Source organism: Brevibacterium sp. RIT 803, from assembly GCF_016892625.1.
GTDB lineage: Bacteria > Actinomycetota > Actinomycetes > Actinomycetales > Brevibacteriaceae > Brevibacterium.
Window position 1 is genome coordinate 1 of record NZ_JAFEMW010000001.1, and the last position, 115,343, is coordinate 115,343.

General features: G+C 60.9%; 94 protein-coding genes and 1 pseudogene (1 of these 95 running past the window's edge). 34 read left to right on the forward strand and 61 right to left on the reverse strand.

Annotated features, from left to right (window positions below; translation table 11 throughout):
• Positions 1–258: 258 nt before the first annotated feature.
• The 3 genes from JTF07_RS00005 to JTF07_RS00015 form a co-directional block, all read right to left on the reverse strand.
• The gene (locus JTF07_RS00005) at positions 259–660 is read right to left on the reverse strand and encodes a YccF domain-containing protein (RefSeq protein WP_143922636.1); all 402 of its coding nucleotides are present in this window, start codon (positions 658–660) and stop codon (positions 259–261) included.
• 298 nt (positions 661–958) lie between these two features.
• Positions 959–2,245 (reverse strand): tyrosine--tRNA ligase, encoded by a 1,287-nt coding sequence (gene tyrS, locus JTF07_RS00010; protein ID WP_204232330.1) that lies wholly within the window; start codon positions 2,243–2,245, stop codon positions 959–961.
• A 209-nt stretch (positions 2,246–2,454) separates the two neighbouring features.
• Entirely contained in the window at positions 2,455–2,931 is a 477-nt protein-coding gene (locus JTF07_RS00015; protein WP_204232331.1) for a hypothetical protein, read from the reverse strand.
• Between the two features lie 457 nt (positions 2,932–3,388).
• Here JTF07_RS00015 and JTF07_RS00020 point away from each other — a divergent pair, with 457 nt between their 5' ends.
• On the forward strand, positions 3,389–6,490 hold the full coding sequence (locus JTF07_RS00020; protein WP_252199201.1) for a DEAD/DEAH box helicase: 3,102 nt from the start codon (positions 3,389–3,391) through the stop codon (positions 6,488–6,490).
• Between the two features lie 50 nt (positions 6,491–6,540).
• Here JTF07_RS00020 and argH read toward each other — a convergent pair whose 3' ends face one another.
• The 7 genes from argH to argC form a co-directional block, all read right to left on the reverse strand.
• Positions 6,541–7,962, reverse strand: a complete 1,422-nt coding sequence (gene argH / locus JTF07_RS00025; RefSeq protein ID WP_204232333.1) for an argininosuccinate lyase — start codon at positions 7,960–7,962, stop codon at positions 6,541–6,543.
• A 76-nt stretch (positions 7,963–8,038) separates the two neighbouring features.
• Positions 8,039–8,572 (reverse strand): arginine repressor, encoded by a 534-nt coding sequence (locus JTF07_RS00030; protein ID WP_204232334.1) that lies wholly within the window; start codon positions 8,570–8,572, stop codon positions 8,039–8,041.
• Positions 8,569–9,492, reverse strand: coding sequence for an ornithine carbamoyltransferase (gene argF / locus JTF07_RS00035; protein ID WP_204232335.1), 924 nt, complete (start codon positions 9,490–9,492; stop codon positions 8,569–8,571). Before argF ends, JTF07_RS00030 begins: the two co-directional genes overlap by 4 nt.
• Before the next feature lie 93 nt (positions 9,493–9,585).
• Positions 9,586–10,803 carry an acetylornithine transaminase gene (locus JTF07_RS00040; RefSeq protein WP_204232336.1) on the reverse strand — a complete coding sequence of 406 codons (1,218 nt, stop codon included), beginning with the start codon at positions 10,801–10,803 and terminating at the stop codon, positions 9,586–9,588.
• Positions 10,796–11,797, reverse strand: coding sequence for an acetylglutamate kinase (gene argB / locus JTF07_RS00045; protein ID WP_252199202.1), 1,002 nt, complete (start codon positions 11,795–11,797; stop codon positions 10,796–10,798). The genes JTF07_RS00040 and argB overlap by 8 nt, the downstream gene beginning before the upstream one ends.
• Positions 11,794–12,972 carry a bifunctional glutamate N-acetyltransferase/amino-acid acetyltransferase ArgJ gene (argJ, locus tag JTF07_RS00050; RefSeq protein ID WP_204232337.1) on the reverse strand — a complete coding sequence of 393 codons (1,179 nt, stop codon included), beginning with the start codon at positions 12,970–12,972 and terminating at the stop codon, positions 11,794–11,796. Before argJ ends, argB begins: the two co-directional genes overlap by 4 nt.
• Positions 12,969–14,078 (reverse strand): N-acetyl-gamma-glutamyl-phosphate reductase, encoded by a 1,110-nt coding sequence (argC, locus tag JTF07_RS00055; protein ID WP_204232338.1) that lies wholly within the window; start codon positions 14,076–14,078, stop codon positions 12,969–12,971. Before argC ends, argJ begins: the two co-directional genes overlap by 4 nt.
• 44 nt (positions 14,079–14,122) lie before the next feature.
• Between argC and JTF07_RS00060 the strand changes: the two genes are divergently transcribed.
• The 4 genes from JTF07_RS00060 (at position 14,123) to JTF07_RS00075 (ending at position 18,582) form a co-directional block, all read left to right on the forward strand.
• Positions 14,123–15,097, forward strand: coding sequence for a quinone oxidoreductase family protein (locus JTF07_RS00060; RefSeq protein WP_204232339.1), 975 nt, complete (start codon positions 14,123–14,125; stop codon positions 15,095–15,097).
• 165 nt (positions 15,098–15,262) lie between these two features.
• The gene (locus JTF07_RS00065) at positions 15,263–15,580 is read left to right on the forward strand and encodes a nucleotide pyrophosphohydrolase (RefSeq protein ID WP_204232340.1); all 318 of its coding nucleotides are present in this window, start codon (positions 15,263–15,265) and stop codon (positions 15,578–15,580) included.
• Positions 15,567–17,285 (forward strand): DUF2075 domain-containing protein, encoded by a 1,719-nt coding sequence (locus JTF07_RS00070; protein ID WP_204232341.1) that lies wholly within the window; start codon positions 15,567–15,569, stop codon positions 17,283–17,285. The genes JTF07_RS00065 and JTF07_RS00070 overlap by 14 nt, the downstream gene beginning before the upstream one ends.
• A gap of 142 nt (positions 17,286–17,427) precedes the next feature.
• Positions 17,428–18,582 (forward strand): hypothetical protein, encoded by a 1,155-nt coding sequence (locus JTF07_RS00075; protein ID WP_204232342.1) that lies wholly within the window; start codon positions 17,428–17,430, stop codon positions 18,580–18,582.
• 233 nt (positions 18,583–18,815) lie between these two features.
• On the opposite strand, the gene JTF07_RS00080 is transcribed toward JTF07_RS00075, so the two are convergent.
• From JTF07_RS00080 to JTF07_RS00100, 5 genes and pseudogenes are all read right to left on the reverse strand, one after another.
• Positions 18,816–19,253: a helix-turn-helix domain-containing protein gene (locus JTF07_RS00080; protein ID WP_204232343.1), complete on the reverse strand. Its 438-nt coding sequence runs from the start codon at positions 19,251–19,253 to the stop codon at positions 18,816–18,818.
• A gap of 371 nt (positions 19,254–19,624) precedes the next feature.
• A complete protein-coding gene (locus JTF07_RS00085; protein WP_204232344.1) occupies positions 19,625–20,929 on the reverse strand; it encodes an MFS transporter in 1,305 nt (434 codons plus the stop codon).
• Between the two features lie 10 nt (positions 20,930–20,939).
• Positions 20,940–22,091, reverse strand: a pseudogene (dgoD, locus tag JTF07_RS00090) (galactonate dehydratase); the annotation flags it as partial.
• Positions 22,092–22,136: 45 nt separating this feature from the next.
• Positions 22,137–22,751 carry a 2-dehydro-3-deoxy-6-phosphogalactonate aldolase gene (locus JTF07_RS00095; protein ID WP_204232346.1) on the reverse strand — a complete coding sequence of 205 codons (615 nt, stop codon included), beginning with the start codon at positions 22,749–22,751 and terminating at the stop codon, positions 22,137–22,139.
• Positions 22,744–23,724 carry a 2-dehydro-3-deoxygalactonokinase gene (locus JTF07_RS00100; RefSeq protein ID WP_204232347.1) on the reverse strand — a complete coding sequence of 327 codons (981 nt, stop codon included), beginning with the start codon at positions 23,722–23,724 and terminating at the stop codon, positions 22,744–22,746. Before JTF07_RS00100 ends, JTF07_RS00095 begins: the two co-directional genes overlap by 8 nt.
• 76 nt (positions 23,725–23,800) lie before the next feature.
• Between JTF07_RS00100 and JTF07_RS00105 the strand changes: the two genes are divergently transcribed.
• Positions 23,801–24,589, forward strand: a complete 789-nt coding sequence (locus JTF07_RS00105) for an IclR family transcriptional regulator (protein WP_204232348.1) — start codon at positions 23,801–23,803, stop codon at positions 24,587–24,589.
• 153 nt (positions 24,590–24,742) lie between these two features.
• Positions 24,743–26,248 carry an amidohydrolase family protein gene (locus JTF07_RS00110; protein WP_204232349.1) on the forward strand — a complete coding sequence of 502 codons (1,506 nt, stop codon included), beginning with the start codon at positions 24,743–24,745 and terminating at the stop codon, positions 26,246–26,248.
• 66 nt (positions 26,249–26,314) lie between these two features.
• Here the strand turns inward: JTF07_RS00110 and JTF07_RS00115 are convergent, their stop codons facing one another.
• The 7 genes from JTF07_RS00115 to JTF07_RS20210 all read right to left on the reverse strand — a co-directional run bounded on the left by JTF07_RS00115 (position 26,315) and on the right by JTF07_RS20210 (position 35,076).
• Positions 26,315–28,042 carry a DUF885 domain-containing protein gene (locus JTF07_RS00115; RefSeq protein ID WP_204232350.1) on the reverse strand — a complete coding sequence of 576 codons (1,728 nt, stop codon included), beginning with the start codon at positions 28,040–28,042 and terminating at the stop codon, positions 26,315–26,317.
• A gap of 73 nt (positions 28,043–28,115) precedes the next feature.
• Complete coding sequence (locus JTF07_RS00120) at positions 28,116–29,639, reverse strand: S10 family peptidase (RefSeq protein WP_204232351.1); 1,524 nt, start codon at positions 29,637–29,639, stop codon at positions 28,116–28,118.
• An 87-nt stretch (positions 29,640–29,726) separates the two neighbouring features.
• Positions 29,727–30,542, reverse strand: a complete 816-nt coding sequence (locus JTF07_RS00125) for an ATP-binding cassette domain-containing protein (RefSeq protein ID WP_252199203.1) — start codon at positions 30,540–30,542, stop codon at positions 29,727–29,729.
• Complete coding sequence (locus tag JTF07_RS00130; protein WP_204232352.1) at positions 30,539–31,387, reverse strand: ABC transporter ATP-binding protein; 849 nt, start codon at positions 31,385–31,387, stop codon at positions 30,539–30,541. Before JTF07_RS00130 ends, JTF07_RS00125 begins: the two co-directional genes overlap by 4 nt.
• Complete coding sequence (locus JTF07_RS00135; RefSeq protein ID WP_101598523.1) at positions 31,384–32,379, reverse strand: ABC transporter permease; 996 nt, start codon at positions 32,377–32,379, stop codon at positions 31,384–31,386. The genes JTF07_RS00130 and JTF07_RS00135 overlap by 4 nt, the downstream gene beginning before the upstream one ends.
• The gene (locus JTF07_RS00140) at positions 32,379–33,323 is read right to left on the reverse strand and encodes an ABC transporter permease (protein ID WP_260848101.1); all 945 of its coding nucleotides are present in this window, start codon (positions 33,321–33,323) and stop codon (positions 32,379–32,381) included. Before JTF07_RS00140 ends, JTF07_RS00135 begins: the two co-directional genes overlap by 1 nt.
• A gap of 7 nt (positions 33,324–33,330) precedes the next feature.
• The gene (locus tag JTF07_RS20210; protein WP_143922606.1) at positions 33,331–35,076 is read right to left on the reverse strand and encodes an ABC transporter substrate-binding protein; all 1,746 of its coding nucleotides are present in this window, start codon (positions 35,074–35,076) and stop codon (positions 33,331–33,333) included.
• A 157-nt stretch (positions 35,077–35,233) separates the two neighbouring features.
• Here JTF07_RS20210 and JTF07_RS00145 point away from each other — a divergent pair, with 157 nt between their 5' ends.
• From JTF07_RS00145 to JTF07_RS00170, 6 genes are all read left to right on the forward strand, one after another.
• A complete protein-coding gene (locus JTF07_RS00145) occupies positions 35,234–36,145 on the forward strand; it encodes a MurR/RpiR family transcriptional regulator (RefSeq protein ID WP_204232353.1) in 912 nt (303 codons plus the stop codon).
• A 197-nt stretch (positions 36,146–36,342) separates the two neighbouring features.
• Complete coding sequence (locus tag JTF07_RS00150) at positions 36,343–37,239, forward strand: universal stress protein (protein WP_204232354.1); 897 nt, start codon at positions 36,343–36,345, stop codon at positions 37,237–37,239.
• A 12-nt stretch (positions 37,240–37,251) separates the two neighbouring features.
• The gene (gene pdxR, locus JTF07_RS00155) at positions 37,252–38,760 is read left to right on the forward strand and encodes a MocR-like pyridoxine biosynthesis transcription factor PdxR (protein WP_204232355.1); all 1,509 of its coding nucleotides are present in this window, start codon (positions 37,252–37,254) and stop codon (positions 38,758–38,760) included.
• Between the two features lie 156 nt (positions 38,761–38,916).
• Positions 38,917–40,308 (forward strand): aspartate aminotransferase family protein, encoded by a 1,392-nt coding sequence (locus JTF07_RS00160; RefSeq protein WP_204232356.1) that lies wholly within the window; start codon positions 38,917–38,919, stop codon positions 40,306–40,308.
• A gap of 10 nt (positions 40,309–40,318) precedes the next feature.
• Positions 40,319–41,410, forward strand: coding sequence for a phosphotransacetylase (locus JTF07_RS00165; RefSeq protein WP_213018567.1), 1,092 nt, complete (start codon positions 40,319–40,321; stop codon positions 41,408–41,410).
• 51 nt (positions 41,411–41,461) lie between these two features.
• Positions 41,462–43,042: an APC family permease gene (locus JTF07_RS00170; RefSeq protein ID WP_204232357.1), complete on the forward strand. Its 1,581-nt coding sequence runs from the start codon at positions 41,462–41,464 to the stop codon at positions 43,040–43,042.
• Positions 43,043–43,110: 68 nt separating this feature from the next.
• Here JTF07_RS00170 and JTF07_RS00175 read toward each other — a convergent pair whose 3' ends face one another.
• From JTF07_RS00175 to JTF07_RS00185, 3 genes are read right to left on the reverse strand one after another with little or no spacing between them, the layout of a single operon-like run.
• Positions 43,111–44,829: a cobaltochelatase CobT-related protein gene (locus JTF07_RS00175; protein WP_204232358.1), complete on the reverse strand. Its 1,719-nt coding sequence runs from the start codon at positions 44,827–44,829 to the stop codon at positions 43,111–43,113.
• Entirely contained in the window at positions 44,829–45,779 is a 951-nt protein-coding gene (locus tag JTF07_RS00180) for an AAA family ATPase (protein ID WP_204232359.1), read from the reverse strand. Before JTF07_RS00180 ends, JTF07_RS00175 begins: the two co-directional genes overlap by 1 nt.
• A 40-nt stretch (positions 45,780–45,819) precedes the next feature.
• Positions 45,820–46,644, reverse strand: coding sequence for an IclR family transcriptional regulator (locus JTF07_RS00185; protein ID WP_204232360.1), 825 nt, complete (start codon positions 46,642–46,644; stop codon positions 45,820–45,822).
• A gap of 188 nt (positions 46,645–46,832) precedes the next feature.
• Between JTF07_RS00185 and xsc the strand changes: the two genes are divergently transcribed.
• From xsc to JTF07_RS00200, 3 genes are all read left to right on the forward strand, one after another.
• Entirely contained in the window at positions 46,833–48,653 is a 1,821-nt protein-coding gene (gene xsc / locus JTF07_RS00190) for a sulfoacetaldehyde acetyltransferase (protein WP_204232361.1), read from the forward strand.
• Between the two features lie 441 nt (positions 48,654–49,094).
• Complete coding sequence (locus JTF07_RS00195) at positions 49,095–50,474, forward strand: MFS transporter (RefSeq protein ID WP_204232362.1); 1,380 nt, start codon at positions 49,095–49,097, stop codon at positions 50,472–50,474.
• A 183-nt stretch (positions 50,475–50,657) separates the two neighbouring features.
• Entirely contained in the window at positions 50,658–51,977 is a 1,320-nt protein-coding gene (locus tag JTF07_RS00200) for an iron-containing alcohol dehydrogenase (protein WP_204232363.1), read from the forward strand.
• Positions 51,978–52,098: 121 nt separating this feature from the next.
• Here the strand turns inward: JTF07_RS00200 and JTF07_RS00205 are convergent, their stop codons facing one another.
• The 3 genes from JTF07_RS00205 to JTF07_RS00215 form a co-directional block, all read right to left on the reverse strand.
• On the reverse strand, positions 52,099–53,001 hold the full coding sequence (locus tag JTF07_RS00205; protein WP_204232364.1) for a patatin-like phospholipase family protein: 903 nt from the start codon (positions 52,999–53,001) through the stop codon (positions 52,099–52,101).
• A gap of 98 nt (positions 53,002–53,099) precedes the next feature.
• On the reverse strand, positions 53,100–55,115 hold the full coding sequence (locus tag JTF07_RS00210) for an ABC1 kinase family protein (protein WP_204232365.1): 2,016 nt from the start codon (positions 55,113–55,115) through the stop codon (positions 53,100–53,102).
• A gap of 175 nt (positions 55,116–55,290) precedes the next feature.
• Positions 55,291–56,238: a sugar-binding transcriptional regulator gene (locus JTF07_RS00215; RefSeq protein WP_204232366.1), complete on the reverse strand. Its 948-nt coding sequence runs from the start codon at positions 56,236–56,238 to the stop codon at positions 55,291–55,293.
• A 118-nt stretch (positions 56,239–56,356) separates the two neighbouring features.
• Here JTF07_RS00215 and JTF07_RS00220 point away from each other — a divergent pair, with 118 nt between their 5' ends.
• The 6 genes from JTF07_RS00220 (at position 56,357) to JTF07_RS00245 (ending at position 62,813) form a co-directional block, all read left to right on the forward strand.
• Entirely contained in the window at positions 56,357–57,691 is a 1,335-nt protein-coding gene (locus JTF07_RS00220; protein ID WP_204232367.1) for an MFS transporter, read from the forward strand.
• Complete coding sequence (locus JTF07_RS00225) at positions 57,688–59,211, forward strand: FGGY-family carbohydrate kinase (RefSeq protein WP_204232368.1); 1,524 nt, start codon at positions 57,688–57,690, stop codon at positions 59,209–59,211. The genes JTF07_RS00220 and JTF07_RS00225 overlap by 4 nt, the downstream gene beginning before the upstream one ends.
• Positions 59,212–59,283: 72 nt before the next feature.
• Positions 59,284–60,282, forward strand: a complete 999-nt coding sequence (locus tag JTF07_RS00230) for an NAD(P)-dependent oxidoreductase (protein WP_204232369.1) — start codon at positions 59,284–59,286, stop codon at positions 60,280–60,282.
• 39 nt (positions 60,283–60,321) lie between these two features.
• Entirely contained in the window at positions 60,322–60,957 is a 636-nt protein-coding gene (locus JTF07_RS00235) for a class II aldolase/adducin family protein (RefSeq protein ID WP_204232370.1), read from the forward strand.
• Positions 60,958–60,997: 40 nt separating this feature from the next.
• On the forward strand, positions 60,998–61,954 hold the full coding sequence (locus JTF07_RS00240) for a carbohydrate kinase family protein (protein ID WP_204232371.1): 957 nt from the start codon (positions 60,998–61,000) through the stop codon (positions 61,952–61,954).
• A 91-nt stretch (positions 61,955–62,045) separates the two neighbouring features.
• Positions 62,046–62,813: a glucose 1-dehydrogenase gene (locus tag JTF07_RS00245; RefSeq protein ID WP_204232372.1), complete on the forward strand. Its 768-nt coding sequence runs from the start codon at positions 62,046–62,048 to the stop codon at positions 62,811–62,813.
• Positions 62,814–62,911: 98 nt separating this feature from the next.
• Here the strand turns inward: JTF07_RS00245 and dctP are convergent, their stop codons facing one another.
• The 4 genes from dctP to JTF07_RS00265 form a co-directional block, all read right to left on the reverse strand.
• The gene (dctP, locus tag JTF07_RS00250) at positions 62,912–64,192 is read right to left on the reverse strand and encodes a TRAP transporter substrate-binding protein DctP (RefSeq protein WP_204232373.1); all 1,281 of its coding nucleotides are present in this window, start codon (positions 64,190–64,192) and stop codon (positions 62,912–62,914) included.
• 138 nt (positions 64,193–64,330) lie between these two features.
• Positions 64,331–65,875, reverse strand: coding sequence for a TRAP transporter large permease (locus tag JTF07_RS00255; protein ID WP_204232374.1), 1,545 nt, complete (start codon positions 65,873–65,875; stop codon positions 64,331–64,333).
• Positions 65,876–65,898: 23 nt separating this feature from the next.
• On the reverse strand, positions 65,899–66,435 hold the full coding sequence (locus JTF07_RS00260; protein WP_204232375.1) for a TRAP transporter small permease: 537 nt from the start codon (positions 66,433–66,435) through the stop codon (positions 65,899–65,901).
• Positions 66,435–67,385 carry a LysR family transcriptional regulator gene (locus tag JTF07_RS00265; protein WP_204232376.1) on the reverse strand — a complete coding sequence of 317 codons (951 nt, stop codon included), beginning with the start codon at positions 67,383–67,385 and terminating at the stop codon, positions 66,435–66,437. Before JTF07_RS00265 ends, JTF07_RS00260 begins: the two co-directional genes overlap by 1 nt.
• 105 nt (positions 67,386–67,490) lie before the next feature.
• On the opposite strand from JTF07_RS00265, the gene JTF07_RS00270 reads away from it, so the two are divergent.
• Complete coding sequence (locus JTF07_RS00270) at positions 67,491–68,204, forward strand: aspartate/glutamate racemase family protein (RefSeq protein ID WP_204232377.1); 714 nt, start codon at positions 67,491–67,493, stop codon at positions 68,202–68,204.
• A gap of 709 nt (positions 68,205–68,913) precedes the next feature.
• Here JTF07_RS00270 and JTF07_RS00275 read toward each other — a convergent pair.
• Complete coding sequence (locus tag JTF07_RS00275) at positions 68,914–70,302, reverse strand: hypothetical protein (protein WP_204232378.1); 1,389 nt, start codon at positions 70,300–70,302, stop codon at positions 68,914–68,916.
• 466 nt (positions 70,303–70,768) lie between these two features.
• On the opposite strand from JTF07_RS00275, the gene JTF07_RS00280 reads away from it, so the two are divergent.
• The gene (locus tag JTF07_RS00280; RefSeq protein WP_204232379.1) at positions 70,769–72,094 is read left to right on the forward strand and encodes an MFS transporter; all 1,326 of its coding nucleotides are present in this window, start codon (positions 70,769–70,771) and stop codon (positions 72,092–72,094) included.
• Positions 72,091–73,485 carry an amidase gene (locus JTF07_RS00285; RefSeq protein WP_204232380.1) on the forward strand — a complete coding sequence of 465 codons (1,395 nt, stop codon included), beginning with the start codon at positions 72,091–72,093 and terminating at the stop codon, positions 73,483–73,485. Before JTF07_RS00280 ends, JTF07_RS00285 begins: the two co-directional genes overlap by 4 nt.
• Before the next feature lie 121 nt (positions 73,486–73,606).
• Here JTF07_RS00285 and JTF07_RS00290 read toward each other — a convergent pair whose 3' ends face one another.
• The 5 genes from JTF07_RS00290 to pheS form a co-directional block, all read right to left on the reverse strand.
• A complete protein-coding gene (locus JTF07_RS00290) occupies positions 73,607–74,374 on the reverse strand; it encodes an aminotransferase class IV (RefSeq protein WP_204232381.1) in 768 nt (255 codons plus the stop codon).
• Positions 74,371–76,575: an aminodeoxychorismate synthase component I gene (pabB, locus tag JTF07_RS00295; protein ID WP_353843833.1), complete on the reverse strand. Its 2,205-nt coding sequence runs from the start codon at positions 76,573–76,575 to the stop codon at positions 74,371–74,373. The genes JTF07_RS00290 and pabB overlap by 4 nt, the downstream gene beginning before the upstream one ends.
• 51 nt (positions 76,576–76,626) lie before the next feature.
• Complete coding sequence (locus JTF07_RS00300; RefSeq protein WP_204232382.1) at positions 76,627–77,508, reverse strand: SDR family oxidoreductase; 882 nt, start codon at positions 77,506–77,508, stop codon at positions 76,627–76,629.
• An 88-nt stretch (positions 77,509–77,596) separates the two neighbouring features.
• Positions 77,597–80,185, reverse strand: a complete 2,589-nt coding sequence (gene pheT, locus JTF07_RS00305) for a phenylalanine--tRNA ligase subunit beta (RefSeq protein WP_204232383.1) — start codon at positions 80,183–80,185, stop codon at positions 77,597–77,599.
• A 1-nt stretch (position 80,186) separates the two neighbouring features.
• Positions 80,187–81,230 (reverse strand): phenylalanine--tRNA ligase subunit alpha, encoded by a 1,044-nt coding sequence (pheS, locus tag JTF07_RS00310; RefSeq protein ID WP_127363095.1) that lies wholly within the window; start codon positions 81,228–81,230, stop codon positions 80,187–80,189.
• 229 nt (positions 81,231–81,459) lie between these two features.
• Here pheS and JTF07_RS00315 point away from each other — a divergent pair, with 229 nt between their 5' ends.
• A complete protein-coding gene (locus JTF07_RS00315) occupies positions 81,460–83,115 on the forward strand; it encodes an acetolactate synthase large subunit (RefSeq protein ID WP_204232384.1) in 1,656 nt (551 codons plus the stop codon).
• A gap of 41 nt (positions 83,116–83,156) precedes the next feature.
• Here the strand turns inward: JTF07_RS00315 and JTF07_RS00320 are convergent, their stop codons facing one another.
• Positions 83,157–83,816 (reverse strand): pentapeptide repeat-containing protein, encoded by a 660-nt coding sequence (locus JTF07_RS00320; RefSeq protein WP_204232385.1) that lies wholly within the window; start codon positions 83,814–83,816, stop codon positions 83,157–83,159.
• A gap of 222 nt (positions 83,817–84,038) precedes the next feature.
• On the opposite strand from JTF07_RS00320, the gene hisD reads away from it, so the two are divergent.
• A complete protein-coding gene (gene hisD, locus JTF07_RS00325; RefSeq protein ID WP_204232386.1) occupies positions 84,039–85,358 on the forward strand; it encodes a histidinol dehydrogenase in 1,320 nt (439 codons plus the stop codon).
• A 14-nt stretch (positions 85,359–85,372) separates the two neighbouring features.
• On the opposite strand, the gene JTF07_RS00330 is transcribed toward hisD, so the two are convergent.
• Complete coding sequence (locus JTF07_RS00330; RefSeq protein WP_204232387.1) at positions 85,373–86,302, reverse strand: LysR family transcriptional regulator; 930 nt, start codon at positions 86,300–86,302, stop codon at positions 85,373–85,375.
• 130 nt (positions 86,303–86,432) lie between these two features.
• On the opposite strand from JTF07_RS00330, the gene JTF07_RS00335 reads away from it, so the two are divergent.
• Positions 86,433–87,878, forward strand: coding sequence for an APC family permease (locus JTF07_RS00335; RefSeq protein ID WP_204232388.1), 1,446 nt, complete (start codon positions 86,433–86,435; stop codon positions 87,876–87,878).
• A 141-nt stretch (positions 87,879–88,019) separates the two neighbouring features.
• On the forward strand, positions 88,020–88,436 hold the full coding sequence (locus tag JTF07_RS00340; protein ID WP_204232389.1) for a VOC family protein: 417 nt from the start codon (positions 88,020–88,022) through the stop codon (positions 88,434–88,436).
• 2 nt (positions 88,437–88,438) lie between these two features.
• Here JTF07_RS00340 and JTF07_RS00345 read toward each other — a convergent pair whose 3' ends face one another.
• From JTF07_RS00345 to infC, 4 genes are all read right to left on the reverse strand, one after another.
• Entirely contained in the window at positions 88,439–89,329 is an 891-nt protein-coding gene (locus JTF07_RS00345) for a TrmH family RNA methyltransferase (RefSeq protein ID WP_204232390.1), read from the reverse strand.
• Between the two features lie 123 nt (positions 89,330–89,452).
• On the reverse strand, positions 89,453–89,842 hold the full coding sequence (gene rplT, locus JTF07_RS00350; protein WP_096157223.1) for a 50S ribosomal protein L20: 390 nt from the start codon (positions 89,840–89,842) through the stop codon (positions 89,453–89,455).
• 102 nt (positions 89,843–89,944) lie between these two features.
• Positions 89,945–90,151: a 50S ribosomal protein L35 gene (gene rpmI, locus JTF07_RS00355; RefSeq protein WP_009885053.1), complete on the reverse strand. Its 207-nt coding sequence runs from the start codon at positions 90,149–90,151 to the stop codon at positions 89,945–89,947.
• Between the two features lie 98 nt (positions 90,152–90,249).
• Positions 90,250–90,930 carry a translation initiation factor IF-3 gene (gene infC, locus JTF07_RS00360; RefSeq protein ID WP_204232391.1) on the reverse strand — a complete coding sequence of 227 codons (681 nt, stop codon included), beginning with the start codon at positions 90,928–90,930 and terminating at the stop codon, positions 90,250–90,252.
• A gap of 272 nt (positions 90,931–91,202) precedes the next feature.
• Here infC and JTF07_RS00365 point away from each other — a divergent pair, with 272 nt between their 5' ends.
• Together JTF07_RS00365 and JTF07_RS00370 are read left to right on the forward strand one after the other, a co-directional pair.
• Entirely contained in the window at positions 91,203–91,574 is a 372-nt protein-coding gene (locus JTF07_RS00365; protein WP_204232392.1) for a DUF1844 domain-containing protein, read from the forward strand.
• A gap of 130 nt (positions 91,575–91,704) precedes the next feature.
• Complete coding sequence (locus JTF07_RS00370) at positions 91,705–95,154, forward strand: DEAD/DEAH box helicase (RefSeq protein ID WP_204232393.1); 3,450 nt, start codon at positions 91,705–91,707, stop codon at positions 95,152–95,154.
• Between the two features lie 31 nt (positions 95,155–95,185).
• Here the strand turns inward: JTF07_RS00370 and JTF07_RS00375 are convergent, their stop codons facing one another.
• Positions 95,186–95,842: a TetR/AcrR family transcriptional regulator gene (locus JTF07_RS00375; protein WP_204232394.1), complete on the reverse strand. Its 657-nt coding sequence runs from the start codon at positions 95,840–95,842 to the stop codon at positions 95,186–95,188.
• Between the two features lie 167 nt (positions 95,843–96,009).
• Between JTF07_RS00375 and JTF07_RS00380 the strand changes: the two genes are divergently transcribed.
• On the forward strand, positions 96,010–97,008 hold the full coding sequence (locus JTF07_RS00380; RefSeq protein ID WP_204232395.1) for an NmrA family NAD(P)-binding protein: 999 nt from the start codon (positions 96,010–96,012) through the stop codon (positions 97,006–97,008).
• A 65-nt stretch (positions 97,009–97,073) separates the two neighbouring features.
• Here the strand turns inward: JTF07_RS00380 and JTF07_RS00385 are convergent, their stop codons facing one another.
• The 9 genes from JTF07_RS00385 to JTF07_RS00425 form a co-directional block, all read right to left on the reverse strand.
• Positions 97,074–98,711, reverse strand: a complete 1,638-nt coding sequence (locus JTF07_RS00385) for an AbgT family transporter (protein ID WP_204232396.1) — start codon at positions 98,709–98,711, stop codon at positions 97,074–97,076.
• 128 nt (positions 98,712–98,839) lie between these two features.
• Positions 98,840–100,186 carry a M20 family metallopeptidase gene (locus JTF07_RS00390; RefSeq protein WP_204232397.1) on the reverse strand — a complete coding sequence of 449 codons (1,347 nt, stop codon included), beginning with the start codon at positions 100,184–100,186 and terminating at the stop codon, positions 98,840–98,842.
• A 94-nt stretch (positions 100,187–100,280) separates the two neighbouring features.
• Positions 100,281–101,081 (reverse strand): SseB family protein, encoded by an 801-nt coding sequence (locus tag JTF07_RS00395; protein WP_204232398.1) that lies wholly within the window; start codon positions 101,079–101,081, stop codon positions 100,281–100,283.
• 4 nt (positions 101,082–101,085) lie between these two features.
• A complete protein-coding gene (gene priA / locus JTF07_RS00400) occupies positions 101,086–101,823 on the reverse strand; it encodes a bifunctional 1-(5-phosphoribosyl)-5-((5-phosphoribosylamino)methylideneamino)imidazole-4-carboxamide isomerase/phosphoribosylanthranilate isomerase PriA (protein WP_204232399.1) in 738 nt (245 codons plus the stop codon).
• 76 nt (positions 101,824–101,899) lie between these two features.
• Entirely contained in the window at positions 101,900–102,529 is a 630-nt protein-coding gene (gene hisH, locus JTF07_RS00405; RefSeq protein ID WP_204232400.1) for an imidazole glycerol phosphate synthase subunit HisH, read from the reverse strand.
• Positions 102,526–103,128, reverse strand: coding sequence for a hypothetical protein (locus JTF07_RS00410; protein WP_204232401.1), 603 nt, complete (start codon positions 103,126–103,128; stop codon positions 102,526–102,528). The genes hisH and JTF07_RS00410 overlap by 4 nt, the downstream gene beginning before the upstream one ends.
• Positions 103,125–103,721, reverse strand: coding sequence for an imidazoleglycerol-phosphate dehydratase HisB (hisB, locus tag JTF07_RS00415; protein WP_204232402.1), 597 nt, complete (start codon positions 103,719–103,721; stop codon positions 103,125–103,127). The genes JTF07_RS00410 and hisB overlap by 4 nt, the downstream gene beginning before the upstream one ends.
• 101 nt (positions 103,722–103,822) lie before the next feature.
• Positions 103,823–104,956: a histidinol-phosphate transaminase gene (locus JTF07_RS00420; RefSeq protein ID WP_204232403.1), complete on the reverse strand. Its 1,134-nt coding sequence runs from the start codon at positions 104,954–104,956 to the stop codon at positions 103,823–103,825.
• Positions 104,957–104,965: 9 nt separating this feature from the next.
• Positions 104,966–105,298, reverse strand: coding sequence for a LysM peptidoglycan-binding domain-containing protein (locus tag JTF07_RS00425; RefSeq protein ID WP_204232404.1), 333 nt, complete (start codon positions 105,296–105,298; stop codon positions 104,966–104,968).
• A 234-nt stretch (positions 105,299–105,532) separates the two neighbouring features.
• Here JTF07_RS00425 and lexA point away from each other — a divergent pair, with 234 nt between their 5' ends.
• Entirely contained in the window at positions 105,533–106,288 is a 756-nt protein-coding gene (gene lexA, locus JTF07_RS00430) for a transcriptional repressor LexA (protein ID WP_204232405.1), read from the forward strand.
• A 106-nt stretch (positions 106,289–106,394) separates the two neighbouring features.
• Here lexA and JTF07_RS00435 read toward each other — a convergent pair whose 3' ends face one another.
• Together JTF07_RS00435 and hflX are read right to left on the reverse strand one after the other, a co-directional pair.
• Entirely contained in the window at positions 106,395–108,362 is a 1,968-nt protein-coding gene (locus tag JTF07_RS00435; RefSeq protein WP_204232406.1) for an ATP-dependent DNA helicase, read from the reverse strand.
• Positions 108,359–109,834 carry a GTPase HflX gene (gene hflX / locus JTF07_RS00440; protein WP_204232407.1) on the reverse strand — a complete coding sequence of 492 codons (1,476 nt, stop codon included), beginning with the start codon at positions 109,832–109,834 and terminating at the stop codon, positions 108,359–108,361. The genes JTF07_RS00435 and hflX overlap by 4 nt, the downstream gene beginning before the upstream one ends.
• 108 nt (positions 109,835–109,942) lie before the next feature.
• Between hflX and JTF07_RS00445 the strand changes: the two genes are divergently transcribed.
• Positions 109,943–110,557 (forward strand): class I SAM-dependent methyltransferase, encoded by a 615-nt coding sequence (locus JTF07_RS00445; protein WP_204232408.1) that lies wholly within the window; start codon positions 109,943–109,945, stop codon positions 110,555–110,557.
• Between the two features lie 48 nt (positions 110,558–110,605).
• Here the strand turns inward: JTF07_RS00445 and dapF are convergent, their stop codons facing one another.
• From dapF to JTF07_RS00470, 5 genes are all read right to left on the reverse strand, one after another.
• The gene (dapF, locus tag JTF07_RS00450) at positions 110,606–111,601 is read right to left on the reverse strand and encodes a diaminopimelate epimerase (protein WP_204232409.1); all 996 of its coding nucleotides are present in this window, start codon (positions 111,599–111,601) and stop codon (positions 110,606–110,608) included.
• A gap of 86 nt (positions 111,602–111,687) precedes the next feature.
• Positions 111,688–112,644, reverse strand: coding sequence for a tRNA (adenosine(37)-N6)-dimethylallyltransferase MiaA (miaA, locus tag JTF07_RS00455; RefSeq protein ID WP_204232410.1), 957 nt, complete (start codon positions 112,642–112,644; stop codon positions 111,688–111,690).
• A gap of 12 nt (positions 112,645–112,656) precedes the next feature.
• On the reverse strand, positions 112,657–113,310 hold the full coding sequence (locus JTF07_RS00460; protein WP_204232411.1) for a hypothetical protein: 654 nt from the start codon (positions 113,308–113,310) through the stop codon (positions 112,657–112,659).
• Position 113,311: 1 nt separating this feature from the next.
• Positions 113,312–114,808 (reverse strand): tRNA (N6-isopentenyl adenosine(37)-C2)-methylthiotransferase MiaB, encoded by a 1,497-nt coding sequence (miaB, locus tag JTF07_RS00465; RefSeq protein WP_204232412.1) that lies wholly within the window; start codon positions 114,806–114,808, stop codon positions 113,312–113,314.
• A 39-nt stretch (positions 114,809–114,847) separates the two neighbouring features.
• Positions 114,848–115,343, reverse strand: partial view of a regulatory protein RecX gene (locus JTF07_RS00470; RefSeq protein ID WP_204232413.1) — the 3' portion only. Its footprint extends 248 nt past the window's final position; only the last 496 of its 744 coding nucleotides appear in the window; its start codon lies off the right edge, out of view — the gene reads right to left on this strand; its stop codon occupies positions 114,848–114,850.

Sequence of the window (115,343 nt, forward strand, 5' to 3'; positions counted from 1 at the left end):
TTCGTTGTCATCCCGCATCCTGTGAACGATCAACCCAAACTGTGTTTGTGCTGGTCATACCGGGTGAAAACTGTTCTCGAAGAGTTCGTTTTCTGCGGGGCAACGAGATACAACTCTAGACCAGGCTCACTGGTGCGTGCAACTCGAAACCGGAAAACTGAGCGTGACGCCCGTCACCAGGAACGATGCGAGGGCCTCCTCCCCCGGAAAACCGGGGATCGAGTGCTGCGCGAGGCCCTCAAGACAGTGCGCGGACGTTCAGGCTCCGCGGTATCCGGGCATGAGGGAGTCACTGTCGACGATCTCCTTGCCCAATGGCATGAGAGACACGGGGATGAGTTTGAGGTTCGCCCATCCCAGGGGAATGCCGATGATCGAGACGAAGAGCGGGATCGAGGTCACCACGTGCCCGATGGCCAGCCATATGCCGGCGACGATCACCCAGATGATGTTGCCCAACGTCGTTGCGATACCCGCTGGCCTCGTTTCGATGACCTCGCGACCGAAGGGCCAGAGCGCATAGTTGCCGATCCGGAAGGAGGCGATCCCCCAGGGGATGGTGACAATGAGGATGCAACAGATGATGCCGGCGAGGTAGTAGCCGAGTGCCAGCCATAGTCCGCTGAAGATGAACCAGATGATGTTGAGCAGCGTGCGCATGTTCTCCTCGTTTCGACGATGTCCTCTGTCCAGTCTCGGTCACTGCTCGCGTTGATGCCATGAGGCTGTCCAGATATCTCACGAATGACATCCCCCAGAGCTTCGACCTCCCGAAGTCTCTACGCGCCAACCCGCGTACCGATACAAGCGAATGGCTTGTTATCGACAGTCACAAGCCGTTCGCTTGTCCATTGCAGCTCGCCGTCGATTACGGGGATTTCAAAGTGTCGATGGTGAATACGACGACACCGTGCCCTCGAATCGATCAAGGACACGGTGTCGTCGGCAATCATGGAGCTCAGCTGATGATGTCAACTGCTCCCAGGGTTTTCTTTCCCCGACGCAGGAGGATCACTCCTCCGCCGTCGGTGGGGAGCACCTCGGCGAGGGTCAGGGTCTGGTCGTCACCGGTGACCTTGACGTTGTTGACGTAGGCGCCGCCGTCCTTGATGGCTCGGCGTGCCTCGCCCTTGGACTTCACGATGCCGGCAGCAACGAACGCATCGGCAACGGGCATGCCCTGCGCCAGCTGCGTCGAGCTGACATCACCTCGAGGCAGTTCGGATGTCGCGGCCCCCAAGGTGGAGGCGTCGAGACTGGCAAGCTCTCCCCCACCGAACAGGGCAGAGGCCGCTGCGATCGCCTGCTCGTACTTCTCCTTACCGTGGACCAAGGTCGTCACATCCTCGGCCAGCACCTTCTGCGCCAGGCGCGTGTGTGGTGCCGCGGTGAACTCAGCCTCGATCTGCTCGATCTCCTCGAGGGACCGGAATGAGAACACCTTGAGGTATTTCACGACGTCGCGGTCATCAGCATTGAGCCAGAACTGGCTGAACGCGTATGGGCTGGTCAGGCTCTCGTCCAACCACACGGTGCCGGACTCGGTCTTGCCGAACTTGGTGCCATCGGCCTTGGTAATCAGCGGTGTGGCCAGGGCATGGACACTGTGCTGTTCGACGCGACGGATGAGATCAACGCCGGAGGTCAGGTTCCCCCATTGGTCGGAGCCACCGGTCTGCAGGGAGCAGCCGTAGCGGCGGTGGAGTTCGAGGTAGTCGTTGCCCTGCAGCACCTGGTACGAGAACTCCGTGAAGGAGATTCCCGCTTCGCTGTTGAGGCGAGCCGAGACTGACTCCTTGGCCAGCATCCGGTTCATCGGGAAGTGCTTGCCGATGTCGCGAAGGAAATCGATGGCCGACATCTCGGATGTCCAGTCGTAGTTGTTCACGACCTGGGCGGCGTTCGGGCCAGTGAAGTCGAGGAACTTCTCGACCTGTGCCCGGATCTTTTCCAACCATTCCTCGACGACCTCGCGCGGGTTGAGCGTGCGCTCTCCCGACATGCGGGGGTCACCGATGAGCCCGGTTGCTCCGCCGACGAGGGCCAGGGGGTTGTGCCCTGCCTTCTGCAGACGCGCGGCGGTGATGAGCTGGACCAGGTTGCCCATGTGCAGGCTGGGTGCGGTGGGATCGAAACCGACATAATAGGTCAGCGATTCCTCATTGAGAGCCTTCTGCAGGGCGGCTTCGTCGGTCGAAACCGAGACGAGGCCACGGGCCTTGAGTTCACTGAAGATGTCGGTCACTTCGGTCCTTTCAGATGTGTATGAAGTGTCGGCGAGAAGCCGACGAAGTCGATTCTACGTGCTCACCGAGGTGGGTGTGCCATTGGCCGCAGTAGAGCTGACATGGGCTATGCCGAACGTGGAATGCCGCATAGCGTGATCTCGTTCAAGGACGATGGGTGAGCAGATTGTTTGGGTGACTCCGCCACTTCGTCAAATTCTCAGTGCTGTCAGTTGTTCAATTCCGACTGAAGCTCGGGAGAATACTCAATAATGTACGGCAATACCTTCAGCTTCTCCGCGCTCATTGCTACCCCCATCTCCGTAAGCAACCGTGCGTAGGTGTGCCACGACCGGGAGTGGCGCACTTCTGCGTGCTCACCTTCGTCGGGCAGCAGGCCGCCTTCAACGTGCATGAGCAATTCCGCCTCAGACAGGCTGCTATCTCCATCACTGTTGTCCCAGCTCGCAGTCACTCCCCGATCCCAGCGCATCGAGACTCGCGACCCATCCGACAAGTCCGCGAACTCGTCAATCTTCACCGACAAGTTGCAATGTCCCAGTCGAGGCCGAGGTGACAAACGGATAGTGCACCAGGCACCGACCGCGATAGCTTTCACAGCGGGCTCAAAAGACGTCGCTGGCCATCGAGGAGCGCGAGGCTGAGCCTCGTCGATCGTCGTGTAGCGCAGTTCGTCGTTGCTCACTATCGTGCTCCCACAAAGTAAGTTGTTTCGTCAGCGAATCAGTTAGGCGTGCCTACCCACAACGCGGTTTCCTCGCGTTCCACCGCGACTCGTCAAGGTGTGATGCTTACGTTACGTTCTCATAATCAGAACACAAGGTCGATTTTCACCAGTTCCGAATACAGACAGGTGAGGACACGCGTGTCACGGTATCGACAACTTTCCCCGGAATCCGGAACAGACAAGATCGGATGTCAATATTGTGCAGAATGGAGGCATGAGGAGTCGACGGGCAACGGACGAACAGCTACGAATACTCAAGTTCTGGTGGCTATTGGAGCTTTTCAGTCCACAGAAGGTGCCGGCCGCGAAACGATTGACTCCTGACTCTCCGCATGAACAGGTCATCTCCTGGCTTCCAGGCAATGGCTTGCCCTGGGACAGCCTCCCGCCACCACAGAATAACGGCGGAACGAAGATGGTCTGGACACATACGGTCTACCTCGGGGTATATTCACTGGCTGACATTTACGAGTCCCTGCACAAGGTCTTTCACGATGATGCAGATGTCTACGACGAACGACAGCCTGGGAAGAGCGCGTGCGCCGGCCTCCTCGTCGACCACCGCGGGCAGCTAGTCAATGAGTCTCCAATATTGTCATCGGCGCTCTGGGCTACAGGACGTGCCACCAACCGAGGTCCGTCCGACCCGAACTGGGCAGAAGGATTCGACACCGCACGCTCGTCTTTCGCCGAGGCTGTCGAGAACCGAGAAAGTCAGCGAATAGAAGAGTTCACGAAGACACTAGATCACCGTCACCAGTCTGCGGAGATTGTAGCTCCTCCCCCGCCCCCGATTGACGGAAACTTCATCCAGGAGCTTCTCAAGGTGGCTCACCGATGCTCGGGAATCAATGGACTCACTGAACTGGCGACCGACGATGTCGTCATCGAAAGCCGAGCAGTCTCGGCGAGGAGAGCGGAGGAAACCGCCGAGACGGATTTCCTCAACAGCTTCTTCCTCGATGACCTCAGTCGCGTTCGCAAACAATCGGCCCAAGGCGAATTGGGCGAGGCACTGGCTACCTACCTCACCCGAGATGAAGCCCTTCCTTTGAACCACCGCATCGACGTCATGGACTCCCCGTCAACGGTTGACGCTGCTACCTCAATGGACCATCTGCCGAAGGGCCGTTGGCCATCCAATCCGTCACACCATCTCGCACTCAGCCAGCAGTTCTCTGTCAATCAGGCTCTAGGAAACTTCTCCACCGCGCAGGGAATCATGGGCGTCAACGGGCCACCGGGTACCGGAAAGACGACGATGCTCCGCGATGTCCTGGCTGGAAACGTCGTGGAACGCGCCCGTCGACTCGCGGCCCTGCCGAAAGCTGCAGACGCATTCACCGACACGGTCCATACATGGAACGTCGGCGAGAAGTATGAGTCCAAAGTCCCGCAGTTAAGACCCGAACTCACCGGGTTCGAAATGGTCGTTGCCTCGGCGAACAACTCTGCAGTGGAAAACATTTCGTTCGAGGTACCGGCGACAGAGGCCATCGCGAAACAATGGCACGACACAGCCGACTATTTTTCCGACATTGCTACCTTTCTCCTGCAGCGCGATTCGAAGAAGAAGGCTTCAGAAACCGAGACATCTGCCTGGGGCACAATCGCAGCCCGACTGGGGAACAAGAGCAACCGCAAGGGCTTCCGCAGTGACTTCTGGTTCGGCGAACGCGACCCCAAGACATGGAAGCTCGTTGAAGGAGGTTGCCTCGGCCTCGATGAGACTCTGCGTCAGCGCCACGAAGAAAGGACGCACTGGCCGACTTGGGCCGACGCAAAGAACTCGTTCTTCCAGGCCGAAAGACAGGTCGATAACCTCATTTCGCAAGCACAGTCTGCACAAGAACGTCTGGAATCTTTGGAACCGACCCGCGTCAACGTTCAGCGTCTCGAACAGCAGCTAGAACACATTCAGGCCCGGCTCAACGATGTTCAGCAGTCACTAAGTCAAAGTCTGCGACACGAACGCGAGGCTACGGAACGACGCGACCATGCATTCGCTGCATACAGAAAACACGTCGAAGCGAAGCCAGGAATCTTCGAAATCATCTTTTCCTGGGGACGAGCACTGCGCCCGTGGAGAGGGACTCTGGATGAGTTTTCTCGCGCACTTCTTGCCACCGAAGATCAACTGTCACAGATCAGTCAACAACGTGAACAGCTTCAGATCACGTTTCATGACAAGGCTGAGAATCTGACTCGCACGGAGTCCGACCTCAACAGCGCCAGGACCGAGTTGCAGCAACTCACTGCTCGCTGCAGGGATGACGAGGCCAGATATGGCAATTCGTATCCGGGCAACGGCTGGACTGGCGAGGCGCGAGAACTGCAAGCTCCGTGGCTCAGCGAAAAGCTAGATGAGGCACGGTCCGAACTCTTTTTCGAGGCGCTGAAGCTCCATGAGAACTTCATGGTCGCTGCCGGCAAGAAGATGCGCAACGGACTTCGAGCCGCATTGTCAGTCGTCGGTGCCGACCATCCTGCCAAGCTCGAGTCCGAGAAGATACTTGCGGCGTGGCAACTGTTCTTTCTCGCAGTCCCTCTCGTGTCCACGACCTTTGCCTCTGCCGGTCGCATGTTCGATGCTCTCGGCAAAGACTCCTTTGGTTGGCTGTTCATCGACGAAGCCGGACAGGCAGCGCCGCAGTACGCAGCCGGTTCAATCTGGAGAGCACAACGAGTAATTGCTGTCGGCGATCCGCTTCAACTGCAGCCGGTCGTGACCATCCCCAACAAAGTCCAGGGAGACATCGCGACGACGCTCGGAGTCTCGAGCTCATGGCGCCCGCCCGCAGCGTCCGTACAGACCCTTGCTGATCGCATTTCCATCCATGGGACAACTCTTAGGCAAGACGGCGAAGACGTTTGGGTGAGTGCTCCGCTGCGGGTGCATCGCCGCTGCGATGACCCGATGTTCAGCATCAGCAATCATCTGGCGTATGAAGGCATCATGGTCAAGGGGTTCGGCAGCCGGGTCGACGCCCCAGACAAGACTGGTTGTTTCGATCTGCCCGATGGCTACAACATCTTCCCCAGCTTCTGGGCTGATGAGCCCGCCACAGTGTCAGGTACGCATCTTCAGCTCAATCAGATCGATCGGTTGCGAAACGCCCTCGATCATCTGAAGAAGATGGGGGTCGAACCATCCGACGTCATTGCGATCTCACCGTTCAGAGCCGTCGCCGACAAGTTGCGGTCACTGACGAACCACTACCCCGGCCTTCAAGCAGGGACCATCCACACCGCTCAGGGGCGGGAGGCATCAGTGGTGGTCTTCGTCCTCGGTGGAGACCCTGATAAGCCAGGAGCACAAGCATGGGCCGCGCAGTCGGTCAACCTCGTCAACGTGGCTGTCAGCCGAGCCCAACGGCGACTTTATGTTATCGGTGACGAAGCAGCGTGGGCGAAGAACAACTATTTCAGACAGTTGTCCCACAGCCTCGGCCAGCACAGGGACCAAGCCCGGAAATCACGCGCCGCCCCGATCATTGAGCGACCTGAGCGGCGCTGACTGATTCCCCGGCGAGTATCCGGAGCAACGATTTCGTAAAGTCTTGGGCGTCACACGCTCCGAGCCGAATCGGCGAACTCGCGCAGCTTTGCAACCTCGGCCTTGGCGTTGGCCAGCTGCTGGTCCACGGCGGACCGCGCTGTTCCGCCCTTGGAGCTGCGGGAGTCGATCGATCCGAGCGTGGTGAGCACTTCACGGACGTCTGGCGTCAGGTGTTCGGAGATGCCGGCGAATTCTTCGTCTGTGAGATCCCACAGCTCGGCATCCTTCGACTCGGCCAACTGCACACATTCCCCGGAGAGTTCATGGGCGATGCGGAAGGGCACGCCCTTGCGGACGAGCCATTCGGCGATGTCCGTGGCAAGGGCGAATCCGCGTGGTGCCAGGTAGGCCATGCGTTCGGTGTTGAACTTCAACGTGGCGACCATGCCGGTGAAGGCCGGGAGCAGAAGTTCGAGGGTGTCGGTGGCGTCGAAGACTGGCTCTTTGTCTTCCTGCAGGTCACGGTTGTAGGCCAGCGGCAGTGCCTTGAGCGTTGAGAGCAGCCCGGTGAGGTCACCGATGAGGCGTCCTGATTTGCCGCGGGTCAGCTCAGCGACGTCGGGGTTCTTCTTCTGCGGCATGATCGAGGACCCGGTCGAGTACGCATCGTGGAGCGTGACGAAGGAGAATTCCTTGGTCGCCCAGGCGATGACTTCTTCGCTCAGACGGGAGAGGTTGATGCCGATCATCGTGGTGATGAACAGGTATTCGGCGAAGACGTCGCGACCTGCGGTGCCGTCGATCGAGTTCTCTGCCGAGTCGTTGAAGCCCAGGTCTGCGGCCACAGCCTGCGGGTCAAGACCCAGCGATGATCCGGCCAGGGCCCCCGAACCATAGGCGGAGATTCCGGCGCGCTCATCGAAGTCGACGAACCGGGCAACGTCGCGCACCAATGGCCATGCGTGGGCCAGCAGGTGGTGGGCCAGGAGCACAGGCTGTGCGTGCTGCAGGTGGGTGCGACCGGGCATCGGCGCTTCGGGGTGCTCTTCAGCCTGGGCGATGAGGACGTCGACGGCGTCGAGGACCAGGCTGGCCAGATCACGAGCGTGATCGCGCAGGTACATGCGTCCCAGGGTCGCGATCTGGTCGTTGCGGGACCGGCCGGCACGCAGTTTTCCGCCAAGGTCAGGGCCGGCGATCTCGATGAGTCCGCGCTCGAGTGAGGAATGGACGTCCTCATCCGATTCTGCGGCAACGTATTCGCCCGTTTCGACGCGGCGGCCGAGTTCGTCAAGTGCCTCGGTCATGCCCTGCAGCTCGTCATCGTCCAGCAGACCCGAGCGGTGCAGCACCTTTGCGTGGGCCTTCGAACCGGCGATGTCGTAGTGGGCCAGGCGCCAGTCGAAGTCCGTCGACTTGCTCAACGCGGCCAGTGCATCGGCCGGGCCGTCCGAGAATCGTCCGCCCCATAGGCTCAGTCGTTCGCTCACAAAAGGTCCTTCCCCACCGTTGTCGCTTCCACGTCACCGGTCTTTTCGTCATCGTTCGTTGTCATTGTCTCAGGCTTCAGCCCTCGCCGAGGCCGCCAGCTGCGTATTCGAGGAACGTCTCCGCCAAGGCTTGTCCCCCGACTGTGGAGTCGGCAATGACGAGAACAGTGTCATCGCCGGCGATGGTGCCGAAGATCCCGGTCATCGAGGAGCGGTCGATCGCCGAGGCCAAATATTGGGCGGCTCCGGGCGGGGTGCGCAGAACGACCATGTCCTTCTGAGCCGCTGCGGAGACGAGGAGCTCTTCGAGCAGCCTCGGCAGCTTCGCATCGAGGCTGTCGCCCGTGGACTGCTGCAGGCTCCGGTCCCCGCCCTCACCGGGGACAGCGTAGACGGATCCGGCGGTGGACCGGATCTTCACGGCCCCCACCTCGGCGAGGTCTCGTGAGAGTGTCGCCTGGGTGACGGTGATGCCCATCGTCGCCAGGTTCTCGGCCAGGTCGATCTGGGAATGCACGGATTTGCGGGTGATGAGATCGATGATCTTCTGTTGCCGCGCGGTCTTCGTCAGCGGCGCCGAGTTCGTCGGTGATGTGGCGTTGTCGCTCATCGCGTCTCCAGGAGGAATGTCATGAGTGCCTTCTGCGCGTGCAGGCGGTTCTCTGCTTCATCGAAGACCACCGAGGCGGGGCCGTCGATGACCTCGGCCGTGACCTCTTTGCCCCGGTAGGCCGGCAGGCAATGGAGGAAGATCGGGTCGTTGCCCAGGTTCATGAGCTCCTGGGAGACCTGGTACTTCACGAAGGGTGAGGCTTCGTCATCGCGTCCGGCCGAATCCTGGCCCATGGACACCCAGGTGTCGGTGACGAGGACATCGGCGCCCTGGGCGGCAGCCACGGGATCGTCGGTGACCGTGACGGAGCCGCCGGTGGTCTGGGCGAGTTCGTTGGCCTCGGCAATGATGGCCTCGGCCGGTTGGTAGTCGGCGGGGGCGGCGATGCGCACGTGCATGCCGGCGTTGACTCCGCCGAGGACGTAGGAGTTGGCCATGTTGTTGGCCCCGTCGCCGTAGTAGGTCATGGTCTGCCCGGCGACGTCGCCGCGGTGTTCGCGGATGGTGAGCAGGTCGGCCAGGATCTGGCAGGGATGGTAGTCATCGGAGAGTGAGTTGATGACCGGGACGGATGAGTTCTCGGCCATCTCTTCCAGGCCTGCTTGGGCGTAGGTGCGCCAGACGATGGCCGAGACCATGCGCGACATCACCTGGGCGGTGTCGGCGATGGATTCCTTGTGCCCCAGCTGCGCCTCACCGGGGTTGACGATGAGCGGCTGCCCGCCAAGGGCGGCGATCCCGGCGGCAAAGGACACGCGGGTCCGCGTTGAGGTCTTGTCGAAGATGACGGCCGCGGTCTGCGGTCCGGCCAGCGGGGTGCGCGAGTACGGGGCTGCTTTGAGCTCAACCGCGAGGTCGAGGACTTGTGCTTGTTCGGCCGGGGTGAGGTCGGTGTCCTTGAGGAAATGCCGTGTCATGGTGTGTCCTTTGTCAGTCCGTGTGGGGCAACCGGGCTACGAGTGTGGATGACCCGGTCGCCGAGGTGGCCGCTAGGTGGGCGGCGAACGTGTTCAGCCGTGCAGCAGTCCGGGCAGGGCGGTCAGGAACGGTGCGAGATCGTCTTTCGTGATGATCAGCGGTGGTGCCAGGCGCAGGCGTCCGGGTGCGACGGGGTTGATGATGAACCCGGCCTCGAGCGCGCGGGCAGCGATCGCCTTCTCATCGAGGCCCTCGGCCAGTTCGAGGCCGAGGAGCAGTCCTGTGCCGGTGACCTTCTCGATGCCGTCGATTTCCAGCAGCTGTTCGGTGAGCCATTCGCCTGTGACCCGGGTGTGGGCGAGCAGGTTGTCGGTCTCGATGGTTTCGAGTACGGCCAGTCCCGCCGCGCAGGCGATGGGGTTTCCGCCGAAGGTGGTCCCGTGCTGTCCGGCCTCGAGGAGTTTGGTGTTGGCATCGCCGACGGTGATGGTGGCCCCGATCGGCATGCCCCCGCCCAGCCCCTTCGCCGAGGTGATGATGTCGGGGACGACGCCTTCGCCGATCTCCGGGTCCTGGTGGGCGAACCACGATCCGGTCCGCGCCGCTCCGGACTGGACCTCGTCGAGAACGAGAAGGGCCCCGGCCTCGCGGGTGAGTTCGCGGACCTTGGTGAGGTAGCCGGCCGGGTGCTGCCGGACTCCGACCTCGCCCTGGATGGGTTCGATGAAGACGGCGGCAGTGGTGTCGTTGATGGCGGCGGCGAGCGCGTCGACGTCCCCGTAGGGAATATGGACGACGCCGGGTACTCCGGGTGCGAAGGGTTCTCGGTAGGCTGCCTTGGCGGTCAGTGCGAGCGCACCCATGGTGCGACCGTGGAAGGCACCCTCGATGGCGATGATGATCGGTCGTGATCCACCCCCAGCGCGGCGGGCCATCTTGAAGGCGGCCTCGTTGGCTTCGGTGCCGGAGTTTGAGAAGAACACGGCCGAACCGCTGGGCAGGTCGAGGACCTCGTGAAGTTTCTCAGCGAGTGCGATCTGCGGCGGGGAGGTGAAGAAGTTCGAAATGTGGCCCAGCGTCGACGCCTGCTCGGTGATGGCCTTGACCCATGCGGGGTGGCAGTGGCCGAGTGCATTGACGGCAATGCCGGCCAGCAGGTCGAGGTATTCCTTGCCCGAGGCGTCCCAGACCTTGGTTCCTTCGCCGCGGACGAGATCGAGCTGGGGTGAGCCGAAGACCGGTGAGAGGACGCGGGAGAAGTCATCGCGCCAGGTCTGGGCCTGGTCTGTCACAGCGTTTGTCTCATACATCGTTCGTCTCCTCAGTGCTTGTCTCGTGTCCCTCGCCCTTGTGTCCGTCACCCAGTGGTGCGGGTTCGACGACGGTGTCTTCGACCATGGTGCCGATGCCCTCGGAGGTGAAGACCTCGAGGAGGAGTGAGTGTGCCATTCGGCCGTCGATGATGTGGGCCTGTTGGACCCCGTGCTCGATGGCCTCGAGGGCCGCGGTCATCTTGGGGATCATGCCCGCGTCGAGGCTGGGCAGCAGTTCGCGCAGCTTCTTCGGTCCTATGCGTGAGATCAGGCTCGAGGTGTCAGGCCAGTTGGCGTAGAGGCCGGGCACATCGGTGAGCATGATCAGTTTGTTCGCACGCAAGGCTTTCGCCACGGCGGAGGCGGCGAGGTCTGCGTTGATGTTCAGCGGCTTGCCCGCCTCCCCACCGATCTCCGAGGCGATCGAGCAGATGACGGGCACCCGCCCAGCATCGAGTAGCTCGGTGAGCACGGTGGTGTTGACCTGGGCGATCTCGCCCACCCGGCCGAGATCGATGACCTCACCGTCAACCTCGGCGTGGGTCTTGTTCGCCAGAAGCAGGTCCGCGTCTTCACCGGAGAGCCCGATCGCGGCGTTGCCGTTCTGGTTGATGCGGGAGACGATGTCGCGGTTGACCTGGCCGGAGAGGACCATGCGGATGACCTCGGCGGCCTCAACGCTGGTGACCCTCTGGCCTGCCTTGAACTCGCTTTCAATACCCAAGCGAGCCAGCATCGAGGTGATCTGGGGTCCGCCGCCGTGGACGACGACGGGTCGGATGCCGGCGAAGCGCAGGAACGCGATGTCATCGGCGAAGGACTGCTGCAGCTCCGGGGAGATCATCGCGTTGCCGCCGTACTTGATGACGATCGTGGCACCGGCGAAGGTCTTGATCCACGGCAGCGCCTCGGTCAGGGCCTCGGCCTTGACCTGGGCGGCGGCGAGCCGGGCGGCCGTTGACTTCGTGGACATGTCGTGTGGGTTGCTCATGTGGAGTAGGCGCTGTTCTCTTCGACGTAATCGTGGGTGAGGTCCGAGGTCCAGACCGTGGCGGTGGCATCTCCTGCGTGGAGGTCGATGACGACGTCGACGTTGCGCCCGAATTCGACCTTCTCCGGGTCCTCATAGGGTCCCGAGGCCCGGCACACCTCGGTGCCGTTGATGATCACGTCGATGGCCGTGGGGTCGAAGGTCGCCGAGGTGGTACCCACCTGGGCAACAACACGTCCCCAGTTCGGGTCCTGACCGAAGATCGCTGCCTTGAACAGGGCCGAGCGTGACACCGACCGGGAGACCTCGACAGCCTCGGCCTCGCTGGCCGCACCCTGCGTGGTGATGGCGATGTCGTGGTGGGCGCCCTCGGCATCGACGTGGAGCTGGTGCATGAGGTCGAGGCAGAGTTCGCGCAACAGGCTCGTGAACTCATCTGTATCGACGGCTGCCTCGTGGGCGCCGGAGGACATGAGGATGACGGTGTCGTTCGTCGACATGCACCCGTCCGTGTCGAGGCGGTCGAAGCTCTGACTCGTCGAGGCCCGCAGAGCCTGATCGAGCACGGCCTGGTCGACCTTCGCGTCGGTGGTGATGACGACGAGCATGGTGGCCAATCCCGGGGCGAGCATTCCTGCGCCCTTGGCCATGCCGCCGATCGTGTACCCGCTGCTGCCTTCGCGGGTGGCGGTCTTGGCCACGGTGTCGGTGGTCATGATCGCCTCGGCGGCGTGCTCGCCTCCGGCCACCGTGTCCTCGGCTGCGGCCACCAATGGTGGGAGGTTGTCGATGATGGTGTCGCGGAAGTCCTGACCGCCGACGCCGATGAGTCCAGTCGAGCAGACGAGGACGTCTTCGGCCGCTGTGGCGGTGCCGGCTTCGGTGAGGAGTGCGGCGGTGGTCTGGGCGGTCAGGGTGGTGGTCTCGTATCCGAAGTCGCCGGTGTAGCAGTTGGCTCCTCCGGAGTTGAGGACGACGGCGCGGGCCTGACCGTTGGCGGAGACCTTCTGGGACCACAGGACGGGGTTGGCCTTGCAGCGGTTCGAGGTGTAGACGGCGGCGACGGCAGTGTCGGGGCCGGTGTTGATGACGAGCGAGAGGTCCTTGGTCCCGCTGGGTTTGAGTCCGGCGGTGAGGCCGGCGGCTGTGAAGCCAAGTGGTGCTGTCACGCTCATGGGGCGACTCCTTCAAGGGGAAGCGCGGTGGTCTCATCGAGACCAAGGGCAAGGTGGATGGACTGCAGTGCTTGGCCAGCGGTGCCGCGGACGAGGTTGTCCAGGGCCACGACCACGAGGATCGTGCCTGCCCGTTCATCGACGGTGAACTGGACGTGAGCGAGGTTCGATCCGGTCGTCGATGAGGTGCGCGGCCACTGGCCTTCGGGCAGGACACGGACGAACGGTTCGTCGGCGTAGGCCTGGTCGAAAGCCTGGCCCAGCTGGTCCTTCAGTGCTGCTGCGTCGAGGAGGCCCTCGGCGGTTCTCGGTGCGGGCTCCCCCGCGTCGGCCGTGATGGTGGCGAGGATTCCGCGGGCCATGGGCACGAGCGTCGGGGTGAAGGAGATCCGCGTCGGGCCATCTGCGGCGTCGGCGCCGAGGACTCCGTTGAGGTTCTGCTCGATCTCGGGCACGTGCCGGTGTGTGCCGCCTGTGCCGTAGGGGGAAGCATCGCCGAGGACCTCGGCGGCGGTGAGGTGCGGCTTGAGTGCTTTGCCGGCCCCGGAGACTCCGTTGGCCAGGACTGCGTTGAGCCCTGCAGGTGCGGCGAGGCCGGCCTGGATGAGCGGGGCGAGCCCAAGCGTCACCGCGGTGACATTGCAGCCGGGAACGGCAATGCGCTTGGTGGCTTTAAGGGCTTCGCGCTGCTTCGTTCCACCGGCGGTCAGCAGTTCGGGCAGACCGTAGGTCCAGGTGCCCTGGTGCTCAGAGCCGTAGAACTTCTCCCAGGCTGAGGCGCTGATGAGGCGGTGGTCGGCGGCGAGGTCGACGATGAGTGTCTCGGGGCTCGATTCTTCGAGGTCGGCGGCGATTGCTCCGGACTGGCCGTGTGGGAGGGCGAGGATGACGACATCGTGGCCGGCGAGCACCTCGGCGGTGGACTCCTTGACCACGAAATCGGAATATCGGGCAAGATGGGGTTGATGTCGGCCGAGCGTCTCGCCCACGGAGGAATGTCCGCACACCGTGGTGACGTTGAGATGAGGGTGAGTGCTCAGCAGCCGGAGGACCTCTCCCCCGGCGTATCCGGTGGCACCGGAGACGGCAACCGTAAGATCAATCATATGTATAACTATACCAGCACATTAAATTATATGCAGGAGGCGTGATGACCCAGGCTATTCAGGCGATGCGAGCAGGTGGACCCGAGGTTCTCGAGTTCAATGAGATCGAGACTCCTCGGCCCGGTCCTGGTGAGGTCCTCGTTAACGTCGATGCCGCGGGTGTGAACTTCATCGACACGTATCGTCGTTCGGGCACGTATCCCATGAGCTACCCGCACATCGTCGGCTCCGAGGGCACCGGTCACATCGCTGAGGTGGGCGAAGGAGTGGCGAGTTGGACCGTCGGCGATCGCGTCGCCTGGCACGAAGGCCCGGGCTCGTACGCGACGCAGGTCGTCGTCAAGACCGACAACCTGTTGCGGGTGCCGGAGGGTGTGAGCACCGAGGTCGCCGCCGCGATGCCGCTGCAGGGTCTGACCGCCCAGTACCTGGCCACAAGCTCACACGAGATCAAGCCCGGCCATACTGCCCTCGTCCATGCCGGCGCCGGCGGTGTCGGCCTGTTGCTCACGCAGATCATCAAGCACCTGGGCGGCAACGTCATCTCGACAGTGAGTACCGAGGAAAAGGCCGAGCTGGCGCGGAAGGCCGGAGCCGACGAAGTCTTCCTCTACGGCAATGGAGTCGACGTGACCGCGAAAGTCAAGGAACTCACCGACGGCGAGGGCGTCGAAGTCGCCTATGACGGAGTCGGCAAGGACACCTTCGACGCCTCACTCGCATCTCTGAAGCCACTCGGATCAATGGTCCTATTCGGTGGAGCCTCAGGTCAGGTGCCGCCGTTCGACATCCAGAGGCTGAACTCCTCGGGCGGAATCTTCCTATCGCGGCCTTCGTTGGCCTGGTTCGTCCGATCGTCGGAGGAACTGGCCAAGCGCTCGGCGATGTTGTTCAACGGCATCGAGCACGGGTGGTTGAACTTCCGGGTGGGTGCGACGTTTGCGCTGGCTGACGCTGCGGATGCACATCGGGCGCTTGAGGGTCGGGAAACTACCGGGAAAGTTGTACTGACGGTGTGATTCGTCGTCTGTAGTTGGGGCTCAGGGTTTCTATCAATATGTAGGATTCTGGGCCCCAATTCTTATGCCGCCGGAAGCACAAAATCCACCCTCTTTCGACACCTCAGCTGTCACAGTATTGCTTTGTTCCGCCCAGACGTCACGGGTCGCTGATACCTTAAAGCCATGTATGAAGTTTCTGTTCGTGACACATTGCGCCAGTTCATGGCCGAACGAGATTGGCAGCAGTTCCACACCCCCGAGAATCTCGCGAAGAGCGTTTCAATCGAAGCGGCAGAGTTGCTCGAATGTTTCCAATGGGGTGATGCAGACCTCGGTTCCGCGAAGGACGAGCTGGCAGATGTGCTGACGTATTGCATGCTGCTGGCCGATAAATTGGACCTTGACCCCGACACCATCATTTTAGACAAGCTGGCGAAGACTCGCGAGAAGTACCCAGTGGAGAAGGCTCGAGGCACGAGTGTGAAATATGACCAGCTTTAAGGTCGAACGCTTCCCCTTCGATGCCAACCAGGTCAAGGCATGGGGACCCGTCGATCCACGTCATCGGAACTGGCCTGTCGTGTACGTCATGAACAATAAGAGAGAGGTCTACGTCGGCGAGTCGCTTAATGTCGAGGGACGGATGCGACAGCACCTCGAGTCTGACTCAAAACGAAGTCTCCAGTCGGTGAGAGTCGTTCTCGATGACACGTTCAATAAATCAGCGTGCCTCGATCTGGAGTCATTCCTCATACGAATGTTCCATGGCGACGGCAGCCGACAGGTCCTCAACCTCAACGCCGGCATCACCGATGCTGAGTACTACGACCGAGAGAACTACAACAAGACGTTCCGACAGATCTTCGAAGAGTTGCGAACTCAGGAAGAGCTGTTCCAACGAACGATCCCACAGATCGTCAACAGTGATCTCTTCAAGCTCTCACCCTTCAAAGCGCTGAACCATGATCAGGCTTCCGCCGTTAATGACATACTCGAAGGCTTCTTTTCCGACCTCGAAAGCGGCGTCGACAACTCTGTTGTGGTCGAAGGCAACCCAGGTACCGGCAAGACCGTGATTGCCATCTATATGCTCAAGTTGCTCGAAGACATCCGTCGGCATGATTCGGAAGAACCCCTGGACATCGATTCGATCTTCGGCGACTATTTCACGCCTGGACATGCCGAGCTGCTCGAGTCTCTCAGATTCGCAATCGTCGTGCCCCAGCAATCGTTGCGAGACTCAATCGCCAAGGTGTTCAAGCTGACACCCGGATTGCACAAAAACATGGTGTTGACACCGTTCCAGGTAGGTGAGAGCACAGAACCGTTCGATCTTCTCGTCGTCGATGAAGCTCATAGGCTCAACCAGCGCGCAAATCAGGCAGCGGGGCCGCTCAACAAGAAGTTCATTGAAATCAACGAGAAGCTCTTCGGCTGGGATGATCCGCAGAAGACGCAGTTGGATTGGATCAGGAAGCAGAGTCGACATTCGATCCTCATGCTTGACGTCAACCAGACGGTCCGCCCTGCAGATCTACCAGCAACCAAGACAAGGGAAATCGCAGCGCGGGCCAGAACCGCGGGCCGACTATATCCTCTCCAAACCCAGATGCGGATCTCAGCAGACAAAGATTACGTCGGCTACATCCGGTCGGTGCTCAGCGACAATCCACCGACAACGCCCGACAACTTCGGTAACTACGATCTGCGGTTGTTTACTGATCTCGGAGAGATGAGACGAGAGCTCCAGAAGCGCGAAGAGGAATGCGGGCTCTCTCGACTCGTCGCAGGGTACGCCTGGCCGTGGAAGAGCAAGAAAGACAAGTCCGCGTTCGACATCGAACTCGACGGCCAGCAGATGCGCTGGAATTCGACCACGACGGATTGGATCAACTCCCCTAAGTCAGTCGATGAGGTTGGATCGATCCACACTGTGCAGGGGTATGACCTCAACTACGTCGGAGCCATCGTCGGCAATGACCTCCGCTACGACCCAGTCGCAGGCAAGCTCATCTTTGACCGCGCCAACTATCACGACAAGAAGGGCCGCGAGAATAACCCGAAGCTCGGCATCACCTACTCAGATGCGGACCTTCTCGAGTACGTAAAGAACATCTACAGTGTGCTGCTCACACGAGGCATCCGCGGCACATATGTGTACGTCTGCGACACCGCACTGCGAGAGCGCCTTCAAGAATTTATCTGAGGCACCGGTCGAATCAACCACTAGTTCCCGTCTCGCAACCGATGGGTTTTGAGACGCCTAGGTTGCGAGACAGTTGAGCATCGGTGCTGGTGACTGAATCCGCGGGGGCGACCGAGCCGATATCCCCTCCTATGATGTAGTCATGACAACGCCCGTACTGCCTTGGATACCTGACCGACATCTGGACGTTGTGGCAACCCTTGCCCACGCTGACGAACTCATTGGCCAGGTAGGTGAGCTGGTCTTCGAATACGTGGCTGAGAATGGCGATGTTTTTAAGATCTGTGAAGTGCTCGATGACTCTGTGAGCAACGCGGTGATCGAACGGATCGCACCAATTGCCAAGAAAATCCCCCTGCTTGTTGCCGACGCTTTGGTGACTTTGCGTGCAGCAATCGAGTACACCCTGTTCACTGAAGTTGGGTTTCTGAGCGAGCGACGCCTGGACGACAAACAGGAGCGAAATATAGGCATGCCTGCATACAATACTTATGCAGAGTATGCGAGGTGGCTGAAGAAGAGACCGAAAAATACGCCCGATGTGATAGCGAATGGGAGCGAGCTCTTGCGCCGCGTGGAGGGATTGCAGCCCTTTCACCGAGCGGTCAGGCCGGACCTTCATCCGCTGGCCCTCCTCACTCTGTACACGAACCACGCCAAGCACCGCACACCTGCCGTCACGGCCGTGCGGCTGGCAGCCGTGGTCAACGAGAAGGTTCCGCCACGTTCCCCAAGCGATTTCGAGCCTGGCCCCGTTGTGCCGATTCGAGTTGGAGATGTGATCGCAAAGACGCCACTGGGCGAGCGAGTCCCCGTCGCTCTCTTCCCGGCGATCGGAATCAATCGACCAGGCACTGAGGACTGGCCGTACCTGATGGATGAGCTCGACCAAATTTCTAGTTGGGTCAGAGAACAAGCGGTTCCTCGACTGATCACCGGGGGTAGCCCGCCCTCTGAAGGGATCCCGGCTAGTTACGAGATCGGGCGCGGCCACGACGGCGAACGTGACGCGATTGGGTTGGGGACTTCGATAACCGCGAATGAGAAGGCACGACTTCGACACGGTGCAGCTAGCGCACGTCCGAGCATGGTGGAGATGCTCCTGCCTACTTCCGCCGAACTGACACGTGAAACCCTCGCAAAGTGGGTTGCTCATCTTAATGATGGTGAGGTGGTCGAGCGAGTTGAAAGGTTTAAGGGCTTCGTCTCGGATTTCGGTTCGATGTCCGGCAATGCCAAAGTCTTGTCGGAACTTCGCGACGAAGCATTACAGTTCGCGAGTAAGCACCGCGGCTAGTGCTGATTGATCTGCGGCAAAACTTCAGAGTTGCGACGCAGCGCACGCGTCAACCGGGCTGGTCAAAGAAGGCCGTAACATCATGTTCGTGTGAAACTCAGCGTTAAGCGAAGGTATTCTTGCAACGCTGGGTGGCGGTCAGACTCTGAAGGCTGAGCCCGGGGAGCCTTTCGACGACCCACGTAACTGGCCATCTATAGAGCGGCCTGTTGCGAGAACGAAGAGACAGCCTCTCAGCCCAGCCCGACTAGACCTTTGACGAAGCTTCCTAGAACTTGCCCTGCGCCGTTAACTCCAATCGCTCTCACATCGCTGGCCGCAGCCCGAAGAGCTTGGCTCTTCTCTTTGTCGCGTTCACCGCTTGCAAGCTTCTCGAGAGCCTCTACCATTGCGTTGCCAAACACCTCATTATTGCTGCTTGGCCATTGTCCAACCGCTCTGAATCCGGAAGAGCCGACTTGCGCGACGCCGATTGGCCCGCCCCAGGCTTTTTTTGTTTCAACATAACCCTCGTGGGCAAGTAGTTTCAGTGCAGACTGAACAGTTGGCAGATCCATACCTAGTTGCTCACAGATGCGATCGACGCTGGGCGGTTCTTCATTATTCATCACTCGCGCAACGCAATATTCGAGGATAGGAAGCGCCGTTGTATTCCAATGAGTCTCAACCATGGACAAATGGTACAGCGGACATCGCTCTCCAGCGCCGTCGTCGAATTGTCGTATCCTCACGTCAACCCGCCCGTGCATTGATGAGACGTCTCGTATCCCTAGCCATATAAGACGTCTCGTCTGCTCAATGAGACGCTCAACTGGTTCTGTTGAGGCTTCTGTCCGTCCGCGTTTGGGCGATTCTCAATACTATGTCTCGTAAGCGAACGAGCTCTCAGAGGTACACGTCGCTAGTTATGAGACACCTAGAAGCGCCTGTATCGGCCCGTCAGAAATCAAGATTGTGAATAATCGTCTGGCGTTGTGCGCCCGCAAAACTGCCCCAAGATTGTGCTGGAGCTGTGTTTCTCCACGTAAACAAGAGCCGATCCTTACTCCTCGACGCGCTCAACCTTGCCAACGAGGAACACGTAAGACAGCACGCCCACGATGGTGATTGCAGCCATGTAGACGAAGGCCGGGGCAAAGTCGATGTCGGTGACGAGGAAGCCGATCACGATCGGAGTGGCGATCGAGGACAAGTTGCCGATGAAGTTGAACATGCCTCCGGTCAGACCCAACAGTCGTTCGGGAGCGAGAGCGGAGACCAGAGACCAGGTGATCGAGGCGAAGCCATTGCCGAAGAACGCGATCGACATGAACACGATGACCAACGCAGTCGAATCCGTGTAGTTCGCCCCGAGCATGAACACCGTCATTGCCAGACCGATGATGATCGGCAGCTTGCGAGCCGTACCGAGCGTGAGGCCCTTCTTGACCATGAGGTCCGAGACCCACCCGGAAAGTAGCACACCGACGAGAGCCGCGATGAAAGGCAGTGACGCCATGAAGCCGGATTCGATGTAGTCCATCCCGCGATAGTCGACGAGGTATGTCGGGAACCAGGTGAGGAAGAACCACAGGGTCGAGGTCAGGCAGAACTGACCGAGGTAGATGCCCCACAGCTTCCGACGGGTCAGCACGACTTTGACGTCGGACCACCTGAGCTTCGGCTTAGTCTCCTTCTTCGTACCACTCTCGACATCGACCAGTCCCCCGCCGGAGGCGATGAGATCGATCTCGGCCTGGTTGACCCCAGCCTTGTCACGTGGTTCGCGATAGACGAACCACCAGATCGCTGCCCAGATGATGCCGACTACACCGGTGAGGATGAACACCCAGTGCCACGTGAGCACTGTCTGCAGCCAGGACAGTACGGGGGTAAGCAGCGCCAGGCCGATGAACTGCCCCGAGGTGTAGAAGGCGATGACCCGTCCGCGCTCACGCTCCGGGAACCACGCGGTGGCCACCTTGTTGTTGATCGGGTAGGCCGGCGCTTCGAATCCGCCAACCAAGAGCCGGAGGATGATGAGGGCAATGAACCCGCCGGAGATTCCCATGAAAAGCGTGGCCAGGGACCACAGCACAAGGCAGGAGGCATAGAGCACCCGTGGCCTCACCCGGTCGACTAGCCATCCGCCGGGCAGCTGCATCGCGGCATAGGTCCACCCGAATGCAGAAAGCAGAAGTCCCTGCTGCCCGGTGGTGAGATCGAATTCCTGAGACAGCGCCGGCATCGCAATGGACAGGTTGGCCCGGTCCATGTAGTTGATGACAACGGTGATGAAGAGCAGGAGCGCGATGATGTAGCGCATCCGTGTGGGCCGGGTGGTAATCTGTGTTTTCAGCTGAGTCATTGGTCTCTCCTCACCACTCCGCAAACGAGCCGTCGGCGTGACGCCAGATGGGGTTGCGCCACCGGTGGCCTTCGGCCGAGCGTTCGATGACGTAGTCCTCATTGACCTCGATGCCCAGCCCGGGTCCCGCAGGAATATCGATCATGCCGTCGTCGTAGTTGAACACGGAGGGGTCGGTGACGTAGTCGAGCAGGTCGTTGCTCGTGTTGTAGTGGATGCCCAGGCTCTGTTCCTGGATGAACGCGTTGTAGCTGCCGGCATCGACCTGCAGGCAGGAGGCGAGCGCGATCGGACCCAGTGGGCAGTGCAGCGCGAGCGCTACATCGTAGGCTTCGGCCATCATCGCGATCTTGCGCGTCTCGGTGATGCCGCCGGAGTGGGAGACGTCGGGCTGGATGATGTCGACTGCACCGGAGGCGATCACTTCGCGGAAGTCCCAGCGGGAGAATAGTCGCTCCCCCAGTGCTATCGGCGTCGGGGTGTTCGCCATGACGTCACGCAGCGATCCGAAGTGTTCGGAGAGTACAGGCTCTTCGATGAAGAGGAGTCGGTAGGGTTCGAGTTCCTTGATGAGGACCTTGGCCATCGGCTTGTGCACGCGACCATGGAAGTCGATGCCGATGCCGAAGTCGTCGCCGGTGGCTTCCCGCACAGCCTGCACGTTTTCGATGACCTGGTCGACTTTGGTATAGGAGTCGATGAACTGCAGTTCCTCGGTCGCGTTCATCTTCACGGCGGTGAAGCCGCGGTTCTTCGTCTCCAGTGCCGCCGCCGCTGTGTCGCCTGGACGGTCTCCGCCGATCCATGAGTAGGTGCGGATCCGATCTCGGACCTTCCCGCCAAGCAGCTGGTGCACCGGCTGTCCGAGAGCCTTGCCCTTGATGTCCCACAGCGCCTGGTCGATGCCTGAGATCGCACTCATGAGGATCGGCCCACCGCGATAGAAGCCACCGCGGTACATGATCGTCCACAGGTCCTCGATGTTTGCGGGATCCTTGCCGATGAGCAGGTCGGAGAGTTCATCGACGGCGGCGGCCACTGTTGCGGCCTTGCCTTCGATGATCGGCTCGCCCCAGCCGACGATCCCTTCATCCGTCTCGATCTTAAGGAACAGCCACCTCGGCGGCACGATGTACGTCGTCATCGACGTGATCTTCATTGGTCTGGCCTTTCGTCTGGTGTAGTCATCTGCTTGTCGTCGTTGGGGTCAGTGGGCCTGTGCCCACGCCGAGGCGATTGCCTCGGCCCGGTCATGTACGTCTTCGGGGCGGTCGCCTCGGCGATAGAGGGAGGAACCGAGGCCCAGACCGGCAGCACCGGCGTTGCGCCATTTTGCAGCGTTGTCGGGTCCCACTCCCCCGACGGGAAAGAGTTCGGTGCCGGCAGGAAGAACCTCGCTCCATGCCTTCATCCCGCTGATCCCGACCGCCGAGGATGGGAAGAGTTTGACCTTGGCGGCGCCTGCCTTGATGGCAGCGAACGCCTCGGTCGGAGTCGCGGCTCCCGGGTACGGGGTGAGCCCCATCCCGAGCGCGGTCTGGATGACTTCGGTATCAGTGTCGGGTGCGACGATGATGCGGGCACCGGCTCGCTTGCAGTCGCGGACCTGCCGGGCGGTGAGAACCGTGCCAGCACCGATCTCCACCTCGTCACCGAATCGGTTGACCAACGCCTCAATCGAAGCCAAGGGGTCCGGTGAGTTGAGCGGGACTTCAATGGCGGAGAACCCGGAGGCGACGATGCCCTCGGCGATGTCGAGGACTTCGTGGGAGTGGACCCCGCGGAGGATGGCGATGAGGCCGGTGGGAACTGTGTCAGTCATTGGTGTTCTCCTTGGTCGGCACGAGGCCGGATTGTGCGGCGATGCGGAAGAGTCCGGTGGCAGCGGCGCGCGGATCCGCTTCTGTCGTCTGTCGCCCGCATCGGCGGAGGGCGCGTGAGTATCGCATCGTCAGGTCCGCGGTTCCGCAGATGATGAAGGGGGCGGCAGCGTCGGCTGTGGTCGTGAGCTGGGCGGCCACCTCGGCGCCGATGAGCATTCCCGAGAGGTAGTCGTTGATTTTCTTGGCGTGTAGTCGTCCGTCGAGGACCCAGGTGCGTGCGGAGAAGATCGAGGAGGTGAGCGCGGCGGGGTCGTCACCTCCGACGCTCAGTCCCCAGTCGAAGGCGTCGCGGTGGAAGTCACCGGTGGGCTCGGCCAGACGGCTGAGGATCGACGAGGTGCTCAGAAGGCCGAACATCTCTCCGCTCATCGAGGTGGAGAAGTCAGTCACGCGCTGGCCCTGGCACTTCACCCATTTGGTGTGCGTGCCGGGAAGGATCACCGTGGTCGCGTCGACCTGCTCTGCTTCGAGCAGGCCGAGCAGTTGGGTCTCCTCTCCCCGGATGACATCGGGAGCAGTCGTCTCGGTCGATGTCTTCTGCAGCCCGGGGACGATGTGGAGTTCGCCTATGGACAGTTCGACCGACGTCAGACGCCTACCCAGGGCAGAAAGTTCGGTGGGCAGGTCGAGGTACCCAGCCTCGGCGACTCCCTGGGTCGAACCGACCATTCCGCAGGCGAGGAGAGGGAGGTGGCCGTGATCGCTGAGCCAGTCGCCGATGGCGGCGTGAGCGAGCCGGGAAAAGTCGCCTTTGAGGTCGCCGGTGTCCGGACCGACGACCATGATTCCGTCTGATCCGTTGCGTTCAGCGAGGACGCCTCCGTCGTTGCCGATGAGGAAGGCTCGCAGTGAGCTCGTCCCCCAGTCGAGGCCGATCATCTGCGGGGCCTCGGGTGGTGCCAGTTTTGCCATAAGAGCCACTATGGGCAGGCGTTCCACCATGCGCCACCAGTGTCCCTATATGTGGGATAGGTGACATACTGGGGCGATGATCGAAGATTCTGGAACCGTTGTCAGCGATGCAATCCCCCAAGGGACTCAAACACTGGCCAGAGGTCTGCAGATCGTCAGCGCCGTCGCCCATGGGTCCACCACGTTGAAGTCCGTCGTCGACACCACTGGAATCGGTCGATCAAGTGCGCACAGGATGATCCAGCTGCTGGTGCACATGGGTTATCTGCGGCACGGTTCACCGGGAGAGTTTCGTCTGGGACCCACTCTCATCGAGTTCGGCTTCACCGCGCTTAATCAGGATCCATTGCCGGTCGTCGCCCGGGAGAGTCTTGAGGCGCTGGCAGCCCGAACTCAGGACACGATTCATCTCTCCGTCGAGGATGGTGAGTCGGTGCTCTACCTCCACAAGATCCCTGGAACGCGCGGGGCCGAGATGCGCTCTCGCATCGGCCACCGAATGCCGATGACTCGCACCGGTGTCGGGAAGGCGCTGCTGCTCGGACAAGAAGACCGATGGGAACGGATTTTCCTGTCGGAGAATCCAGGTACAGACTCAGCCGCGATCGAGGCGTTCGTCAAACGGATGCATGGGTATACACACGACGGTGCCTCGCTCGACCTCGAGGAGAACGAACCAGGAATCCGGTGCGTGGCCGCCCCGATCCGGGACGGCAGCGGAAGCATTGTCGCAGGAGTCTCGCTGTCGGCCACTCGTCCCTACATGCCGAAGGAACGGATGCAGGCACTGGTACCGGTGATGAAGTCTGCGGCACGGGAGATCTCTCTGAGACTGGGGTATACCGGTGATCGCATTCGGGCGTGAAGGTCAGGCACGTTCTAGTCGCAAGGAGCATTTGTGTCCTACATCCCGGTTGATCTGCACTAGACACTGACTGTCGCGCTAGCCTGAGTGAGTATTGAACAAGCTCAGCGAAGAGCACTCCGCTCATACGCGAAACCCTTGAGGAGACCGCCAATGACGCTCGGATCCACTGGCCAGATCGCCGCCCCCACCCGGAGCACCGGATCGGGACCCTACCCCAGGCTCATCCTCCGCGATGCCATGATCGTTGACGGGACCGGGGCTGCCCCATACGGGCCGGCGGACATCCTGATCGAAGACGACAGGATCACCGGAATCTGGGAACCGAACGGTGCGAGCAGCCTCACCGAACGTCCCTCGTCCGACGGCGCCGAAGTCATGGATCTCAACGGCTCCTACGTCTTGCCGGGTCTTATCGACTCTCACGCCCACATCGGTAAACCCGAGCAGGCCCCGAACGCCGACTATGTCTATAAGCTCTGGCTCGGCCACGGCGTGACCACCATCCGCGAACTCGGTGCGTTCAACGGCCTCGACTGGACCGTTTCCGAGGCCCGACGAGCCGAAGCCAACGAAATCGCGGCCCCGCGCCTGCACATCTATCCCGCACTGCGTGCCGGAACCCTCGACGGACCCACCCCGGTCACCGCTGACGAGGCAACCGCGTGGGTCAATGAGGTCGCCGACCGCGGAGCGAACGGAGTGAAGTTCTTCGGCACCTCCCCCACTGTGTTCGGTGCCGCCGTCGAAGCGGCACAAGCACGTGGTCTGCGGACCGCCTGCCACCACGATCAGCGCCGAGCCGCGCAGGTCAACGCTCTCACCTCGGCGAGGTGGGGACTGAACAGCATCGAACACTGGTACGGCATCCCCGAGGCTATGTTCCGCGACCGCACCCTCCAGCACGTGCCCACCGACTACAACCACAACAGCGAACCCCAGCGCTTCAGCCAAGGCGCCCACTTGTGGTTGCAGACCGCCGAACGCGGCAGCAGCGCCTGGCATGAGACCCTCGCGGAGCTCCTCGAACTCGGAACCGCATTGAGCCCGACATTCAACATCTACATCGGGTCCCGCGACGCCGCCAGAGTGCGCACCTCCGAATGGCACTCTGACTTCACCTCCCCCACTCTGTGGGAGTTCTTCCAGCCCTCGGCCGACAAACACGGCTCCTACATGGGCGACTGGACAAGCGAGGACGAGATCGCTTGGCGCCACGCCTACGTCAAATGGATGTCCTTCGTCAACGACTACAAGAACCTTGGCGGCTTGGTCACGGCAGGCTCGGACTCTGGGTTCATCTACAAGGTCTTCGGCTTCGGCCTCATCGAAGAACTTGAACTCCTCCTCGAAGCGGGTTTCCACCCCCTCGAAGTCGTCCGCGCCGCCACGCTGAGCAGCGCCGCGCTTCTCGGCATCGACGACGAGCTCGGCTCCGTCGAACCCGGCAAGATCGCCGACCTGCTCATCGTCAAGGACAACCCCCTGAGCAACTTCAAGGTCCTCTACGGCCACGGTCATCTCCGTGCCGAAGAATCCGGCATCAACCGCGTCGGCGGAGTCGACTTCACTCTGCGCTCCGGCATCGTCTACGACGCCCGGGAACTCCGCGAAGATGTGAAGTCCATAGTCGCCGAGGAGAGAGCGGCCCAGAACTGAGCGACAGGGCTCGACTCCGGTCGAACTGAGATCCGACCGGAGTCGACGGTGTGAGAGATGAAGTCCTCAGTGTCCAGCGGCCGCCTGAGTCTGCCGATCGGCGGCTGCCGAGCGGATAGTTGCTCGCACGTGTGCCTGCAGCACGGTGAGCGGGACGCTGCCCATCCCGAGCACCGTGTCGTGGAAGTCCCTGATCGAGAAGTCCTCCCCCAGCGTCTCCTCGGCCTCCTGCCGCAGCTGTTGAATAGTCAGTTGCCCGAGGTAGTAGGCAGTGGCCTGCCCGGGCCAGGAGATGTAGCGATCAATCTCCGTGACGATCTCGTGTTCGGCGATCGCCGTATTGTCCCGCAGGAAGTCCTGCGCCTGTTCCCGACTCCACCCCAGCGCATGCATGCCCGGATCGACGACGAGGCGCACGGCCCGCCACATCTGGAACGAGAGCATACCCATACGTTCGAACGGCGTCTCGTACATCCCCATCTCATCGCCGAGTCGTTCGGTGTAGAGGCCCCAGCCCTCACCGAAGGCCGAGATATAGAGCCGCCGGAAGTCGGCGAGCTCGAGCTCCTCGGCCAGCGAAATCTGGAACGAATGTCCGGGCGCAGATTCGTGCAGGGTCAGTGCCGGCAGCGAATACAGTGGTCGCGCCGGCAAGTTGTACGTGTTGAGCAGGTACCGGTCGGGAGCACCTCGGCCGAACGTGTCGAATTTCGCGATCTCCGCCGGTGTCTCCATGATGGCGAAGCGCTGTTGTGGCAGACGCCCGAAGTACTGATGGACCACCCGGTCGAAGGCCTTGCACGTGTATGCGGCTTCGGACAGCAGTTGACGAGGAGTCGTTGCATAGAACTGCGGACTCGTGCGCATGAACTCGAACAGGCCCGGCAGATCGTCGGGATAGCCGAGTTCGACGGCGACGTCCTCCATCTCCTCCCGGATCTTCTTCACTTCGACCTGTCCGAGGTCGAAGATCTGCTGCGGGCTGAGGTCCGTCGTCGAATACTCCCTGATCTGGGACCGGTAGAACTCGATGCCGCCCGGCTGGTCGACCGCGGCGATCGATTCGGGCAGATTCGGCAGATACTCCGTTGTCAGGAAGTCAAGAAGTTTCCGGTAAGCGGGCACGACCTCAGCCGAGAGCACCTGCGCGGCCGCCTCGTGGAGTTCGGTTCGAACCTGTTCGGGCACGACCGCCGGGATTTTTCGGAACGGGCCGAAGAACGACAGCTCGGTGACGTCCTCGGTCTCGGCGACGACCCGCACCGGTTCCTCTCGTCCGCTCATGCACACTCGGGCGGGCCCAAAGCCTCGAGCCACTCCGGCCCTCATATTCTCGATCTGCAGATCGAAGAACCGTGGGATGTCGCCGAGCAAGCTGATGTATGCCCGAGCCGAACCGACGTCTTCGAGCACAAGGCGGTAGGCGTCGAAGGCGAGCGTGCGCCAGAAGGCAGAATCCGCCGTGGCAGGTCTCTCCCACATCCGGTATCTCTGCGCCTCGACCAAGGTGACCAGCTGCTGGCGGTAGACATCGAAGTCGATAGTCTCTTCCACAGTGAGAGCATTGGTACTGACCGACGCGAGTTTGCCGAGTGTGTCCTCCCACATCTGCTGCCGACGCAGCTGCGAGGCTTCACTGACATCCGGCAAGAAGTCGACGACGGAGGCCTTCTGAGACAGTGATCCGAATTCGGCCTCTCTCCATGTCCACTCCGCGTTGATGATGGCGGCGAGCTTCCTGCCTTCGGCTGAAGCCCTTGCATGTGAGCTGCCTCGATGATGGCTCTCGGGCACGTCGATTCTCCTGTTCTCGATGATGATCGTCTTGGTGTGTTGCCGACCGGCTCAGTGCGCGTGAGTGTCCGGCTCAGATGGGTTGGTTCGACTCAGGCTTGGCTCCGTCTCCGATTGACCAAGCGACGAAGTCTGCGATATCGCGCAGCTGCTCGACTCTGACCTGCTGGTCGACATACATCATGTGCCCGGCTGGATAATAGCGACGAACGATCTGGTCATGGGATTCATCGGCAATGCGCAGGTGTGCAAGCACGTGTTCCGAGGCGGCGAACGGCGTCGCTGAGTCGTGATAACCGAACGCCACGTAGACCTTGAGATGCGGATTCATGCGCATCGCGAAAGCGAGATCTTCGGCAGTGTTGACGGTGGAGTTCTCGAACTCCTTGTACGACCATGGATGGACTCTGGATGTCAGCACCTCGTAGGTGAGGTCCGATTCGTATCCGAGTTCGGCACGCAGCAGATGATTGATGCCCACGGTGTAGGGATACTGGATCGCCGGATATGAAGGGTCGTCGCCGAGCACTTCTGAGGCGACCTTCCCCGGATGCGCGGTGAAGCGGGAATCCAAGCGACCGATGCGCAGTCGCTGATCGCGGAGAAGTTCTGTGAAGAAGGTGAACTCGTCGATGCGAAGGTCAGCCAGCCGGACGAACTTCTCATCGATCCCAATGAGCTCGGCCAGCTTCGCAGCTATCCGGGAGTGCTCGGCGGCCTCGAGTCGGTGTCCGCGCGCAAGCGCCTGGCTGAAGTCCCCATGGGCAAAATCCGTCGCCTCTGCGACGACATCTTCGAGCTCGCGCCTCGGATGTTTGCCGTGATAGTGCGCGATGGCGGCGAACGTCGGCAGGTAGTGGATGTAGGGCGCTTCGTTGCCCTCCGTGAAATCGATCGTGGCGAAATCGAGGACGGCCGATATGAGGAGAAGACCGTTGAAGGCGATCCCGTGGCGTTTGGCCAGATGTCCGGCCAGGGCCGCGGCGCGGGTGGTTCCGTAGGACTCTCCGGCGAGGAACTTCGGTGAGATCCACCGATTGTTCCGTGTCAGCCACAGCCGGATCGCCTCGCCGACGACGTCGCGATCCCCAGTGAACCCGTGGAAGTCCTCCGGCTTCTCCCCCTCTGCGGTGCGGGAGTATCCCGTGGTCACCGGGTCGATGAAGACCAGATCGGCGTGAGCCAGAGTCGTCTCAAGATTGTCGACGAGACCGTAGGGCGGCGGGGTGCGATCATTGACGTCGTTGGCCACCACCCGCCGTGGACCGAAAAGACCAATGTGCATCCAGGCCGATGACGATCCCGGGCCTCCGTTGAAGACGAAGACGACCGGACGCTGAGCATCCTGACCGTCGTCGGTACCCTCAGCGATGGCGGTGTAGGAGGTGAGGAAGATCTGCGCCTTGGGCTTGAGACCGGCGAACACGCCTTCCTCGACGATTTCGGAGCCGATGACCATCCGGCCCGCCTGGGCCCGATACCGGAGCAGACCGGCGGGCAGCTGAAGTTCATGGACAGTGGTGACGAAGTCATCGACCGGCCGCGGTGGTTCTGCCGGCTGATTCGTGGGCTGTGACTGAGTCTGTGAGTCAGACATGATGGAGTTGAGATCCTTCCCTGTGTGTGGAGATGGTGGAGATTCGGTGGTCGGTGTCGATGCTGAGCACCGAGGTGGTTGTGTCGGTCAGGAACACCGACCCGCGTCCCAGCGGGGATCGATGCTCGGGACCGCGGAGAGCAGGGTCTTCGTGTATTCGTGCTGCGGGGCATCGAAGATCTCGTCTCGCGGGCCTTGCTCGACGATCCTGCCCTTCTGCATCACGGCAACCTTGTGGGCGATCTGTCGCACGACCGCCAGATCGTGGGCGATGAAGATGTAGGAGATGTCGCGTTCGCGCTGCAGGTCAACCAACAGCTCGAGCACCTGTGCCTGAACTGACACGTCGAGAGCGGAGACCGCCTCATCGCAGATGACGAGCTTCGGTTCGACGATGAGTGCGCGAGCGATGCCGATGCGCTGGGCCTGCCCTCCGGAGAACTGCCGCGGATAGCGAGTGGAGTGGTCGGGGTTGAGTCCGACTCGTTCCATCGCCGCCTTGACCATGTTCCGGTAGCCGCCTGTGGCCGTCCGCTTCTGATAGCGGAGTGGTGCCGACACCACCTCTTCGACGGTGTGACGAGGGTTGAGTGAGGAGTAGGGGTCTTGAAAAACCACCTGAACGCCGCTGCGAAAGTCCCGCAAGGACGAACCCGAGCGCTGGGTGATCTCCTCACCTTGGAACTCCACCGACCCGGACGTGGGATCGATGAGGCGTGCGATCATCCGCGCCGTGGTCGACTTTCCCGAACCGGACTCTCCGACGATGCCCAGTGTCTGCCGCCGGTGGACATCGAAGGAGACTCCCTCGACTGCAGTGAATTTCTCTCTGCGGCCGGTGCGGAACTCCTTGCTCAGATCATTGGCTGCCAGCAGCGGCGTGGCGATGTCGCTCATGCTCATCTGCCCCCTTTCGTGAGAATGGGCTCGGGAAGATCGACGACGTCGTCGAGGCGCGGTGTCGCTGCGAGCAGCGCTTTGGTGTAGTCGTTGCCCGGGTTCGAGAAGATCTGCTCCGCAGTGCCCTGTTCGACGGTTTGGCCGAATCGCATCACCGTCACATGATCGGAGATCTGGCTGACGACGGCCAAGTCGTGGGTGATGAACAGCATCGCCGCCTGCGTCATCTCCTGTACCTCGGCGAGCAGGTCGAGGATCTGGGCTTGAACGGTGACGTCGAGGGCCGTGGTCGGTTCATCGCCGATGATGAGGTCAGGTTCGCACACGAGCGCCATCGCGATCATCACTCTTTGGCGCATACCACCGGAGAACTGATGGGGATAGTGTCCGACACGACCGGCGGCGTCGGGGATGCGCACTCGATCCATCGCCTCGGCGGCCTTCCTCATCGCCGCTGCCTTCGTACCTCCCTTATGAGCACGGTAGGCCTCGGCGATCTGGAAGCCGACCGTGTAGTAGGGGTTGAGCGAGGACAGGGGATCCTGAAAGATCATCGCGATCTGATCGCCGCGGGTCCGGCGCATCGAGGCATCGGACCGGTGGAGCAGCTCATCGCCGTGAAACCGCGCTGACCCTGTTGTCGTCGCCTCCTTCGGCAGCAGACCCATGATCGCCAGTGACGTCATCGACTTGCCCGACCCTGATTCGCCGACCAATCCCATCGTCTGGCCTCGTGCGATGTCGAACGAGCTTCCGTCGACGACGATGCCGAGCGGAAATTCGATGCGAAGATCCCGCACGGACAGGACCGGAGCATCACTTGCAGGTCTCGACGGGTGTGCGCTCATGAGGTGCTCACTCTCACTCGGGGGTCGAGCACCCGGTAGAGCAGGTCGACCACAATGTTGGCAATGATCACTGCGAAGGCTGCCACGAGCGTGACTCCCATGATCACGGGCTGATCGTTGACGGCGATCGCGTCGTAGGCGTACCGGCCGACGCCGTTGAGCCCGAAGACCGTCTCTGTGATGAGGGCTCCGCCCAGCAGTGTGGCGAAGTCGACGCCCAGGAGTGTGACGATCGGGGTCAATGACGGACGCAGTCCGTGCCGAATGAGGACGGCGCTGCGTCCCAGGCCCTTGGCACGGGCCGTGCGCATGAAGTTCTCTCCCATGGTGTCGATGACATTGGTCCTCGTCAGCCGCGCATACATCGACGCGTACATGAGCGCAAGCACCATCCACGGCATGAGGTAGGCCTGGAACCACTGAACTGGGCTGTCTGTGAACGGGACCACCGTCGGGAACGGCAGCCATTGGAGCTGCACGACGAGAAGGTATTGCAGGACCAAGGCCACGAAGTAGTTCGGCAGGGAAATCCCGGCCAGGGCGAACATCATCGCTCCCTTATCCCACCAGGTGCCTTCCTTCACAGCGCTGATCACGCCTGCAGCCACGCCGGAGAGCAGCCACAGGACCGCGGCACCGACGGCGATGGTCACCGAGACGGGCAGACGATCGACGATCCCCTGCAGGACATCCTGGTTGGTCTGGAACGAGTACCCGATGCACGGGGCGTTGCAGTGGACCACCGAGGCACCCGAACCGTAGTCGCGGCCGACGAAGATCGCGGCGAGGAACGTGAAGAACTGAGTGAAGAACGGTTCGTTGAGTCCCAGCTGGTCCCGGATCGCCTCGATCCTCTCCGGGGTGCAGGTCTGGCCGCAGATGCTGGCTGCCGGATCCGGTGAGAGTTGGAAGAAGATGACGAAGGTGAAGAATACGACGAGCAGCATGATGATCAGAGCCGCGAACAGTCGTTTGACGAGATAGATGGCCATCAGAGTCCTCCCGCCCAGATCTTCTGGAGGTTGTCACCGAGCACGGTGAACGACAGCACAGTGAGGAACAGGAACATACCCGGTATGGCGAAGAACATCGGATCGCTGGAGTACCAGGTCACCGCCGATGCGATCATCTGCCCCCACGAGGGATCGGGTGGAGTGATGCCCACTCCGAGGAAGGACAGTCCGGCCTCAGTGGCGATGAACGTCGGCACCGCCAGCGTGGCCATGACGACGATGGTTCCCGAAAGGTTGGGAAGCACTTCCCGGAATACCAGCGGAACCCAGCCGGCCCCCGATGTCCGGGCCGCCTCGACGAATTCACGATTCTTCAGTGACAGAGTCTGGCCGCGGATCACGCGGGCCGTGGCCGGCCAGGAGAAGAGGCTGAGCACGAGGACGAGGAGCAGAGGACGGTTCCCCTGCGGCAGGGCCGAGAGGATTGCGATCATGAAGATCAGTGCTGGGAACGCCATGAGAAAGTCCATCACCCGGGAGATCACGGCATCGACGAACCCTCCGAGGAAACCGGCGATCACGCCCATAACCACTCCGATGACCATGGTGATCGCGGTTGCGCCGATGCCGATGAGCATCGAGACACGCGCGCCGTAGGCGATCCGAGCGAAGATGTCACGGCCGTTCTGGGGTTCGACTCCCATCCAATGCTCGGCACTGATGCCACCGAACGCGCCGTGCGGCAACCCACCCAGTGCCGGGTCCACGGCTCCTTCGTCGAATTCGTAGGGGCTGTAGCCGGAGAGCTGAGTAATGAGCGGAGCGAAGATCGCGAGGAGGACGATGAAGACGAGGAACCCGGTGGACAGAATCACTGTCGGTTTGCGCAGGATCCTCTTCAGGGTTCCCAGCCCGGGCGAAAAATCCTCCCCCGGGCCGGGCCGACCGAATTCCTCGACCTGATTCGAAAGCGAAGCAGTCACGAGTGAACTATCCTTCCGGCTTGAGTAGCCCCAGCTGCGAGTAGTCGATGTATCCGGTCTTGGACGGATTGGCGAACGCTCCGCCGACGTTCGAGCCGACGAGCTGCAGAGGGCGCGGGCGGACCAGAGGCACGACGGGAGCGAGCTCGAGGACCTGTTCGTTGATCTCGGCATAGGCCGCTGTCTTGTCGTCGAGATCGGGCATGACTGCCGCCTCGGCTAGGGCCTTGTTCAGCTTCGGATCATCGATCTGGGACTGATTGAGGTTGCCGGTCTTCGTGATTCGCTCACCGTCGAACAGGGGTCCCAACAGCGGTTCACCGGAGAACCAGCCGTTGGAGCACCAGCCGGTGATCGCGAGCTCGTTCTGCTGGCTCGGTGTGGCAAGAACCTCGTAGAACTTCGCCTGGTCGATGACGTTGAGTTTGACCTCGATGCCGACCTTCTTCAGTGACTGTTGCACCGCCTCGGCCTGCGCCTGCCACATCGGCAGCGCACGTACGTCCATGGTCAGTTTGAGGTTCTCCGCGCCTGCTTCTTTGAGCATGGCCTTGGCTTTCTCCGGATCGCCCGTGTTTCCCTCAGTGGCGTAGGGATCGGTGTCGTCGTACTGCGGAACGCTGGGAAGCAGCTGGTTCGGTGCGACATCGGCCAGCTGTGGGCCGCCGCTGGCGTTGACCACGCTCGACTTGTCCACAGCCCAGTTGATGGCTTGTCGGACCTTCTTATCTCCCAGTGGCTCCTTGGCGTTGTTCATGACCATGAAGTAATTGCAGGAGGGCATGCTCTGCACCGTGCGCTCAGAGAGTTTGGGGTCTTGGGTGATCTTCGCGAGGTTGGCCGCGACCACCGGGTTGGTCGACGCCGAGACAGCGTTGGCATCGTCGCCCTGGCCGGAGATCATCCGCTGATCGATCGTGTTCTGATCGAGGCTGACTGTGAACTTGTAGCCGTCTGGATAGGCTGGGCGAATGTCGTCGGTCTCGGCATCCCAGTTCTCGTTGCGGACCAACGTCAGCGACTCGCCGCGCTTGTACTCGTCGACTTTGTACGGACCCGACGAGATCGGATCCTTCTGGATCTGGTCGACCTTGGTCACCTTGTCCTTCGGGAATGGGGCTCCCGGTGCAGTGGCAACGACATTCGGGAAGTCGGCCATCGGCTTATTCGTCTCGATCGTGATCGTCCGATCATCAACGACCTTGATCGAGTCGAGGCCTTCAGGGTCCTCGAAGACACCCTCGTAGTCCTTGGCACCCTTGACGTAGTTCTGCAGATAGTCGAGGCCGATGGCAAGCGACGGGTCGAAGGCATGTTCGAAACCGAACTTCACGTCTTCCGCCGTGATCGGCGTTCCGTCTTCGAACGTGATTCCTTCTTTGAGTTTGAAGGTCCATTCCGTGGCGTCTTCGTTTGAGGTACCCGTATCTTCGGCCAGATCGCCGACGAGTTCGAGTTCTCCGGACTCTCGGTTGTATTTGTACTGAGTGAGGTTGCGGTAGAGGAGGTTGTAGAGGTTGAGGACGTTGCCGTCGCTGCCCATAGCAGGATCCAGATGAGAGAAATCGACTCCACCCAAGACTTCGACGACGCCGCCCTTCTGCGGATCACCGGTGTACGAGGCGAAGCCCGTCTTATCGTCGACGACCGATTGAGCGTCCCCGCCCTTGCTCGAACTCCCATTTCCACAGGCGCTCACAAGCATCGTGGCGGCAGCGGCGATCGCAACCATCGACATAGCTCGCTTGTTCATGAAAAGTCTCCTTCGACTGTTCCGTCATGATGGGTGGTTCAGAGTCCGCGAGTGACCGCACTCCAACTTCTGCAGTGTCTGTTGCAACCTCCGCCTCCATCATTACCGCTGTTATCAGCGATAAGATTGGAACTTCAGACGCTCCAACCGCGAAGAAGTGACCTCAACCACATCTCGTATACAATCAGATCGCAACGTTCATTGCAATAGGAGATTCATAGTGGGAATCATCGCGACATGGCTGGAGCACCTCATGTCTCAGCGCAAACTGTCCCCGGGGACAACGACAGTACTCAAGGCGATTGCCGACGATCCCGAAAGAGCTTCGTACTGCAGTGCTGCAGCACTCGCCGAGGCGGCTGGGGTCAACGTCGCCACTGTTGTCCGAGCTGCGCAGGCCATCGATTTCACCGGCTGGTCGGAGTTGTCGACAGAGATTCGGAATCGATTTCTCTCGTCATTGGATGCCGACAAACATTTTGTTCGCAACACGACCATCGGCACGGGTCAGGCTGTGAAGTCTATTCGTAAAGATCTCGAGCTCCTCGGACTTCTTTCAGAGTCGCTCTCCGATGCATCGATCACAACAATTGCCGAGATGATCACTTCGTCACGATCGACCAAGGTACTTGCCACTGGCGCATACGTGGCCCCGGGGGCAGTCTTGGCTCACAATGCTCAGGGCCTGGGCTATAACGTGTCGCTCAGTGATGGTTCGACAACAAGCATGATCAACGACGTTCGCTTGCTGCAGCCGGGCGACTGCCTGTTGACCTTTTCCATCTGGAAAACCAGTTCAAGCATCGTTCCACTGTGTGAACTGGCCAAAGAACGGGGTGTGCGGCTGATCGTCATTGCCGACCAGCATTCGCAACTGGCCGAACTCGCCGATCAACTCATCCTTGTACCGTCTGAAGGCGTCGGCCCGATGGCCTCAGTGACTTGCGCGGTCAGTGTCGCCCAGAGCATCGTGGGTGCGATTGCGAACGTCGACACACAGCATTCTGCCGCGATGCTCGAGGAACTGCAGACCATGTGGTCGCGCACCCAAGCGGTGATCAGTGACTGAGCACGTTGAGTGTGCCCCAGCATTACCTCGAATCGGCTGGAAACAGAACGGAATGCTGGCAATTCCGACATTGTCCGAGATCTCGAACAGCGGCAGTCCCGTAAGCCAAGCACCCTTTGTTCGCCTTCGTTCGTCTGTCATATAGTCAACAGAACTGCTACGCCAGATGCGGAACGATTCAGGTCGAAGGAGACTTTATGAGATACGTCGTCGGCATCACCATGGACAATCGTGGGCGCGACGCCGTGTCGCTCGCCCTCGCGCTTGCCCAAACCACGCTGACGTCCCACCGGGTCGAACTCGACTTGGTCCACGTACTCCGTGGTGTCCCGCCTGAACAGGCCGGGTCGAAACCGGAACGCGAGTATCAGAAACTCTGCCTCGAAGAGGCTGAGCAATGGATGGCCAAAACGCACGATCTCGTCCCGAAGACCATCCGGTCCACGACAAGTGTCCATTTCGCTGATTCCATGGCCGCGGGTCTGATCGACAAAGCCACGTCACGTCCCTGCGACCTCATCATCGTCGGCGCGGCAAGCCACGGCCCGTTGAGACGCTTCACCATCGGGTCGGTGGCCAACGCGCTCCTCCATTCCTCTCCCATTCCGGTCGCTTTGGCTCCCTCGGGCTACCTGCCGCCCAGCCGTCTGACGCGTCTGAGCTGTGCTCTTGGCATGCGCCCCGGCGCCGAGGTGGCACTCAACGTCGCGACCCAGTCCTCAGTGCTCCATGACGTACCCCTGCGGTTGATATCTCTCATCGCTCTGGACTCCCGCACCGAGGACGTAGAGAGGACCGACGCTGCCCGCGACCATGCGAAGAAGCTGCTCCTGCGAGCTTCCCAGTCCGTCGAAGACGCCACGGAAGTCATGGTCGATGTCGCGCTTGGCCGATCCATCGAGTCGGCCATCGAGAAATTGACCTGGGATGATGGCGAGATCGTCCTCATCGGTTCGAGCAGATTGGCCAAGAACCGCTCGATCTTCATGGGAACGACAGCCAATAAGATGCTTCGGAGTCTGCCGGTTCCGATGGTCGTGGTGCCCCGGTATCACGCGGCCGATTTCATCTCAGACAATGGAATCTCCATCTGAGTTGCTGCAGACATGACAACCTACGACGAGCTTCCAGACTCTGCGCACAGCCCACCAGCCCTATCTCCGATCGAGATCTCGTTGGAGTCGGATGAGCCGCTCTACCGCCAGTTGCGTCGGGCGCTTGAGCATCAGATTCTCTCCGGTGTGCTCAACCCGGATGTCGCCCTCCCTTCATCTCGCGCCTTGTCGCACGAACTCGGGCTCTCACGCAATACGGTCAATGCCGCAATCCAAGAGCTCGTCGCCACCGGCCTCATCGAGGCTCGCCCTCGCAGTGGACATTTCATCAACACCACCCTGCTCAACAACGGATCGAAGAAGCTCGACAGAGCTCGACTCTCCGATGGGTCCATCGATTGGGAGTCCAAGATCCGTGCGATTCCGGATAGGAATCTTCCGGAGATCACCAAGACGAAGAACTGGCAGTCCTACCCCTACCCATTCGTCGCCGGCCAGGTCGATCCGGATGAATTCCCCAGGCTTGCCTGGGCCCGAGCCCTGCGCACTGCTATGGATCCCGAGCACCTGCCGTTCTCAGTCCGCGATGCCATCGATGAGGACGACCCGCTGCTTACAGGACTGCTGTGCCATCGCGTGCTGCCGAGCCGCGGCATCCATGTCAGCCCCGAGAATGTGCTCATCACCGCGGGATCCCAACAGGGACTCGACCTTCTGGCCCAACTGCTCGTCGGCCCCGACACCACTGTCGGCGTCGAGGACCCAGGCTACGTCGATGCCAAACACGCCTTCACCCGCGTCGGCGGCCAACTGGTCCCCCTATCAGTCGACGCTCAGGGAATGGTTCCACCCTGGAAACCGCTCGACATCGTCTACGTCACTCCCAGCCATCACAGCCCCACCAATGTCACGCTCGATCCATCACGCAGACTGCAGCTGCTGACACGCATGCGCGAGACCAACTCACTCATCATCGAAGACGATTACGACTCCGAGTTCCGGTACAGGGGCAAACCCACCCCCGCGCTCAAGGCGCTCCCCCATTCCGACCACGTCATCTACCTAGGATCCTTCAGTAAGTTCCTCGCCCCCGGGCTCCGGCTGGGCTACATCGTTGCGGAGCCGGAGCTCATCGAACGTATGCGGACCCATCGGCGCTATTCCATCCGCCACGTCCCGGGCCATACTCAGCGAGCCATGGCGCTGCTCATCGATTCCGGACAGTTCCATCGCACGATCTCACGCCGACGAACCCAGCTGCGGAAGAAATGGGAAACGCTGACCAGCGCGCTCGAGGAGCATCTGCCTTGGGCCGTGCCGTTCCCCGCCGGAGGCGTCAGCGTGTGGATCCAGGCACCGCCGCAGCTCAACTGTCGCGAACTGGCTGAAGAATGTCTGCGCCGAGGCGTCGTCATCGAACCCGGAGATCCCTTCTTCCTCTCACCCGAGGACAATCTCAACTTCTTCCGCCTCGGTTTCGCCGCCATCGACCTCGACTCCATCGAGCCCGGAGTCCTTCTCCTCAGCGAGGCCATCGCTTCCCTCCTCGACCACGACTGAATGCTCGAACCTTCTGGTACCAAAGAACTCGCAACGGACTGGGACTTCAATGGGAGCCAGATTGCCGAGAGAGTGATGACAAGCACACCAAAGACGGAGTGCCGGAGTCGGGACGCCTCGACGTACCCGACCCGAAAGTGAGAATGGAGGGTTCGCGTGACGATCTCGGACTATGCAAATCGTGCCCAGCAGCATCTTTTCCCCCACTTCACCACTGGGAAGGTGTGGAATGACGAAAGTCTTCCGATCATCGTCGAGGGCAACGGGAGTTATCTCACCGACGAACGAGGCGATCAGTACCTCGATGGGCTGGCCGGACTGTTCTGCGTGAACATCGGCCACGGACGCCAGGACATCCCCCAGGCCGCCTACGAGCAGATGAGCAAACTGGCGTACTGGACAAACTGGGGCTCAGCCCACCCGGCGGCCGTGGATGCCGCAACTCTCATCGCCAGCCATGCCCCCGGCGACCTCGACACGGTGTTCTTCGTGAACTCCGGGTCGGAAGCCGTGGAATCGGCTGTCAAGTTCGCCCGCCAGTACCACCGCTCCCAGGGACAGCCCGAACGCACGAAGATCATCGCCCGCAACATGGCCTACCACGGCACCACTCTCGGTGCTCTCGCAGTCACCGGCATCCCGGCGTACAAGGAGCCCTTCGGCGACCTTATGCCGGGAGTCTTCCACGTACCCAACACGCTTGGCGAAGAGGTCCCGGCAGGCGGCACCGCTGCCGATCTGCCCTCGATTCAGGCCATCAGGGAACTCATCGAACGCGAAGGCGGCGACACTTTCGCAGCGCTGTTCGCCGAACCTGTTCAGAACTCGCGCGGCGCCCTCGTCCCGCCGGTCGGCTACTGGCAGGAGCTGCGGACGATCTGTGACGAACACGGAATCCTCCTCGTCGCAGACGAAGTGATCACCGGCTTCGGACGCCTCGGCGAATGGTTCGGGTCGATCAAGTTCGATGTCGTCCCGGATCTCATCACCTTCGCCAAGGGATCCACCTCGGGCTACCTGCCCCTCGGCGGGGTCATAATCCGCAAACCGCTTGCCGATGCGCTGCTCGACTCCCCCGATGCCGGGGCGTTCACCCATGGTGCCACCTGGGGCGGCCATCCCGTCGCGACCGCAGTCGCGACGGCGAACCTCACGGCTCTCGCCGATGAGAACGTGCCGGGCAATGTCCGCAGCCTCGAACCCTATTTCCAGAACGGGCTCGATCGGATCACCGACTCCTACCGGTGCATCAAGGAATACCGCGGCGCCGGGTTCTTCTACGCCATCGAGATGATGGCCGACCGCGACACCGGCACCGAGCTGAGTCCCGAGGCCTCCCAGTCGGTGCTCACGGAGGTGATCCCGAAGGCAATGAAGGAAGTCGGTCTCATCACCCGCCCAGACAATCGCGGTGCGACGATGCTCGTCCTCTCACCGCCGCTGGTTGCCGACCAGGCCGTTCTCGACGACCTGCTCGACAAGGTCGATCACGTCATTGGAGCTGTCGACAAGCGCGTCGGCGTCTCGGCGCTGTCGGCGGCAGTCTGAGGATCGCACCATGTTGAAGGCACCGGCAGCACGCAGTCAGACGGACCCCGTCACGGCACTTCCCAAACCCGACCCGGACGAGGTCGAGGTCGAGATCGACCCGATGCTGCTCGAACGGGTGCTCGATCTATGCGGAAACGGAACCCGCCCGGCGGTGGTCCTCGCGGAGTCCCACGATGACCGCATTATTCGTGCTGCCGGTGTCCTCTCCGAGGCGGGGCTGCGGCCCGTGCTCATCGGCGACCGGAACGACGTTCTGCGTCGCGGAGAAAGGCTCGGCGTCGCGGGAGTCGACGAGTGGAGGGTGGACGATCCGGCAGAACTTGCAGCCGGAGCCCCTGGAGCCCGGATCCGGCGCAGTACGGCGAGCAAGCACCGTCATCTGACCGAAAAGTGGCTGACCGATCCTATCTTCCTCGCGGCCGCCGCGGTCGCAGAGGGTGCTGCCGACGCGGCTGTCGCCGGCGCGGATCGTCCGACGGCTGATGTCATCCGAGCCGGACTGGCGATTGTCGGGCTGGCTGCGGATTCGACGGTGCTCAGTTCGTCATTCCTCATGAAGCTGACCGATGGACGGTATCTGGGGTTCGGTGACTGTGCCGTCATTCCTGTGCCCGATGACGAACAGCTCGCCGCGATCGCCATTGCTACCGCCCGGACCTTCGCCGCGATCACCGGAGCCTCACCCTCTGTGGCTATGCTCTCCTTCTCCACGGCAGGTTCTGCCCAACACACCGACATCGACAGAGTCCGTCTGGCCATACAGCGGATCCGCAGCACATGTCCCGAACTCGATGTCGATGGCGAACTGCAGTTCGATGCGGCGATCGTCGAATCGGTGGCGAAGGCGAAGGCTCCGGACTCCGCGGTTGCAGGACATGCAAATGTGCTTGTCTTCCCGAATCTGGCCGCCGGCAACATCGGTTACAAGATCGCCGAGCGCCTCGCCGGGGCGCACGCCTTCGGGCCGCTGCTCCAAGGACTGGCGGCTCCGATCAACGACCTCTCCCGCGGGGCGAGCGTGTCCGACATCGTCAATGTCGGCCTCATCACGTGCCTGCAGGCACTCACCCCGGCCGCAGCGACTCAGCCGCCGGGCTGAGAACCCACCACGGAACCCACGTTCACAGAGTAGTGACGAAAGTTAGGTGCCATGTCGAAATCAATAGAGAACCCCAGTCCGAACATCACGACCACACCGTCTGGTCCCGGTGACGGCGAGCAACCCGAGCGAATGGCGAAGACGCTCAAACCGCGTTGGGTCTTCGCCATCGCGCTCGGCTCCGCAGTCGGCTGGGGTGCCTTCATCCTCCCAACCGATTGGCTGGCGATGGGCGGACCATTGGGAACCCTGCTCGGGTTTTCCATCGGCGCCGGGCTGATGCTCATCATCGCCGTCAGCTACGGATTCCTCATCCGCACCTTCCCTGTCTCCGGAGGCGAACTGGCCTATGCCCTCATCGGCTATGGACGGGTCCATGCGTTCTTCGCCGGGTGGTTCCTCACACTCGGCTACGTCTGCATCGTCGCGCTCAACGCCTCTGCGCTGGCCCTGCTGTTCCGCAAGATCATGCCCTCGGTCATCGAACAGGGCTATCTCTACACCGTGGCAGGCTGGGACGTCTACCTGCCGGAGATCCTCATCTCCATCACAGCGCTCGTCGTCTTCGCAGTCCTCAACATCCGCGGCACCGCCCTGTCCGGACGGATCCAATTCTGGGCCTGCGTAATCATGATCATCGCGGTCACGGCAATCATCATCTCAGTCATCGCCAGCCCGACGACGCACTTCGGCAATATGTCGCCTGCCCTGCCAGACGGAGTCAGTCCGGTCGCTGCCATCATTGCGATCGTCGCCATCGCCCCCTGGGCTTTCATCGGCTTCGACAATGTCCCACAGGCCGCCGAGGAGTTCGATTTCTCCCCCGCCAAGGCGCTCCGCCTCATCGTGCTCGCGATCGTCACCGCCGCAGCCCTCTACATGGCGATGCTGGTCTCGGTCTCAATGGCCGAACCGTGGCAGGAATTGGCGAACGCGGGCTCTGCATGGGGCACGGCCGATGCCGTCACCGGCGTCATCGGCGGCTCAGGACTCCTCCTCCTCGCAATTGCGATCACCATGGGCGTGAGCACGGGTCTCAACGGCTTCTACGTCTCAGCTAGTCGAATCCTGCTGGCCATGGGCAGAGCCCAGATGATTCCACCCGTGTTTGCCCGACTGCACCCGAAGCACAAGACCCCGCATGTCGGCATCATCGCTGTGATGATCGTCTGCCTCATCAGCCCGTGGTTCGGACGTGCGGCACTGACCTGGGTCGTCGACATGTCCTCGATCGGTGTCACCATCGCCTACCTCTACACCTGCCTGTGCGCCTTCAGGATCTTCCGGCCCACCCGCGAAGCGCAGGACCCCGAGGCTCTCCCCGGCATGTACTCGACGACAAAGAAGGTCATGTCCGGTGTGGGCGCGGTGATTGCGATCATCTTCATGCTCCTTCTGCTCATCCCGGGCTCTCCCGGTGCGCTGGGCAAAGAATCGCTCATCGCCCTGGCTGTGTGGATCGCCATCGGCATCGTCTTCTTCCTCTCACGCATCCGCCACAACAGGAAGCTCACCGATCACCAAGTCGATCGCCTCGTCCTCGGTGACGACCGCCCAACTGTCACCCGCTTCAGCGAGCGCGCCGAAATGCGTCGCCATGGGGCGCTGACAGCGAAGAACGAAGACGCCTGAGTTCAGAGCCTTCCCCACGCGAAGAGATCGGCCCACTGCTGACGGCAGCGGGCCGGTCGTGTGTGCGCTCAGCGTCTGAGAACTGCGCGGAGGGCGTCAACGATTGCACGTACTGATGCGGCATTCCCCACATCCTCGGCGTCAACTTCGACGCCCACGGGATAGAAAAGACTCGGATCCGTGCCGACGCCGAGTCCGATGACTCCGATATCACCGGCTCGACGAAGACGGGGCACTGTCGCCTCGAGGTCCCGGGCTAGGAAGTGCTCGTCGTTGGCCTCTCCGGTGGCCGAATCCGCAGGCAACCCGTCGCTGATGACGACCACAGCGGACTTCGCCGCCTGCTGGCTGCGCAGCCGGTCGACGGCCCACCGCAGGCCCTCGGCATCGATTCCTTCGCGGAATAGCGAGGTTTTGAGGATCCCACCCAGGTCGGTCCGTGAGCGGCGCCATGAGGAATGTGCTGCCTTGAGCACGATGTGATGAACCTCGTTGAGACGGCCGGGATCGGCGGGAGATCCCGCCTTCTTCCAGTCGCGTCGCAGGCGGCCGCCGCTCCACGCATTCGTGGTGAATCCGAGGATCTCCGTGCTTACGTCCAGCCGGTCAAGGGCGGTGACGATGACATCGAGGAGCGCACCGAGCCGCGCCGCATGCGGTTTCATCGACCCCGAGAGGTCGAGCAGGAAGGTCACGGCGCAGTCTGTCTCGGGCCGATGAGAGCGTCCGCGGAACACACGGGGGTCTCCGGGAGAGGTCAGCAGCCGGGTCAGCCGTGAGGAATCCAGGATGCCTTCGTCGGCATCGACTGCCTCGTGGACATCTGTGGCATCGTCGATGACACTGTGCAGGCGGGTGACGACGGGAGCCAGCGGCACCGCGAGCCGGGCAGCCTCCTCCGCGATCGTGCGACGACCGCTGCGCAGACTCTCGGCCCTGACCAGATCGGTGATGTGGGATGTCCTGTCGAAGCTCGTATCCCAGATGCGATACCCGTGAGCGACATGAAGGCGACCGCCGGTCGAATCCGGGGCAGGGGCGAACAGCTCCTCACTGACGTCGAAGACGAGGGGCAGGTTCACCTTCGCTCGACGTTCGCGCGCTCCGGTCAGTGTGCTCTCCCGATCTTCGAGGGCGATGATCCGACCGGCGATCGTGCGGGCCAGGTCACGGGCCACCTCGGCGAAGGCATGCTGGTCGTGGCGTGTCGCTTTCAACGATGGCAGAAATGGACCAAGATCAGCCGAGAGCTCGAATCGGGCCTCTTCGATGAGGTCGGACTCGACAGGTGTGATCGGCTCGCGAGTCAGGGCGGCCCGAGTGATGAGGATGACCGTGAACAGCAGCATACCCAGATGGGTCTCATGGAGTCGGCTGCGCAGGTACTCACTTCGCCAGTCGGCATGGCGCAGCGACAGATTTGCCCGGACTCCCGACTGCACCGCCAAGGACTCGCACCGACACTGTTCGAGGATTTCGACTAAGAGACGTTCCTCTCTGGCATCGGGCAGCAGTGCCCGGTGCACCTCCAGGTCGCTGAACCTACGACGCATGGCCATCGCATCCGTGGCTCCTCGCAGCGAACCGAGACCGGACGTGCGCGGATTCGGGTAGAGATGAGGGGCGTTCATCGGCAGCGTCCCTCGGAAGTCGACCGGGCGATGCGCCCACAGATCGACTCCGGGATCGCCACTCAGCGCCCTGAATACTGAGGCCATCCGTTTCTCCAGCATGGCCTCTTCGCGGTGGGAACGGCCCTCGGACGACAGCGATCCGAACTCGGTCATCAGCTTGCCGCAGCGACATCGCTGACACGCAGCTCATCGCCGAAGCAGCGCTGATAATATTCCGCGACGAGTGGGTACTCGGAGGGATCACAGCGGTTGAGGAAGGAGAACCTGAAGGCGAGTTCCACGTCGCCGAAGATCACCGAGTTCTGGGCCCAGGAGATGACTGTGCGCGGCGACATCAGTGCGGAGACGTCCCCCGCGGCGAATCCGCTCCGTGTCAGGGCCGCCACCTCGATCATCATCCGCACTCCATCGGTGCCGACAGCTTCCGCGGCTTCGGGCACCTGTCCGGTGACGACGAGGAACTCCTCGTCAGGGTCGAGGTAGTCGAGTGAGGCGATGATATTCCAGCGGTCGAGTTGGGCCTGATTGAGTCGGTTGACTCCGTGGTAGAGACCGTTGATGTTGCCCAGGCCGACGGTGTTGGCCGTGGCGAAGAGGCGGAAGTCCGGATGCGGGCGGATCACTCGGTTCTGCTCCGTGAGGGTGAACAACCCGTCGCGTTCGAGCAGGCGCTGGATGATGAACATGACCTCAGGTCGGCCCGCATCGTATTCGTCGAAGACGAGAGCCATGGGCCGGGTCAGTGCATAGGGGATGACTCCCTCTTCGAAGGCCGTGCGCGGCTGACCGTCTTCGATGACGACCTGATCCTTGCCCACGAGGTCGGCGCGCGATATCTGTCCGTCAAGGTTGACGCGCATGAGCGGCCAGTTCAGACGCGCCGCGATCTGCTCGATGTGAGTCGACTTCCCCGTCCCATGCAGGCCTTGGACCAGCACTCGTGAGCCATGGGCGAACCCGGCGAGGACGGCTCGGGTGACCTGCGGATCGAACCGGTAGTTCTCATCGATGTCCGGAACCAGGTCACTGTCGTCGTCGAGAACGGGCACCGGCATGTCTGCATCGATGCCGAACATGTCTCGAATCGTTGAATCGTCGGCCATAGTATGCGCCGTCCTTTCGCAGTCCGTGAGTATCTGAGGTTCAGGCCGAGGATGCGGTCGCATCGTCGCGATCGATCTCGTTGAGAACGGCCATGCGTTTTGCTGCGGCACGAACCACAGGCAGGAGTTCGACGAGGTCGTCGATCGACTTGCGGATCACGGGAGCCTGGATCGCCAGAGCCTGATTCGAGCGTCCGATATCTGTGGGGATGAGCACCGCCAAGCAGACGAGTCCCTCAAGGTACTCCTGCCGGTCGAGGGCATAGCCGAGCTGACGGACCGAGCCGAGTTCCTCATCCAGCACGTCGGGGTCCGTGACGGTGTTCGCGGTGAAGGCCCTCAGCTGCGCACTGGTGAGAAGCCTGCGACGTGGGGTGTCTCCGTATTGCGAGGTGATCATCTTCCCACTCGCCGAGGCATGGATGGGCACCCGGCTGCCGGCCTCGAGATGCACCCGCAGCGGGTGGGAGGTCTCCACACGATCGAGGTAGATGACGTCATTGCCGGAGACTGCAGTGAGGTTGCAGCTCTCGCCGACCTCTTCGGCCAGTTGAGTCAGAATCATCCTCCTCGCGCCCTGCCGAGAATCATTGAGAAGAACGTCCTCTGCCATCCGTCTGAGCCGGGCGCCAGTGCCGTAGTGGCGTCCATCGCTGTGTCGAGTGAGCAGCCCTGCACCCTCGAGCTGCTGGAGCATGCGATGCAGTGTGGGCTTGGGCAGACCCGTCTGCACGACCAGAGCCTGCAGTGTGAAGATCTGGTCCCGGGTGGAGATGAACTCCAGCAGGGACACCAGCCGCAGCGCAGGAGTCTCGCCCGCAAGCGAGAGCCCCTCGTCGATTGTCGGCTCTGCTGTGTCATCCATGCTCGCCCTCCCAACCCTTCGGAATTTCATTGTTCCGAATTATCGTACCAAACGAAATCTTTTTCGGAACTCTGTTGACACGGCAGATTCCGAACACTAGCGTCAAACATGTTCCGCTTTTCGAAGTGATATGAACACAAATCCGAGACCACAAGGCAGTGGTCCGACGACGAACAGGAGACGTTGCGATGACGGAACTGGCCGATCGAACCGACAAGGCAGCACTCAGCGAAGCTGCGAAACCACAGAAGATCACATCGTCCGAAGCATTCGTCGAAACGATGGTGGCTAATGGAGTCACCGACGTCTTCGGCATTATGGGCTCAGCGTTCATGGACGCGATGGACATCTTCGCTCCCGCGGGCATCGATTTCATCCCCGTGGTCCACGAACAGGGCGCGGCACACATGGCGGACGGCTACGCCCGTGCCTCGGGCCGGCATGGCGTCGTCACCGGGCAGAACGGGCCTGGAATCTCGAACTGCGTGACGGCCATCGCGGCCGCCTACTGGGCGCACTCCCCGGTGGTCATCGTCACCCCGGAGGCGGGAACGAATTCGATCGGTCTTGGCGGATTCCAAGAGGCCAATCAGCTGCCGATGTTCCAGGAGTTCACGAAGTACCAAGGACATGTCAGCAATGCGTCCCGCATGTCGGAATTCACGGCCCGCTGCTTCGATCGGGCGAAGTCGGAGATGGGGCCGGCCCAGCTGAACATCCCCCGCGACTACTTCTACGGCGAATGCTCGGCTGAAATTCCCCAGCCGCAGAAGATCGATCGCGGCGCAGGCGGGGCCGAAAGCCTCGAGGAAGCTGCGGCGCTGCTCGCCTCGGCGAAGAATCCGGTCATCGTCTCCGGCGGCGGCGTTGTCATGGCCGATGGGGTCGATGAGTGCATCGCCTTGGCGCAGCGCCTCGGTTCCCCAGTGGTCAACAGCTATCAGCACAACGACTCGTTCCCGGCCAGCCATCCGCTGTGGGCAGGTCCTCTGGGCTATCAGGGGTCGAAGGCCGGGATGACCTTGATCAATCAGGCTGATGTGGTCCTCGCGCTCGGCACCCGGCTCGGACCGTTCGGCACACTGCCCCAGTACGAATTCGACTACTGGCCCACGAATGCCAAGATCATCCAGGTCGACGCCGATCAGAAGATGCTCGGTTTGGTCAAGAAGATCGATGTCGGCATCTGCGGCGATGCCAAGGCCGTCGCCGAGGAGCTCCTCGCCCGGCTCAACGATCGCGACGTCGCCAGCGATGCCACGAAGGAGCAGCGAGCAGAGCTCATCCGTGCCGAGAAGGAGGCCTGGGAGGCCGAACTCGATTCGTGGACCCATGAGCGCGACGAATTCTCCCTCGACACCATCGACGAGGCAGAGAAGGAAGAGGGCAACTGGCTCCATCCGCGACAGGTGCTCCGCGAACTCGAGAAGGCGATGCCCGCCGATGTCATGGTCTCGACCGATATCGGCAACATCAACTCGGTCGCACACAGCTATCTGAGGTTCGAGCGCCCCCGCAGCTTCTTCGCGCCGATGAGCTTCGGCAACTGCGGCTATGCTCTGCCGACGATGATCGGAGCCAAGCGCGCCGCTCCGGAGCGTCCCGCCATCGCCTACGCCGGCGACGGTGCTTGGGCCATGAGCATGGTGGAGATCCTCACCGCAGTCCGGCATGACATCCCGGTCACCGCCGTCGTCTTCCGCAACCGGCAGTGGGGAGCGGAGAAGAAGAACCAGGTGGAGTTCTACGGCCGTCGCTTCATCGCAGGTGAACTGGACAACGGTGAGAGCTTCGCTGCGATGGCCGAATCGATGGGCGCCGAGGGAGTCGTCGTCGACCAGCTCGACAAGGTCGGGCCTGCCCTGCAGAAGGCTGTGGAGGCACAGATGAACGAGGGCAAGACCACCGTCATCGAAGTCATGTGCACCAAGGAACTGGGAGATCCCTTCCGCCGCGACGCTCTGCGCAAGCCGGTTCGCACGCTCGACAAGTACAAGGACTTCGTGTGAGGGTCTGACCCTTCAGGAGTCTGGCCTGTGGAGATGTTCGGGCACCGACGACGCTAGAGTTTCGGTGACCGAACACCTCCCGGGACACTCGACATCCTGTCCCCCGGATCACAAGTTGTCCCCGATTGAGCTGCCACCACCTCCGCCGGCCTCGGCAACCGCACATCGTGACCGATTCTTCTGACCCAGCCTCATCAGTGCATTGATGTCGAGGCTTTCCCGTTTCTACTCTCGCTGTCCCGTCTCGGTGGTGGGATGAGTGCCGGAGGCGTTCCTAGACCAAGCCGAAGCAGTCGGCCAGAGTCGTAACGATCCGCAGTGCAAAGATGCAACTCAGAACGATGAACGGCGTCGACTCCCCGCACTGCTCCATCTCGAATTGGAGAACGTGATATGCAACAGGAACCAGCAACTGACGCTGGCGGCCTCCGCCAGACTGAAATGACCGACGACACTCACCGCGTGTCCAAGAAAGACGTTCGGACAGCGGTGTCGTCGTCGACAATCGGCACGACCATCGAATGGTACGACTTCTTCCTCTACGGCACGGCTGCAGGTCTAGTATTCGACCGTCTGTACTTCCCGACCGGTGACAGCACTATCGGGCTGCTGCTATCTTACGGAACTTTCGCTGTGGGCTTCTTGGCCCGCCCTTTGGGGGGACTGGTCTTCGGCCACCTGGGCGACCGGATAGGGCGCAAGAGGACTCTAGTAACGACCATGTACATTATGGGCATCGCTACGTTCCTGATCGGCGCGATTCCCACGTACGAGCAGATCGGAATTTGGGCGCCCATCACGCTCATCCTCTTGCGGATCGCTCAAGGAATTGCGATCGGCGGCGAGTGGGGAGGCGCAGTGCTGTTGAGCGTTGAGTACGCGCCTAAGACCAGACGAGGATTCTTCGGCAGTTTTCCTCAGATGGGTCTCGCCTTTGGCCTCTTGTTGGGCACAGGCGCGTTCACACTCCTGAACGTGTTTATGTCGGATGAAGCATTCCTCGCGTGGGGGTGGCGCATTGCCTTCTTCGTCAGCATTCTGCTGGTCGTTGTGGGAGTCTATCTTCGTTCGAAAATTGCAGAGACTCCCAGTTTCCGTGCCGCGCAGAAAAAAGTGGATAGCGTAGAACGCAAAATCCCTCTCGCCGAGTTGCTCAAAGACCGACTGTCGCGTCGGCATTTGCTGCTAGGAATGGGGACTCGCTACGCCGAGGGTGTCGCATATAATCTTTTGGCAGTATTCATTATTGCATTCGCGACAGGCACTGTCGGATTTTCGCAACTTGAGGTTTTGTTATCTCTAATGATCTCAGCAGTCATTTTAGCGATCTTTATACCTGTGTGGGGTCGAGTTTCGGACGCAATTCCGCGTCGTGTGGTTTTCGGCAGCGGAGCATTGGCACTTGTCGCGATCGTATATCCGGCCTTCTGGGCTATTCAAACGGGTTCATGGCTGGCGCTTACCGCAGTGCTAGTCGTTGCTCTTGGCGTTGTCTATCCACTGATGTATGGTCCGATGGCGGCATTCTATGCCGAGCTTTTTCCACCCGCGACCCGGTACACGGGGATTTCAATTGTCTATCAGGTTTCTGGAATCATCGCTTCCGGCATGACCCCATTTATCCTTACATGGTTCGTTGGTGGATTTGGCCTCAATGCTGCATTGGCTTATGTAGTCTTCTCCTGTGCCGTAACTCTCGCCTGTACATGGTTGGTCCGCGACCGTGATATTCGTGCCGTCGGTGTTACGGAAAATGATGTGACAGTCGATGAATCGAGACAAGAATCGAATCTGGACGGCGGCAGGGGACACGCTGGATGAGTAATTGTGATGCGGTGACAGATAACCACACGCATGGTACTTACTGTCTACTCTCTACTGGGCACAGGGGCACCGACAGATCAACCAGTGATCTGTATGAGTTTGAGAACGGTAACGGTGCTTAGGCAAAAATCGATACAGGATCTAACGAAAAGCGACCCTAGCGAGAATGGAATGGAACCAATGTCTGAACTCGAATGTAACCGACTATTTGCGGGATTCCGAACGCCACGAGAGATCATCTTCGGTACAGGTCAGCGCCATAGTCTTCCAAAAATCCTCAATACTCTCGGGACCCGAGTCTTCTTCTGCGTTGATCCTTCGATGGTCACGCACCCGGAAGTGAGCACACTGATGAACAACGTTGCCGACAGCGGCATTGAAGTGGAGGTATTCAGTGACGTCTCACCCGAGCTGCCAATAGAAGACATCGCCGCTGCTGTGTCGGCCGCCAAGAGGCATTCGACAGATGCGGTAGTGGCAATTGGCGGAGGTTCGAGTATTGACCTGGCGAAACTTGTCTCGTGTCTGCTCGCCCACCCAGGGGACGTCAAACAGTACTTCGGAGAGTTCGCAGTCCCAGGACCTATTCTCCCGATCGTGGCTATTCCAACGACAGCCGGAACAGGTTCAGAGGTCACCCCTGTCGCTGTGCTGACAGACACAGAGCAAGGCGTGAAGGCAGGAGTTTCGAGTCCCTATCTAATTCCTACAGTGGCACTCTGCGACCCCGAACTGACACTCACCTGTCCACCCTCGGTAACCGCGGCTTCCGGTGCCGATGCACTCACCCACTGCATAGAGTCATACACCGCCATCAGGAGAGACAGCCATCCCGATCTCTTGGCAAGCCGCGTAGCTATAGGGCAAAGCAAGCTCACAAACTCTTTGGCCCTTGAAGGAATTCAGTCCATCAGCGACGGGCTCCTGGGAGCTTTTCGGGAACCGGATTCGCTGCATGCGCGCACACAAGTGATGTACGGCGCGCTCCTAGGTGGACTGGCTTTTGGCACTGCGGGCAACGCCGCCGCTCATGCTCTTCAGTACCCCGTCGGAGCTGCGACACGCACACCACACGGGGTCGGAACCGGACTGCTCATGCCATACGTGATGGAGTTCAACTGTCAGGCTCGAATTCCGGAATACGCAGAGATTGCTCGGATCATCGGAAGAAGTGTCATTGCGGACGACATCTTGTCGGCAAGTGTCTCACAAGCGGATCATGCGCTTATCCTCGCTGCCAGCAACGGAACGAGCGCAGGCGGAAACCAAGAAGAACAACTAGCGGCCGCAGCACCCCGTCTCGTACAGCTGTATCTGTCGGGAATAGAAATTCCGAGCGCTCTGAGCCAGATCGGCTTCGATCCCGCCACGATTGGGTCGGCTGCAGAGAAGGGGGTCGCCTCCAAGCGGCTCTGCGACAACAATCCCATCTTGCTCGACACTTCAGGAGCAGAGTCAATTCTGCAAGCTGCAATGATTGGTCGTTTGTCTCTGGGGTGAGATTACCCGTCTCGATGTAGAAACCTTTAATGGCGGTTCTCGTGGAACTACGCAGAAGTGGGCTCCGTTTCCACGCGGAATCGTGTTGCGAAAAGCTGTCGTTCGCGTAGCAATTCGCTGCTCACACCCCGAGGAACTCGCGCATCGCCGGCAGCTCGCGGCGTGACTGCGAGAGCCCCATGCGGTGAGCTGCGGCGAGACGCGAGAGGTCGCGGGTGCCGTTGTCGACCGGCATACGCTCCGGTGCAAAGACGTGGGCCTTCCCCTCCTCTTCGAGAGCGAAGATGCGGTCACGCGTTTCGTTGTAGCGCTTCCACCGAGTCAGCAGCGCCTCGCCCACCGCCGGGTACCGACGAAAGATGCTTCGGTAGATGGCGGGAAAACGCTGCGGTACCTTCCGGTATGAGCGCTCCTGAGTGAGGACGATGACGAACTTCTCGAAACCTTCGCGCTGGGCCCGGCTCAACGCGATTCCGCCATCTTCGCCCATCGCCCCGTCGACGTAGACGTGTCCATCCAGGTGGACCGGCGGCATGAGACCCGGCATCGTCGAGGAGGCACGGACGCGAACCATGAGATCTTCGATGTGCGGTGTGTCCTTCCGCGACCACACGACGTCCTCACCTGTCACTGCGTCAAACGCGACGATTCGCATGTCGGCAGAACTCGACTGGAAAGACTCCCAATCAAAGGGCAGGGCCTCTTCGGGACCGCCGGCCTTCTGGTAGATGTACTCCGCGTTGAACATGCCCTGCCCGCGGGCAAAGTAACGCAGACCGCCGAATTGCTCATCCGCAGCAAAGTCGACAAATGATCTGCGCGCCCGACGTGCGTCACCGGACAGATAGTTCACCGCATTCGACGCTCCGGCGCTGATACCTGCGACCCAGTCGAAATCCAGACCGGCGCCAAGCAACGTGACGACCATCCCGCTTGTCAGAGACGCTCGCATACCACCGCCTTCGAAGATGAGTGCGGTGTCGCTGATGCGCGCCGTTCCTGTCGTGTGGTCTGTGTCCGTCATGTCGATCATCCTAGCGAGTGCCATTCCGCTTGCAGTGCACCGCCGTCACTCCGCAACTATGGGAACAAACCAGCCACACGGTGTCAGGCCGCCTTGGATTACCCCAGGCCTTCCCACACCATCCGCTGTCGCAGCGCCGGTGCCAGCACCATCGCCGCTATGACGCTGCCGACCAGCAGCACCCAGGCTCCGAAGTACGTGAACAGCTTGAGCTCGGGCGCCAGCGGCGGACCGAAGTCGGCCGCCATGAGGATCACTCCCCCAAGGATGAGGGCCGTGGACACAATCACTTGGATGAACTGTTCAACCGTGGACTTGAGCAGCCCCTTGATCATCGAAATATTCAGGCCGCTCGTGCCGACGTCGAGGGTCCCGTCCTGCAGGTGGCCAGCGATGCGTGAGAGCTGACCGGGAAGTTCTGCGATCTGCGGACCTACGGCGGCCGCATAGAGTGCCGTCTCCTGCAGGTCGACTCCCAGCCCTCCGACCTCACGCAGAAGGCTGCGTCCGTTCTGCGTCACGAGAGTGAGCAGGTTGAGCTCGGGGTTGAGCTTCGTGATCGACCCCTCGAGCGTGCTGATCGCACGGAAAGCAGTGGCGACCGAAGCCGGCATGGGGAAACCGAAGTCGACGACGAAGTCGATGAGCTCCCCGAACAGGGCAGCCGAGGTCGAGCCCGGCAGACCGTCCCCGTACTTGAGCAGGATCTGACCGATCTCACGCTGCAGCTCCCGAAGATTGATGTCACTAGGTGTGCCGAGGAGGTCGAGAATTGCAGCCGTCGCCGCTTGGGAATTCTGCGAGTCGAAGGCCATGAGCAGCAGGGCAATGGCACGACGGTCACGTTTGTCGATGCGCCCGACCGCCCCAAAGTCGACGAGGCCAGCCCGTCCTGCTGGTGAGATGACAATGTTGCCCGGGTGCAGGTCGGCGTGGAAGATGCCCTTGCCCAGCACTTGTCGGACGACCATGAGGAAGAGATCCTGGGCGATCTCGTTTCTGGCCAGCTCCGAAAGATTCTCGATAACCTCGGTGGCATGTGAGAGCGGAACACCCTCGATGAGGTCCATGACGATGACGTACTCACCGGAGTACTCCTTGTACACCCGTGGGATGCGCACCATGGAGTCCGTCCCGGAGGTGGATCGGCCCGTCTCGTCGGCTGTGCGCAGCGCTTCGATATGGGACAACTCCCCGCGGTAGTCGAGTTCACCTTGCAGGGAATCGACGAAGCTGCGGGCCAGCTTCCCGATGCCGACTCTGCTCGCCCAATCGGTGGAGCGTTCGAGGCGATCGGCAAGGGTGAGGACGATATCGCAGTCGGCTCTGACCTGTTTGCGGATCTTCGGCCTCTGCACCTTCACTGCGACGACACGACCGTTCCAGGTGACGCCTCGGTGGACCTGTGCGACCGAAGCGGCAGCGAAGGGGACCTCGTCGAACTCTGCGAACACCTCGGCGACGGGCCTGCCCCACTGTGCTTCGAGCTGGCCCTTGACCTCACTGAACGGCACCGGCGGCACACCGGCCTGCAAGGTAGAGAACTCTTCGACGAATTCGTGCGGGATCATGTCACCGCGGGTGGCGATGAACTGGCCGAGTTTGATGAAGGTGACGCCAGCAGCGGCGAGCGCGTCACGCGTGGTCGACGCGACCTCGCGCAGGGACACTCGCAAGGTCGGAATCCGGGGCTTGAGGTAGCGGGAGAGTCCGAACTGGATGAGGATCTTCTGGATCTGGGCCAGGCGATTGAGCCTGCGATACCAGGTGGGGATCTTCGGCGCCGAGCGCAGCAGCGAGGTCAGCGATCCTGTCGGGAGGACCAGTTCGATGGCCAGGAGCACGAACATCTGGATGACGATGAACCAAGCGAACAGCAGGAGGAAGACCATGATGGCCGGGAAGCTCATGTCGAGGGTCGGATATTGCCCGTCCTCGGCGATGCCCAGAAGACGATACGCCTGGAGGGTGATCGGCCAGATCGAGAGCCCCATGGCGAGGGAAACGATGGTGTTGCGAGCTGCACCCGTGCCGGTGAACATCATTCGCCGGACGAGGAAGCCGACGATAAGTGCGCTGAGGACGCCCAGCCCGATGGAATAGAGGATCGTCACCCGTCAAGCCCTTCTGTCGTTCGATCAGATGCGCAGAGCGGCGCTGGTGTGCGCCGTGTCCAGCCTAATTGAACCTGTGGCCATCCGACTCGATTTTGGCAGACTCATGGAGTTCTGTGATCTCGGCACTCGGCGAAGAAGGGCTCTCAAATGATTCTCGGCAACCTGCTGCTCGCTAATCCTCCCTGAGAAGTGCGTATGCACATGTCAGGTCGGTTGCCAGGTGATTGATCAGTCCCGACTCTGCAACGGCCCTCACCGCAGCCGCTTTGTCCTCACCTCCGGAAATCGCCAAGCGATTCGAGATCTTCCGCATCTGCTCCAGCGAAAGACCGACCACACGCCTGTCCAGATCATTGCGGACAGCATTGCCTGCGGAATCAAAGAACCGTGCGGAAATGTCGCCCACTGCCGTCGAACGAGCGATTTCATCGAGGTCGGACGGACTGACCTGTTGGCGGAAGACCGGCGCAACTTTGCTGGCCGCACCCACACCAACAATGAGGAGGTCCGCTTGGGCGGCCTCTTCAAGCACAGCGGCACAGCCAGCTCGTTCCATCAGTGCCTCATAGACTCGGGAGTCCGCAGCAATCAACGGCGCCGGAAGCTGAAAACTCTGGCCACCCGTTGCGGCTGCCACAGTTGCTACCAACTCCTGCGGGTTCGATCCACTCGCTCGACCGGCACGTCCTCCCGCCAAAGGAAAAATCTCCAACTCGGCGGCCGAGAACTTCGGCAGGCATTTCGAACTCGCGCTCACAGCAGCGCTGAGACCGATAACTACGCGTGTCGCTTGATCGAGCAACGTCTGCATTGCCTCTGCACCAGTGACCCCCAGCACCCGATTGTCTGCTGACTGCCCGCCCGAATCGCCTGGTTCAATCGGAGGAGACACCCATACACGCTTCAACCCGAACCGATCGGCCAAGGCCCTTTCGACTTCATAGAAGGGGCGTTCATCAGAATGGACGGTGATCTCAACAATGCCGGTCTGACGAGCTTCTGCCAGCATTCGTGTGACCTTGACTCGGGAAAGGTCGTAGAGCTTGGCGATCTCCTGATGAGTGAGACCATTTTCGAAATGCAGTCGAGCTACTCGCCCGACTGTGCGCCTATCGCTCATCTCCACCGACTCCTTCATGATAGTTCGGTTACGGTCTTGACTTTATGCCGACAATGCCTATTCTACCCTTACGAATGTTCATTGACGTGAACAAATGTTCACACTCAAAGGAGAGACAATGTCCGAACCCACGAATTCAGCACAGACCGGCAGATTCTCCAATTTCCTCACCAAACAAGGGATATCGGCCAAACTTGCCTGGGGTTTCGTCGCGCTGATGCTCTTCATGGTCGGCGACGGAATCGAACTCAGCTTCCTCTCGAACTATCTCACTGATCGAGGATTCGGTGCCGGCAGCATCGCCACCCTTTTCTCCGTCTACGGACTTATAGTCGCTGTTGCAGCCTGGTTGGCCGGGGCACTGGCCGAGTCGTGGGGGCCGCGTCGAGTGATGATCATCGGCGGTGTCATCTGGATCGCCCTTGAGGTCGTCTTCCTCGTTGGAGGAGTCATCCCCGGGAACTACACGATCATGCTCTTCGCCTATGCGGTCCGAGCCATCGGGTATCCCTTCTTCGCCTACGGGTTTCTGGTCTGGGTCACCATGGAGACTCCGAATGAAGTCATGGGCAAGGCAGTGGGCTGGTACTGGTTCTTCAATGCCATGGGCCTCGGAGTCATCAGCGGCTATTTCGTGTCGGCTGTCGTCGAACCGTTCGGCGCACTCGGCACACTGTGGTCTGCAATCGTCTTCGTGATTGTCGCTACCGTCATGGTGGCGGTCCTCGTCAAGGCTCAGAAAGGTTCCCGTCGACCTACAAAGAAAGAGACCGTAGACGGCTTGGTTAAGTCAGTGACGATCATGGCCGAAAGGCCAAAAGTCGCTGTCGGAGGCGTATTACGACTGATCAACACCATGTCGTACTATTCGTTCGCCGTGTTCCTCAACGTTTATATGGTGCAGACTATCGGGTTCAGCCAGTCCGAATGGTCATCGATCTGGGGAACGATGCTCTTTGCAAATGTCCTTGCCAACCTTATCTCCGGTTATGCGTCAGACATCTTCGGGCGACTCAATGTCATTGCGTGGGGCGGAGGCTTGGCCACAGCCATCACCATTCTCGGCTTCTATTATGTTCCGCAAAGCGTCGGCGCGAACTACTGGATTGTCATGATCATCGGCATTATCTACGGACTGGCTTTGGGAATGTATGTTCCACTCTCTGCTGTTGTTCCTCTCCTCGCCAAAGAGCACAAAGCTGCGGCAGTCGCCGTCCTCAATCTCGGTGCTGGAGCTTCAAACTTCGTAGGGCCAGTGATTGCAGGGCTAGTCCCCATCATGGGAGTTGCACCTGTCATCTGGGTACTGGCAGGAATCTATATCGTCGGACTGTTCCTCACCTATTTGCTGCGTGCACCTGGTATCGAACCAGAGAAGATCGAAGCTCGTCGAAGGTCACGAACGGACAAGCAGGCTGAAGTCAGCAGTGTATCTGCGACCAAGGAGAATTGAGCGAATTGAAGACACCGGCTGTATTGGGAATCGATGCTGGCACCACAGCGGTGAAGTCCGTGGTCATATCGACCACTGGGCAAGTGCTCGGGTCTGCACGGACAGAATTGTCAGTTCAACGCCCAACACACACGACCGCAGAGCAGGACATGATCGACGTTTGGGCGGCTGTCTGTCGTACAACGAACTCCGCCCTCAGCCGATCTGATTCTGCCGAAATCATTGCTGTTTCCATTACGGGCCAGGGCGATGGGGCGTGGCTCGTCGATGAAGAGGGTTGTCCGACTGGCCCGGCACTGCTCTGGTTGGACGGGCGCGCCGGTGACAGAGTAGACCAATGGCAAATGGATGGGCGTGCCGATGCTGTGCGGAGGGTCACCGGATCTGCTCTATTTCCAGGAGCGTTGCCAGTTCTGCTGGAAGAGATAGAAGAGGCAGACCCGGAGAGAATTCAGTCGTCCGCATTTCATCTCAATTGCAAGGACTGGATCCGATATCAGCTGACTGGCGAGATCGCCACTGATCCGACAGAGGCTAGCCGAACGTATCTCGATGTCAGCTCGGGCGTCTACTCCAGGGAACTGATCAATGAGCTTGGTCATGAACGATTCAGGCGGCTCCTTCCTCCGGTAGTTCCGTCAACCGATATCGCCGGCACAGTCACCGGTGAAGCATCGTCGGTCACAGGAATTCCAGAGGGCCTTCCTGTCGTAGTCGGAATGGTGGACACACCATTAGGCGGCGTCGGGCTCGGCGCGGCGAAGCCGGGACAAGGGTATGCCATCATCGGCACGACCAGTTTCGTCGGTGCCCTTCACAACCAGAGGACAGCCGCACACAACCAACCGGTCATTACTCTTTCATTTGACGGTCACGGCAAGGTACTCGAGTGTTTTGCGCCGATGAATGGAACTCCTAATCTCGACTGGGCACGATCTTCATTGAGTCTGTCCGATCTGTCCTGGGCTGAAGTGGAGGATCTTGCGAACACGGCTCAGCCTGGCGCCGGAGGTGTGATCTATCTGCCGTATACGAGTACCAGTGGAGAGCGGGCACCTTTCGTCGATACAGCTGCCTCCGCAAGCTGGGTGAACCTCTCTGTAAGCACAACAGTCGCCGAGATGATCCGCGCCGTGTACGAAGGTCTGGCGCAGTCGCTGCGCGAATGCATGGACGAACTCGGTCTCGAATCCTCGGCCGTCATTCGTCTGAGTGGGGGCGGCGCACAGTCAGACACCATTTGCCAGATCCTCGCCGATGTTTCCGGTCGGGTGATCGAACGGTCCGATGATATCGAACTCGGTGCGCGTGGATGTGCTGCTCTGGCACTAGTTGCACTAGGCAACGTCGGCAGCGTCGACGCGGCGATGGAACGACTCGCCACGCCTGTACGCCGGTTCGATCCGAACGAAGAAAGGTATGCCCTCCATACAACGCAAGCGACGATATTCCGGCAAGTTCGAGAGGCATTGCGACCACAATGGCGCGGACTACGGCAACTCAGAGCTGACTCACAATGAAGCGTCCAAACATCTGCCGCTTTGACCCGACAATCTACTCGATCTCATTCAAAATCCGTTTGGAAGGACCCTATGAGCATGAAACCCCACCTCGTCATCACGGCAGCATTCGATCCCGTCCGAGTCGACGAGCTCCGCAAAGATTTCACTGTTCACGAAGTCGAGCCGTCAATCGCTGGTGAGTCCCTGAGCACCCGCGGGATAGACGAACTTCTGTCCACTGCGGAAGTGGTCATCACCGAGCTCGACGAAGTCGATGAAGAGACGTTGACCACGATGCCCGCGTTGCGCGCCGTAGTGTCTTGCCGAGCGAACCCGGTCAATGTCGACATTGCAGCTTGCACTGCCAGGAATATTCCTGTACTCACCACCCCAGCCAGAAATGCAGAAGTGACAGCCGACCTCGCGTTCACACTCCTGCTGATGACGGTGCGCCACACTAGCCAAGCCGAGCGCTGGCTGCGTAGGGGCAACTGGAGCTCCGACGATGTATTCGCGCCCTACTCGCTGTTTCGAGGAATTCAACTCGCTGGAAGAACTCTCGGAATTCTGGGAGGAGGCGCAGTCGGCCGAGGTGTGCTCAGACGTGCTCGAGGCTTTGGAATGGACGTCATCGTCTACGATCCGTTCCTTCCTGATGACGCGTTTGGCGATGAAGCTCGAATCGCTCCGCTCGACGAGGTTCTCTCCAGTTCCGATGTCATCTCTCTCCATGTCCCTCTCATGAAGGACACTGTCGGCCTCCTCGGAGTTCGCGAGCTGTCGCTTATCCGGCCCCACGCTTATCTCATCAATGCCGCCCGTGCCGCACTGATCGATGAAGGCGCGCTTGTGAACGCAGTGGACAATCGTGAGCTGGCAGGGGTTGGCCTCGACGTCTTCTGGCAGGAGCCAGTGCAGTCCGATCATCGGCTGTTCGAATCAGACCTCGTCACGATGACTCCGCACATCGCTGGGGCCTCCGATGACGTCATCAAAGAGCACTCGCGGATCGCCACCGAAGGACTTCTGGAATGGCTGAAGGGTTTGAAACCCACGACTGTGAAGAATCCCGAAGTCTTCTCAGATTGAGTTCGACAATCTCACTTATAGGAAAAGGAATGTGAACATATGAACGATCAATTGCATGAGCTCGTCGCCGAACTCTGCCAAGTTGGTCAGGACGCTGTACAGAAGGGGCTCGCCCTCGCCAGCGGAGGAAATCTGTCTGTACGGGTGCCAGGCTCAGACGAATTTGCCGTGACCGGAGCCGGCACCTTCCTTGACCGCCTTACGGTCGATTCGTTTGCGGTTGTCGATCTGAAGGACAGTACGACTGTGGATTCTTCAAGCACCCGGCCATCATCGGAGTGGAAACTTCACCACCGCACGTATCGAGCGAGACCAGATGTCAATTGCATCATTCATCTCCATCCGCAATTTGCAGTGCTGCTCGACGCGCTCGGCCACAACATTCGCCTGTTCACACTTGACCACGCCTTCTATGTGAAATCGATCGGGCGAACAGACTTCTATCCCAACGGTTCCGACGAATTAGCAGATACTGCTGCCGCACAGGCCAGTGAGCATAACTGCATCGTCATGGGCAATCACGGCTCTTCTGCCATCGGGCCGAGCATCGAAATGGCTTATCGCAGGGCGGTGAATATGGAGCAGGCCGCAGAGGCCACCTATCGTGCGCTTCTACTCGGCGACACCAAAAGCGAATTTCCCCGCGATCAGTGGGAGAAGCTCCACCACGCATGATTGATCACCGCATCTAGCCAAGACGGAAGGGAAGACTCTCATGACACGCGTACTCACCGTTGGCATGCATTTGGCCGACGTTCTCGGCCGACATGTCGAATCCATCCCGGATGGACAAGGCATCCAACTGCTCGATGAAATTCGGTTGACAGTGGCGGGTACTGCTGCGGCGACAGCCGTCAATCTTGCTCACCTCGGTGCTGACGTGTCTACGGTTGGGGTGGTCGGCAGCGACGCGCTCGGAAGTTTCATCACCTCGCAGATGGGCGAGGCTGGAGTATCGACGATGAACCTTCGAATAGATCCGTCATCACCGACATCGGCAACTATCCTTCCCATTCGGAGAGACGGCAGTCGTCCTGCACTGCATGTTGTCAGCACCAATGGAAAGCTAGGCGAGCAGGATCTGCACGCAGACTTACTCGAAGGCATCTCAGTCCTTCATCTCGGAGGCACGGGCCTATTGCCAGGAATAGACGGCGAGCCCAGCGCGAACTTCCTTCGAACAGCCAAGAAATTGGGGATCGTCGTGACAATGGATTTCATTCCCAGTCGATCCTCTCTTGCTTCAGATCGTAGTGCCATCGAACCGTGCCTGCCCTACGTCGACTATCTCTTCCCAAGTGATGACGATGCGTATTACATCGCAAGCTCAGGAAATGATCGACGACAGGCCATCGACTACTATCTCAACGCCGGCGTCAAGAACGTCCTCATCACGATGGGTCCTGACGGCGTGAGTATCAGCGATACAAACAATCGCGATATCCGGATACCTGCATTTGACGTTGACGTCATCGACACAACGGGTTGCGGAGACGCATTCTCAGCTGGATTCATCGCATCGCTCATAGAAGGAGCAGAGACGCGAGATGCTGCCAATTTTGCACTCGCCTGCGGCAGTCTGATGGCGACCGGCCTCGGGTCAGATGCGGTCGTGCTTGATCGAAATCGAGTCAACGAGTTCCGCATGGCAAACGCCCGAAGACCGCTTTAAGACGATCGCAGGTCAATACCTGTCGGCACTCCGCTTCCTCCGTACCCACATCTCTTCAATCCGCAATATGACAAATTGGGAAGGCATCACAATGAGTAATCCATTCACTCTTGAGGGGAAAACTGGCCTCATAACCGGAGCTGGTCAAGGGATTGGCCGTGCTGTTGCACTTGCCTGGGCACGAGCCGGAGCAAATGTAGCCATCTTAGACACGAACTTGGAAACCGCTGCGCGTACGGCCAGCGAAGTCGAATCGATCGGAATGCGGAGCCTGGCTCTGTCTGTCGATGTCACCGAAGAGGACGCCATCAACGACGCAGTTAAACGCGTCGACTCCGAACTCGGGGAATTGGATATCGCGTTCAATAATGCCGGCATCGCCCGCGGTGAAGTGCCCGCGATCGACATGCCGGCTGATTGGTGGCGAAATGTCATAGACGTCAATCTCTCTGGTGTCTTCTTCAGCTCTCAGGCTGAGGCCAGAGTGATGTTGAAACGTGGGCGCGGAACTATTCTCAACATGGCATCAATGTCGGGAATCATTGCAAACAAGGGTCTCCTGCAACCCAACTACAACGCCTCCAAAGCTGGCGTCGCCCATCTGACACGATCGTTGGCAGTGGAATGGGCACCCCAGGGTCTACGCGTAAATTCGCTATCTCCCGGTTACATTCTCACTCCGCTGACTGAACGTGATGAAGTCGCCGAAAAGCGAGCCGAATGGATTTCAGGAATCCCTCTAGGGCGAATGGGTACCGTCGACGATCTCACCGGTCCGGCCACGTTCGCAGTCAGTGACGCGTCAGCCTATATGAACGGCCACGATCTCGTGGTGGACGGAGGCTTTGTCTGTTGGTGAGTCAGTGAAAACAGCTAAGACACGGCCTGAGAACTGAGCTTCTGTTTGAAGCACGAGGGAAAATGACACTCGTTTAAGCGTCAGTCCCCCGCCCTACCTCACTCCGGCCGGTGCTCAGCCATGGCCTTCTCGAAGAGCTGTGTTCCGAGCTCGTCGTAGTTCGCGTCCTTGGGGTACCACTGATCGAGATCAGCGAAGTCGCCCTTGTCCTCGTAACCGAGCTCGGTCACGCTCTTCTGCCAGTCGGCCCCCGCGGTCTTCAACGTCGACGGCGCGTCGGGAACGCCTGCCTTCTTCGCCGTCTTATCAGACAGCGTCTTGGCGTAGTTCGCCATCTGCTTCTGCACGTCATCGTCGAAGGGCTCAACCGATCCGTCGTTGGCCTTCGCCTGTTCGACGGCCATCGCCTTGGCACCGATGACGACCTCCATCATGGTGGAGAACGTCGTCGACATCGAGTCGAAGACGATCTGCTGGTAGGCCACCGGCAGCTCTGAGTACTTCTTCCCGGCTGTGATGGCACCGGCAGAGCGTGCGATTCCGGCGTCGGCGGCGACTCCGATATTCGGGGCGACCTCGAACGTGCCGGCCTCAACGTTCGGGGCGAGCTGCCCGAGATCGCAGTCCACGGTGCCGCGCTGCAGCGCCTCATAGGTCTCCGGGAACGACAGCGACACCGGAGTGGCCCCAAGATCGGTGACCTGCTTACCGGCGGCGGCCGAACCGACACGCAGCTGCTTGCCCTTCCAATCATCAAGGGACGTCATCGGCTTCGAGCACATTGTGGAATACCCACCAGCGGCGAGCATCGGGATGAGGGGAACGAGGTTCTTGTCCTCGAACTCGGCGAGCACTTCGGGTGTCTCCCAGGCGGCTTGGACTCCGGCGGCATTCGCGGCCAGATCACTGGCGACCGGCGAGGACGGCAGAGTCGACATGGCTGTGCCGAGAGCGTCGAAGGCAGGGTATTCGGCCGGGGTATAGGACGGCAGAGTGAAGGCGAGATCGACTCGCCCGTCAGCCAACGCATCATCGACGTCGGCGTAGCTGGCGATCGCCTGACCCCAGACGATGTCGACGGTGATCTTCCCGCCCGAGCGCTCCTCGATCGCCTTCTTCACATCGAGCCCGTTGGGCGCAAGGATCGACTTCTCCGACATCGCCGAAGGCTGGAACTTCAGGGTCACCGGGTCGAGATCGGACAGAGCCTCATCGATTTCATCCTGTGATGCATCAACGGCGAAGCCCTCCCCTGCTGAGGCGTCCGAGTCTGAATCGCTCCCGCCGACAGATCCGGCGCATCCGGCCAGGAGCGCCAGCGACGCGACCGTCGCGATGGCGGTGAGAGGGCGGACTGCCGCCGACCGAATGCGATTCATGGGACCCCTTTGAACAACGACTGAGAGTTTCCTTCGATCATAGATCTGAATGAGTTCACCCTGTTATGACTCCCCTCACACCGCCCGCAATCCCGCGACGGCGCGCATGACGGAACTGAAGGGCCACCTCGGCGAAGGTCAGCTACTGGCCATGCCGCCGCTGGTGGTCTCGATCAGGTCCGGCAGCCACTCCGTCATGCCGGGTACGGCGACCAGGAGGACGAGGAAGACCACGGCGACGGGGAGGAACCACAGCAGGGAGATGAAGATGTCGCGCAGCGTGATGGTGTGCCCGAGGTTGACGGCCTTGTCCTTGACGATGTTGTGGATGATGTAGGGGATGATGCCGACCGGCGGGGTGATCATGCCGAATTCGCCGAGGAGGACGACGAAGACACCGAACCAGAGTGGGCTGACCCCCATGGTCTCGAGCGTGGGCAGCAGGATCGGGATGGTCAGCAGCATCATGGACATGGTGTCGAAGAACATGCCCATGATGACGTAGAGGACGATGAGCACGAGCAGGAAGCCCACCCGCGACAGCCCCAGGTCGGTGATGAAGCCGGTGAGGATGGGGGCCAGCCCCGTGATCGCGAGCAGGCTGGTGAGCATCGTGGCCCCGATCATGATGAAGAAGATCGCCGAGGTGGCCGACACCGTGGCCAGCGCTGAGTCCGCGATCTTTCGCCAGGGATGGTCGCCCCGCTTTTCCCACAGACACAGCAGAACGGAACACAGTGCGGCCGCGGCTCCCGCCTCGGTGGGGGTGAAGATGCCGGAGAACATGCCGCCGAACAGGACGACGAGGATGACCAGGAAGCCCCAGACTCCGCCGAGAGAGGTCAGCCGCTGGCGCCAGGTGCGTGTCGTGCGATCGTCGGTGTCGACTCCGCGGCCAACGAACCTCGGGGCGATAACACCGATGGCGAAGATGAAGACGGCGAAGCACAGCGCCAGGAGTATCCCGGGCACTGCACCGGCCATGAGTGCCGGACCCACGGGCACCGAGGCGATGCCGGCGTAGATGACCATGAGGATCGATGGTGGGATGAGGTTGCCGGTCATCCCGGAGACCATGATTGTCCCGACGGCCATGCGTTTGTCGTAGCCGGCCTTGAGCATCTCGGGGATTCCGGCACGGCCGAGCGCGTAGGTCATGCCGATGGTTGACCCGGTCACTGCCGAGAGTCCGGCCCCGGCGAAGGTCGTGCCGATGCCGATGCCGCCGGGCAGCCAGGAGAACCAGTGGTCGGCGACCCGGTAGATCTTGCCAGAGAGTCCGGATTGGGTGAGCAGCATGCCCATGAAGATGAACATCGGCAGCACGCTGAGCGTCCAGTCGGAGACCGCGCTGAAGGGTGCCGTCGAGAGGATATTCATGGTCGCGGGGATGCCGCTGACCGCGTAGACGCCGATGATCGAAGGCACGGACAAGGCGATGGCGACGGGCACGGAGAGGAACAGCAGCACCAGCATCATCGCGATGCACCAGGCGCCTCCGACGGCCGCCGAGGGGCTGGTGAAGAGGCCGATCAGGCAGATGGCGACTAGGCCGAAGCCGATGGGCAGAGCGAGGACGCCGGGCGGTTTCCTGCGGGAACCCGATGGCAGCAGCTGGGGGCTAGTCGGCGGGCCGCCATCCGGCGTTGGGCCAGCGGTCGAGGGATCAGTATTTGCGTTCACAAGTCGGTTCCGTCAGCAGCTCGTCAGTATGTTCTGTTGTCGGCGTCGTGCTCGGCCGGTCTGCCCGTGGCACGGTCGAGCTCGGATTCGCCAATCCGGGCGATGAGGACGGCGTCGAGGACATAGAGCGCGGCTAGGAGGACGAAGACGATCGGGACGAGGAAGTAGACCGGCCAGGTGATGATGTCGGAGACGTCAGCGGTCGAGCCGATCGCCATGTTCTCGAGTGCCTTCATGAGACCGAACCAGGCGAAGGCGAGGGAGACGAGGGCGCCGAGAATGCAGGCGAAGACTCTGAACACCGAGGCGGTGGCTGGCCGTGCCCTGTCGATGGCCATGGTGACGGTGATGTGTTCCTTCTGCAGCTGTGCGGCCGGGATGCCGAGGAGTGCCACGATCGGCAGATACCAGTACTCGACGATCTCGTTGGTGCCGTAGATCGGGGCGTCGAAGAGGGAACGCGTGAGCGCGTGGATGACGATGTGGAGCATCATGATGATGACCGCCACTGCAGTCATCGTGGTCAGGCACTTGTTGAGGACTTTCGTGAACGTCGGCATCACATATCACCTGCGACTTCCACCGCACGAAGCGCATTCAACAGATCCTCGACCTCTGATGTCGAGCGCAGCCCATCGGGGATCATCGCGGTGACTCTGCGTGCCCCGGCCTCGTCGAGGACGATCGGGTCGATGCCGGCCACTTGGGAGTGGCGACGGGCACTGCGTGGCAGAAGGGCGACGCCCAGTCCGTTGGAGACGAGCGACTGGATCGCACCAGGGTTGTCCGTGATGTGTCGTGTGCGTGGTTCGAAGCCAGCGCGCCGACATAGACGTTCGGCGGTGGAGCGGCAGCGTACGCAGCCCATGATCCACGGCAGGTCTGCGACATCGCTGAGGTGGGTGATCTGTCCAGCTCGGTTCCATCGTTCGGGGACCAGCAGGTCAAGATGGTCGGCCCCGAGATCGACCGTCTCGTGAGCAGGAAGGCTTGGAGCTTCCTCATCTTCGTGATGGAACAAGAAGGCTACGTCGATCTCGCCTTCCTCCAGCAGAGTCATGGCTTCGGGCGGTTCTGTTTCGGCAACCTCGTAGGAGTGGTGTTGGACGGATTCGCTGCCCGTACCGGAAGATGATGCGAGACTCCCCAGGGCTGCGGCCAAGGGGCCGACGACGAAACTGGGGAATCCAGCCAGTCGGACATTGCGTCCGCCGAGGCCGAATGCTCTGGCCAGGTCCCCTCGCAAACCCGTCACCGAGGTGGCTATTTCGTTGGCGCGGATGCGTGTCAGTTGGCCGGCGGTGGTGAGGACGATACCGCGAGAGGTGCGTTCGAAGAGTTTGACGCCGAGGTCTTTCTCGAGCGCGTTCATGTGTTGGGACAGCGCCGGTTGTGACCAGCCGAGTTCGCGTGCGGCTGCTCCGATGCTGCCTGCCTGGGCGATTGCGCCGAAGATCAGCAGACGTTTCGGTTCGCCGACGTCGAGCGCCTGCTCAAACACATTTGCCATAAGTCCAGGTTATGTCATGGCAGAGGAAACTGGGCCTACCGGGAGCCCCTGGACCGGACGAGACTGGAGGGAAGGCACTGATACACGAGGACGAGGAGATGGACCATGCGCAGGATCGGCCTGTTGGGTGGAATGAGCTGGCACTCGAGCATCGAGTACTACACGAAGATCAACTCGGCCGTGGCTGAGCAACTCGGCGGGCATCACTCTGCCCGGATCCTTCTCGACTCCACGGACTTCGCCGACATCCGCGATATGCAGGTCGCTGAGGACTGGGCAGGCGCGGATGCTTCCCTGACCGCAACGGCGCAGCGACTCGTCGCTGGTGGCGCCGAGGCGGTAGCGATCGCCACGAACCTTATGCACAAGTGTGCTCCCGCGGTTGAGACCGCGGTCGATGCTCCGCTGATCCATATCGTCGATGCGATTGCGACGGACGCCAAGCGTCAGGGCCATTCGACTCTGGCGGTGCTCGGCACGAAGTGGACGATGCTCGACGGCTTCTACACCGAGCGGCTCGAGGCACAGGGCATTGCAACACTGGTTCCTGACGAGGCCACGTGCCTCGAAGTCGACCAGATCATCTTCGACGAGCTCACCCAGGGTGTTTTCACGGATGCCTCCCGTGCCCGCTATGTCGAGATCATCAAGGACATGAAGGCTCGCGGCGCAGATGCGGTGGCACTATCGTGCACGGAGATCGGGTTGCTGGTTCCACCGGAGACAGCACCCCTGCCCGCGATTGACTCTGTCGATGCGCATGTCGCTGCGATCGTCGAGTGGATGATGGCGTTGAAACCGGCAGTCGCCCAGGTGTAAACATCTGGGTGGGCGGCGCCGAGCCTGAACGCGAGAAATAGACAAGTCTGGCGACGGCCTGCTCATAATTGCTCATTCGCCACCGAAGTCCAGCCTCGATCGGAGCAACGCTTGTCTAAACATATTCGGGGTGTGTTTTGCAGCCTTTGTGGCTCTAGTCGGTGCTTCGCCTATGAATCCGGACTCGTCACCTGATGGCCAATGCAGCGGATTGGGGTTCGATTGCGTTCCTACGCCAACGAAGCCGCTTGAACTCTTAGGTTTAATCATCGGGGTCCCCACGGCAATTAGTTGGTTCATCCTGGCGCAATTGTCACTTCGCTGGTCAGCAAAATCGAGAGCCTAAGATAATGGTGGAACGGGTTGCGGTCGCTGGGGATCTGCGCGTTCATATTTGCATTGATCTACGCGGTAGTCCCTCAGCATCATGTGTTCTAGTGGAACTGGCTAGAATCAATGCCCTCGGGAGCCGCCGCCCTCCAATCATCTGTCAATATCGGTGATGTACATGAGCCGACGATCGACGGATACTAGAAAGTGCTCCCACTCGGCGCTGATTTGGCTGAGGCTGAGACCGGGACTGTCAAACACATTTTGGCGCGGACGGAGAAACCTGGCTCGGAAGCAGTACGGTCTTTTTCGCGTGGCGATTTAAATTAACAGAATCAGTTCATACATTCCAAGATCTTTGAACCACAGGCTCAATCGATTAATAAGCATCAACTCTGGATCCATTTCTCATCTTACCTCGCTCCGCCGCTAGAAGATTGACGGCCAGGGGAATTACCAGAGACACGACCGCAACGGAAATGTTTTCGAAAAATGCACTTGCCAAAAACGGAAGTAACAGCCACATAGATTTCCGAATAATCTTTACCGGTAAATCACGGTCAATATTTTGATCCACTCCTGCAAGCAAAACCAAGACACCTACTAGAAAACCAACTGCTTCAAGACTCAAAACGAAGACCACAAAAGAATCTTCATTAGCCATGACGCCGATCTGTGAAATCATGTCAGTCAATCTTGTGACAAGCTCAAGATTGAGTAGAAGCGCCAGAGCAGCACCCAGGTATCCCAAGTTCCTTGCCAAAGATGTCCACGTCATCTGTGGAAACAACATCTCTCCAAGGTTTCGCCCAAATGAACGATAGAGCAAGCCGATCCCGAGGCCGAAAGTTACGAATATCGCAACCGCACGTGCAGAGAGATCGGCAATACCGCAGAAGACAATCGCGCTCAATCCGATCAATATCAGGGTTATTATCAAGGGATTTCTGTGAGCAGCTCGAAGATTTACGGCCAGCCCGCTTTCACTGTACTGTAGATACTCAACATAAAATTCTCGAATGCTATTCACCCAGCGTCGAAATAGCGGCCTCGGTTTAAGATCAAGCATGCAAAACGAACAAGTAGACCTTTGGGGTACCGCAACTCCGACTGGTTTCCAGCTCTCGCAAAATCGTCGGAGCGCGATTGTCGTCTCAAACGGGGATTTTCGCACCTGAAGTAAGGCCATGACCGCAGATACCGCAGCAACCACCACAATTAGAGCAATCGGGACGCGCAAAAAAGTCGGGGCGCCAGATGAAAATAGCGAAATTTCCATGGAAACCGCAACAAATATCGCAACGCAAGGCATCATCGTCACTTGCATAAGCGTTGCAATTGCGTCGCTGGCTGACGGAAGGATCGAGCGTTCCACTCGGATTCCACGTCGAATCTCGTGTCGGATAAATCGCATGCTTCGCCTTGAATGATAGTTGATACGCATCATGTCAATGAAGCACCGTCTAAGTACCAAAGCTCCCGCCAACATGAATGGACTGGCAGTCGCAAGCAGTATCGACGCCAGCGTGAGAAAGGCGCTGGCATCACTACTGGCCGAGAAGATGATCGCATCGACGATCGACACCTCGGACGATGCACGTGCTGTCGCTAATACCACCATCGGCACTAGAACAGAACTGACTATAAGGACCACCAAAAGCTCAGCAATCGCCTGCCGTAACGATCCCTGGTGCGCAACATGCGTCCGCCATTCGTGTCGCGTTGCGATTCGGCGGTGGCTCTCGCCAGTCTCTGTTGTGCCGATCATCCTCGTCACCAACCTCTCGTTGGATTCGCTGCGTTGAATCGAACTTGTGATCTAATATATGCGAGAGTGATCGATTTGTCCAGGTTTGTTCTATTATTTCTGGCTACTGAGACCCTAGAATCTAGGGTGGATTTGAGCTTCGGCCAGGCTCGGAGAGCTGTCTGGCGCCCTTGCCTCGACCATCTACACACGACGGTTTCGAATTTGCTTGCACCAAATGGCTCGCGGCGCGGATGCGTTGGCGCTATCGTGCACAGAGATCGGATTGCTGGTGCTTGTTGATACAGGTTTACCCGGTGTTTTCTATCGGTTTCTATCACCTTGTCCTAGGTGAGAAACATCACTATTGTCAACGCATGCGACAACTAAACCGAACTCAATGCACCGCATCCGATACTCATGGGAACACCGACTCATCGGCCGTCCGTCCAGTTTGTCAGGTAACAGGCCCGGGCGTGAGGTCAAAATGACTGCCCACGTTCAGACTCAGCATCCAGATTCTCGGGGACAGCGCAAAGCCATCTGGGCCGGTGGAGTTGGCAATTTCGTTGAATGGTTTGACTACGGCGTATACGGATTCTTAGCCGTAACTATCTCCACGGTCTTCTTTCCATCCGGTGATCCGACTGCAGCTCTGCTGTCCACCTTCGGAATCTTCGCACTTCCAGTAATCACCCGACCGCTCGGCAGCGTCATCTTCGCCCGGTTCGGCGACACTGCAGGGCGTAAGGTCACACTCGCTGTCGTACTACTTCTAATGTCCCTGTCGACTGCGGCAATCGGAGCGATTCCGCCCTATGCCAGCATCGGGGTCTGGGCTCCGATCTTGTTGATCCTCGCTCGCATCGTGCAAGGATTCTCCGCTGGCGGCGAATACGCCGGAGGAGCCGTTTTGATCGCGGAGAATTCTCCACGCGAACGACGGGGTTTCCTCGTTGGCTTTATGCCAGCTACCACTGGACTTGGTTTGCTGGCCGGTTCAATGTTCGCCGTCGTTCTGTCGGCAATGCTCGACAGTGAACAGATGCATTCCTGGGGGTGGAGAATTCCATTTCTGATCGCTCTGCCCATCGGCGCGATCGGCCTATATATACGTTTCAAGCTCGAAGAAACCTCAGCGTTCAAAGAGCTCCTCGAACAAGACGAAGTTGCCCGCTCTCCGCTGTCAGAGACCATTGGAACCTATGGGAAATCGGTGCTGCAAGTTACTGGTATTGCTATGGCACAAACTGTCGCCTACTACGTCATCCTCGTTTATGCGCCGACGTTCCTGACCACGCATGCTGGCCACTCTTCCGGTGAGGCGCTTCTGAGCACTTCAATAGCCATCGCAGGTTACGTGATCACCATCCCAATAGCTGGGGCGCTCTCAGACAAGATTGGACGCAAGCCTCTTATGGTGGTGGGCGGAGTTCTCTTGCTTGTGCTTGTATTTCCCGCATTCGCAACCATGTCCGTTGCACCGCTGTGGGTCATCGTCCTCGTACAGTTCTTAACTGGCGGAGTTGCCCTCGGGCTGTACACAGGGCCACTCGTATGTGCTTGGGTCGAACTCTTCCCAGCTCGTGTCCGCTATTCGGGTGTCGCTATTGGATTTAGCCTGGCAGTCATTGTCTCAGTTTCCTCGCCATTCATCCTCACCTGGCTCATCTCACTGACGGACAGCAATTTGATACCTCCGATTTATGTCGCACTGAGCTGCGTGGTCTCCCTGCTGGCTCTTCTAGGCTTGAAAGAGTCAGCACCCGCTAAGGCGTCACACGACTACTTCACGGAAGGTCCGTCTCAATGAATCCGCTAGCCGACCGTGACAATTGGAACGAACTCTGCCGGTTCAGTATCGATGACCTCCTAGCCAACTATGCCAAGGGTTCGCTGTCCCCTGTTGAAGTCTTGAACGCTCACCTCGAACGAATTGAGCAACACGAGGAGACCATCAACGCATTTGTTACGGTCACACACGATTTGGCCAAAAGACAAGCGAAACATTCGGAGGAAATTTGGCGTAAAGGCGATCATGCAGGTGCGCTTGAAGGCGTCCCCTATGCAATCAAAGATTTGGTTCCGACTGCAGGAATTCGCACGACGAGGGGGTCGCCGCTGTACCGTGATTGGGTTCCTTCGGAGAACTCACCACTGGCTCAGCTGCTGTTGAAATCGGGCGGAGCTATGGTCGGCAAGACAACGACTTCGGAGATCGGCTGGAAGGCTGATGCAGGGAACCCGATCAATGGAGCCAGCCGTACTCCATATAATCCGACATTGACGTCGGGAGGCTCTAGCGGTGGTGCCGCGGCGGGAGTCGCTGCAGGATTCATGTCACTCGCACAGGGCGGTGATGGAGCCGGCTCCATACGCATCCCGGCCTCCTTCTGCAATCTAGTGGGAATGAAACCTGGGCCGGGCGTCGTCCCTTACTATCCTCCGACGCCCCTTGGAGCGCTTGTCGCAAATGGCCCACTGGCAAAATCAGTGCGCGACGTCGCCCATTTGCTGGATGTGATGTCCGCTCAAGATCCAAGAGATTCAATGTCTGTCGTACGGACACCTGGCGGCTACCGGGGCTCGTGCGATAAAACGCCTGACAAAATACGTGCATACTACGCACCGTCCTGGGGTGGACGTCGGGCGGAGCCGTCAATCGAGTCAGTAGTAACCCAGGCAGTATCGCGCTTACAAGGAGGCGGAATTGAGGTCGAGGAAATTGGCGAAACCCCACCTGATCGATTCGACCTCATGGACATCATCTGGACAACGGGATTCGCCAGCCTCATTCCACGCCCCAACAACGAAACCGATCCTGATCTCGCAAAAGTGATCGAACGGGCACGAAGTTACTCCGGGTCTGACCTCGCGACTGCTCACCTAGCCCGCCAAGAGTATAAGGCCCAGGTGGAGCTACTCCTGCAGCACGTCGACGTTCTCATCACCCCCACAGTAGCAATCGGTCCATTCAACCCAGGGTCGCCCGGTCCCGAATCTGTTGGAGGGATTCCTGCCAACTACCTAGATTGGGCATGGATGACTTACTCATTCAATTTAAGTGAACATGCTGCCATCACCATTCCATGCGGGTTCGACGAGGACGACTTACCTGTGGGCCTACAACTGATTTCACGACACGGCACAGAGCACCATCTGTTGGCGTGTGCGGCCATCGTCGAAAGCCTATGCAGCAGCTGAGATGCTCGCCAACGCACCCAACTGGCACGCCTGCGGGCCCGAGCTCGAGTTGAGGGCGATGATGCGGCGGGGATTCCCGGTCACCTTCGCGGGCTCGATGAGGCCGAAGCAAACTGGTCGGTCAGATCGATTCCATCTGGTGCTCGAGCCAGGTCTTCCATTCCCAGAACCGCTCGGGTGCGGGCGAAGGGTGCGGCATTCCGGACCAGGCGCAGACACGTCTGATGCCGTGCAGTGCGTTGACCAACCACACCTCATGGCGGCTCAAGTCCGTAGGCGTACAGAGTCGGAAGTCGATGCCGATTGAACGTCTGAGTGCCTCCGCTTGGATCAAGGATGAAGTAACGCCCGGAAGTTGTGCCAGATCGGGGTGGGGCACGCACAGTGTCAGATCTTCCCACCACAGCAGACTTGAGGTAGCAGATTCGACAGCAAAACCGCGTTCGTCGACGAGCAACACCTCATCACAATTGTGATCGACGCGTGCTCGGCCACGCAGGTCTTCCAGCAGACCAATGTCCGGGCCCTTCACATGTGGATTCTGCCGCGGATCAGAGAACGGCGGAGCCCACACCCGGAGCTCGTCGGTTCGAGTCGGTGAAGGTCTCAGCCGGAAACCGAGGACTGGATTGTCGTCGCCGATGATCTCAACGCGAGGAAACCACTCCCCTGAGGGCGGAATCAAGTCGATCAGAGCTGCCCAGAAGTCCTCGGAGCTTGGCTCGGAGAAACCGAGTTCACGGGCAGTCGAGTTGAATCTACGGCGATGTCGATCGAAGGCCCGCACTTTGCCGTCACTGACGAACCACGAGTCCGCTGCCAAAAGTGCACCTTCGGGTTCACCCGCGTCGAATACCTTCCCTGAGCCATCCCAGGTCCAGGTGGTCATATCACACTGCTTCCTCTGTCGACGTCCGAGAAGGCCTCCTCACCTTCCGACTTCCCGAAGTTCGCCTCCGGAAACTCGACATTGCCGAACAGTCGCAACAGAGGTGCGGCCTTTGCCACAGTTTCAGCGTATTCGTCCTCGGGGTCAGAGAGGGCGACGATTGCACCACCGACCCCGTATCGGACGGTGCCATCGGCAACGACCAGCGTCCTGATGACCACGCTGAGGTCGACTGCGCCGTTGAGGGAGAAATAGCCAATCGCCCCGCTGTAGATACCTCGGGGACCGGTCTCGAGTTCGTCGATGATCGACATCGTCCTTAGCTTCGGCGCCCCGGTCATCGACCCCGGCGGGAAGGCCGCTCTGACGCACGCCACCGGGGAATGTTCGGGGTCGAGGACCGCACTGACCGTGCTCACCATCTGATGAACGGTGGCATAGGTTTCGATGCCGAAGAGCACGTCGACATCGACAGAGCCGAGTTCGGCAGTGGCGCCAAGATCGTGGCGAACGAGGTCGACGATCATGAGGTTCTCAGAGCGATCCTTCTCCGAATAGTGCAGTTCCTCCTTGATCGCACGGTCTTCCTCGTCTGTGCGGCCGCGTGCTCGTGTGCCTTTTATCGGTTTGGATTCGACGCGTCCGTCAGAGCCGATGCGCAGGAAGCGTTCCGGAGACGTGCTGAGTATCGTCGCGTCTTTCGACACGAGATAGACGCCGAATGGAGTCGGGTTCTGTGCGCGCAGAGCGAGGTACTCGCTCAGGGTGTCGAACTCGCCCTCGGCTTCGAGCATGTTGGTCAGACAGACTTCGTAGGTCTCACCATCGGTGATCTTGTCCAGCACTCGCTCGATATTTTCACGGTATTGCTTGCGGGAGTGTCGAGCGACCATCGACGTCGCGGTGAGCGCAGCGGTGTGGGAAGCCGGGCCAACGCGCGGTCCCCCAGGGGTCAACGGGTCGGCGGAAGCGAATTCCTGGATCGCAGTCCTCGTCTGGGCGCACCAGGTCTCGCAGTCTGTTGATGACGAGCCGAGTCCGTTGAGTGCCAGCAGGTAGACCTTCAACTCATCGTGGTCGATGACGACAGCGCGGTCGAGGAACATCAGGGAGGCGTCTGGCCGGGCCGAGTGGTGCTGGTTAGGTGAACCGACCTCTGCCTTCAGCTCGTATCCCAGGTATCCGACCCATCCGAGGCGGAAGTCGAAGGGCAGTGCCGGAGCCTCAACTCTGATGGTGTCCAGCTCGGCTTCGAGCCAGTCGAAGAGGCCGCTGCTGACTGTCGCCTCAGTGCCTGGCGTACCCGCGAAAGCACTTCCGGTGTGTCGAATGTGGATCGTGCCGGTGCGCGTATCTGCCGTGGCGACTCGCCCGTTTGCTCCGGTGGGCGCACCCATGATGGTGAACCTCGATGAAACACTGCTTGGGTCATTGCCATCGAGCCAGACGGCTTCTTCCTCGTCCCCGTACAACCCCGCGAAGATGGTCTCGACCGGCGCCGACAGCTCCAAGGCTTCCACCTGAAGGGCCGCTGTGATCGGCTCAGGTCGGTCAAGTGTGCCGGAGCTTGGAGTCCCGGAAATCGGAGTCCCAGTGGTCGAGGATTTCGTCTCTCCGTCTGCCCACTCCCGGGTCAGTCGCGCGAAATTGCCCAGTAGTTGAAGGCTGTGTTCGGTGGAGATCGATTCGGGGTGGAATTGGACTCCCCACTGCGGAAGAGTTCGATGACGCAGCCCCATGATGACTCCGTCGTCGGAATAGGCAGTCACTTCAAGCTCCTTGGGAACGTCGGTGACGGCCAGCGAGTGATAGCGCACCGCATTGAACGTCGGCGGAAGATCGGTGAAGAGATCGACACCCAAGTTCCGGATCTCTGAGAGCCGACCGTGCCGTGGGCTGGGAGCATGAGCGACGGATCCACCGTGAGCCAGTGCGATCCCCTGATGACCCAGGCAGATGCCGAGGATGGGGATTGTCGCGGTCGCAATCACCTCATCACAGATGCCGAAATCCGCGATCTTGTCCGGGGACCCTGGCCCGGGTGAGATCACCACATTGTCGTACCCATCCAGTGCACCCGCGTGCCAGTCGGTCCAGTCATTGGGCACAACGACCGGCGGGGTGCCGTTGACCTCGGCGAGGTAGTGGTAAAGGTTGAAGGTGAACGAGTCGTAGTTGTCGATGAGAAGTGTGCGGATCACTGCTCTGCCGATGCGTCAGTCTGCCTGTGAACTCTGCGAAGACCGAGGAGCTCAGCCGAGGACGAGGCGACGAGTAGAGTCCACCAGTTCGGCAGTCTTGTCAGCGAGCAGCGATTCCTCAGAATCGGCCCCTGCACGCACATACCGCCCCGTGTATGCATCCAACGTCCCCGAGGCCAAAGCCACCGCAAGATCAGTCACCTGCTCAGGACTCGTCCAGTCACCCTCCCCGCGGAAGTCGTGGACCGGCATGGACTTCGTCATGGTCGTTTCCACTACCCCGGGTGCCATCTCGAAGATCCGCAGGCCCTTGTCGTGGCCGAAGTGGACGACGGAATCGGCGAGACGGAACAGAGAGGCCTTCGACGCCGAGTACACGGCGTAGGCGGGCGTCCCTTGGGCACCTGATCCTGAGTTGAGGTCGATGATGCGGCTGGGACGACCGGTCGCCTCGGCGTTGGTAATGAGGACCGGGGCGAGAGCGTTGATCATGAGGGCGACACCAAGGACGTTGGCGTCGACGACACCCTTGATGCTCTCCGGATCTGCCTCCCACAGCGGCCCCTCGGTCGACTCGATGCGGCCGGCATTGTTAACCAGCACCTGCATACGGCGGCCACTCTCAGATTCGAGCGCTGCGACCGCAATGTGCAACGCCGACACCGAGTCGATGTCATCGGCGCGCAGCTCCAACCCGGTGACCGCTCCCCCGGTGGCCTCGACGATCTCCGCCGCCGCTGCCTCAGCCTTCGACGCCGAGGTGGCCGTGACGACCACGTGATAGCCGGCGCGGGCGAACGCTTCGGACAGGTAGCGGCCGATGCCGCGGGCTCCACCGGTCACGACCGCGATGGTCTCACCGGGCACGGCGGTGACCTCCGTCGCGCCGTCGTGGGTCGGCAGGTTGGTACCGTAGGGCAGCTTCTCGGTCATGGTCGTACTCCTGTGATGTTCGGTTCGGATGTGACAGGACCCGGCCGGGATACCGAAGCAACCGACCGGGCCATCATGCGTTCAGTCCTCAGCTGCGGACTTCAGCATTGTGGCGCTCAGCGGCCAACTGCGTCGCGGCCTCACGCATCGCCGAGGCATCATCGGCCTTGAGCGTGCGATCCGCTGCTCGGAAGGTCAGGCGGAAGGCCAGGGACTTCTTGCCCTCGGGCAGCTGGTCACCGGTGTAGAGGTCGAAGGTCTCGAGCAGTTCGAGCTCCTCCCCCGCACCCTCGCGCAGAGTCGCCGCCAGCGTCTGGGTGGGCAGTGACTTGTCGACGATGAGGGCGACGTCCTGACGGGAGACCGGGTAGGTCGACAGTGCGCCGTCCCAGGTCCGCAGGTCCTCCTGTGCCAGGAGTGCGTCGAGATCGATCTCGAAGGCCACGGTCCGAGCCGGCAGGCCGAGGTTCTCGCACACCTTCGGGTGGAGTTCACCCGCATGTCCGAGTTCCTGACCGTCAGCTAGAAGGAACTTTGCCGCACGTCCGGGGTGCCAGGGTGCGATCTGGTCGGCTTCGACACTGACCTCGATGCCGTTGACGCCGGCGATGCGGCGGACGGTGTCGATGACGTCGGTGGCCTCGGCCTTGCGGCCCTTGCCCCAGACGCCGGGCAGTTCGACGTTGCCGGAGATGATGCCCGCGTAGTGGTACGGCTGGGCGGGAACCGAGGCGTAGACCTCCTCGAGTTCCACATCAGTGGGGTGGTAGCCGGGCAGGTGCCGTGGCCCTGGACCTGCGGGCAGTCCCGCCGAGGTGGAGACGAGTCCGGCCTCGAACAGGGCGACATCCTTGGCTCCGCGACCGAAGTTGCGTGCCACCAGTTCGACCAGGGTTGAGAGCAGGTTGGTGCGCATCAGCGGCAGGTCTTCGGACATCGGGTTTGCCAGGCGGATGTGCTTGCGGCGCACATCGTCGGCTTCCAGGCGCAGCTGATCATCACGCTTATCGGACGTGAACGGGTAGGACAGCACCTCCGTGAAGCCGTCGGCGGCCAGCAGATTAGAGATCCGGCGCCGCGTGCGCTGTGCTTCGGTCATGCCCTGTCCGGCGCGAGCGGCCGGCTGGATTGATGGGATCCGGTCGTAGCCGCCGGTGCGGGCGACTTCCTCGATGAGGTCGACGTCGGCGGTGATGTCCGTGCGCCAGGAGGGCACGGTCACGGCCAGACGGTCCTTGCCGATGACCTCGATGCCTGCACCGATGCCTTCGAGAAGACCAGTCACCTCGGCGGTCGTGTAGTCGACGCCGACGAGGGAGTCGACGCGCTTGATCGGAAGCTCGATGACGGTGGGTTCGGGAGCCTGCCCGACCTGTGTTGTCGCCGGGCTGAGAGTGCCGCCTGCGAGTTCGACGAGCAGGTCAGCGCAGCGACGTGCCGCCACGGGGCCGAGCAACGGGTCGACTCCACGTTCGAAGCGACGCGAGGCCTCGGACGACAACTTGTGCCTGCGTGCGGTCCTGGCGATCGAGATCGGGTCGAAGTGGGCGGATTCGATGACGACGGCGGTGGTTGTCTCGCCCACCTCGACGTCGGCTCCGCCCATGACTCCGGCGAGGCCGATGATCTTGCCGCCGGTGCTGTCTGAACCCTGTCCGCCGCGGTCGGTGATGAGGAGGTCCTCGGCGTCCAGGCTGCGTTCGACATCGTCGAGGGTCGTGAACTTCTCCCCCGCCTGTGCACGACGCACGACGATCTCCTCGCCCAGCAGCGCAGTGTCATAGGCGTGCAGTGGCTGACCGAGTTCGAGCATGACGTAGTTCGTGACATCAACGGTCAGCCTGATGGGGCGCATGCCTGCGGCGATGAGTCGGCGCTGCATCCAGAACGGGGTTGTCGCTGCCGGGTCGAGCCCGGTGACCTGCATGGCGGTGAACTGGTCGCAGCCGACGTTGCCGTCGATGGGGTTGGAGTCCTCGATGACGACAGGGAACCCGTCATCGGTGGGGGCGTTGACCTCGGCGACGGTGGGGCTGCCGATGTCGGTGAAGGACTGGCCCTTCATCTGCGCGTACTCGCGGGCGATGCCGCGCATCGACAGCTGGTAACCACGGTCAGGGGTGACGTTGACGTCGAGGGTGACCTGGTCGAGGCCGAGCAGCTTGATCGCGTCATCGCCGGGCTCACCCGTCAGACCAAGATCCGACAAAACGATGATGCCGTCGTGGTCCTCACCCAGGCCGAGTTCCTTGGCCGAGCAGATCATGCCATCGGACTTGTGGCCGTAGGTCTTGCGCGCAGCGATCTGGAAATCACCGGGCAGGACGGCTCCGGGCAGGCAGGCGACGATGAGGTCGCCGACGACGAAGTTGTGGGCACCGCAGATGATGCCGCGACTGGGTCGTTCCTCGCCGGGCTGCGGGTCCTTCGGATCATCGGCATCTTCGTTGTGTGCGGGGCCGACGTCGACACGGCACCAGTTGACGGTCTTGCCGTTCGAGTGCTCTTCCTTGACAAGTTCGAGGACGCGTCCGACGACGAGGGGCCCGGTGATCTCGGGGCCGAAGAAGTCCTCTTCCTCGAGTCCGACCGCGGCGAATTCCGCGGCCAGGGCATGGGGATCCGTATCGGCCGGGAGATCGACGTAGTCGGCCAGCCAGTTCAGTGGGACGCGCATATCAAGCCTTCATTCCGAAACGTGCCGAGAAGCGCACATCGCCCTCGACCATGTCATGCATATCGTTGATTCCTTCGCGCAACATCAGGGTGCGCTCGATGCCCATACCGAAGGCGAAGCCCTGGTAGACCTCGGGGTCGATGCCCGCTGCCTTGAGCACATTGGGGTGGACCATGCCGCAGCCGCCCCATTCGATCCAGCCGGGCCCGCCGACCTTGTTGGGGAACCAGAAGTCCATTTCCGCGCTCGGTTCGGTGAACGGGAAGAAGCTGGGGCGCAGGCGGGTCTTCGACTCCGGGCCGAACATCTCACGGGCGAAGCCGTCGAGGGTGCCCTGCAGGTTGGCCATGGTCAGGCCCTTGTCGATGGCGATGCCCTCGATCTGGTGGAAGACCGGGGTATGGGTGGCATCGAGCTCGTCGGTGCGGAAGGTCTTGCCCGGGCACACGATGTAGAGCGGGACACCGCGCTGCAGGAGTGAGCGGGACTGGACCGGTGAGGTGTGGGTGCGCAGGACGAGGCCGGCCTCAGGAGGGTCGACGAAGAACGTGTCCTGCATCTGGCGAGCAGGATGGTCGGGTCCGAAGTTGAGGGAATCGAAGTTGAGCCACTCGGATTCGATCTCGGGGCCTTCGGCAACTTCCCAGCCGAGGCCGATGAAGTAGTCGGCGGCCTGTTCTTGGATGAGGGAGAGCGGATGGCGAGCGCCGAGGCGGTTGCGGTCTGTGGGCAGCGTGACGTCGATGGACTCTTCGATGAGAACGGCTGCGTCGCGCTCGGCTTCGAGTTCGGCCTGACGGGCGTCGAGGGCCTTCTTGACCTGACCTCGGGACTTGCCGACGATCTTGCCGGCGGCGGCCTTATCGGCCTTGTCGAGTCCGCCGATGGCTCGGTTGGCCAGCGCCAGCGGGGCCTTGTCGCCCGTGAACTCGATCTTCGCGGCCTTGAGATCGTCGAGCGTGCGTGCGTCCGCGAATGCCCTCAGTGCCGCGTCAACGGCCGCATTCACGGCCGACTCGTCCAATGGGTCGAGCTGGTCAGTCATCAATGTCCTTCATCTGCGTTATCTGCATCTTCTGCGTACTTCAATGCCGTTTGTCTGCTGCGCTCAAGTCTATCGCCTGTGATTCGGTGCCAGGCCACTCGTCCGGATCGTGTCCTGGCACCCCTGTGTCTTCCGCCCTCGCCGAGGCGGCTCCACCGGATCCCGGTCCGTCCCCACATCTGTGAGCTGAGTCATCGAGGCCCCACTCCAAAAGATGTAGTGTCGAAACATGACAACTCAGCGAGCTTCCGATGTCATGGTCAAGGCCCTGGAGAACGAGGGAGTCGAGCGCATCTTCGGCATCCCCGGTGAGGAGAACATCGATTTCATCGATTCTCTGCGCCAGTCCTCGATCGAGTTCATCCTCACTCGGCACGAGCAGGCTGCCGCCTTCATGGCCGCAACCTATGGGCGACTGACAGGCAAGCCCGGAGTGTGTCTGACCACGCTCGGTCCCGGCGCGCTCAACTTAGCGACCGGCGCGGCGTATGCCCACCTCGGCGGGATGCCGGTCATCATGATCACCGGTCAGAAGGGGATCCGCACGGCCGAGCAGGCACGCTTCCAGATCGTGAATACTGTCGCGACGATGAAGCCGCTGACGAAGGACAGCCGACAGATCACCTCGGCCAACATGGTCCCCACCATGGTCAGGGAGGCCTTCCGCGTCGCCCGGTCCGAACGGCCGGGCCCGGTCCACCTTGAGCTTCCCGAGGACATAGCCGCGATGCCCGTCGAGCGTGCAGACTTGATCCAGCCGCACACGAACGGGCGGGCGACTGCCAGCGATGACGCCGTCGATGCCGCGGCCCAGGTGATCCGCAATGCCAAGCGGCCGCTACTCATGCTCGGCGCCGATGCCTCACGCTCGGACTGCAGCGAGGCTCTGTCACGGTTCGTCTCTCGGGTCCGCATCCCCTATTTCACCACTCAGATGGGCAAGGGATCTGTGTCCGGCTCGTCCGACTTGTACATGGGCACCGCGGCCCTGACCAGCCGCGACTATGTCCACGATGCGATCGAGAAGGCCGATGTCATCGTCACCATCGGCCACGATACGACTGAGAAGCCGCCTTTCACGATGGATGAGAACGGTCCCACCGTCGTCCACGTCGGCTACCGGGCAGCCGTCGTCGAGCAGGTCTACTTCCCTCAGGTCGAGGCCATCGGTGATTTGGGCCCCAGCCTCGATCGACTCGCTGTGGAGCTCGTCGGCCATGTGCCCAATGCAGGGGCACTGCTGCCGATGCGGGCGGGCATTTTGGAGAAGATCGACGAACGTTCGACCGATGACCGGTTCATTCCGCAGCGCATCGTCGCCGAGGTGCGCGAGGTCATGCCCGTCGACGGGATCGTGGCGTTGGACAACGGCATGTACAAGATCTGGTTCGCCCGCAACTACCGCACCACCCGCGCTAACACTCTCCTCCTCGACAATGCGTTGGCGACGATGGGTGCCGGTCTGCCGTCTGCCATGGCTGCGAAACTGACCTACCCGGATCGCCGCGTCATGGCAGTCGTCGGCGACGGTGGGTTCATGATGAACAGCCAGGAGATGGAGACCGCGGTCCGCCTGGGCCTTGACCTCGTGGTGCTCGTCCTCGAAGACAGCTCCTATGGCATGATCCGGTGGAAGCAGGCGGTCGACGGTATGCCCGACTTCGGCCTGACCTTTGGCAATCCGGAGTTCGTCGCCTACGCCGAATCCTATGGTGCTACCGGGCACCGGCTGGAGAATGTCAGTGAGATGCACGAAGTCCTCGAGACCGCCTTCGCCGCCGGTGGAGTCCACCTCGTCGTCGTGCCCGTCGACTATTCGGAGAACCAGCGTGTGCTCATCGATGAGTTGGGTGAGCGAGCGACTCAGGTGCTGGACGCACAGTAGGTCTGACTTCAGAGTCCGGCTGACCCGGCCGCTGGCGACGATCACTCCACACTGATGCCGAGTTCGTGAGCGAAGAGATCTGCGAAGAGCATCAGCTGTGTTTCATCGATGGTGGCTCCGCGCAATGAGTGGACTCCGGAGATCTTGTGCGGCTGCAGTCCCCGGAGGTCCATATTGCCCAAGGTTGAGCCTTCGCACTGGAGCACGCCGACCGTGGAGCCAGGAAAGGACACTCGGTTGACCTTGGCCCGGTCGAGGTCGATCTCGTCGATCACGCAGTCGCGAAATTCGACATCGGTGAGTTTGGCCCCGCGTAGGTTGAGGTAGGAGATGCGGCAGTTGTTGAAAGTCGTTCTCTCCCACACGCTGTCATGGAAAACTCCAGCACCGATCCGTGTTCCAGATATCTCGGTATGGATGAAACTTCCCCGTGGCATCGTCCACGTATCGGCGCGAGAGTCTTCGATCTTCGAGCCCGAGAAACGCGCACCGGTGAGATCCGCCGGCTCCTCAGCTGCACCGAAGTTCACCCTCGCCAGTGAACAGTCCAGGTACGTAGCCTGGGAGGAATCCACCTCGGCGAAGTTGAGATCCGTGAACTCCATGCCTTCGAGAAACTCTTCCGAAGTGATATCGCCGAGATAGCCGGGATCCAGGTTCGTCAGTCTGATCTTCGGTGCGCGAGGAGCTTCAGTCGTCATGGCTTCACCGTATCCGGTGCACCTGACATCAAACGATTACTCGACACCCACTGCCACGCTTCAGAGCGGCACGAACCCACCTATTGCGGGTGAGTCATTAATCGGTCGTCTGTCATCACGATCGAACCACGCTCTACAAAAAATAGTGCACTGGCAAACCCAATGGGAGGAGTTAGATTACATAGCGTTGAGCAATATAAGTGCAGCTCTTAGTGTTGAGGCATGAGACACACACAACACGCTCTCGATGCCCATGCCAACTCGATCGTATTCAAAAAGGAGCCGAGCCAAACGCCCTCAGCTCAATATGATCCAAGAGTTGCCGAAAAAGTCAGCTCCATGCTCTTAGACATTGAACACAACGGCCTGACTGCCGTTCGCAAATATAGCTTGGAACTCGACAATTACGATGGCGACCTCGAAATCGCGGCGAGCACAATAGCTTCCAGCGGGGATCGCTTACCTCGCGAACTGCGAGATGCAATTGACATCGGTTCTGAAAGGACTCGGGCATTTGCTGCTGAGTCACGGAGGCACCTCGCGGATTTCAATTTCGAAACGGCTCCCGGAGTGACCTGCGGTGTCAAATATATCCCCATTGGGCAAGTGGGCGCCTACCTGCCCGCTGGCCGATTCCCCCTGACCGCAAGCGCATTTATGTCTGTCGGTGTCGCCAAAGAGGCTGGAGTTCCTCATGTTTCGGCTGCCACTCCGCCGCAGCCGCACGGTGGACCCAACGACGCAGTTCTCTACGCCGCGCATCGGTCGGGCGTGGACCGAGCCTTCCTCTTGGGCGGGGTTCAGGCACTTGCGACCCTGGCATTCGGGCTTCTTGACGACGCTCCAGCCAACATGCTGGTAGGTGCCGGGAATGCATTCGTAGCTGAGGCAAAGCGCCAGCTCTTCGGACGAGTAGCAATTGATCTTCCCGCGGGCCCTTCCGAGGTCGCTATTATCGCGGACGAGTCTGCCGATCCCGAGATTGTCGCAGCAGACTTGCTCGGTCAGGCCGAGCACGGGCCCAATTCTCCTGCCGCACTCATCACCACTTCGGCCCAGCTAGCTGACAAAGTCAGTGATGCCATGGATACTCAGTTAGAAACGCTATCAACCGCTGACATTGCGGGGGCGGCGTGGCGAGATTATGGCTCTATCCTCGTAGCCGATGATCGCGAGACGGCAGCGGCAATGATGGACGACCTGGCACCTGAGCACCTCGAGCTTCTCACCGCCGATGACGACTGGTACCACGACCGGCTGACCAACTACGGTTCTGTGTTCCTCGGAGCCTGGAGCACTGTCGCCTACTCTGATAAAGGCATGGCTGGAACGAACCATACGTTGCCTACCGCCGGTGGAGCGAAACACAGCGCAGGATTGTCGGTCTCCCGATTCGTCAAACCTTTGACTTTCCAGCGTGTGGAAAAAAAGGCGACTCCCAATGTTGCTGACGCTGTGCGGGTTATCTCGGACTCCGAAGGTATGGAGGCACACTCACGAACCGCGACTTATCGTCTCGAGCGTTTCAACGCCTCGGCTTAACCAATCCGGTCGAGTTACCCCGTCGAGTGAGATCTGATCCTCTTGGATCCGCTCGGCGGGGTAATCGTTTCTCTCACCAGTTCAACAATTGTCTTCGTCGCCAACGACAACACTGCCCCTTGACGCTTGACCAGTGCAAGGGTCTCTTCAAATGGTTCGACAAACTCAAACGTACGAACGCCGCGAGGAAGCTTTCGATTGCGAAGCAAGGAAGCGCTGACAATGGTCCCGCCAACACCAGCGGCAACGAGGGCCAAAGCTGACTCAACATGCTCGACCTCAATCGTTGCATGAGGTCGGATCCCGATGCCTTGAGCGCGATCCCAAAGTTGACGCCTGGTTGGGTCATCCCATCCGCTGTGAGCGTCATACAGGACGAGATCCTCAGCGAAGATGTCTTCGAGGCGAACCGGCCCGTCTCCCGCCTCCCGCCTGGAGGTCGCGTACAGCACGCGGTCTGCGAAAAGAGGCTCTACGTCGAGCTCTGTGTCTCGCACCGGCAATACAACAAGCCCAGCTTCGATCACCCCCTCAGATACTAACCGGGCCACCTCGTCAGAGTTCAGGCCCACCATGCGAATGCGCACCCGTGGGTGCCTGGTATGGAACGTTAGAACGAGATCCGAGAGCCCATACTGGTTGGCATTGCGAGGCACTCCGAATGTCGCCTCTCCAGAATCGAGCGAAGTAAGGGACCGCATCGAGTGAGTTGCGGCCTCGACTGCCCCCAGCGCACGTTCTGCATGTGTGCGCAGTTCATTAGCTGCACTCGTTGGTTTGAGGCGTCGTGATCCCCGCACGAATAGTTGGACACCCAGCTCGGCCTCCAGGCGGACGATGAGCTCTGAAACAGAGGCCTGTGTGACATCGAGTTCCTCGGCAGCCGCAGTGAATGTCCCTAGCTCCCACGCTGTCAGAAACGCACGCAATTGAGCTAACGTCATAGGTTATCCCTTCGAGAATGATCGCTTTATATGGGGTTGTCCTGGTCCTCGAGTCACAATAGCATCGTGGACATTGATCAGTCCCTCAGGCGACCACATGTGCAATGACGCGCTCATTCGGAGGAAAGCTATGACCGTTCCAACAGCTGAAAAGACAGACTCTCCTGGCCTGAAGAAAGCACTAGGAGTATTCGACTCATATGCTCTGGGTTTCGGAGCGATGATCGGCTTCGGCTGGGTGGTCCTCACAAGCGACTGGATATCAGGCGGCGGGACACTCGGTGCGGTTATTGCCATGATCATCGGCGGACTCATCATGGCGGTCGTCGGCCTGATCTACGCAGAGCTCACTGCTGCCATGCCAAAGGTCGGCGGTGAACACCACTACCTGCTTCGAGGAATGGGAGCTCGCTGGTCATTTCTCGGGTCCTGGGGCATTACCGGTGGATACATCACAATTGTCGCTTTCGAAGCCGTCGCGCTCCCCCGGACAGTCGAATACATCGTCCCCAATCTCGACCACATTCGGCTGTGGGAGATATTTGGATCAGAAGTGCATTTGACTTGGGCTCTGGTTGGGTCCGTGGCAGCAATCGTCATCACTTGGATCAATATTGTTGGGGTTCGATCTGCCGGTATCGTCCAAACATTCGTTGTCGTCTTCCTCGTGATCGTCGGCCTGCTCATGGTGTTTGGTGCGTCGACTAACGGCACCGTTGAGAACATGCAGCCCTTCTTCACAGACACAAGCGGCCTATTCACTGTGCTCATCGTGGTTCCGTTCCTATTCGTTGGCTTCGATGTCATCCCTCAAGCCTCAGAAGAGCTGCGGATGTCGCCACGCCGCATCGGCATACTAATTGTCACATCCGTCCTGATCGCCACTGCGTGGTACGTGATGACAATCCTCACCACCTCATCGGCAATGCCCATTGATGTGCTTCTTTCGTCTGATCTGGCGACTGCGGATGCTATGGGAACCTTGTACAACAGCGGAATCATGGCCAACGTACTCATCGCTGGCGGCATCGCTGGGATCTTGACCTCTTGGATTGCACTCTTGCTGGGAGCTTCACGCCTGCTTCTCGCGATGGGCCAATCCGGGATGCTTCCGAAATGGTTTGGAAAAATTCATCCCAAGTACGGAACTCCGGTAAATGCACTCATGTTCATTGGCGCTCTGTCGTTTATCGCACCGTTCTTCGGCGAAGGAATGCTCGGCTGGCTCGTTGATTCTGGCTCCCCAAGCATCGTCATCACCTACCTCCTGGTAAGCGTTGTCTTTGTGAAGCTGCGTGTCAAAGAGCCAACAATGGATCGTCCATTCCTCGCAGGCGGTCGAAAGGGAGGCATTCCTCTCGGAGTTCTCGCCATCGTCCTTTGCGCGGGACTCGTCGCTCTCTATATCCCCGGCATGCCTGCATCGATCAGCCCAATGGCGTACGTACTGTTTTGCTGCTGGTGGATCCTTGGACTCTTCTTTGTCGTGCGTATCCCCCGGGGGATAAGGGCGGGAACGGATGCAGAGCACCGTCTGCTGAAGGCTATAGCACTCAAAGAGGACGGCCGAAAGTAGCTCGAGCTAGCCTTAAATTTGTGACCGAGCTTCTACTGAGGCCCGACCCACTCCAAACTCTTCGTCGTCATGGCTTCAGCGTATCGGCCCGTCCTGACTCGAATTGACCGGGACATGATGCTCGACCGTTAGAATGGGCCCATGAAGCCACTGACGACAGTTCTGTCCCTGCCTGTCACCGACCCTCAACGCACCGCCGACTTCTATCGAGACGGGTTGGGCCTCGAGACCGAGGGCGTCGACGAAGGCATCGTCGCCTTCGAACTTCCGAATCTCTCGATCTTCTTCATCGAATCAGAACAATACGACAGCTACATCGAACTGTCGGGGCAGATCACGGTAGATCATCCCTCTCCCGGTGCCAGCATCATCTCCTGTGCCTTCGCAACACCGGCCGAGATCGATGACACCCTCAAAAGGGCAGCAGCCGCTGGAGGGTCCTCAGCACCGGCCAATGACGTCGATGGGTCATATATGGGCTACTTCTCCGACCCGGACGGATACATCTGGGAACTGGTCGCCAATGAGCACACCGCACAGTCTGCCGAGGCCCGATAGCCTCACATCCGCTGGTTACGTGCGCTCTCGTAGATGCACACACCGGCAGCTGTGGCCAGGTTGAGGCTCTCGGCCTTACCGTAGATGGGCACGGCGGCCGAGGCGTCGCAGAGTTCCAGGTCCTTCTCGCCCATCCCCCATGCTTCGTTGCCGAAGACCCAGGTGGTTCGAGCGGTCAGGTCGAGACCGGAGTCCCAGGGGTGGTGAAGGTCATGGGCATCATCGTTGGCATCTGCGGCGAGGACCTGAAGTCCACGGGCACGGGCGAGTTCGGTCACCTCGGACAGCCCCACACCGGTGACCACAGGAATGTGGAACAGAGAACCGGCGGTCGAGCGGACGGCCTTGTCATTGTAGATGTCGACACTCGAGGAGGTGAGCACCACGGCATCGGCACCGGCAGCATCGGCGAGGCGGATGATGGTGCCGGCGTTGCCGGGGTCACGGACCTGCGAGAGCACCACAATGAGCTGAGCTTCTTTGTCGACCACCGAGTCAAGGGCCACATCGAGATGTTCGCACACGGCGACGACACCTTGTGAGTTCACTGTCGTCGCCAGTTCGGCGAGCACCTCAGGGGTCACGATGTTCCAGTCGATCTGTGCGCTCTTCACGGTCTCGACGAATTCGGGATGAACCTCGGCCGCCTCCTCGGTGATGAAGAGATCGACGACAGCACCCTTGGGATCGATAGTCGAGCCCATCCACTCCGGGACACCAGGATTGTGCCCGTTAAGATCCTGCGAGACATGACGATCCAGAGCCTCTCGCACGGCCTGTGGCCCTTCGACGAGGAACTGGCCTGAGCTCTTGCGGCCGTGGCGCTTGAGCAGCTTGACGGCACTCTTGATCCGTTTCGACTGTGTGGAGGAGATGACGTCTGGAAGCTTCATGAAGTTTGTCGACCCGCGTTCTGGGAGTTCTGGATGTGCTGGGAGTTCTGGATGTGCTGAGACAAATTCAACGGCCCCGAACCAAATAAGTTCGGGGCCGTTGAGAGTATGAGGACCGGCAGCTCAGGCTGCGGCGGTCTTCGCTGCGTTGACGTCAGCCGGAAGAGCTTCCTTGGCAACCTTGATCAGGTGCGCGAAGGTGGCTGAATCGTTGACGGCGAGCTCAGCGAGCATACGGCGGTCAACCTCGACGCCAGCGGCCTTGAGGCCCTGGATGAAGCGGTTGTACGTCATGCCGTTGGCGCGAGCACCGGCGTTGATGCGCTGGATCCACAGGCGACGGAAGTCACCCTTACGGGCGCGACGGTCACGGTAGCTGTAGACCAGCGAGTGAATGACCTGTTCTTTGGCCTTGCGGTACAGGCGCGAGCGCTGTCCACGGTAGCCCTTCGCCCGGTCAAGGATGACCCGACGCTTCTTGTGAGCGTTGACCGCTCTCTTAACACGTGCCACGTGTTACTCCTTCAAAATTAGTTCAACCGGCAGTGCCGGAGTCTGGTTCAAGCTATGGGAACCACGTGCGTGGCTGCCCGGGATAGGAGACCCGAGAGGGTCTCACCTGCCCTTGAGCTTGCCCAGAAGCTTGCGAGCTTTGGCGCGATCTCCGCCGGTGAGGACCTGGTCCTCAGCAACGCGACGCTTACGGGCCGAGGACTTGCCCTCGAACTTGTGCTGGTTGTTCACGCCTTCACGCATGATCTTGCCAGTACCCGTCACACGCATGCGCTTCTTGGCGCTGCTGTTCGTCTTCTGCTTCGGCATCGAGCCGTTCTCCTTTGCATTTCGTTGTCGGTGGCGACCACCGCCAACTACTTCACACGCTGAAACCGTTCAGGCTCCAGCGAATCGGTACTTACTACTCACGCGTCGGGCGCTGCGTGCTTCTCTGCAGCGACGCGATCGCGTCGGGATTTCACCTCGGCGATGTTGCCCTTGGCATCTGATGATGCCTTGCGGGCCTCGGCCTTGGCGTCGGATTTTGACTTAAGTGGACCAATGACCATCACCATGTTGCGTCCGTCGACCCGTGGTGAGGATTCGACGGTGCCGAGGTCCGACACATCTTCGGCCAGTCGGTTGAGCAGCTTGATGCCCATTTCGGGGCGAGACTGTTCACGTCCGCGGAACATGATCATGACTTTGACCTTGTCGCCACCGGCCAGGAAGCGGGTCACATGCCCCTTCTTGGTCTCGTAGTCGTGTTCATCGATCTTGAGACGGAAGCGGATCTCTTTCAGCGCAGTGTTCGCCTGGTTCTTGCGGGCTTCTCTGGCCTTCTGAGCAGATTCGTATTTGAATTTCCCGTAGTCCATGAGTTTGGCTACGGGAGGCTTCGCCTGCGGTGCAACCTCGACCAAGTCGAGATCTGCCTCACGAGCGAGGTCGAGTGCCTTGCGAATGGCAACGATACCGACCTGTTCACCGTTGGGTCCGACCAACCGGACCTCGGGAACCCGAATCCGGTCATTGATGCGCGTCTCGCTGATGTGTTCACTCCTTTTTAGCTCAAATGATGTCGTGGCAATAGAAAAGGCTCCCATTGACCACATGCCAAGGGAGCCTGCACACACATCAGAGCAACGGAATTGAAACCGCAGCACATCAAGTGAATACACCTCGATCTGAAACCTTCTGCCTCAGGCTTGCACCCGGGCTGTCGATCATCAGATCATTGGACCCGATCGCTCTACACGATCAAGGTGGGAGTCAGACCCCGCTTCGCACCACAATTCAGTGTACTACGCTTCATGACTCTTCGCACATCGAGGTCGATCGTGCAATCGGCAAGTCAATCATATGACAAGCTAGTCCCATGAGTTCTGAAAATTCTGTACCCGCCGAGGCGGTTGCCGATGTCACTCGTGATATCGCCGAAGTACCAGCCGTCGAGGTCATCACATCAGCAGCTGTGCACCTGATGTCCGCTGCCGCCGTCAAATGCGGACTGGCCGAAGATTCCCCCGAAGCGCCGGCAGCGGAGCTGCAGGACCTCGACGAGGCACGCAAACTCATCACCGCCCTGGCCGGCCTGGTCACCGGAGCCGCCACCGTCATCGGCGACCACCATGCTCGCCCCCTGCGCGACGGTCTGCGCAGCCTCCAGCTGGCCTTCCGCGAAGCCTCGGCGATTCAGGACGAGCCCGGGCAGGGCCCCGGCGAGAAGTTCACGGGCCCCGTTCGCTGACACACGTCCTGATGAGTGCCGGCAGTTTCGTCGTGCACCATTCATGGTGATTCTCCACATTCTCTGCGGCTCTCGACCATTGGTCGGGGGCCGCTTCAGTCATGTCAGTGCCGAATGAGACCATCGTCCCATGCCTCCCGTTGAACTGCCGTACGTGAGTGCCAAGGAGTTGCAGGACTACTTCGGTGCCACGTTCTACGAGCGCGGACGCAGCTACGCCAACAAGGGAATGGTCGGGCAGGCCAGCTGGGATTCAGAGGCCATGACCCTTCGGGCGGATGTCGCAGGCAGTGCGGCACACGACTACACAAGCACTGTTCGGCTGGAGCGGCACAATCCCACAGCAAAATCGTTCACCGTGATCTCCTCTCTGTGCACCTGCCCTGTGGGCGGAGACTGCAAACACGTGGTGGCTGCGCTGATGGCAGCGTCGATCCGGCAGGTGGCACCCTTTGGTTCAACGGCGCTGCACGATCCTGACCAGCGCCGCTCCCCCGACGAGGCCGACTGGCGCAGCGCCCACGTGCGCACTGCGCGCTCGAGCCCCCGAGGCCGGGCTCCTGATGGCAGCGACCGGTCATCGCACAATCGCAGAGAATACGACTGGAAATCGATTCTCTCCGGGTTCTCCTCCGACCGAGTCGACGATTCCGTCTGGGCCTCCGGTCCCGGGGGCACTCGGGTCGGCAGCGCACCGACTCGCCTTGCCCTCGGCTTTGAGATCTCCGAGCTGAGACGCACAGGCTTCGGGAACTTCGAAACCCATCCCACCAGACGATCTGAGCTCACCGGTCGCACCGACCTCGTCGTCACTCTGAGACCCTTGATGGAGGGTGCACGCCGCAATTGGATCAAGGGGAACGTGTCGTGGTCCAACATCGCCAACAACTCAAACACTCGTGCATTTGCACGGGGGCAGGCGGCCTGGTTCGCACAGCTCTACAGCCTGTCCGCCATCAGCTCGAATCACCTCATCACGAATGACGACTCGCTCGTCCTTGACTGGTTCACTTCGCCCTTGCTCTGGCATCTCTTCGATCAGGCGGGGTCGCTGGGCATCGAACTCGTCGGCACCAGCCGCGGACTCTCGATTCGCCGAGGCGAGGAAGGGGCGACTCAATGTGATGTGGTTGCGGTCTCAGACGGGCTCGAGGCCCGCTCCCTGGTCACGATTGACGGTGAGTCGTTCGACCAGGGCCTCTGCGGCCCAATCGATGATCATGGCTTCTACGGAATCTCGACCTCCGGCGGTACGTCCCTCGTTCTGGCTCCGACCGAGCAAAGGACGCATGGTGATGTAGTTCAGATGCTGCGTCGATGGGAACCGATCATCATCGCCGATGGCCAGATCCGTGACTTCTTCACTGACTTCTACCCCAAGCTCGCCTACGCCACCACCGTCGTCTCCTCCGACGATTCGGTGACCCTGCCTGTGCTCGTACCTCCAGATCTCGCACTCACCGTCTCCTACGGTGACCATGACGCGCACCTGACCTGGGAGTGGCACTATCACCACCCGGTGCAGACGCTCCCGGTCCGCCGCGGGCCGCTGGCCGATCGCAACCGGAGCATCGAGCACGAAGACAGTGTGCTGGAGACGCTGAGCACCACCGTTGCTGCAACCGCGATGCCGCTGACTCTGCCGAGCCAGGTTCGCCGAGGGGACACCGTGGACCTCGACGACCTGCAGACAGCAGTTTTCGTTGACAAACTGCTGCCGGCTCTCAGCGACATCGAGCATCTCGAGGTGAGTGAGGTCGGAGATCGTGCGGACTATCGAGAAGTCACCGATGCGCCCCTGGTCGCGATGTCGACCGACGAAGCCGAGGACAGCGACTGGTTCGACATCCGCTTTGACATCACGATCGCCGGACAGCAGGTGGCCTTCGCCGACCTGTTCGTCGCCTTGGCGCAGGGGGCTGCGATGATCGTTCTGCCCGACGGTGCCTACTTCTCACTCGAGGCACCCTTCTTCGACAAGTTTCGGCAGATGCTCGCCGACTCCGATGTCATCGCGGACTGGAAACCGGAATCACCCCGCCTCTCCCGGTATCACATGGACCTGTGGGCCGAATTCGACGAGCTCGTCGACGAATCCGCTGCCGCGGCCTCGTGGCGACGATCGGTCGAAGCCCTCAGCCACCTCGGCGAGATTCCAGCTCTCGACGTGCCCGAAGGGATCGAAGCCACACTGCGGCCCTATCAGCAGGAGGGGTTCAGTTGGCTGGCGGCACTGTGGTCCAGCGGACTCGGCGGCATCCTGGCCGACGACATGGGCCTGGGCAAGACGCTGCAGGCATTGAGCCTGTTCACTCACATCAAGAGCACGGACAAGAACGCCGCTCCCATCCTCGTCGTCGCGCCCACATCGGTGATGTCGACCTGGCGAGCCGAGGCAGAGAGGTTCGCGCCGGGTCTGCGAGTCGCCACGATCTCGGCCACAGAGAAGAAGCGGAAGACCACCCTGGCCGACGAGATCGAGGAGGCGGACCTCGTCATCACCTCATACGCCATTCTGCGCCTCGACGCACTGGCTTTCAGGTCGATCGTGTGGGATTCGTTCGTCCTCGATGAGGCACAGTTCGTCAAGAACAGGTCCGCCAAGGTCCATACTGCGGCGAAGGCGATCCAGGCCCGGTTCCGCCTGGCCATCACCGGCACACCGATGGAGAACTCGCTGACCGATCTGTGGTCGCTGTATTCGATCACCTCACCGGGACTGCTTCCGGGCTTCGAGAAGTTCCGGCGCGAGATCGTCTCCCCGATCGAATCCGGCGAGGCCCCGGAGGAGATGGCTCTGCTGCGCCGGCGGATTCGACCGTTCATGAAGCGGCGGGACAAGGAACTTGTCGCTGCCGACCTGCCGCCGAAGCAGGAACAGGTTCTCAGCGTCGAACTCAGCACCAAGCACAGGGAGTTGTACAACACGGTTCTGCAGAAGGAGAGGAAGAAGCTCCTCGGCCTCATCAACGACATGGATCGCAATCGCTTCGCGATCTTCCGCTCGCTGACGCTCCTGCGGATGTTGGCCATCGACCCGTATCTCATCGATGCCAAATATGAAGGCATCGGGTCGAGCAAACTCAGCGCACTCTTCGCCCACCTTGACGACATCGTTGCCGAGGGCCACCGGACCATCATCTTCAGCCAGTTCACCTCGTTCCTCACCCGGGTCGGTGAACAGCTCGAGCATCGCAATATCAATTACGCCTACCTCGACGGCTCCACGCGGAATCGCGGCGCAGTCATCGAGGACTTCAGGGCCGGGGATGCACCCGTCTTCCTCATCAGTCTCAAGGCAGGTGGGTTCGGCCTGACACTGACGGAGGCCGACTACGTCTTCCTCCTCGATCCCTGGTGGAACCCGGCGGTCGAGGCTCAGGCAGTCGACCGCGCGCACCGAATCGGTCAGACGAAGAGTGTCATGGTCTATCGGATGGTCTCGGCGAAGACGATCGAGGAGAAGGTGCTGGCGCTGCAGGAGAGGAAGGCGCAGCTCTTCGATTCCCTGGTCAATGAGGGTGAGGGCTTCTCCTCAGCGATCACGGGTGAGGACATACGCGGGCTGCTCGACGGGTAAGCGGCTCGTCGTCTCTGGTTCGCTCTCTCGCTCAATATCCGAGCGTCGACGTGAGTCCCTGCATCAGTTCGTCTTCGACCAGTTCGATCCCGGGGCCGAACTGTCCGAATCGCAGGGCGTTGATGAGGCCGATGATCGCAGCCCACACGGTCACAGTGCGCATAATCACCTGATCGTCTGGTTCCAGCCCCAGTTCTCGCAGTCCCTCACGCAGCACGTCCAATGCATGAGCCGGCGGTACCTGAGTGTTCGGGGTCCGATGCGCAGAGGACTGTGAGAGCAGGGTCGTCAGCGTCACCATGATCCTGGTCCCAGGAACCACTGTCTCGTCCCGCGGTGCCTGGTAGTCAGGCACGGGCGTGCCATAGATGAGCGCCCACCGGTTGGGATGCCTGCGCGACCACGCCAGCATCGTCACACCGACGGTGAGAACAGATGTGTCGTCTTCGAGGGCTTCGTCCACGTCATCGGCAATCGAGGTGAAAGCATCGCGGATGAGTATTGTCAGCAGTTCGTCGCGGTTCTTCACGTACCGATAGATGGCGCTTGAGACGATTCCGAGTTCCCGTGCGATGGCCCGAAGCGAGACCCCGTCGAGACCGTCGTCATCAAGCATTCTGTTCCCGATCCGGGTGATCTGCGCTTCGGTTTCCAGCCGAGCCCGCTGGCGCGGAGTCGAGTTCGTCATGCCTCAACCCTAGAACGAGAGAGCAAAGATAACAATAGTGAGCACTGCTCTTGAATTTGCACGAGCGGCGGCCTATTCTCATTTCAGAGAGCAGTGCTCTCGTTCACCGAAGGACTCGAGGGTCCGCACGGCCTCACGACACCACGAAACTGAGAAGGACGACCACCATGAAATCTGCACTCGTCATCGGCTACGGACAGATCGGCAGCGAGATCGCCTCCCAACTCACGACAGCAGGAATACACGTTGCAGTCGCAACCCGTTCGGCTCCAGCCGCTGTCGCCGTTACCGCCGCAGCCGGCCAAGGATCGACAGCGCCCGCCTACGCCGATCACGCCAATGGCACCGACCGGACCAACCGAGCAAACGGGGCCACGATCGCCCGTGTCCAGGCAGACGCATCAGACCCCGAGCAACTGCTCGAGGCCGCTGCAGGCAGCGATGTCATCTTCGCCTGCGTTCATGCTCCCTATGACAGCCGAGTCTGGGCACAGGTTCTGCCCCACCTGGACAAGACGATCATGGATGCCGCCGCGGAACTGGGCATTCCGGTCATCTTCCCCGAATCGGTCTACGCCTTCGCCGGCACCCCCGGCCCGGTAACGGAGTCCTCACCATTTGCACCGGTCGAGGAGAAGGGACGGATCAGGCAGCAGCTCATGGAGGCGAGGCTGGAGCACCCGGCCACCTCGGCGAGTGTCGTTGCCGGGGATCTGCTCGGCACGACCGCACAGCCGCAGACGTCGGTAGTGCGGATGTGCATCACCGCGCCGATCTCCAAAGGGCGTCGGGCCATCGTGCCCGCACGCTCCGATGTCGCCCACGGCATCACCGTGATCGAAGACCTCGCTGCCGCGATGATCGGTGCGGCACAGCTGCTCGAAGACGTCCCCGCGGGGACGCATCGCCTGCTCATCGCTCCGTCCTCGAATCCGACCCTCGGCGAGATCGCGGAGTTCACCCACGAGCACCTGGGCACCAGACCGAGAAGACCCCTCTCCCTCCCCCGCTGGACGACTCGCGCCGCCGGGATCTTCGAACGCTCGATGCACGAACTCAACCGGCTCGCTCCGATCTGGTACTCTCCCTGCGTCATCGAGCCAGGGCCATTCGCCGAGGATCTCGGCACGACCGACTGGCGCGAGGGCGTGAGGCAGATGCTGTGAAGCCATCCCGGCGCGTGGGAGTTCGGCATGCGCCGAGCTCCCACGGTCCGGCCTGCCCCGTCGTCCTACTTGAGGAAGATTCCGTTGCCGGGGCCCAGGGGTAGGTCGAAGAAGAACCAGATCGCCAGCAGCGCCGCCCAGGCGAGCCAGAATGGGATGACGAAGGGGAACATCCGCGAGATGATCGTGCCAAGTCCAGCATTGGGTTCATACCGGCGCACGAGTCCCAGCAGCACGATCATGTACGGGTTGAGCGGGGTGATGACCTGGGTGGCCGAGTCACCGACGCGGAACCCGGCCTGGATGAACGCCGGCTCATAGCCGAGCAGCGCGAACAGCGGAACGAACACCGCGGCCATGAGCGTCCACATCGATGAACCGGAGACGATGAAGAGGTTGAGCACGCTGGCAAGCAGCATGAACCCGATGACCGCGGCGAAGCCGGTGAGTCCGATCGCCTCGAGACCGGAGGCGCCGGCAACTGCGATCCAGGATCCGATCCCCGTCCAGTTGAACAGGGCGATGAACTGGCCGAGGATGAAGGCGAGAATGAGGAAGGACATCATGTCGATGATCGACTGGCTCATCATTCTCACCAAGTCGTTCATCGACCGCACGGTGCGCACGACGAAGCCGTAGACGACGCCCATGAGCATGAAGTAGGCGAAGACGATGAAGACGATCGACGACAGCAGGGGCGACTTCGGCAGAAAGCCGCCGTCCTCGTTGCGCCACGGCGAATCGGGGATGAGTACGGCGAAGAGGACCACCGCCGTCAGCAGCAGCGCGGAGCCCACGGCCCACAGCAGCCCTTTCTTCTCCTCAGGCTCCAGTTCGGCCTTGACCTCCTTCTGAGATTCCTCGACCTCTTCGGCCGACACGGAGTTCTCACCGTAGGGGTTGTCCTTCGCCTGGTATTCCTTGGCCAGGCCTGAACCCTTGGCATCCGCGTATTCGCGCGGAACGCCCTTTCGAACCATGTTCGGTTCGATGAGCTTGTCGATGATGAAACCGGCGATGACCGCCAGCACGATCGAGGCGACGATATTGAAGAAGTAGTTCGACACCGGGTTGACGGCCGTATAGTCAGTGTCGGGCAACGTCCCCATCACCGAGGTGGTGATGCCGGCGAACAGTGCGTCGAGGCTCGTCGGCACGATCGAGGTCGAATACCCGGCCCCGGTGGCGGCGAATCCGCCGATGAGCCCGGCCATCGGGTGCCGCCCGGCAGCCTTGAACACGAGCGCAGCCAGGGGCGGGATGATGATGAATGCCGAGTCGGCCATGATCGACCCGACGACGCCGACGAATCCGACGGCGTAGGGCAGCAGCCAGCGGGGGCTCTTGCCGAAGGCGATCCGCACGGCCGCGGCGAGCATCCCCGACTTCTCGGCCACGCCCACTGCCAGGAGGATCGGCAGCACGGTCGCCAGCGGTGGGAAGCCGATGTAGTTGTCGCCCATCGTCGTCGTCAACCACGACATGCCTTCCCCGGTGAAGAGCCCCTTGATCGCCACGGTCTCATCGCTGCCGGGAATCTCGACCGACACGTCGGCGATGGCCATGCCGGTTGAGATCGCCCCTGTGATGAGGAACAGACCGAGGAAGAGGGTGAACGGCTCGGGCAGTTTGTTCCCCAGCCGTTCGATCCCGTCCAGCAGCCGCTGGCCGATACCGACTTTCGCTGACGTCGTCGTTGACATGTGTCTTCCTTCTCTTCGATGGTCGCGATCCGGGCCGAGTCCCTGTACTCGCCCGATTCGCAGCGTTATTCGAATCGCTGCCGGCGTTCGAGACGCCCAGCAGGTGTCGTGTTGGAGCCGATCTGTCTCTAGTTGAAGTAGTTCTCCACGTCCACCGCTCCTCCGTCGCGCTCGAATTCCGCAGCCACCTCGGCGGCCAGCGCATCGTCGACGAGGAAGTCCAATGCAGTACACGCCAGTCCATACCCGGCGTCGTGAGCGGCACCTTCAGCAGCAGGTGTGATCGAGGCTTCCGCGAACTCGCGGGTGTGCAGCGCGACCTCGGCGTCGGCGGTCTTGATGAGTGGATGGATGCCCGGTATCCGGTAGGAGACATTGCCGAAGTCGGTCGATGCTGCGATCGACTCGTCGAGCACTCCGCCTGGCAACGGTGTCCGCCCCTGCGTCTCCTCGTGCACGGCCCACCGCTGGGTCAGCGCGGAGTTCGAACGCACCGGCAGCGAGGGCGGGTGCTCATCCCATGTCACTTCGACACCGGTTCCGGTCATGAGCGCCGCTCCCTTCGCAGCGTCCTCGACGCGTTCCGAGAGCTCCTTGAGGGTCGCTGGGAACTTCGACCGCACATAGCACTGAACGGTGGCCGATTCGGTGATGATCGAGGGTCTGGTCCCGCCTTCGGTGATGACGGCGTGCAGTCGAGAGATCGGCGGCATCTGCTGACGGATCAGGCCAAGGCCTTGGTAGAAGAGATTGGCGGCGTCGAGTGCGTTGCGGCCCATGAACGGCTGCGCCGAGGCGTGGGCGGCGACTCCCGTATAGGTGACCTCGAGCAGCCGCCTGCCCAACCACACTTGATCTGCACAGTCGTACCCGTAGCCGTGGACCATGATGGCCGCGTCGATGCCGTCGAAGGCACCCTGGCGAGCCATGACCTCCTTGCCGGAATGCCCCTCCTCCGCGGGTGTGCCCAGCAGCACCACCGTGCCGGGGACGGCTTCAGGGTCCTGCTGGCAGAGGGAGTGAAGGGCAAGGAATGCTCCCACCGCCGAGGTGGCGATGAGGTTGTGCCCGCAGGCGTGGCCGATCTCGGGCAAGGCGTCGTATTCAGCGAGGATCGCGATAGTGCGTCCCTGCCCGGAACCTGTGGTGGCCCGCAGGGTGGTCTCGACGCCGAAGAGCCCGGTCTCGACCTCGATTCCACGATCACGCAGCAGCGAGGCGATGGCGGCGACGGATTCGTGTTCGTCGTAGGCGGTCTCTGCCAGGGAATGGATCGTATGGAGCAGTCCGTCGAGTTCCGGCTTCGCCTCCGCGAGCCCGGCTGCGATGCTCGCTGCACTCGTTTCAGGGGCTCCGGAGAACGCTGAGGTCCATGCTCCCACCTGTTCGGCGCGGGCACGGGTCTGGGCAGCGATCTCGTCGACGTAGCTCTCGTCGGGGACGGTGGGACGACTCAGATCGCGCATCGGGTTCATGGGGACCAAGCATAGAAGATGAGGGGCAAGCGCACATGCCCTTTCCCGCTATCTGGTACCCGGCCGAACGCCACGGGCGTGTCGACGCGAACGCTCAGGACTCGGCGAGCTGGAGCGCCATCGAATCCACTCTCTCGACGATGGTCGCGTCGGCGGCCAGCGCCGCCTGGAACCGCTTGATCTCCTCGGCCGGCACCTGGGAGCGCACGCCCAGCCTGATGCCGACCTCCGGACCCTCGACGTGGACGCGTGAACTGCCGGGGCTGAGACTGATCTGAGCCACCCACGGAAACTGTTCGGCGATGGCGACGAGCGCCTGCCCCACCTCGGCGTCGGCCCAGGCCGGGGTCCACTCACGACCCTGAACGAACGCGAACATCGCGGGCCGACGCAGCAGGAACGAGGTCTCGGCACCCGGGTCGAGGACCACGAGCTGAGAATCGGCTTCGATCGCACCGAGGACGAGCCGCTCCGATTCGATCGGCACGGGCCGAGCGTCGCGATGCCATGCGGTCAGCGGAGGGATCGAGCAGAATCCTGGGGTGCACTCGCGTCCGTCCTCGGCCTGCAGCCGGACCATGGCCATCTCCGAGGAGTTGTCGACCATCAGCCCGTTCTCGCCGACCTCCTGGTCGACAGCCATCGGAACGATCGGGGCATAGAGACGCGCCTGCGACAGGGCGGTGACGACGTTGCGGTGCAGATTCGGATCCAGGGGCTTCTGGCTCACCACAGTGAGGGCCTCGAGGAGCCCGGCATCGGCCAGTCCCGAATCGCCCGAGAACGGATTCGGGCGCAGATCGCGCCCCGACCAGGACACTCCTGCCGAGTCGGACTGGCCGGATGCTTGATGCCGGTCCGGCGACTGGGACCGGTCGTCCGGATCCGATGTCACTTCTTCAGCCTCCAGCGACTTCGAGGGCTTCTTCCAAAGTGAACTTTCCGGCGTAAAGGGCCTTACCCACGATCGCCGAGTCCACGCCGAAGGGAACCAGTTCGCGCAGGTTCCGCAGATCGTCGAGGCTGGAGACTCCGCCCGAGGCCACGATCGGCTTATCCGTCTTCTCTGCCAGAGACTTCAGCAGCTCCACATTGGGCCCCTGCAGCGTGCCGTCCTTGCGGACGTCGGTGACGACGTAGCGGGCGCAGCCTGCCTTCTCAAGAGTCGAGAGAACCTCGTAGAGGTCTCCCCCGTCCTTCGTCCAGCCGCGGGCTGCGAGAGTTGTTCCGCGCACATCGAGACCGATGGCAACCTGATCGCCGAAGCGAGAGATCATGTCGGCGGTCCAGTCCGGGTTCTCCAAAGCGGCAGTGCCGATGTTCACCCGCTCGGCACCGGTGTCCAGTGCGCGCTCGAGGCTCTCGGTGTCACGGATGCCGCCGGAGAGCTCGACCTTGATGCCGACAGCCTTGACGACCTGGTTGAGCAGATCCGAGTTCGATCCGCGACCGAATGCGGCGTCGAGGTCAACGAGGTGGATCCACTCCGCTCCGCGGCTTTCGAAGTCCTGGGCCGCGTCGATGGGAGAACCGTAATCTGTCTCCGTGCCGGCTTCGCCCTGGACGAGGCGAACGGCTTTGCCATCGGCGACGTCAACGGCGGGAAGGAGGACCAACTTATTGGGGGTTTGAGTCATTGTGACCTTTCTCAAGAGGCTGTTGAGACTGATGTGAACAGATTGGAGCAGGTGAAACCGGAGGGTTCGGACAATCCTAGTGGGCAGTCGCGCCCGCTCCGGGGAACGTGCCGAGCCAGTTGCGCAGCAGACGCGCGCCCGCATCGGATGACTTCTCGGGGTGGAACTGAGCTGCCCAGGTGGTGCCGTCCTCGACGGCGGCGATGAAGCTGCTGCCATGGGTCGCTGTGGTCACCATGGTGTTCGGTGGAGTGTCGGTTGCCGCATAGGAGTGGACGAAGTAGAAACGTTCCTCGGCCACACCCTCGAACATCTGTGAGGACTTCGGTGCGCTGACCTTCGACCATCCCATGTGTGGAACGACCGGAGCCTCGAGTGCCGTGACGGCGCCGGGCCACAGTCCGATGCCTTCTGTCTTCACTCCGTGCTCCTCTCCGCGGGCGAAGAAGACCTGCAGCCCCACACAGATGCCGAGCAGAGGCCGCTGGCTTTCGTGCCAGGTGCGGATGAGATGATCCCCGCCGACTCGCTTCAGTCCGGCCATCACTGCCGAATAGGCGCCGACGCCGGGAACGAGCAATCCGTCTGCGTCATCGATGACGGCATGGTCTGCAGTAAGCACGACATCGGCACCGGCCGCTTCCACCGCGCGCACAGCCGAGCGGACGTTTCCTGCCCCATAGTCGAGGACAGCCACCGTGCTCATTTCTTCGCTCCCTTGGTCAGGACGCTGTAGATCCTCCACAGGGAGAAGCCGAGGACGATCGCACCGAAAGCGGCGATCACCCAGGCCATGGTGTTCCCACTGAGCCCGATCGTGATGCCGAAGGCGGTGATGAGTCCAGCGAGTACTGCCACCACGATCCACAGCAGTGCCGTCCGGGCCACGGCGGCCCGGCCAGGAGACATCGTGGCCGCACTGGCCTGCAGCTTCGTCATGGAAGAAGTGGGGATGTTGCCCTCCACTTCGTCGGCTGATCTGATCTCGAGCAGGAGCTGCTCGAGGACGTCTGGAAGGTTCTTCAGCGCCAGACCTGCAGGAACATCCGATTCGCGGGCACCGTGCCGGAAGTGACCGGCATCGATCTGCTCCTCACTGCGGGCCAGGAGCAGGACCTCATGTTTGCCGGAGAGCTTCGAGATCGCTGCGGCTGCCTCGTTGCCCGCCTGGACATCGGTGTCGGCCAAGACGATTCCGGTGAAGTCTCCGATGGGAACAATGGTTCCCTTGATGTTCGACAGTACGCATGCAGCGGCCAGCTGCTCGGCAACTCCGAACGGCGTCACGATGACGGTGGTGCTCACAGGACTCCCTTCGTGCTGGGTACCGAGTTGTTGCGCTCATCAGGTTCGACTGCCTCACGCAGAGCGCGGGCGAAGGCTTTGAACTCGGCTTCGACGATGTGGTGCGGATCCCGGCCGCGCAGCAGGTCGAGGTGCACAGTGAGACCGGCGTGGAAGGCAATCGACTCGAGGGAGTGCGAGGTCATGGACCCTGTGAAGTGTCCGCCGATGAGGTGGTACTGCTGGCCCTCGGGTTCTCCTTCGTGCACGAAGTACGGGCGACCGGCCACGTCGACGACGCAGCGGGCCAGAGCCTCGTCCAGTGGGACGGCGGCCAGCCCGTAGCGGCGGATGCCGGCCTTGTCGCCCAGTGCCTCGCTCAATGCCTGGCCCAGGACGATCGAGGTGTCCTCAACCGTGTGGTGGACGTCGATGTGTGTATCGCCGTCGGCTTTGATCTCCATGTCGATGAGTGAGTGCTTCGACAGCGCTGTGAGCATGTGGTCGAAGAAGGGAACACTCGTCGAGATGTCGGACGAACCGGTTCCGTCGAGGTTGATGGAAACGGTGACCGAGGATTCCGAGGTCGTACGGGAGCGTTGTGCCTGCCTCATGAATGGCCTTTCGTAGGAGGGGTGGGTGCCGCCTGAGGACCATTGTCCCCTGACTCGAGCGAAGTGGTGTGACTCAGGTTGCGCATCTCAGCGAAGGCGCCTCAGTCGGAGGACAGCAGAATGCCGGGGTCGGCTGCCAGGATCTCGTCGACTGCGGTGAGGAACGCGGTGGTCTCCTCCTCGGTGCCGGCATTGACCCGAGCGTGGTGGTCGATGCCGATGTCGCGGATGAGTATTCCGCGATCAAGCAGCTTCTGCCACAGTTCATGCGGTGAGGAGATGTTGCCGAAGAGAACGAAGTTCGAATCGCTGGGGTAGACACTGAACCCGGCGTTGCTCAGGTGTTCAGAGATTCGGTCGCGAGCGTCGATGAGCCGGACCACGTTGTCCAGGAGGACGTCTGCGTGTTCCAGAGCGGTGCAGGCCAGCACCTGAGTGATTTCCGATAGGTGGTACGGCAGACGCACCAGGCGCAGGACATCGATGAGCTCTGGGGCCGCGATCGCGTAGCCCAAGCGCAGACCTGCGCAGGCGAAGGCCTTGCTCATCGTCCGTGATACGACCAGACGGGGGCGACCTTCCAGAAGGGTCATCGCCGAGGCTTGTGCGGGCCTGGAGAATTCGGCGTAGGCCTCGTCTACGATGACGATGCCCGAACAGTTCTCGTACGCCGCTTCGATGACGTCGAGACCGATCGATGTTCCTGTCGGATTATTCGGTGTGCACAGGAAGACGATGTCTGGATCGGCTTCGGCAACCTCGGCAGCGACGGTGCTCGCATCAAGCGTGAAGTCGTCGCTGCGCGCCGAGGACTGCCAGGCGGCACCGGTGCCCGTAGTGATCAGCGGGTGCATGGAGTAGCTGGGAGTGAATCCGAGGACCGTGCGACCCGGTCCTCCGAATGCCTGCACGATATGGGAGAGGACTTCGTTCGATCCGTTTGCCGCCCAGATCATGTCGGGGCTGAGTTCGACGGTCTGACCGGCCCGGTCGTTGACTCCGTGCAGATAGGTGACCAGATGTTCGCGCAGGTCCTCGAACTCACGGTCGGGGTAGCGGTTGAGTCCGGCGAAGTGACCGTCGACTGCCGAGCGCATGCTTTCGACGACCATGTCCGGAATCGGATAGGCGTTCTCGTTGACGTTCAGCTGCACCGGCACATCCAGGTGCGGAGCCCCGTAGGGCTTGAGGCCGACTAGGTCCGAACGCACTGGCAAAGACTCATTATTTCCCACCGCATCAGTCTAGCGTTGGGGCACATCCAGGGTCTGACCCGGGTGCACCACAGGCGAGGACAGATGGTTGATCTCCACGATCTCGGACACGACATCGCGAGTGTCGCGTTCGATTCCGAGGTTCGCCGCGACGGCCCACAGCGACTCACCTTCGCCCACGACGACAGACTCGGTGTCGATGCCGATGTCGTCGGTCTCCGCACCGGCGGCGGCCGAGAACGACTGTGTGGCGACGAAGAATGCTCCGCCGATGATGACGAGAGCGCACACCATGGTCCGAAGCAGGCGCATCGCCTGGCGTCCACGAGTGGTGAAACGCAGTTCCTGGTTCTGTGCAGACATCGCTTAACCTCTTCCCTTCGTACGATTCCACCCGTAATAGGTAGAACGTCTGTTCTATTCAACATGCCAATCGAACATATGTCCAGTCCAACTCGAACATTTATGCGACAATGAGAGAGAACCAGCGTTGTTGATTGGTCTGAAAGAACCATCTCAGGCGGCACTGACACGAGAATTCTCGACGTGAGGATCCAGCGGTGAGGCCGGCGGGAATAGAACGAAGGGGAACGAGCAATGGTTCAGAATAAACGAGGGAGGGGCCGTCCCCGCAATGAGGACGTCGCCAGCGAGATCGCGGCCGCCCGCAGCGATGACGAGGACGTCTCGATTCCGGAAGGCTCCACCGGCGAGGGCGATTTTCGTCTGACCCCGCGACAGCGACTGGTCCTCGAGACCATCGAACGCGCAGTCGTCACCAACGGCTACCCGCCGAGCATGCGTGAGATCGGCAAAGCTGCCGGACTCGCCTCACTCTCAAGCGTGGCCCACCAACTCTCCCAGCTCGAACGTCTCGGCTATGTCCGCCGAGACCCGAAGCGCCCGCGTGCCATAGAAGTGGTCAATCCATTCGAAGAGGAAGAGGCCGAGCGCGCCAAGTACGAGGAGCTGGCCAACAACACCGTCCAGGTTCCTGTCGTCGGTCGCATCGCCGCAGGCGGGCCCATTCTGGCCGAGCAGGAGATCGACGACGTCTTCTCTCTGCCGACACAGGTCGTGGGCTCGGGTGAGATGTTCCTGCTCAAGGTCGTCGGTGACTCGATGATCGACGCAGCCATCTGTCACGATGACTGGGTGGTCGTGCGCAAACAGCACACCGCTGACAACGGTCAGATCGTCGCGGCGCTGCTCGATGGCGAAGCGACCGTGAAGACCCTCAAACGCAAGGCCGGGCACCAGTGGCTGCTCCCCCACAACAAGGACTACGAACCGATCGACGGCACCTATGCCCAGATCATGGGTCTCGTCGTCTCGGTCATTCGCCGCCTCTGACATCACCGCCAGGGCCCGACGGCCCTCAGGTCTTTTGACCGCTGACGTTCCAGCGCACTGTGCCCCGTCCGATATCGGACGGGGCACAGTGCATGTCAGACTCCGGTCATTTCTCCGTCTCTGCCAGACGCCCCAAGCTGCTCTTCACGAGTGCCGAATCCGTCGTCGGCCACATCGTCGGCATCGAGTTCACCAGATAGCCGCCGTAACGAGCCGAGCGCAGGCGCGAGTCGAGGACCGCGACAACTCCCCTGTCCGAAGTCGATCGGATGAGACGTCCCGCGCCCTGTGCCAGGCGCAGTGCGGCATGAGTGGCGCTGACGGCCATGAAGCCGTTGACTCCCCGATCGTCGGCGTCTCTCGACCTGGCCTGCATCAATGGGTCATCGGGCCGGGGGAACGGAAGCCTGTCGATGATGACGAGACGATTGGTCCGACCCGGTACGTCCACGCCCTGCCACAGTGACATGGTGCCGAACAGACAGGCCTGATCATCTGCGGTGAATTGGGAGACGAGAGACGGCAGTCCGTCGTCGCCCTGGAGAAGGATCGGAAGGTCCAATTTCGTCCTCAGGTGCTCGGCTGCGGCATTCGCGGCCGCTCGTGAGGAGAACAGTCCCAGCGCACCGCCCTTCGATGCGGTGACCAGTGCCTCAAGCTCATCCAGCGCCTGTTCGCTCAGGCCGCTGCGGCCCGGGCGCGGCAGGTGTGCTGCGACGTAGAGGATGGCCTGCTTGCCATAGTCGAACGGTGATCCCACGTCGAGGCTGTCCCATTTGGGTGCGTCGGGACCGAACAGTCCCAGGGACGCTGCGACCGCGTCGAAGTTGCCACCCAGTGACAGAGTCGCCGAGGTGGCCACCACCGTTGACTCTTCGAAGATCCCTGACCGCATGGTGCCGGCAACACTCAACGGCGCGACCACGAGGTTTGTGGTCTCGCGCTCGCGGAAGGTGCTTCGAGACAGCCATACGACGTCGTTCTTGCCCGGGGAGCAGAACCGCTCGGCGAGTTCGAAGATCTCCTGGCAGCGGGCCTTGGCCATCTGACGGCCGGCGTCGGAGTCTTCGGTCTTGCCGCCGATGTCGTTGATGATCTGACGAGTGGAGTCACGAATCTGGGCCAGCGCGAGGGACAGTGCCTCGCTCATGTTCATGATCAGGCCTTCGCCGACACCGCTCTGGGCCCGTTCGAGTGCCGCAGCCGCTGAATCGAGCAGCGCCACGACGCCGTCCTGAACGATCGTGTGCTTGCGCACGGAGCTCGTGGCGGCTGCGAGCATGCTGGTGTTGATCTGACCCGACAGTGCGTTCGTGACCCTGTCCTTGAGTTCATGGGCCTCGTCGATGATGATGACGTCGTGCTCGGGCAGCACCGCGTTCTCACCGAAGGCGTCGATGGCCAGCAGCGCATGGTTGGTCACGACGATGTCGGCCTCGGCCGCGTTGTTGCGGGCCAGCTCTGCGAAGCATTCCGTGTACAGCGGGCAGTTCGACCCGAGGCAGTCGAAGGCGTTGACGGAGACCTCTGACCACGCCCTGTCGCTGACTCCCGGCAGCAGATCGTCGCGGTCTCCGGTGTCCGTGGTCTTCTCCCACGTGCGAATCCGCTGGATCTCCTCGCCCAGGCCCGATCGGTCGCTCTGCTTTCGTCCGGCCTCCGCGTCGGCACCGAGGTCGAAGAGCATTCCCTCGCCCTCATCGGGATATCCGCCGGAGAGCTTGTGTTTGCAGACATAGTTTCGTCGGCCTTTGAGCAGGGCGGCCCTTGGCAGAGGGTCGAGGGTCTTCTTGACTGACTTGAACAGCCGCGGCAGATCCCTGTGGATGATCTGTGTCTGCAGGGCCAAGGTGGCCGTGGATACGATGACGCGCTTGCCCGTCCGACTGGAGTACTCGGCTGCGGGGACCAGGTACGCCAAAGATTTTCCTGTGCCCGTGCCGGCCTGGACCAAGAGGTGGATGCCTTTGTCCACTGACGAGGCGACCGCTTCGGCCATCTCTGTCTGACCTTTCCTGGTCGAGCCGCCGATGGCCCCTACGGCGGACTCGAGCAGATCTTCGACGGTGCTCACTCGCCGATGACCAGGTCCGGACGTCGGAAGTCGGCGAGTTCCGCAGCCAGGTCTGCCGGAACCTTCGCCTGCATGGCGGTTCCCTCGGCACCGTGCTCTTCATGCTCGACCGTGCCCAGGGCATAGATCTTCGACACAAGATCGCCCCGTTCGTAGGGAACGAGCACTGTGACGTCGATGTTCGGCGAAGGCAGCATCGCCTCGATCGTTTCGACGAGCTCGGCGACTCCGTCCGTGGTCACGGCGGAGACGAATCTCGCTTCCGGGTACTCGGCGTGGAGTCCAGTCACCACTGCTTCATCGGCGATATCGGCTTTGTTGAAGACGAGGAGTTCGGGGATGTCTCCCGTGTCGACGTCTTTGAGCACTTCCCGGACGGCGTGGATCTGTCCGTGCGGATCGGGGTGCGAGGCATCAACGATGTGCAGAAGCAGATCCGAATCCGAGGCCTCTTCCAATGTCGACCGGAACGCTTCGACCAGTTGGTGCGGAAGGTTCCGAACGAAACCGACGGTGTCTGTGTAGGTGAAGGTGATGCCGTCAGCGGTGCGGGACTGTCTGACGGTCGGATCCAGGGTCGCGAAGAGCGCGTTCTGGACCATCACCTCGGCGTCGGTGAGCTGGTTGAGCAGTGAGGACTTGCCGGCGTTGGTGTAGCCGACGATTGCCACTGAGGGGATGTGATTGCGGGCGCGGTTCTTCCGTTTCGTGTCCCTCGACGGGGCCATCGCGGTGATCTGTCGGCGCAGCTTGGACATTCTGGTCCTGATCCGACGGCGGTCGAGTTCGATCTTCGTCTCACCGGGACCGCGGGAACCGATTCCGGCACCGCCGGCAACTCGGCCACCCGCTTGTCGGGACAGTGACTCGCCCCAACCGCGCAGGCGCGGCAGGAGGTATTCGAGCTGAGCCAGTTCGACCTGAGCCTTGCCTTCTCGGGACTTCGCGTGCTGAGCGAAGATGTCGAGGATGAGAGCGACACGATCGACGACCTTGACCTTGATGACGTCTTCGAGTCCGCGTCGTTGGCTGGGCGCGAGTTCGGAGTCGATGATCACGGTGTCAGCACCCACGGAGGCAACGATCTCGGCCAGTTCGGCCGCCTTGCCCTTGCCGAGGTAGGTGCCGGGGTCCGGGGTCTCACGTCGTTGGATGATCGCGTCGAGGACCTCAGATCCTGCGGTCTCTGCGAGGGCGGCGAGCTCCCTGATCGAGTTCTCGGCATCGGCCTGTGTCGTATTCCACAGTCCTGCAAGGACGACCTTCTCCAGGCGGACCTGGCGGTATTCGACCTCAGTGATGTCTTCGAGTTCGGTCGACAGGCCAGCGACTCGTTTGAGTGCGGCTCTCTCAGCCAGATCGAACTGCGAGGCATCGTCGACGTTTGCTTCGTTGGTGCCCAGCGCCTGGGCGCCTCGTGCGAGAACGCGGTCGAGCATCGCGTCCCGACGTTCTTTGTCAGTGGACGTCATTCATTCCTTTGTTCGCTTCCACTCTCTGCGGCACTGCTGCCGCGGAGAGTTTCCTCTCAGATGAAAGAGGTGTCCATCAATTCTCCCACAGCCGTCTAGACTGTAACGGTGTCAGAGCACTATTTCACGCAATCGCCCAGCAGCGAGGCCAAAACACGCGAGCTCTCACTGAACCTCGCGAGCCATGAAGTCACGGTCGAGACCGTCTCGGGGACCTTCTCCCCCACCCGCTTGGACCTGGGAACCGCAGTTCTGCTGCGACATCTGCCGGTGCCAGAGCCGGGTGACATCCTCGATCTGGGCTGCGGCTGGGGCCCCATTTCCTTAGACGCTGCGCTGAGTGCCGAGGACGCCGAGGTCGATGTCAGGGTGTGGGCACTCGACGTCAATTCCCGATCCCTTGACGCCACTGCCAAGAACGCGAAGCGTCTCGGACTGAAATCGATCCGTCCCGTCACCGCCGAAGAGATCCCATCGGACCTGCAGTTCAGTGCGATCCGTTCGAATCCGCCGATCAGGGTTGGCAAGGAGGCTCTGCATGAGCTGCTGACCACCTGGCTGCCGCGGCTGGCTCCCGGCGGGCGTGCCGATCTCGTCGTGTCCAAGAACCTCGGTGCGGACTCGCTCCAGAAGTGGCTCATCGAGACTCTGGGAAGTGGATTCAGCGTCGTTCGCACCGGATCATCGAAGGGTTACCGGGTCCTCACCGTCGACCGCGACTGATCGCCGCGTCGGTGTGGTCGGCTGGAGTTCATCGGCACCTGGAGCGTGTCAGCTGATTGTGCCGCTGGCGACCAGGACTGCCGGACCGGAGAGGGTGACGCTGCCGCGTGTACCATCCTCATTCGGGGTGATGCCGATGCGCAGCTGGCCCCCGGGAACATCCACCCGCCATTGCAGAGGCGATGCCGGACCTGCCCAGTGGTGCGCGGCGATGGCAGCAGCACAGGCCCCTGTACCGCAGGAGCGAGTCTCGCCGACTCCGCGTTCGAACACCCTCATGCGCAGGGCACCCTCTCCCCCGGCCACATCGCTGCGCGCAGGTTCCATCACGATGTATTCGATATTCGACCCCTGCGGCGGTACCGGGTCGAGGACAGGTGCATCCCGCAGCTCAGCACTGTCGAGCTCAGCCGACTCCGCGAGTGCGACCACGGTGTGAGGGTTTCCCGTCTCGACCCGCATGCCGGGACGGGGCACTTCGATGCCGGACGTCGAAACCAGCACGTCATCGCTGTCATCGAGAGACCACTCGCCCATGTCGATCATGTACCAGGCGTCGTCTGCGGAGCCGGGCAGCGTCCGCCCTGCCGGTGCTGTCGCAGAGGAGTCTCCGGTCTGCTTGCCCAGTGCCGGGTTGAGGACAGTGCGCACGGTCTTGATGCCATCACGCGTGCCGACGAGGATCTCTCTGGCGTCAGCCGCGACTCGTCCGGTCGTCACGAGCACGTGGGCGAAGACTCGCACTCCGTTGCCGCACATCTCGGAGAGGCTGCCGTCGTGGTTGTAGTAGTCCATGAACCATTCGGCTCCGGCCTCGGCCTGTTCCTGGGCACCGGGAATCCCGCTGCTTGCGGAGCGGACGATGCGGATGACCCCGTCGCTGCCCAGTCCCGAGCGACGATCGGCTAGGAGCGCGATCGTCTCCGGATGCATCTCCAGATCACTGTCATCGTCGGCCAAGAGGACGAAGTCGTTCTGTGTGCCGTGGCCCTTGATGAAAACAGTGTCTGCGATGTCGGCGAATGGTGACTGGGGGGAACTCATGGTCTCATCCTATCGGTGACAGACCCGCACGTGGCACAGTCGGCATTCAGCTCTCGTGGACTATCTCCAACCCGCGTGAACTGCCTTCAGCTCTCGGGACCTGCCGTGTCTGCGATGGTCGCTGTCGTGTCTGCAAGGACGTTGAGTGCTTTGGCCGCATTGGCCTCGTGGTCACCGGCAGTCGCGTCGATCCAAGCGATGCGCGGGTCTCTGCGAAACCAGGTGTCCTGTCGGCGGGCGAACTGCCGAGTCCTGATCGTCGTCTGCTCTTGGGCGGCGTCTCTGTCGAGTTCGCCGACCAGATACTTCTGGATCTGTGCGTATCCGATGGCACGGGACGCGGTCCTGCCTTCGGCCAGACCACAATCGAGGAGATTGCGCACCTCGTCGACCCATCCTTCCTCCCACATGATTCCCACCCGGGTCGCAATTCTTTCGTGCAGCGTCGTACGCTCGACGCTCAGTCCCAGGTGAAGAGTCGGTTCGATTGCCTGGTAGTCGGGCAGTTGAGCGCTGAAAGGGCGTCCGGTCAACTCGATCACTTCGAGGGCACGCACGATGCGTCGGGAGTCATTGGGTGTGATCTTCGCAGCCGCGGCCGGGTCGACCTCCTGCAGATGCCGGTGTTTGCCCCAGCGATCGGCTTCGACCTCCGATTCGATCCGCGCCCGAACCTCGGCGTCGGTGCCGGGAAACTCCATCAGATCGGTCGCTGCACGCGCGTACAGTCCTGACCCACCCACAAGGATGGGACGTTTCCCCCTGGCACGAATGTCGGCGATGGCCTCACGAGACTGTCGTTGAAATGTCTGCACATTCGCTTCTTCACGAACGTCGAGGATGTCGATGAGGTGGTGGGCGATCCCCCGCCGCTGGCCGGCCGGGAGCTTGGCGGTGCCGATGTCCATACCCCGGTAGAACTGCATGGAGTCCGTGTTGACGATCTCCCCGCCGAGGTGTTCGGCCAGGTTGAGCGCGAGATCTGATTTGCCTGTGGCTGTGGCTCCGGCGATCGTGATGATCGGCTGGTCGGCTGTACTCAAGTGTGGCTCATTTCAGTACGTCCCGGTCCCGCACAGCGAACGAACCTCGTGGACGCTCTCGTCGAAGACGGTGGTGAACGAATAGTCGCGAACTCCATGAGCCCGCATGTGTACGGCGGCGGCATCGAGGAGGTCGAGATCGGCGTGGACGTCGGCTGCCCCAGCGATCGCAGCAGAGACCGCGCCGATATCGCCGACGTGGAGTGAGCGAACGATCCTGTCATCGGCCTCCGCAGCCTGGGGCACGGGGGCCAATGGGGCGTTGTCCGAGGCTGCGGCGGACAGGTCCATGGGTACCAGCAGGTCGTCGCTGCTGCCCAGCGGGCCGATTCGAACCCCGGTAGCGTGGGCGTGGAGGAGTGCCACGGCGATGGCAGGATGCGCGGATTCGCAGTCTGCACGGCGGGCAGGGCTGAGTTCGGACACAGCCTGAACCCAGTCCTCGCCTTCGAGCAGCTCATTCGTGCGGGTGTCGATGCCTCGATCGATCCCCGATCCCCCGAGGCCTGCCAAGAGTGGCAGTCCACTGACCGGCAGTGCCCACGACGCCTGGGTCTGCAGACAGGACTCGATCGACGTTCGCAGCGCTACGGCTGTGGCGGCCTCTGCCAGGTCAACGCCGGCCAGGAGGATCGGGGTCGCCGGGATGATCGCAAAGGAGCGCATCTCAGTTGCGGAGGCGAATAGTCGGCATGCCAAGGTTGGTGGATCCAGCGCTCGTCTGGCCCGGCGCCGGGGCTCCGCAGCTGTCCGCCTGGGCGCGGTCATAGGCATCGCCTGCTCGGGACGATCGCACGCCGAAGCCCGAGTCGGCCAAGAGGAAGAAGGGTTTGGCATCTGTCACGGTAGCGGTGACGAAGTCACCGGGACGTGGCATGGACGCTCCTTGCGGGATTCCGACATGGACGAGTCGATTGTCCGCGGATCGGCCGGTCAGTCGTGGTGAGTCGTCATGAGGTCTGGTCGTGACGAGGACTTCGACCTCTCGACCGATCTGTGCTGTGTTCTCCTCCCAGGAGATCTCATCCTGCAGGGCCGTCAGCCGCTCGAAGCGTTCCTGCACGATGTGCTTGGGCACCTGATCGTCCATCGTGGCGGCAGGAGTGCCTGGTCGTATGGAGTACTGGAAGGTGAATGCCTGCGAGAAGCGCGCACGACGGACGATGTCCATGGTGCCCAGGAAGTCCTCTTCGGTCTCTCCGGGAAATCCGACGATGATGTCGGTGGTGATCGCTGCGTGCGGGATCTTCTCGCGCACGGAATCCAGGATGCGCATGAATCTGCTGGTGCGGTAGGACCTGCGCATCGATTTGAGGATCGTGTCGGACCCGGACTGCAGCGGCATGTGGAGCTGCGGCATCACGGTCGGCGTCTCTGCCATGGCATCGATGACATCGTCGGAGAATGATGCAGGATGTGGACTGGTGAAACGCACACGTTCGATGCCCTCCACGTTGCCCACGGCGCGCAGCAGTTTCGCGAATGCGCCTTTGTCCCTGAATTCTGCGCCGTAGGAGTTCACGTTCTGGCCCAGAAGCGTGACTTCGACGACTCCGTCGGCGACGAGCGCTTCGACCTCGGCCAAGATGTCGCCGGGCCTGCGGTCCTTCTCCTTGCCGCGGAGGCTGGGAACGATGCAGAACGTGCAGGAATTGTTGCATCCGACCGAGATCGACACCCACCCTGAATGCTGCGACTCGCGTCGACTGGGCAGGGTCGACGGGAAGACGTCGAGGCTCTCGAGGATCTCGACCTGGGCTTCCTGGTTGTGTCGGGCTCGTTCGAGCAGCGCCGGCAGTGATCCCATGTTGTGGGTGCCGAAGACGACGTCGACCCAGGGGGCCTTCTTGACGATCGTGTCCCGGTCCTTCTGCGCCATGCAGCCGCCGACGGCAATCTGGAAATCGGGGTTGCGTTCCTTGACGTGGGCGAGCTGACCGAGGTTTCCGTAGAGGCGATTGTCCGCGTTTTCACGCACCGCGCAGGTGTTGAAGACAATGACATCGGCTTGGTCATCGGTGTCTGCAGGAACATAGCCCGCGTCATCGAGAAGTCCGGAGAGCCGTTCGGAATCGTGGACATTCATCTGACAGCCGTAGGTCTTCACCTCGTAGCTGCGAGGTGATTTCTCGGTGGAGGCGGGGGCATCAATCAGTTCAGTCATGGCGCAACTATTCTAGCTGTTGTCTGTCATCGGCGTCGTTCAGTCCTCGGCGAGGACTTCGCGTGTCACTTTCAGACAGACTGAGGAGGCAAATCCGCGTCGGGCGAGCATACCCAGGATTCGACGTTCGCGGACTTCGTAGTCCAGTCCTCGTGTCGATGCGGCCTTCTTCTCGGCTACTTGGCGGGCGAGGTCATCTTCCCCGTCCACATCTTCGACGGCGTCGGAGACGATCTCTGCGGTCAATCCCTTTTTGCTCAGTTCTCGTTTGAGAGCCGATCGGGAGAGCTTGCGTCGTTCACGGTGAGCGCGCACGTAGCGGTGAGCAAATTCCTCGTCATCAAGGAGACGGGACTTCTGCAGTTTGGCAATGAGCTCATCGACGGCCTCCGGCTGGAAATCACGTTTGAGCAGTTTGTCGCGCAGTTCGCCGCTGGCATGGTCGCGCATGGCCAACATATTCATGGCCGTCTTCTTCGCCTTCGCGTATGAGGCGTCGAAGTCCTCGGGCTCATCATCGTCAAGTGACAGCGCG

Excerpts from the sequence above, each read along its gene's own strand:
- JTF07_RS00065 (WP_204232340.1), top strand. The coding sequence starts at position 15,263 with ATGTATGAAGTTTCTGTTCGTGACACATTGCGCCAGTTCATGGCCGAA.
- JTF07_RS00075 (WP_204232342.1), top strand. The coding sequence starts at position 17,428 with ATGACAACGCCCGTACTGCCTTGGATACCTGACCGACATCTGGACGTT.
- JTF07_RS00460 (WP_204232411.1), bottom strand. The coding sequence starts at position 113,310 with ATGCGCTCCTTTGCGATCATCCCGGCGACCCCGATCCTCCTGGCCGGC.
- JTF07_RS00215 (WP_204232366.1), bottom strand. The coding sequence starts at position 56,238 with ATGAGCGATAGGCGCACAGTCGGGCGAGTAGCTCGACTGCATTTCGAA.
- JTF07_RS00300 (WP_204232382.1), bottom strand. The coding sequence starts at position 77,508 with ATGACCGAGAAGCTGCCCTACGGTACCAACCTGCCGACCCACGACGGC.
- hisH (WP_204232400.1), bottom strand. The coding sequence starts at position 102,529 with ATGAGCACGGTGGCTGTCCTCGACTATGGGGCAGGAAACGTCCGCTCG.
- JTF07_RS00005 (WP_143922636.1), bottom strand. The coding sequence starts at position 660 with ATGCGCACGCTGCTCAACATCATCTGGTTCATCTTCAGCGGACTATGG.
- JTF07_RS00345 (WP_204232390.1), bottom strand. The coding sequence starts at position 89,329 with ATGAAGCTTCCAGACGTCATCTCCTCCACACAGTCGAAACGGATCAAG.
- JTF07_RS00315 (WP_204232384.1), top strand. The coding sequence starts at position 81,460 with ATGACAACTCAGCGAGCTTCCGATGTCATGGTCAAGGCCCTGGAGAAC.
- JTF07_RS00365 (WP_204232392.1), top strand. The coding sequence starts at position 91,203 with ATGAGTTCTGAAAATTCTGTACCCGCCGAGGCGGTTGCCGATGTCACT.
- xsc (WP_204232361.1), top strand. The coding sequence starts at position 46,833 with ATGACGGAACTGGCCGATCGAACCGACAAGGCAGCACTCAGCGAAGCT.
- JTF07_RS00095 (WP_204232346.1), bottom strand. The coding sequence starts at position 22,751 with ATGACTGACACAGTTCCCACCGGCCTCATCGCCATCCTCCGCGGGGTC.
- argF (WP_204232335.1), bottom strand. The coding sequence starts at position 9,492 with ATGACACGGCATTTCCTCAAGGACACCGACCTCACCCCGGCCGAACAA.
- JTF07_RS00130 (WP_204232352.1), bottom strand. The coding sequence starts at position 31,387 with ATGAGCGCACACCCGTCGAGACCTGCAAGTGATGCTCCGGTCCTGTCC.
- JTF07_RS00275 (WP_204232378.1), bottom strand. The coding sequence starts at position 70,302 with ATGATCGGCACAACAGAGACTGGCGAGAGCCACCGCCGAATCGCAACG.
- JTF07_RS00240 (WP_204232371.1), top strand. The coding sequence starts at position 60,998 with ATGACACGCGTACTCACCGTTGGCATGCATTTGGCCGACGTTCTCGGC.
- JTF07_RS00320 (WP_204232385.1), bottom strand. The coding sequence starts at position 83,816 with ATGACGACTGAAGCTCCTCGCGCACCGAAGATCAGACTGACGAACCTG.
- JTF07_RS00040 (WP_204232336.1), bottom strand. The coding sequence starts at position 10,803 with ATGTATGAGACAAACGCTGTGACAGACCAGGCCCAGACCTGGCGCGAT.
- JTF07_RS00100 (WP_204232347.1), bottom strand. The coding sequence starts at position 23,724 with ATGGCAAAACTGGCACCACCCGAGGCCCCGCAGATGATCGGCCTCGAC.
- JTF07_RS00105 (WP_204232348.1), top strand. The coding sequence starts at position 23,801 with ATGATCGAAGATTCTGGAACCGTTGTCAGCGATGCAATCCCCCAAGGG.
- miaB (WP_204232412.1), bottom strand. The coding sequence starts at position 114,808 with ATGACTGAACTGATTGATGCCCCCGCCTCCACCGAGAAATCACCTCGC.
- JTF07_RS00110 (WP_204232349.1), top strand. The coding sequence starts at position 24,743 with ATGACGCTCGGATCCACTGGCCAGATCGCCGCCCCCACCCGGAGCACC.
- JTF07_RS00385 (WP_204232396.1), bottom strand. The coding sequence starts at position 98,711 with ATGTCAACGACGACGTCAGCGAAAGTCGGTATCGGCCAGCGGCTGCTG.
- JTF07_RS00135 (WP_101598523.1), bottom strand. The coding sequence starts at position 32,379 with ATGGCCATCTATCTCGTCAAACGACTGTTCGCGGCTCTGATCATCATG.
- JTF07_RS00260 (WP_204232375.1), bottom strand. The coding sequence starts at position 66,435 with ATGCCGACGTTCACGAAAGTCCTCAACAAGTGCCTGACCACGATGACT.
- JTF07_RS00370 (WP_204232393.1), top strand. The coding sequence starts at position 91,705 with ATGCCTCCCGTTGAACTGCCGTACGTGAGTGCCAAGGAGTTGCAGGAC.
- JTF07_RS00070 (WP_204232341.1), top strand. The coding sequence starts at position 15,567 with ATGACCAGCTTTAAGGTCGAACGCTTCCCCTTCGATGCCAACCAGGTC.
- JTF07_RS20210 (WP_143922606.1), bottom strand. The coding sequence starts at position 35,076 with ATGAACAAGCGAGCTATGTCGATGGTTGCGATCGCCGCTGCCGCCACG.
- pdxR (WP_204232355.1), top strand. The coding sequence starts at position 37,252 with ATGACAACCTACGACGAGCTTCCAGACTCTGCGCACAGCCCACCAGCC.
- JTF07_RS00290 (WP_204232381.1), bottom strand. The coding sequence starts at position 74,374 with ATGACCACCTGGACCTGGGATGGCTCAGGGAAGGTATTCGACGCGGGT.
- JTF07_RS00235 (WP_204232370.1), top strand. The coding sequence starts at position 60,322 with ATGAACGATCAATTGCATGAGCTCGTCGCCGAACTCTGCCAAGTTGGT.
- JTF07_RS00265 (WP_204232376.1), bottom strand. The coding sequence starts at position 67,385 with ATGGCAAATGTGTTTGAGCAGGCGCTCGACGTCGGCGAACCGAAACGT.
- hisD (WP_204232386.1), top strand. The coding sequence starts at position 84,039 with ATGAGACACACACAACACGCTCTCGATGCCCATGCCAACTCGATCGTA.
- JTF07_RS00285 (WP_204232380.1), top strand. The coding sequence starts at position 72,091 with ATGAATCCGCTAGCCGACCGTGACAATTGGAACGAACTCTGCCGGTTC.
- lexA (WP_204232405.1), top strand. The coding sequence starts at position 105,533 with ATGGTTCAGAATAAACGAGGGAGGGGCCGTCCCCGCAATGAGGACGTC.
- JTF07_RS00220 (WP_204232367.1), top strand. The coding sequence starts at position 56,357 with ATGTCCGAACCCACGAATTCAGCACAGACCGGCAGATTCTCCAATTTC.
- JTF07_RS00340 (WP_204232389.1), top strand. The coding sequence starts at position 88,020 with ATGAAGCCACTGACGACAGTTCTGTCCCTGCCTGTCACCGACCCTCAA.
- JTF07_RS00335 (WP_204232388.1), top strand. The coding sequence starts at position 86,433 with ATGACCGTTCCAACAGCTGAAAAGACAGACTCTCCTGGCCTGAAGAAA.
- JTF07_RS00170 (WP_204232357.1), top strand. The coding sequence starts at position 41,462 with ATGTCGAAATCAATAGAGAACCCCAGTCCGAACATCACGACCACACCG.
- JTF07_RS00120 (WP_204232351.1), bottom strand. The coding sequence starts at position 29,639 with ATGTCTGACTCACAGACTCAGTCACAGCCCACGAATCAGCCGGCAGAA.
- dapF (WP_204232409.1), bottom strand. The coding sequence starts at position 111,601 with ATGAGTTCCCCCCAGTCACCATTCGCCGACATCGCAGACACTGTTTTC.
- argC (WP_204232338.1), bottom strand. The coding sequence starts at position 14,078 with ATGATTGATCTTACGGTTGCCGTCTCCGGTGCCACCGGATACGCCGGG.
- JTF07_RS00200 (WP_204232363.1), top strand. The coding sequence starts at position 50,658 with ATGTCTGAACTCGAATGTAACCGACTATTTGCGGGATTCCGAACGCCA.
- argB (WP_252199202.1), bottom strand. The coding sequence starts at position 11,797 with ATGAGCAACCCACACGACATGTCCACGAAGTCAACGGCCGCCCGGCTC.
- infC (WP_204232391.1), bottom strand. The coding sequence starts at position 90,930 with ATGGGAGCCTTTTCTATTGCCACGACATCATTTGAGCTAAAAAGGAGT.
- dctP (WP_204232373.1), bottom strand. The coding sequence starts at position 64,192 with ATGAATCGCATTCGGTCGGCGGCAGTCCGCCCTCTCACCGCCATCGCG.
- JTF07_RS00425 (WP_204232404.1), bottom strand. The coding sequence starts at position 105,298 with ATGTCTGCACAGAACCAGGAACTGCGTTTCACCACTCGTGGACGCCAG.
- JTF07_RS00245 (WP_204232372.1), top strand. The coding sequence starts at position 62,046 with ATGAGTAATCCATTCACTCTTGAGGGGAAAACTGGCCTCATAACCGGA.
- pheS (WP_127363095.1), bottom strand. The coding sequence starts at position 81,230 with ATGACTGACCAGCTCGACCCATTGGACGAGTCGGCCGTGAATGCGGCC.
- JTF07_RS00195 (WP_204232362.1), top strand. The coding sequence starts at position 49,095 with ATGACCGACGACACTCACCGCGTGTCCAAGAAAGACGTTCGGACAGCG.
- argJ (WP_204232337.1), bottom strand. The coding sequence starts at position 12,972 with ATGAGCGTGACAGCACCACTTGGCTTCACAGCCGCCGGCCTCACCGCC.
- JTF07_RS00125 (WP_252199203.1), bottom strand. The coding sequence starts at position 30,542 with ATGAGCATGAGCGACATCGCCACGCCGCTGCTGGCAGCCAATGATCTG.
- JTF07_RS00020 (WP_252199201.1), top strand. The coding sequence starts at position 3,389 with ATGGTCTGGACACATACGGTCTACCTCGGGGTATATTCACTGGCTGAC.
- JTF07_RS00085 (WP_204232344.1), bottom strand. The coding sequence starts at position 20,929 with ATGACTCAGCTGAAAACACAGATTACCACCCGGCCCACACGGATGCGC.
- JTF07_RS00175 (WP_204232358.1), bottom strand. The coding sequence starts at position 44,829 with ATGACCGAGTTCGGATCGCTGTCGTCCGAGGGCCGTTCCCACCGCGAA.
- JTF07_RS00280 (WP_204232379.1), top strand. The coding sequence starts at position 70,769 with ATGACTGCCCACGTTCAGACTCAGCATCCAGATTCTCGGGGACAGCGC.
- pheT (WP_204232383.1), bottom strand. The coding sequence starts at position 80,185 with ATGCGCGTCCCACTGAACTGGCTGGCCGACTACGTCGATCTCCCGGCC.
- JTF07_RS00270 (WP_204232377.1), top strand. The coding sequence starts at position 67,491 with ATGCGCAGGATCGGCCTGTTGGGTGGAATGAGCTGGCACTCGAGCATC.
- JTF07_RS00380 (WP_204232395.1), top strand. The coding sequence starts at position 96,010 with ATGAAATCTGCACTCGTCATCGGCTACGGACAGATCGGCAGCGAGATC.
- JTF07_RS00375 (WP_204232394.1), bottom strand. The coding sequence starts at position 95,842 with ATGACGAACTCGACTCCGCGCCAGCGGGCTCGGCTGGAAACCGAAGCG.
- JTF07_RS00330 (WP_204232387.1), bottom strand. The coding sequence starts at position 86,302 with ATGACGTTAGCTCAATTGCGTGCGTTTCTGACAGCGTGGGAGCTAGGG.
- JTF07_RS00060 (WP_204232339.1), top strand. The coding sequence starts at position 14,123 with ATGACCCAGGCTATTCAGGCGATGCGAGCAGGTGGACCCGAGGTTCTC.
- hisB (WP_204232402.1), bottom strand. The coding sequence starts at position 103,721 with ATGAGGCAGGCACAACGCTCCCGTACGACCTCGGAATCCTCGGTCACC.
- hflX (WP_204232407.1), bottom strand. The coding sequence starts at position 109,834 with ATGACGTCCACTGACAAAGAACGTCGGGACGCGATGCTCGACCGCGTT.
- priA (WP_204232399.1), bottom strand. The coding sequence starts at position 101,823 with ATGACTCAAACCCCCAATAAGTTGGTCCTCCTTCCCGCCGTTGACGTC.
- JTF07_RS00180 (WP_204232359.1), bottom strand. The coding sequence starts at position 45,779 with ATGGCCGACGATTCAACGATTCGAGACATGTTCGGCATCGATGCAGAC.
- JTF07_RS00185 (WP_204232360.1), bottom strand. The coding sequence starts at position 46,644 with ATGGATGACACAGCAGAGCCGACAATCGACGAGGGGCTCTCGCTTGCG.
- JTF07_RS00080 (WP_204232343.1), bottom strand. The coding sequence starts at position 19,253 with ATGGTTGAGACTCATTGGAATACAACGGCGCTTCCTATCCTCGAATAT.
- JTF07_RS00165 (WP_213018567.1), top strand. The coding sequence starts at position 40,319 with ATGTTGAAGGCACCGGCAGCACGCAGTCAGACGGACCCCGTCACGGCA.
- JTF07_RS00390 (WP_204232397.1), bottom strand. The coding sequence starts at position 100,186 with ATGAACCCGATGCGCGATCTGAGTCGTCCCACCGTCCCCGACGAGAGC.
- rpmI (WP_009885053.1), bottom strand. The coding sequence starts at position 90,151 with ATGCCGAAGCAGAAGACGAACAGCAGCGCCAAGAAGCGCATGCGTGTG.
- JTF07_RS00230 (WP_204232369.1), top strand. The coding sequence starts at position 59,284 with ATGAGCATGAAACCCCACCTCGTCATCACGGCAGCATTCGATCCCGTC.
- JTF07_RS00030 (WP_204232334.1), bottom strand. The coding sequence starts at position 8,572 with ATGAGCGACAACGCCACATCACCGACGAACTCGGCGCCGCTGACGAAG.
- JTF07_RS00150 (WP_204232354.1), top strand. The coding sequence starts at position 36,343 with ATGAGATACGTCGTCGGCATCACCATGGACAATCGTGGGCGCGACGCC.
- JTF07_RS00205 (WP_204232364.1), bottom strand. The coding sequence starts at position 53,001 with ATGACGGACACAGACCACACGACAGGAACGGCGCGCATCAGCGACACC.